The following is a 115,343-nucleotide window of genomic DNA, read 5'->3' as shown; positions in this document are numbered from 1 at the left end:
AACTTCTACTTTACCTTTATGTAATTGTACAAAGTTTTGAACAACTTCTAAGCCTATGCCTGTACCTCCGTAGTATGTTTTGTTTAAATTATCAACTTGATAAAATCTTTCAAAAATTCTTTTTACCTGGTCTTCTTTTAAGCCTGGACCAGTATCTGAAATTGCTAATTCAATTACTTTTGTTTTATTTTCGGTATCAACGAGTGGCAGCTTTATTAATTCTTCTTTTGAAATAAGATCAACTCCTATAATGCCGCCATCTGGAGTTAATTTGATAGCGTTTGATAATAAATTAAATATAATTTTTTCTAACATGCTTTCGTCTCCCCAAACGAAAAGTTCTGTAACGTCTGTATCTATAGATAAATGGATGTTTCTGGAAAAAGCTTCTTCTTTAAAATGACTTACTACATCTTTTGTTAGTGAAACTAAGTTTAGTTTTCCTGCTTTAATTCTAACTTTATCTAATTCTAGTTTCCTGAAATCTAATAATTCATTGATTAAACGGTATAATCTATCTGTATTTTTATGAATGATATTGTGTTTCTGTTTTATTCTATTAGGTAAATTTAAACTTGTGTCTCTAATAATGTCTTCAAGCGGATTTTTTATTAAAGTTAATGGTGTTCGAAATTCGTGTGAGATGTTTGTAAAAAATTGAAATTTCTTTTCATTCAATGCCTTTTCTTGAAGCCTTTTATTTCTTTCGTTATTTATTAATTCTTTTTCTTTAATTCTATTTTGAGTCATTTTATTTAAGATTAAAAGTCCTAATAAAAATAAAAAGATATATGTTATTATGGCCCAATTTGTTTTCCACCATGGTGGTAAAATGGTTATTTGTAGCGACAATGGTTCTTCATTCCATATACCATCGTTATTTGAGGCTTTTAATTTAAATGTATAGTTTCCAGGATCTAAATTAGTATAGGTCGCGCTTCTTAAATCTCCAACATAATTATAATCTTTTTCATAGCCTTCTAAATAATAAGCATATTCGTTTTTTTCAGGTCTGGTATAGTTTATGCCAGAATACTCAATAGTAAAAACAGATTGTTTACTAGTTAGTGAAATGCTATCGGTTTCTGAAATGACTTTTTTTAATGGAGAGTCTTTTTGTGAAGGATGCGTTTTTTTGTTAAATATTTTAAATTCTTTGAGATATAGAGAAGTTAAACTCGTATTTGTTTTTATATCACTTGGTTTAAAATAATCAACACCTTGAAAGTTTCCAAAATAGAGTATTCCTTTATCGTCTCTAAACGCTGCATTTATATTAAAATCATTTGATAAAAGTCCGTCATTATTTGTGAAATTTGTAAATGTATTGTCTTTTATGTTTAATTTAGAAATACCTGAATTTCCACTTACCCAAATATTGCCGTCTAAATCATTAATGATTCCAGAAACATTTTCTTCGGCTAAATTGTTAAATTTATTATACCAAGTAAACGTGTCTGTAGTATAATTGTATTTACAAAGTCCTGCGCCTCTAGTGCCGATCCATAAGGTGTTGCTGTCTTTTCCTTGAAATAAAGATAGAATATAGTTTGCACTCGTGTAATTTTTATATTCTTCAGACATTTTATCTGTCATGGAAGTAATAATTATATTATCGGGATTTTCTTTGTTAATTTTAAATAATCCAATTTCTGTTCCTAGCCATAAATTATCTCTTGAATCCACCAATACTTTTCTAAAGTCAGCATTGTTTAAAGAATTTTTTATAAAAGGTTCTGTATCATAATAGGTGAATTTGTTTTTATTCGGGTCGAATGAATGCAGACCTTTATAGAAAGAACCAATCCAAATAATTCCGTCGGAATCTTCAGCAATGCTAAAAATAGTATTAGACTTAAGTTGTCCTCCTGTTGAGGCCATACTATAATTAATAAATTTTTTGGTTCCTTTCTTTAAAAAAAACAGTCCATGATTCCAGCTACCTGCCCAAATATTTTGTTTACTATCTATGAATAATGTTTCAAAATAATCATTATTTATGCCAGAATATGTACTATTGTCAAATTGATTTATGTGAGTAATTTTATTTGTAGATTTATCGTAAACATCTATTCCTCCACCATCCATAGATATCCATATTTTACCTAAATGACCTTGAACTATACCAGTTACAGATCCAATATGTAATGAATTGGGGTTATTAGGGGTGCTTTCTAAATTTTTAAATTTATCGTATAGTTTGTCATAAATTGCTACACCTTTATTGTAATACCCTAACCATATTCTTTCGTTTTTATCTACAAATAAAGACCAAATAGAATTGGATAATATGCTCTTTTGATTTGATTTATTTGATAGGTAATTTTTTAAAACAATACCATTGTTTTTTATGTGAAATAAACCATCATTTTCTGTTCCACACATTATACTACCATCAGGTAATTGTGTCATCGATAAAAATCGATTATTTGAAAAGGAAAAATTATTAAGTTCATAAAAAGAATTAGTATTCATTTTTATGTTAAATAATCCATTAGAGACACTTCCAGCCCAAAGTGTGTTATTGTTATCAATTAATAATGTTTGTAAGGGCTCTTTTATACTAATATAGCCATTTTTGCCATTGAATAATACTGTTTTTAAAGTGTTTGTTTTATTGTCATATTCTTTCAATCCTTGATTGGTGCCAGCAAATACACGTCCGTTTTTGTCGGTTTTTAGTGCATGTACAGCTAAAGGTATTTTGTTAGCGGTGTAGTTAGGAATTTTTTCAATTTCTAAATTTTTCAATTTTAATTTAAAAAGACCTCTTCTAACTGTGCCAATAAATAAGTTGCCATCATTGTCAGTTGTTAAGCTACGAATAGAAATATTTGTTTTATTTTTTTTATGTGATTTTAAAATGGGGATTCTTTTAAATTGATCATTTTCTCTATCATATAAGTTCAGTCCATCTTCTGTCCCTATCCAAAGTTTATTTGTTTTGTCTATGAATGAACAGTAAACCAGGTTGTTACTAATTGAAGTTGAGTCGTTTAAAACATGTTTGTAATAATCATAATCAATGCCGTCAAAACGGTATAAGCCAGAGCCATTAGTTCCTAGCCAAATAAAACCATGGTGATCTTGGTTTATAGTAGACACACCAGCTTTTGAAATACCATCTTTTATATTTACAAAGCGATATTCTTGATAGTTGTGTTGTGCACAGATATTTAAACTAAATAAATAGAAAAAAATAATGAATGAATAAATTATTCTCATCATAAAATTAATTGTGTCTTAAAAAAGTATTTGGCACTTAAATATATGCATTTATTATTCAATGAAAGGCTTTTTTTTGACAGAATAATTTTTAATAAATTGTTTAAAAGCCTTAGGTTTTTATTGCAAAATAAGCATATGTTTTAGTTTCGTTTGTTTTGTGTAAAACTATTTGATAACAGAATTTATTAATAGCAAGTATGTAGCACTCACTAAAAGATTTGTTGCATCCATTAGATGTGAAAGAATAGATAAAAACGAAGAGTGTGTTTTTTTAATAAATGAGCAAAAAAAACCATAGTTGTTAACTATGGTTTTTTATCTGTACTCAAGGCGGGAATCGAACCCGCACTCCGAAGAATCGGATTTTGAATCCGACGTGTCTACCAATTCCACCACTTGAGCTAATATTGGACAGCAAAAATATAGTTTTTTTCGATATTATGCATAAAAATACTAGTCAATATACTTTTTAGGTTAAAATAAATGCATAAATTTGCACCTCGTTTAAAATAAGGTGCTGTTTTGCACTATAAAACAACAAGTTAACTATGCCAATTGTAATTACCGAAGCTAAAATTTTTGCATGTACACAGAGTAAAGTGCTTGGTGAAAAAATTGCTAAGGCCTTTGGTGCCGAATTAGGGAATGTAATAACTTCTACTTATAGTGATGGGGAGTTTCAACCATCTTATGAAGAGTCTATTCGTGGTACTCGTATTTTTATTATTGGTTCTACAAACCCTGGACCAGAAAATTTAATGGAAATGTTGTTAATGATTGATGCAGCAAAACGTGCTTCAGCAAGACATATTACAGCAGTATTACCTTATTTTGGATGGGCTAGACAAGATAGAAAAGATAAACCAAGAGTGCCTATTGCAGCAAAATTAGTAGCTAAAATGTTAGAAGCTGCCGGAGCTACTCGTATTATTACAATGGATTTGCATGCAGACCAAATACAAGGGTTTTTTGAAAAACCTGTAGATCATTTATTTGCTTCTACTATTTTTCTACCGTATTTGAAAAGCTTGAATTTAGACAATTTAACAATAGCTTCACCAGATATGGGGGGGTCAAAACGTGCGTATGCCTATTCTAAAGCTTTAGCTAGCGATGTTGTTATTTGTTATAAGCAGCGAGAAAAAGCTAATATTATTTCTCACATGGAGCTTATTGGTAATGTAGAAGGTAAGAATGTGGTATTGGTAGATGATATGGTAGATACTGCAGGAACCTTAACAAAAGCAGCAGATTTAATGATGGAACGTGGAGCCTTAAGTGTAAGAGCTATATGTACGCATCCAATATTATCGGGCAAAGCTTACGATAATTTAAACAATTCAAAATTAGAAGAATTAATAGTTACAGATTCTATACCAGTTAAACCTTTAAGTGATAAAATTAGAGTTTTAAGTTGTGCCAATTTATTTGCTGAGGTTATGGAGAAAGTACACAACAATCAATCTATTAGTTCAAAATTTGTAATGTAGCAAGTCCTTTACTAATTCATAAAAAGAAAGAGTAAGGCGTTAAATAAGAATAATTATTAATTAAATTATATATAAAAAAGATGAAATCAATTACAATCAACGGATCTCAAAGAGAAAGCGTAGGCAAAAAAGCAACAAAAGCCTTACGTAATGCTGGTCAGGTTCCTTGCGTACTATACGGAGGAGATAAGCCAGTTCATTTTTCAACAACTGAATTAGCATTCTCTAAATTGGTGTATACACCAAATGCGCACACAGTTGTAATTAATTTAGAAAATGGAGAAACTTTTAATGCAGTACTTCAAGACATTCAATTTCACCCTGTAACAGATAGAATTTTACACGTAGATTTCTATCAATTATTTGAAGACAAAGAAATTTCTTTAAATATTCCAGTAAACTTAGTAGGTAACTCTAGAGGTGTTAAAAATGGAGGTGTTTTAAGAAGACCTTACCGTAAATTACGTATTAAAGCACTTCCTGCAAATTTACCAGATTTTATTGAAGTAGATATTACACCATTAAAAATTGGAGATAAAATTGCTGTGGGAGATTTACCTAGTGATAACTATACTTTTTTACACAATGATAATGCAGTAGTATGTGCGGTTAGAACTTCTAGAACAGCAGTTGTTGATGATGATGACGATGAAGAAGTTGAAGGAGCAGAAGCACCAGCAGCAGAAGCAGCTCAAGAATAACACATATTCTTTATTAAATATTAAAAAGCATTCTGTTTATTCAGGATGCTTTTTTATTTTTACAAAAACAATCTTTTTATGTGTAGATTTTTGTTTCAATTATTTAATAAGAAAGCACATATTAAAGAGCAAGATTATATGAAGAAATATTTAATTGTTGGCTTAGGGAATATAGGAGGAGAATATGCCAATACGCGTCATAATATAGGTTTTAAAATATTAGATTATTTTGCAAAAGAAGAAGATTTTACGTTTGAAACTCAAAAGCTAGGAGATATAGCTACATACAAACTTAAAGGTAGAACTTTTGTATTCTTGAAACCTAACACCTATATGAATTTAAGTGGTAAAGCGGTTTTGTACTGGTTAACTAAAGAAAAAATTCCTTTAGAGAATTTATTAGTAATTACAGACGATTTAAACTTACCTTTTGGAGGTATTAGGCTTAAAATGAAAGGAAGCGATGGTGGACATAATGGGTTAAAGGATATTCAAGAAAAGCTAAATACCACAAAATATAACCGTTTTAGGTTTGGTATAAGTGATGCATTTAGTAAAGGAAGGCAAGTAGATTATGTTTTAGGCGAATGGACCGATGAAGAAAACAAAGGTTTAAATGAACGCTTAGAAAAATCTGTAGCACTTATAAAATCTTTTGCACTTGCAGGCGTAAATAATACGATGAATACTTTTAATGGAAAATAAAATAGAGCTTCTTTTTATTCAATTATAATTTTTCTGGTAGATTGTTTAATACCGTCACTAACATTTAAAATATAGATGCCTGATTGTGCATTTTTTAAGCTAATTTTTTTATTAAAATCAGTCCTATTTTCAAAACTGTTTTTATAAATACATCTACCTCTTAAATCGTAAACACCAATATTAATTTTATTTTTATTTAAAGTTGTACTATTTAGTTTAATGATAAATTCTCCCTTATTAGGGTTTGGGTAAACTTTAAAATCAACAAAATCAAATTCATTAATACTTAGAGGTGTTTCTGTTGTTTCGCAAACTTCTATAAACCAAGAATTTAATGTTCCTGTGTCTCCATTTTCAAAATCACCTAACTTAATTGTCCAACTCCCAAAAGTATTTTCACCATTAAAACCAGTTAGTAAATCATTAATAGATTTAGAAGCAATATTACTTGCAGCATTAGAACAATTATAAGTAATAGCACTATCATCAAAAACCCCAACAATATTCTCCTCAGAATCGCAGTCATTAGAAGATTTTAGTAATAGTTCTGTGCCATTAGGGCTTAATATAGCAATAGCTAAATCTCCAATATAGGAATGTGAAATGTCTAAACCAATATTAATATCTGAAATAATTGAAGAATCATTAATGTTAAAGATATGACTTTCAGTAAAATCAGCTCCATTGTCAGTAATAGACAAACCTAAATTTGAAGGCGAATTATATTGAGTACAAGTAGTATTTACAATATAATCTATTGCAAAATCTTCAGAATTTATTGCAAAGAAATTATTATTTGTTGGTTCAATCATTAGTCTACAATAAGGTGCAGGTGTGTTTGGTACAGTAAGCGAATAACTTCCATTGTTAGGAATATTATTTACAATAGTATTATAGGTTAAACCGCCATCTGTTGAAAGCAAAATATTAACATTTGAAGCTCCTGTTAATGTATTGGTGTTATTTACATTCCAGGTAATTGTTTCGGAAGTACCGCTTGCCCATAAAATTCCTGATGTATTTTGAGAGGTAATTTCAAAAGGGCCAAAAGAAGTATCAAAAGTAACTTCCATATCATCATGAGCATTGTTTGCGCCACCAGTTTTATTATCTCTAACAGTTAATCTAAAATCTGCAGTTCTATCTGTGTTTGGTATTTTTTCCCATTGCGTGGAGTTTATACCAAACTTAAGGTCTGTTAAATTAGGAAAATACCTTGTGCTACTTGTTGTTGGAGAATACGATCTAAAAAGAATGGAGTTAGAATTACTTGAATTCGAATTTGGATATATAGTTGCTGCGTTATCTTCATTAATTTGTTCCCAGCAAAAAGTGATAACATCTCCATCAGTATCACTACCAGCCCCATTAAGTTTAAAAGCTGTACCTATAGGTAATAGTAAATCGCTACCAGCATTTGCTGTAGGTGTTGTATTTCCAGTATTTACAATTGAAGCACAAGACGTACTTTTTATATAGGTAGTAACTTGCTCTATAGATATGGCATGAAAGTACGCATCACTATGAGATTGAACATTTGTAGAGCCAGTAATACCTGCATATCCCATAATTGTTGAGCCGCTTCCTGGTTCCATTTGAACATCTTCTCCCTCATTTCCATCATGTGTCCAAGTGTGATTAGCTCCAAATTGATGTCCTATTTCATGTGCTACTAAGTCTATATCAAAATTAAATCCATCAGGACTTGTGTCTGATGTATATCCACTCCCTTTTATGCCATCAACACAAACACACCCAATACATCCAGAGTTTCCATCAAACCCTATTGCAGATAATAAATGACCAACATCATAATTTGCTTCTAGAATTTGAGTGTCTAAAGTTGTTTGTAATTCAGAAGCGTAATTTGAAAATCCTGAGTAAGGATCTGTACCAGAATCTAAATATATTACAGCATCATTAGTTGCAATTAATTGTAGAGATACATTAAAATCGTTTTCAAAAACAGCATTTACATTGCTTATAGTTGATACTAAAGCAGCATTTACTGACGCTAATGTTCCTCCATGAAAAGAAGCATATTCACCAGTAACAGAAATTGCTAATTTGTAAATTCTTTTTTGACTGTCATCAGCATCTTTTATGCCAAAATATTTTGATGATTTTTTTAAATTAGAATTTATTGTAGAACAATTAAACTTATCTGTTTTAGAATTATCAGATTTGTTTAATACCGTAAATTGGTTCGTTAATTTAGAATTAGCTTCGAAAATTTGAGTTTCTTTTTTCCCTAAAACAATTCCTGATAAACCTTTATAAGGAGATAAACTAAATCTTAAATATGCTGATGGAGTATCTATACCGTAACCTATATAAGATTTTATTTCAGGATATTTAGCTTGTAAATCAGGATGCATAACTGACGATTCTTCAATTTTGAATCTTTCAAATTCGCCATTAGTGTTAGGTAAACTTATTATTATGTTGGGTGTTTTTTCTTTAGAAGATTTTTTTGAAGTATTTGATAACGCATTTGATAATGCCTTGTAATCAAATTCAAAAGTAATTCCTTTTTCAAGACCTTTACTTTTTGTTTTAGATTGTAAAGTGCTGCTCTTTTCAATTTTAGAAAATAAATTATTTTGTCCAAAAACCGAAAAACTAATCAAAAATATGGTAGTTGCTAAAACATAATGTAGTTTTGCTTTCATAAAATATTATTTGGGGTAATCTTATTTAACATTACTTACAAATTTAGTTTTTTTTTAATTAAAATGGCAATTAGTGCTTTTTATGAGCGAGGTTAAAAATATTGAAGCGTATAAATCTAAAGAATCTACAGTAGTTACTATTGGTACTTTTGATGGTGTACATATTGGGCATCAAAAAATAATTAAGCGCTTAATAAATAATGGTATAGAGGAAGGTTTAAAATCTGTAATTCTTACTTTTTTTCCACATCCTCGCATGGTTTTACAAAAAGATTCAAACATTAAATTAATTAATACGATTGATGAGCGAAGTCAAATTTTAAAAGATTTAGGGTTAGACTATTTACTTATTAAAAAGTTTACGAAAGATTTTTCGAGACTTTCTGCCGAAGATTTTGTAAAAGAATTGTTAGTCGATAAGTTGCATGCAAAGAAAGTTATAATAGGCTACGATCATAGATTTGGAAGAAATAGAAACGCTGATATAAATGATTTAAAAACTTACGGAAATTTGTATGGTTTTGATGTAGAAGAAATTTCGGTGCAAGACATAGATGATGTAGCTGTAAGCTCTACAAAAATTAGAAAGGCACTAAGCGAAGGTGATATTGCAAAAGCCAATAGTTTTTTGGGATATAATTTTATGTTAACAGGAACGGTTGTAAAAGGTAAAGCTTTAGGAAGGCAAATAGATTACCCGACGGCTAATATTTTAATTGAAGAAAACTATAAGTTAATACCAAAACAAGGATCATATATTGTGAGTTCTGTAATTGATGATGTGTTAGTTTATGGTATGATGAATATAGGTGTAAACCCAACAGTTAATGGCGAAAAAGAAACTGTTGAAGTTCATTTTTTAAATTATAGTAAAGATATTTACGGTAAAGAAATTCAAATAGATTTGTTAGAGCGTATTCGCGATGAGAAAAAGTTTGAATCGGTTGATGCTTTAAAAATTCAATTAGCAAAAGATAAAGAAACCACGCTAGAATATATAGCAAAACATTTTGGTTAATAATAAATTACTTAATTATATAATTTCTTTTCATCAATTTTTTAGAAAGTTAGTTTCAAAAAATTCCTTACTATCTCCGCAATTCCCTAAATTTGTCGCTTAAATTTTAAACAAATGTTACAAGTACCTTTTATTAGAGAGAACAAAGATTTGGTAATTACTCAATTAGCAAAAAGATGTATGGATGCTACGAGTATAATTGATGCCGTTATTACTTTAGATGAAGATAGAAAACGTATTCAGACTTCATTAGATAATACGTTGGCAGAATCTAATGCATTATCCAAAGAAATAGGGAATTTGTATAAGTCTGGTGAAGCTCAAAAAGCAAACTTGTTAAAGGAAAAAACCAGTCAGTTAAAAGAAACATCAAAAGAATTGACTGATGAACTTGGTAATAAAGTTAATGAGTTAAACGAATTGCTTTATAAAATACCAAATGTTCCAAATGCGATTGTTCCTCCTGGAAATTCGGAAGAAGATAATGAAGAGGTTTTTAAAGAAGGAGCTATTCCTGTTTTGCATGAAGGCGCATTACCGCATTGGGAATTAGCAAAAAAATATGACATTATAGATTTTGAACTTGGTAACAAAATTACAGGTGCTGGATTTCCTGTTTACAAAGGAAAAGGTGCTAGATTACAACGTGCATTAATTGCTTATTTTTTAGATAAAAATACAGCAGCAGGGTATACCGAATATCAGTTACCCCATTTAGTAAACGAAGCATCTGCTTTTGGTACAGGACAATTACCAGACAAAGAAGGACAAATGTATCATGTTACTGGAGATAATTTATATTTAATACCAACAGCAGAAGTGCCAGGTACTAATATTTTTAGAGATACATTACTTAATGAAAGCGATTTACCTATTAGTATTACAGGGTATACACCATGTTTTCGTCGTGAGGCAGGAAGCTATGGCGCGCATGTTAGAGGTTTAAATAGATTACATCAGTTTGACAAAGTTGAAATTTTACGTGTAGAACACCCAAGTAAATCTTATGAAGCTTTAGATGGTATGGTAAATCATGTTAAAACCATTCTACAAGAATTAAAATTACCATATAGAATTTTAAGACTTTGTGGAGGCGATCTAGGATTTACGTCTGCTTTAACTTATGATTTTGAAGTGTTTTCAACAGCTCAAGACCGTTGGTTAGAAATTTCATCAGTATCAAATTTTGAAACTTTTCAAGCAAATCGTTTAAAACTTCGTTTTAAAAATAGTGAAGGTAAAAACGAACTAGCACATACATTAAACGGAAGTTCTTTAGCGTTGCCAAGAGTACTTGCTGGTATTATAGAAAATTATCAAACTAAAGATGGTATTGTTATTCCAGAAGTGTTACAACCTTATACTGGTTTTAGTATTATTGATTAAAAATATCACATTAGAAAAAGAAAGTAAAAACCTTCAATTTTGCAGGTTTTTGTATTTATAATCGATTAAGCGCAAGATAATTAAGTTGTTTAACGATTTTAGGTTCATTTGTTTTGTGTTTTGGTATTTGTTTTTGACATTAGCATACCCAAACCTAGTAAACTTAACCTACCATGAAAAATGTTAAACGCCTTGTGCTTTTATTTGCATTGATTTTTTTCGCAAGTAAGGTTTTATTTTCAGATTTCGAAATTTATAAATCCGAAAATAAAACAGCAGTAATTGTAAGCAAATAATTAACGGTTTTATGAAAATTATACCTTAATACAACGTGTTAAGGCTTCATTTATAATGGATATTTTTAATAAAAATTAAAGATTGTCCCCAATCATGTACGACATTGTTTTTTTAATTAACAGTTAGTTAAATAAAATAGGACATTTATTTTGGTTGGTTAGTGCCCGAATTTTATTCGGGCATTTTTTTATAATAATATTTAAACGAGTTCAACATCTAAAAATCACAATTGTTATATTTACAGCATGAGATTTTCAATTCTTTTTATTGTATGCCTTTTTACTAGCACTATTATGTTTGCTCAGGCAGATGATATACTTGCTAAAGACTATTATAAAAATGGCGAATATGAAAAGGCTTTGCATGAATATAAAAATCTATATAAAAAATCGCCTTCTAATATTACGTATATAAATCAAATAGTTAGTGCACATCAACAGTTAGAACAATATAAAGAGGCTGAGGCTTTTTTATTAAAATTATTAAATCGAGCAAAATATCCTGCTTTTATAGTAGAATTGGGATATAATTATCAACTTCAGAACGATTTAGAAAATGCTACTATAAATTACAATAAAGCACTTGCTACTATTGATGATAGACCAATTAATGCAATGTCTTTGGCTAGAACTTTTCAAAGTCACTCGCTTTTAAAAGAAGCTATTGTTTCTTATGAAAAGGCAATGTTGTTAAAACCCGATTATAATTTCAATTTACAATTAGCTCAACTATATGGCGAACAAGGAAATATTGAAAAAATGTTTATAAGTTATATTGATTTTGCCGAAAAAAACCCAGCGTCATTAAGTAATATAAAGCGTCAGATAAATGGTTTTATAAGTGAAGATGGCATGAACGAAAACAATATGTTATTTCGAAAAATTCTGCTTAAAAAAAACCAGCAAGAGCCTAATTTATTATGGAACACCTTATTGAGTTGGCTATTTATTCAGCAAAAAGATTTTAAAAAGGCATTTATTCAAGAAAAAGCTATTTTTAATAGGCAACCAGAAAGTTTAAATAGTATAGAAGATTTAGCCGACATAGCTTCTAGCGAAAATGATACTGAAACAGCTAAAGAAATATACACGTATATAATAGAAACAGCTCAAGATCAAGACACATTATTAAACGCGCAATACAGGTTACTTCAATTAGAAATAAAAGAAGCAGTAAAAGAAGATTATAATAGTATCAAGACTAAATATTTAGCTTTATTTGAAGAATTTGGAAACTTTTCACAAACGTTAAACCTTCAAATTTCATACGCGCACTTTTTAGCTTTTTATATGAATGAAACAGCTAAAGCAACTTCATTTTTAGAGAAAACCTTAAAATTGCCTTTAACCGAATTACAAAAGGCAGCTGTTAAATTAGAGTTAGGCGATATTTTAGTATTACAAGAAAAATTCAATCAAGCATTAATTTATTACACACAAATTCAGAGGAATTTAAAAAACAGTACTATTTCTCAAGAAGCTAGGTATAAAGTAGCAAAAGCAAGTTATTATAAAGGCGATTTTAAATGGGCAGAATCTCAGCTTAAAATTTTAAAAGCATCTACATCTCAGCTTACAGCTAATGATGCACTCGAATTAAAACTACTTATTACAGACAATAAATATGAAGACTCTCTACAAACAGCACTAAAACTATATGCTAAAGCCGATTTGTTAGCTTTTCAAAATAGAAATAATGAAGCTATAAATTTATTAGATAAAGTTTTAAACGAACATAAAACAGAGCCTATTATAGCACAGGCATTATATAAACAAGGGCAATTGTTTGAAGGAAAACAACAATTTGAAAAAGCGGCTACAAATTATAAGTCTATTATTGCTAACTATCGTGATGGTATTTTAATAGACGATGCCCTATATAAATTAGCAGAGCTGTATACAAAGTATTTAGAGCAACCCGAAGAAGCAAAAGCATTATACGAGCAAATTCTTTTTAATCATGCCGATAGTATTTATTTTGTTGAAGCTAGAAAACGTTTTAGGGCTTTACGGGGCGATGCTATTAATTAGATAATTAAACAGACTTAACAAAAAACGAATAACTTCCAATGTACATATATAACGTAACAGCAAACATAGACGAATCTATTCACGATGAATGGTTAATTTGGATAAAACAACATATTCCAAAAGTGTTAGCCACCGGTAAATTTGAAAAAGCAACTTTAACCAAGGTTTTGGTTGAGGAAGATATGGGAGGACTTACCTATTCGGTACAATATCGTTCGTATTCTCGTGAAGCTTTAGATGCTTATTTTAGAGACGATGCCGATAAGTTAAGAGAAGAAGGCATGAAAAAATTTGCCGATAAAATGTTAGCTTTCAGAACCGAACTTCAAATTATTGATGAGTATACGGTAAACTTTAAATAGTTTTTGTTATTCCTGTAAAGGCAGGAGTCCATTTAATAGATTACTTTTGCATTTCAAACATCCGTAAATTCGTGGCATATAACAACCAAAATCAAGTTAAAGCAAAGAAACATTTAGGGCAACACTTTCTAAATGATGAATCTGTAGCGCAACAAATTGCCGATACACTAGCTTTAAAAAACTATAAAAATGTTTTAGAAATTGGTCCAGGAATGGGTGTTCTTACTAAGTATTTACTTAAAAAAGACATCACAACCTATGTTATTGAAATAGATACCGAATCGGTAGAATATTTACAAGCCAATTACTTAAATCTGGCGTCTAGAATTATAGAAAAAGATTTTTTAAAATACGATTTAAACGAAGTTTTTAAAGAAGAACCTTTTGCAATAATAGGCAATTTTCCATATAATATTTCAACACAAATTGTTTTTAAAACATTGGAAATGCGTAATCAAATTCCAGAATTCTCTGGAATGTTTCAAAAAGAAGTTGCACAACGTATTTGCTCGAAAGAAGGTAGTAAAGTATATGGTATTTTATCGGTATTAGTACAAGCATTTTATGATGCCGAGTATTTATTTACTGTACCACCAAATGTTTTTAATCCGCCACCAAAAGTAGAATCTGGTGTTTTAAGACTTACTAGAAAAGAAGATTATTCATTACCATGTGATGAAAAGTTGTTTTTTAAAGTTGTAAAAACAGCCTTTCAGCAACGTCGAAAAACCATTCGTAACAGTTTAAAAACATTGAATTTAAGCGATAGTTTAAGAGAAGATAGTATCTTTGGGAAACGTCCAGAACAATTAAATGTGCAACAGTTTATAGAACTTACCCAATTAATTGAAAAAGACGTTTAGAATTTTTTAAATTTTTTCCATTTGTTAGAAGAAAACGAAAACATACAATTTCAGTTAACCGATGAACTTATTGAGCAAGTTGAGTTACTTATCGAAAATAAAAGCGATAAAGAACTTCGAACCTTATTAGATGAGTTTCATTACGCCGATATTGCCGAAATTTTAGATGAATTAAATCTAGAACAGGCTATGTATGTTATTAAGCTTCTAGATTCTGAAACAACTGCAGATATTTTAATGGAACTCGATGAAGACAATCGAGAAAAAGTTTTAAAAAATCTATCATCAAAAGAAATAGCCGAAGAAGTTGAAGAGTTAGATACCGATGATGCTGCCGATATTATTGCCGAATTATCAGAGGAACGCCAACAAGAAGTTATTTCTCATATTGAAGACGAAGAGCATAAAGAAGAAATTACAGAACTTCTTGCCTATGATGAAGATACTGCGGGTGGGCTTATGGCAAAAGAGCTTGTTAAAGTTTACGAAACATGGACGGTTGCTGGTTGTATGCGAAGAATTCGCGGTCAAGCCGAAGAAGTAACACGCGTACACTCCATTTATGTAGTAAATAAGCAAGAAAAACTTATTGGTAGACTGTCTTTAAAAGATTTAATTGTTGCTAAAAGTGACCGAAAAATAGCTGATCTAGTTAAAGTAAATGTAGACTATGTTAATGTACATGATGATGTTGAAGATGTTGCTAGAGTCATGCAAAAATACGATTTAGAAGCCATTCCTGTAGTTGATGATAACCATAAACTGTTAGGGCGCATTACTATTGATGACATTGTAGATGTCATGAAAGAAGAAGCCGAAAAAGATTATCAATTAGCAGCAGGTATTACACAAGATGTAGAGGCCGATGATAGTATTTGGGAACTTACAAGAGCAAGAATTCCATGGCTCTTTTTAGGACTTATTGGAGGTATAGGAGCTTTTTTAATTATGGGCGGTTTCGAAGAATCATTTAAGGGAGGTGCTTTTAAACTTTTCTTTTTCACACCTTTAATAGCAGCAATGGCAGGTAATGTTGGCGTGCAATCAAGTGCTATAATTGTACAAGGTCTTGCTAACGACGATGTTAAAGGAAGTATTAATAGCCGACTAATTAAAGAAATGCTTTTAGCTGCATTAAACGGTTTAATATTAGCTGTTTTTTTATTCCTTTTCGTATGGATTACGCAATCTGATTTTAATTTAGCGCTTGCCATTTCGGTATCACTTGTTGTAGTTATTATTGTAGCAGGATTAATTGGGACATTTGTACCTTTATTTCTAGATAAGCGAGGTATAGATCCAGCAATTGCAACAGGACCATTTATTACAACAAGTAACGATATTTTTGGCATTTTAATCTATTTCATGATTGCCAAACTTATTTTAGGAATTTAAATCGAAAAGAATCTCCCTAAGATTTGTCTTGGGGTTTCCTTAGAAATTGACATTCTCGTGAAAACGGGAATCTAAATAATTTTTTATTTCGGGCGTTCCCTTTATCCTGAATTTAGTTCAGGAACAGGTCGCGCTTTCCGTTATATCTTTTTAAAAAGGTTCTAGCTAATTACTAAGTTATCTGTTACCTGTTAAATCTATCGCTTCATTAAAATCAGTTTTATCATTTTTTAAAAAGGATGCCACTGCAATCGCTAACGCAAAACTTCGTAAATTTGAACCTTAATTTTTTCAAATGAAAATCCTTCACCTCGATACCAATCACGAACTATTAATAAATCAACTAAACGATTTAGGATTTACCAACCACGAAGATTATACATCTTCAAAAGAATACATTGAAGCTAAAATTCAAGATTACGATGGCATTGTTTTAAGAAGCCGATTTACCATAGATAAACAATTTTTAGATGCCGCAAAAAACCTGAAATTTATTGGTCGTGTTGGTGCAGGATTAGAAAATATAGATTGCGATTATGCCGAAACAAAAAGCATCACCTTAATCGCAGCTCCCGAAGGCAACCGAAATGCTGTTGGCGAGCATGCTTTAGGTATGCTTTTATCTTTGTTTAACAAACTTAATAAAGCTGATGCCGAGGTAAGACAAGGTAAATGGCTACGCGAAGACAATCGAGGTTTTGAGTTAGATGGAAAAACCGTTGGACTTATTGGCTATGGCAATATGGGAAATGCCTTTGCAAAAAAGCTACGAGGGTTTGATGTACAGGTACTGTGTTATGATATTAAAACAGGCGTTAGTAACGAAAATGCGAAGCAAGTTACCTTGCAAGAGTTTCAAGAAAAGGTAGATGTTCTTAGTTTACATACGCCACAAACACCGCTCACTTTAGGAATGATAAATTCCGATTTTATCAATGCTTTTAAAAAACCGTTTTGGTTCATAAATACAGCACGTGGTAAAAGTGTTGTAACATCAGATTTGGTGTCAGCATTAAAAACAGGAAAAATATTAGGAGCAGGACTCGATGTTTTAGAATATGAAAAAGCATCGTTTGAAAACTTGTTTACAGATAAAATGCCTGAGGCTTTTCAATATTTAATAGATTCTGAAAACGTATTACTATCTCCTCATGTAGCAGGATGGACAATAGAAAGTAAGGAGAAACTCGCTCAAACGATTGTCGATAAAATTAAAGATAAATTTTGTTAGTTTATTAAATGAGTAATTCAGAAAATGATATACAACCCGATTATATTTTCAGAATAAATAAAGCTTTAAAGTTTATTGATGCTAATCTTGATTCTAATTTAACATTAGATAAGGTTTCCAAAGTAGCTTTATTTTCTCCTTTTCATTTTCATAGAATATTTAAAGCCATTACAAATGAAACTTTAAATTCATACATAACTAGAATACGCCTTGAAAAAACAGCTTCTGTTTTAATACGAAAAAAAGACGTGTCAATTTCAGAATTGTCTTTACAATATGGTTTTACAAGTAACACATCATTTACAAGAGCATTTAAAAAGTTTTATGGCGTATCTCCAAGTGAATTTAGAAAACAAAGCCCAAGTAAATTTAGCAAGATACGTCAAGTTGAAAGCAAGAACGGACAAGAAAACTTAGTTTTCGAAAAATACATTTGCAACATTAATAATCTAAAACAATGGATAGAAATGAATGCAAAAATTGAGATTAAAGAAACGCCGGAACTAAAATTAGTAAGTATTACTCAAATAGGCGTTGATGGTATTGAACATACTTTTGAAAGATTAAAAAAATGGGCCATTCCTAAAGGGTTTATGAATAATCCTGAAGCTAAATTGGTTAGAATTTTTCATGATAGCTTTAAAATTACAGCATCAAATAAAGTGCGAATGAGTATTGGTTTACTAACAAACGAGCTTTTTAATAATGAGGGAGAAATTATATTAGAAACCATTAAAAAAGGGAAGTGTATTGTCGCGCGTTTTGAGATAACACCAAATAATTTTGAAACATCATGGAGTAGTCTTTTTATTTGGATGAATGAGAATGGCTATAAAAAAGCATCACAAAATCCTTTCGAAATATATCATAACGATTTTAGAACGCATCCAAAAAATATATGCATAGTAGATTTTTATATTCCTATTGAATAAAGAATAGAAACATTCTAGTTTTAATTTTTATATCTTTAAATTCAGGAATTCTTCAACGTAAATAATTTCAGTCATGCAATATAAAGCTAAATCACCAGAAGATTATATAAGTCAAGTACCAGAAACGCGTCAATCTATTTTAAATAAACTGCGTTTAGTTGTAAATGAAAATTTACCTAACGGATTTGAAGAAGGCATACAATATGGCATGATTGGGTATTTTGTGCCTCATTCAATATATCCAGCTGGTTATCATTGCAAACCAACAGAACCATTACCTTTTATGAGTTTTGCATCACAAAAAAACTCTATAAATTTTTATCATATGGGTATTTATGCAAATCCAGAATTGTATACATGGTTTGTAAACGAGTATCCTAAACATAGCAAATACAAGCTAGATATGGGTAAAAGTTGCATTCGGTTTAAAAAAATGGAAGCCATTCCTTTTGAATTAATTGGAGAATTAGTTTCTAAAATGACAGTAAAAGATTGGATAACACTTTATGAAGCTAATTTTAATCAAAGTAAAAAATAATAGTATTTTAAATTGAAATTTTGCAACTTGAAGTTAAGTTGTTTTTTTTAACAAAACGTAGCCTATTGTCTTATTTAGAAATTCTTCAATCACAAAATTTGTCTCTTTTACAATGGGTCTTTATAGGATTAGCCTTTTTTTTATTAGGTTTATCTAGATCTGGAATTAAAGGCATAGGTATTATTATTGTGGTTATTCTAGCCTTTGTGTTTGGTGAAAAAGCATCTACAGGAATATTGTTACCTATGCTTATATGTGCTGATGTTTTTGCGGTTATTTATTATAATAGGCATGCACAGTGGGATATAATTAAAAAATTAATTCCTTGGATGATTGTTGGTGTTTTGGTTGGTGTTTGGGTAGGAAATGATATTTCAGAGATCTTGTTTAAAAGACTTATGGCAATCATTATTATTGTGTCAGTATTAATCATGTTTTATTCAGAAAGTAGAAAATCTAACAAAGTACCAACAAATAAATTGTTTTCAAGTGTAACTGGATTTTTGGCCGGTTTTACAACTATGATAGGTAATTTGGCTGGACCTATTTCTAATATATATTTTCTTGCTATGCGCTTCCCAAAGAATGAGTTTATAGGAACAGCAGCTTGGTTATTTTTCATCATAAATGTTTTTAAATTACCTGTTCATATTTTTGTTTGGAAAACTATTACTATAGAAACTTTGGTTTTAAACTCTGTTTTAATTCCACCGGTTATAATTGGTTTTTTCTTTGGGGTTTATATTGTTAAACTTATTTCCAATGTAAATTATAGACGTTTTATATTAATTGTTACTGCTATTGGTGGTTTATTATGTTTTTCAGATAAATTTTAAATTTATGTAACGTTTTCTCTATTTGTGTGTCATAAATTAAAATAGGTTTATTTTTATTAACTTTATATCCTAATCAAAATTATTTTATAATTATGTCTGATGAAAAAAATTTAAGCGACGACCTAAACGATATGTTGGGAGACGCAAAAGATGGCGCTAAAAAAGCAGCCGATAAAGCAGGAGAATTTGCAGAAGATGCAAAGGAAAAAGCTAAAGAATTTGCTGAGGATGCTAAAGAAACAGCTTCAGAATTTGCAGAAAGTGCTAAAGAAACCTTTGGTAAAGCAACTGGTGAAAACAAAAAGGTATTAGCTGGAGTTTTAGCTATATTATTAGGGCCTTTAGGTGTGCATAAGTTTATTTTAGGATATAATAAAGAAGGAATTATATTATTAATAGTAACATTTGTTCTTGGTTTTATAACTTGTGGTTTAGGTGCTGGGTTAACTGGTATTATTGGTTTAATAGAAGGTATTATGTACTTAACCAAATCTGATGAAGAGTTTTATAACACATACCAAGCTGGAAAAAAACCTTGGTTCTAATTATATAGATATTTTAAAAAAGTCAAAAAAATACGTTTTGACTTTTTTATTTAAAATTAACATCGTAATATTGCAATATATAAATAACAAAGATATGGGAATTACTAAAACGGATATGTTTACCGAAAATCAAAATGATCTAGCACAGTTTTTTAAAGTACTAGGTCATCCAGCACGTGTTGCCATTCTTCAATATATAAGTAGTCAAAATACTTGTATTTGTAATGATTTAGTTGAGGAAATTGGTTTAGCACAAGCTACGATTTCGCAACATTTAAAAGAATTAAAAAGTATTGGTTTGCTTAAAGGAGAAGTAGAAGGGAAAAGCATGTGCTATTGTATTAATGTAGAACGATGGATAGAACTCCAGAATCAATTAAACATGTTTTTTAATACAACTAAATCTAACTGTTGTTAAACTTTTTGTCATTCCTGCGAAGACAGAAATCTTTTAAATTGAAAATAAAATAAAGAAAAAATTTCCTCTTTTGAGGAAAATAAAATTACTTAATTATGAAAACACAAGAATTATTTAAAGCACTAGAAGATAATAAAGACAAATCTTTATTGTTTGAATACGCTCCTAATTTATTAGTTGGAGCTAATTATCATATTACTGAAGTGAAACATTTAACAATAGATTCTGTTGATTGTGGTTCGCAAACAGATGCATGGAAAGAAACTATTATTCAACTTTGGGAAAGTCCTAGTGAATTAGGAAAAACAGAATACATGACAGTTTACAAAGCATTAGCTATTCTTAAAAAAGTTGGTAAAATGAAACCTTATGTTTTAGATGCTGAGGTGAAATTTGAATATAGCAATGCAACATTTCATACGGCACAGTTATTTGTTAACGATTTTGATATACGAGGCAATAATTTAATAGTTAAATTAGCCGTTGAAAAAACAGATTGTAAAGCCAAAGAGATATGTGGTGTTCCAGAGGTAGAAGAAACGGTTTCAAGTAACGAACCTTGTTGTTCACCTGATGGAAATTGCTGTTAATTATAGATGATATGAATAAAACATTATTTGCTGAAATTTCTAATAGTATAGATTCACTAGAAATAAATGAAATTTCTGAGGAAAGACAAGAAACCCTTCAAGGTTTAATTGATTATTTAAAAGATAAGCTTGAAGCAAAGCAACCTATTCGCTTAAATTTTATTTGCACGCATAATTCACGCCGTAGTCATCTATCTCAAATTTGGGCACAAACTATGGCTGCTTATTTTAATATTAATAATGTATCTTGTTATTCTGGAGGTACAGAAGCAACCGCCATGTTTCCAAAAGTAGGAGAGACTTTAACAAATCAAGGATTTAAAATTTCTAAACTATCCGAAGAAGAAAATCCTGTTTATAGTATTAAGTTTTCTGAAAACGAACCTGCTGTTATCGCATTTTCTAAGCAATTTAGTGATGATTTTAATCCTGCTTCAGAATTTGCAGCAATTATGACTTGTTCTTCAGCAGATCAAGGCTGCCCTATGGTTTTTGGATGCGATAAACGTATAGCAATAACTTATGAAGATCCTAAAAAATCTGATGGTACACCACAGCAAACAGAAACATATTTAAAAAGAAGTTTACAAATAGCAACCGAAATGAAATTTGTTTTTGCTAGTTTAACTTAGCTATATAATTGAAAATTAAAACAGAAGCTTTTTTAGAGTTTCTGTTTTAATCTCCATTATTGCCCATAAATTTACGTTCTAATTCTGCTTGAAATTCTTCCATTACTGGTTTTACAGTGCTTTCAGGTAAGTCTGCAATTTTAATATACATAAGGCCGTCAACAGAGTTGTTAAATAATGGGTCTACATTAAATGCTACTAAGCGAGCATTTTGTTTAATGTATTTTTTAAGCAGTACAGGCAAGCGTAATGCTCCTGGTTCAATTTCATCAATAAACTTATCGAACTTGTTTAAATCAGCTTCAGTTTCATCAAAAACAAAATCTTTATCGGCATCTTTAAGTTTTACTTTAAACTCTTTTTTAGGATGTACGTATTGCGCAATATAAGGATCGTAGTAATGTGATTTCATAAACTCTATCATCAATGATTTAGAGAAATTTGAAAACTGATTACTTATACTAACACCGCCTATTAAAAATTTATGTTCAGGAAAACGCAATGTGGTATGCACAATACCTTTCCAGAGTAAAAATAAAGGCATGGGTTTTTGTTGGTATTCTTTAATAATAAAAGCGCGTCCCATTTCTATAGACTGGCTCATCATTTTATAAAGTTCTGGCTCAAACCTAAACAGGTCTTGTAAATAAAAACCATCTATACCATAGCGTTCAAATATTTTCGAGCCTAAGCCCATTCTATACGCTCCTGCTAGAACTTTCTTTTCATTATCCCACAAAAACATATGATGATAATAAGAATCAAAAGTATCTAAATCTATAGCTTCATTGGTGCCTTCTCCTATTTCTCTAAAAGTGATTTCACGTAAACGACCAATCTCTCTAAGAATGTTAGGGATTTTTTCTGCTGGAGCTAAAAACACTTCGTAATTTTTACTTTGTAAAAGTCTAAAATCACCTTTATAAAGATCTTCAACCTCTTTTGTTACTAAAGAACCATCTACAGGTGTTACAATGTTTTTAGGAAGCTTAGGTGTTTTTAATGTTGAAGATATACTATCTAATATCTTAGATTTTTCTTCAAAGGCATTAGCAAGCATATATGTTTTTCTTCTTAAAAACTCTGAAAAATTTTCAATAGATGTATGCTCTTTTTGGTCCTTAACGGATATAGGTTTTCCAATTCTAACTTTTATAACACGACGTTTTTGAGTTAAAACTTCCGATGGTAATTTGGCTGTTCTAAACGTATCGCTAATTTTTGAAAGCTTGTAAAATAATTTACTGTTTTTAGCATGAAAATAAATAGGAACTACAGGAACTTCAGCTTTTTTAATAAGTTTTAACGCCGCTGGCTCCCACGGTTTATCAATTACAAGTTTACCATCACGATATGTTGATACTTCGCCAGCAGGAAAAATTCCTAAAGGGTGACCTTCTCTTAAATGTAAAATAGAATTTTTAAAACCGGCAATACTCGATTTTACATCTTTTCTATCCTCAAAAGGATTTACTGGCATGATGTAAGGTTTTAATGGAGCTACTCTATGCAATAAAAAATTAGCAATTATTTTAAAGTCTTTTCGCTGTTCTAACATCAGTTTTAAAAGCAGGATACCATCAATGCCTCCCAGAGGATGATTAGATACGGTTATATAAGCTCCGTCTTTAGGTAAACGCTTTAAGTCTTCTTCTGGAATTTCAAATTTAATTTGAAACTCTCCTAAAATACTATCTAAAAATACAACGTCTTTTAGGTGTTTATTTCTGTTGTAAAATTTATTTAATGTAGATATTTTCAGCGTTTTCATAAGTAACCAACCTATAAACGTTCCAATGAATCTGTACTTATCTATATTTATAGCTTTTGCTACTTCTTTGGCAGTAACTAACCCTGTATTTTGTGGTTTACTCATGAGTGTAAATGTACTAAATAGTTTATTTAGTTACTACTTGAATTGTTTCTTGCGTTAATTGTTTTAATAACACAGTTTTATCGGCCTCAATTTGAGTAATAGCATTTTCATTATAATGCCTAATTGTATAAAGAGACACATTTTCATGGCAAGTTACTTTAAATTTTGCTTTTAAGTGATGCAATAATTTTTCAAGATTATTGTAAATATTATCAACACATACTGAAAAACTTATTGCGGAGTTTTGAATAACATCGACTTTCATTTTATATAAATGTAACAGGTTAAAAATGTCACTAATATTTTCTTCAACAATGTATGAAAAATCTAAAGATGAAAGAGAAATAAGTACTTGGTTTTTCTTTACAATGAAGCAAGGAATCATGGGTTCTAAAGTAACATCTTTTCCAATTGTAGTACCTGTAGCTTCTGGGTTTAAAAACGATTTAACTAATAGAGGTATTTCTTTTCCTTGTAGAGGTTGTAATGTTTTTGGGTGAATAACAGAAGCGCCATAAAAGGCTAATTCTATAGCTTCTCGGTAAGATATTTTGTTTAATAACTGAGCATTTTCAAAATAACGAGGATCAGCATTTAAAACACCAGGAACATCTTTCCAAATGGTAACACTTTCAGCATTTAAACAATAAGCAAAAATAGCAGCAGTATAATCGCTACCTTCTCGACCTAATGTTGTTGTGAAATTATTGGCATCACTTCCTAAAAAGCCTTGTGTAATATTTAAAATAGAATTATTAAAGTTTGAAGATATTAACTGCTGTGTTTCTTCCCAATCTATATTAGCATGTCTGTAATAATTATCGGTTTTAATATAGTCTCTAGCATCTATCCAATTATTTTTTAAGCCAATAAAATTTAAATACTCACTTATAATAGTAGTAGAAATTAATTCGCCAAAGCCTATAACTTGATCATAAAGAAAATTATAATCAGGTGATTTATTAACGTTTAAAATACTTTGTAATTCATCAAAAAAAGTAGTTGTTTTTTTAAAAACGGGGTGGTTTTTATTTTCAAATAATTCTAAAAGAATATCATTATGATACTTTTTTACATCTTCAATTGAGTTTTGTAATTCAGCTTTATTTTCAAAATAATTTTTAATAACAACTTCCATGCTATTTGTAGTTTTTCCCATAGCAGAAACCACAATAAGAGTGTTTTTAAAACCTACTTTTTGTAAAACAGATGCTAAATTTTTAACACCATTCGCATCTTTTACAGATGCACCACCAAATTTAAAAACTTGCATATTATAATTTTGATATATAATCTTTAATACCTTTTTCGTTTAAATGTACAACGCGCCAGTCTTCCATAATATTGGCTCCCTTTTTTTTATAAAATGTTATAGCAGGTTCATTCCAATCTAATACATCCCAAACAATACGTTTTGCATTTTCATTATGACCGTGTTTTATAATTTCATCAAAGAGTGCAGAACCTAGCCCAGAACCTCTCATTTTTTCTCTAACTATCAAATCTTCTAGGTGTATGGCTTTTCCTTTCCAGGTGGAATATCGGTTGTATCCTAAAGCAATGCCTTCTATTTTTGAGTTTGCTTCTGCAACAAAACAAAAGAATGCCGGATGTTCACCAAAACCATCTTTTTCTAAATCTTCTACTGTTATTTTAACAGCTTCAGGCTCTTTTTCAAATTCAGCTAGTTCTTTAATAAGTTGATGGACATGTAACATATCCTTTTTTTTCGCTTTTCTTATTGTAAAATCCATAATGAATAATAATGTTTTTCAAAGATACTTTAAACTTGTGATTTGTTAAGATTAATCTCGTTCGAAAACGATGTAGTTCGTTAAATTTTATAGATATTTGTACAAACTAAAATAACATCTTTATGTCTCATAAAAAGCAAACATTAGGGGAATTTATTATTGAAAACCAATCATCTTTTAAATACTCTTCGGGTGAGTTATCTAGTTTACTTAATTCTATTAGGTTAGCGGCTAAGATTGTAAACCATGAAGTTAACAAAGCGGGTTTGGTTGATATAATTGGTGCTGCCGGCGATACTAATATACAGGGTGAGGACCAACAAAAGTTAGATGTTTATGCAAATGATAAGTTTATACAAACGCTAACTAAGAGAAATATTGTTTGTGGAATTGCAAGTGAAGAAGAAGATGATTTTATAACTATTAATAGTCAAGATGAAAATCATCAAAATAAATATGTTGTTTTAATAGATCCGTTAGATGGTTCATCAAATATTGATGTAAATGTATCTGTAGGAACTATTTTTTCTATTTATAGAAGAGTAACTCCAGTAGGTACTCCAGTTCAACTTGAAGATTTTTTACAAAAAGGAAGTGAGCAAGTTGCTGCCGGTTATGTGGTTTATGGTACGTCTACTATGTTGGTTTATACTACAGGTGATGGCGTGAATGGTTTTACTTTAAATCCAGCAATAGGATCATTTTATTTATCGCACCCAGATATGAGTTTTCCTGAAGATGGTACTATTTATTCTGTTAATGAGGGTAATTATATTCATTTTCCACAAGGAGTTAAAGATTATATTAAATATTGTCAACAAGAAGAAGGAGACAGACCTTATACATCTAGGTACATTGGTTCTTTAGTGTCCGATTTTCATAGAAATATGATTAAAGGTGGGATTTATTTATATCCACAAAGTTCAAAAAATTCTAAAGGAAAATTACGTTTACTTTACGAATGTAATCCTATGGCATTTTTAGCAGAACAAGCTAACGGAAAGTCTAGTGATGGATTTACTAGGACTTTAGATGTTGTTCCAACAGAACTACATGAACGTGTTCCTTTTATTTGCGGAAGTAAAAATATGGTAGAAAAAGCAGAAGAGTTTATGCGAAATGCTAAGTAGATAATAAACATTGATATAAAAAAAAGCGAACTGAAAAGTTCGCTTTTTTTATAAATACTAAGAAACTATTTAGGTTATTTCCATTCAAAATCACCATTTTCAACAGACCAATCATTCCCAAAAAAACCAGCACATTTCACAGCTGTCATTCCGTTTATTAAAACCTCATTGTCAAACAGTAGTAAATCAGGGAATGTAGTGCCATTAACTAAATAATGATTCATATAAGCTGCTTTCATTCCCTTTTCTCCTGTGGCTGTAACAACTCCAATACTAGCATAGTCACTGTTTTTATCGGGTACAATAAAATACATTCCCCATTGTTTCCCTTCTAGTATTTTTCCATTAAAATCTATTTCATTATTTTTAACTTGAATAGGACTATCTTTTAATAATTTTTTCCAAGCCACATTATTACTTTTATTTCCATATATAATCACATTTCGATTGGCGTATTTTTGTGTTGAAAAATCAACATCTTTTACAATCTCAACAGAACCATTTGCTCTATACCAAAAAGTTTCAGCATCAAATTTAGCTCGATTATAATACCATTCGTTTTCATTTTCAGACCCTTTTGTAGCATAAATAAACACAACATTATTTCTAAAGGCATCTTTAAAACCACCATTTCTATGAGGGCCTTTTTCTTGTAAAGAAGGAGAGTTAGACAAAGCCCAAATATTATCTGTTTTCTTAAAAAACACTTTAGTATCATTCGACACTTTAAAATTTGCTCCATCAATATCAATGGAGTTAATGGTATCCTTTATTTTTGAAAAATCGATTTCAATTAAATTTGTATTATCTGTTTTTAAGGCATAGGATTTTTCTTTTTTAAAATTAAAAGAACTTATTTTAAAAGGAATTTCTTGCTGATGTATAGTTATAAAATGTGATTTAGAAGATACACCAGGCGATCCTGTATAGAATTCTAAAGTCTTTATATCCTCATCGTTTTTTATACTATGCCATTTGAAATAATCAAAAATGGGATCCCAATCTAAGCTGTGATTTCCATACCAGTGTTTGCCATCAGGATACTCATAATAATTAAAATCGTTATGAAATTCGCCTAAACGTTTTCTCATATCTTGAGCTATATATGTAGGCACAACATTATCTTTTTCCCCATGTAAGATATAAACGCCATAATGTAAATAATTCCGAATTAGTTTCAGAGTTCTGCTTGGTGTACCTGCTCTTTTAATTATAGTTTCAACGGGAGAGTCTATATGTTTTATTTTTAAACGTTCTATGGTTTTTGGAGTCATGCCTAATTTAAAAAGATTTTCATTTGGCATTTTTAATACTTGTTTTAAAAAGCTGCCTCTATATAAAAGTAGATCAGGATATCCTGCACAAGGTGCAATAGCGGCAAATTTATCTGGATAGGTTGCTCCTAAATACCAAGTGCCATGGCCTCCCATAGAATGCCCTGTTAAGTATATATGTTTAGGGTCTGGATTGTATATTTTTTTTGCATTTGATAAAACTTCTAGAGCATCTAATCTACCCCAATCTTCCCAGGCAAAACCAAATGGTCGTCTATTGGTAGGCGCTATTATGTTGCCCCAATCTTTTTGTTTATAAGCATTAGCTTGATTAACAGCTTCTACTGATGCACCATGAACTGATAAGAACAGCGCACCATTTTTTAAGCCATAATTACTTGAAGGGGCCACACTATAATATTGTAAACTGCCATCTATATTACTTGTAAAAGTGCGTTTATGATGTTTATGGTTTGATTTAATTTGTAAGGTAATATCTTGAAAATCTATTGTTTCTTTTTTCTCATTATTTAACTGTAGATTTAATTGACTTTCACCGATTTTGGTATGTTTTGATACAGCAGCTATTTCAAAAGTAACTTTTCTAACACTCATAGGAGATATACTAGGAATATTAGAAGTTAATGTAATTCCATTAAATTTAGATGTAATAGTATGGTTTTTTATCCAATTATCACTTGCATTTACAACACGTATGGCACCTTTAAATGTTTTGTTTTCTTCTATTAATATGTCTGGGAGAGTTAAATCTCTAGTAGTGAATTGTACTTTAGTTTTCGGTTCTATAAGTCTTGCACGAATTCTAGGAAATCGTCCAACTTTTAAAAGAAACGTATTGATGCCTTTCTTTAATGTTAATGGAATTAAATTCCAACCAAAATCGTAATGGTCTCCTTCATGGGGTAGTCCATTAATTAAAACTAAGGAATGACCTGATGCTTCAAATAGTACTGTTTTTGTCTCTTTCGAATTATATGAAAAATAAATATAACTAGACCTTAAATTTTTACCAGTAAAACTATTTGTTGAATCTGTTTTTATTGATTTCCATATCATTTCGTTGCCCAAATAATCAATATCAAAAACATCATTATTTTTAACTTTGTATTTAGGGTCTTTTAAAAACTTATCAAAAATTTGGTCTTTTGGAAATGATGATGACTCAAAACCAAGCTTTTTAGTCTCTAAAATAAATGCAGATTTGAAGACATGTAAAAGTTTGCCTTCTTTAATATCATTCACTTTTTCTTTTCCAAAATATTCTACAATATTTCCTGTTTTATTCTGGGAGGAAAGAATATTAGCTGAAAAGAAAACAAAAAGAAATATAGAATAATTAATTTTAAGCATAACAAATTTGATTTAAAAGAATTGTAGTAATTAATAAAAATAATTACTACATCCTAGTTTCAAATATATTTCGACTAATAACTATAGGTACGAGTTAAATAACAAATAAAAAGCCTCAACATATGTTGAGGCTTTTTATTTGTTATTTATATTCTATTAATTATTTAATGTACACCTACTAAATCACCAGTAACATCTTTTGATGGTAAATCAGATTTACCCATTAAGTAAATATCTACTTGACGTGCAGCTTCTCTTCCTTCAGAAATAGCCCATACAATTAAAGATTGTCCACGACGCATATCGCCTGCAGTAAATATATTAGGGATATTTGTTTGATATTTACCATAGTCTGCTTTGTAATTAGAACGTGGATCTCTGTCTAATCCTAATTGATCGGCAATAGTGCTTTCAGGTCCTGTAAATCCAAGTGCCAATAATGCTAAATCACATGGCCATGTTTTTTCGGTTCCTTCAATTTCTATTAATTTAGGACGTTCGCCAGGAATCATTTCCCATTCAACATTAACTGTTTTTAAAGCAATTAGCTTTCCGTTTTCGTCCTTTACAAACTCTTTTGTGTTTATTAACCAGTTACGTTCGACACCTTCTTTATGAGAAGACGATGTTTTTAACTGTAATGGCCAATATGGCCATGGTGTAGTTGGAGAACGATGTCCTGGAGGTTTCGGCATAATTTCAAAATTAACTACCGATTTTGCACCATGACGGTTAGACGTTCCTATACAATCTGAACCTGTATCTCCTCCACCAATAACGATGACATCTTTATCAGTTGCTATAACTTGGTTTTCAATTTTCTGACCGAAAACAACTTTGGTTTGTTGTGTTAAGAAATCCATAGCTTGCACCACTCCATCGGCATCAATACCAGGAGTTGGTAAGCTTCTTCTTTCCGTTGCACCACCACAAAGAACAACTGCATCAAAGGCTTTTAATTCTTTTACATCGTAGTTTACACCAACATTTATATTGGTTTTAAATATAATGCCTTCAGCTTCTAAAATAGCTACACGACGATCTATAACACCTTTTTCCATTTTGAAATTAGGGATTCCGTAGCGTAATAACCCTCCAACAGCATCATCTCTTTCAAAAACAGTTACTAGATGTCCTGCTCTATTTAATTGTTGGGCAGTTGCTAAACCAGCAGGTCCAGAACCTACAACTGCAACTGTTTTACCGGTTCTTGTCTTAGGTGGTTGTGGTTTTATCCAGCCTTCTTTAAAAGCACGTTCAACAATATTTTTTTCAATATTTTCAATAGAAATAGGATCTTCAATAATACCTAATACACAAGCTTGCTCACAAGGAGCAGGACACAAACGACCTGTAAACTCAGGAAAGTTGTTTGTAGAGTGTAATATCCAAGAGGCTTTTTGCCATTCACCTTGGTGTACCATGTGATTGAAATCTGGAATTAAATTACCAAGTGGACAACCACTATGGCAAAAAGGAATACCACAATCCATACAGCGAGAACCTTGCTCGGTAATATCTTTATCACTTAAAGGTACTGTAAATTCATTATAATGTTCTACACGTTCTGGTACAGGCGTGTACGTTTCATCTTTTCTTTCGAATTCTTTAAAACCTGTTACTTTTCCCATCGTATTATGCTATTTCTAATTCTTCAACCATTACTTCTCCTTTTGCTAAACGCTCTAATGCTTTCTTGTATTCCGTAGGCATTATTCGAACAAAGTTCTTTAAGCTATTATCCCAATCGGCTAATAATTTTTTAGCAAGATTACTATCTGTATATAAAACATGTTTTTCAATCCATGATTTTAAATCGGCAGCATCTTCTGGTAAGATATCTTCAAAATCTATAGTTTCTGTATTGCACAAACCATTTACAAATTTATTTTCTGGATCGTATACATAAGCAATACCACCACTCATACCTGCAGCAAAGTTCCTACCTGTACTACCAAGTACGATAACTTTACCTCCTGTCATATATTCACAACAGTGATCTCCTACACCTTCAACAACTGTAGTTGCTCCAGAGTTACGAACTGCAAAACGTTCGCCAGCAATACCATTAATATAAGCTTCACCTTGTACTGCTCCAAATAAACATACATTACCTACTATAATGTTATTTTCTGCAATAAAATCTGCTTTAGTAGGTTTCTTAACAATAATTTTAGCTCCAGATAAACCTTTACCTAGGTAATCATTGGTATTTCCTTCAAGGTTGAAAGTAAGTCCATGTGCACCAAATGCTCCAAAACTTTGTCCTGCAGAACCCGTAAAGTTTATATTTAAAGTATTTTCAGGTAAACCTAGATGTCCATGTATTTTAGAAATTTCGTTACTAATAATTGCTCCAACTGAACGGTCTATATTGTTAATAGGGAATTCTAAAGTTGTTGGAACTTTATTAGCAATTGCTGTTCTAGAGTGCTTTAAGATGGTAAAATCTAAAACATTTTCTAAACTATGATCTTGTTTCTCAGAATTTTTAACCGGCATCTTACTATAAGAAGCAGGTCTGTGTAAGATAGATGATAAATCTAATCCTTTTGCTTTATAATGCTTAATAGCTTTATTAGCATTTATTTTATGAGTTTGACCAATCATTTCATCCATAGTACGGAATCCTAATTGTGCCATAATACCTCTTAATTCTTCAGCTATATAGTAGAAGAAATTAATAACGTGTTCTGGTGTACCTTTAAAGTTTTTACGTAACTCTTTATCTTGAGTCGCAATACCCACAGGGCAAGTATTTAAATGACATTTACGCATCATAATACAACCCGAAGCTACTAATGGCGCTGTTGCAAATCCAAATTCTTCAGCTCCTAATAAACAAGCTATAGCAACATCGCGACCAGTTTTTAATTGGCCATCACATTCTACAACAATACGAGAACGTAAATTGTTTAATACAAGAGTTTGTTGTGCTTCTGCTAACCCAAGTTCCCAAGGAAGTCCTGCGTGTTTTAATGATGTTAAAGGAGATGCTCCTGTACCACCATCATAACCTGCAATAAGAACCACATCTGCTTTTGCTTTAGAAACACCTGCAGCAATAGTACCAACACCTACTTCTGATACTAATTTTACATTAATTCGTGCTTCACGATTTGCGTTTTTCAAGTCGTAAATTAACTGCGCTAAATCTTCAATAGAATAAATATCGTGATGTGGTGGCGGTGAAATCAAACCTACAAAAGGTGTTGAGTTACGTGCCGATGCAATCCATGGTAATACTTTTTCTCCAGGTAATTGCCCACCTTCTCCAGGTTTAGCACCCTGAGCCATTTTTATTTGAATTTCTCTTGCATTAGATAAGTAATGCGAAGTTACTCCAAAACGACCAGAAGCTACTTGCTTAATAGCAGAGTTTCTACTATCTCCGTTAGCATCAGGAATAAAACGTTTTCTATCTTCTCCACCTTCACCAGAATTAGATTTTCCTCCAATTCGGTTCATGGCAATTGCTAAATTTTCGTGAGCTTCTCTAGAAATAGATCCGTAAGACATGGCACCTGTTTTAAATCGTTTTACGATATCGGTCCATGGTTCTACTTCATCTAATGGAATAGGATCTAAATTATCAAACTCAAATAAACCACGAATGGTCATTAAGTTTTCTGCCTGCTCATTAACAGCTTTAGCATATGTGTCATAACTAGCTTGATCGCTTAATCTAACCGCTTGTTGTAGTTTTGCAACTGTTGTAGGGTTAAACATGTGGCGTTCGCCATTACGTCTCCATCTATAATCGCCACCAATATTTAAGCCTAATCGTTTGTCAATATAAGTATCTGGATACGCATATTTGTAGCGTTCGCTAATTTCTTTTTCAATTTCATATAAACCAATACCTTCAATTCTTGAAGCCGTATATGGGAAATATTTTTCTACGAATTGCGAGTTGAAACCAACAATTTCGAATATTTGAGAACCTCTGTACGAATGTAAAGTAGAGATTCCAATTTTGTTCATCACTTTTAAAATACCTTTTCCAATGGCTTTGTTGAAATTATCAACAGCTTTTTGCTCGTCAATACCTTCAATAAAACCTTCTTTTACTTGCATTCTAATTATTTCGTTAACCATGTATGGGTTAACGGCACTAGCTCCGTAACCAAATAATGTAGCAAAATGATGTGGTTCACGAGGTTCGGCAGATTCAATAATAATATCGAAATAAGAACGCTTACGTAAACGGTTCAATTGATGGTGTACATAAGAACAAGCTAGTAAAGACGGAATAGGAGCAAATTCTTTATTAACACCTCTATCTGATAAGATAATAATATTCGTCTTTCTTAATAAGGCTTTTTCAATTTGTACAATAATATCATCTAAAGCATCTTCAAGTCCGTTAAGTCCTTTTTCTTTTGGATATAACATTTCAATAGTTTCAGCTTTAAAGCTTTCTATTGATATGTTTCTTATTTTTTCTAAATCGGCATTAGAAATTACAGGGTTTTGAATTTTTAATTTTCTACACTGTCTTTCTGTAATGCTGAAAATATTTCTATCCTTACCTAATGATAAGCTAATATCTGTTACAATTTCTTCACGAATACCATCTAAAGGTGGGTTTGTAACCTGCGCGAATAATTGTTTAAAGTAGTTTGAAATTAATTGAGGTCTATCAGATAAAACAGCTAAAGGTGTATCAATTCCCATTGAGCCTAAAGCTTCTTTACCAACTATTGCCATTGGCGTGATAACTTCTTGAATATCCTCGAATGTATAGTTAAATAAACGTTGTCTTGTTTTTATATCGATAGTTTCGATAGGACACGTTGTATTAGTATAAGGTACATCTTTTAAATGTAATCTTGTTTTTTCTAACCATTCTTTATAAGGTCTTTCAGAAACAATTTTACTTTTAATTTCTTCATCGTTAATAATACGACCTTCATTCATGTCTACCAAGAACATTTTCCCAGGCTCTAAACGACCATGACTTTCAATATCTTCGGGAGCAACTTCTACAACACCAATTTCTGAAGACATAATTAATTTACCGCTTTTGGTAACCGTATATCTTGAAGGTCTTAATCCATTACGATCTAATAAAGCTCCAACATAATCACCATCAGTAAAAGGCACAGAAGCTGGTCCATCCCAAGGCTCCATAATACAAGCATTATAATCGTAAAATGCTTTGCGTTCCTCAGACATGGTTTTGTGTTTTTCCCATGCTTCAGGAATCATCATCATCATTACTTCTGGTAACGAACGTCCTGTATGTGTTAATAATTCAACAACCATATCCATAGAAGCAGAATCTGACTTTCCTGGTAATATAATTGGGAATAATTTATCTATTTGAGGTCCGAAGACATCACTTTTCATAATCTCTTCTCGAACACGCATTCTGCTTACGTTACCTCTTAAAGTATTAATCTCTCCATTCTGACACATATAACGGAATGGTTGTGCTAATTCCCATGCTGGCATGGTGTTAGTAGAGAAACGTTGGTGTACTAAAGCTAAACGTGTTACTAAATCTTCTTGTTGTAAATCTGTAAAATAAGGCCCAATATCTTCTGGCATTATAATACCTTTATATATTAAAGTTGTAGTAGATAAACTTGGTATATAGAAGTAATCACTTTGAGATATTTTTGAAAGTCTTATAGTATGCTCAGCAATTTTTCGAGCAGCATATAATTTTGCTTTAAAAGTAGCTTCATCAATAGTTTCTGTCTTTCCAATAAAGATTTGCTCTATATTAGGTTCTGAAGCTAAAGCTATTTCTCCTAATTGCGAAGAATCTACAGGAACTTCACGCCATCCTAAAATAGAAAGTCCTTGCGCTTTTATTTCTTTTTCAAAAGTATCTTTACAAAATTGATATTGGTTTGACACTTTTGGTAAAAATAACATACCTACAGCATATTCTCTTTGAGTTGGGATTTCAAAATCACATACTCGTTTAAAATAATCGTGAGGAATATCAATTAATAAACCAGCACCATCACCGGTTTTTCCATCGGAGCTAACACCTCCACGGTGTTCTAGTTTTACTAGAATTTCTAACGCATCATGAATGATTTGATTTGTTTTTTCTCCCTTGAGATTACAAATAAAACCTGCGCCACAATTTTCGTGTTCAAATTCAGGTAAATAGAGTCCTTGTTTCTTCAGCATAATCAACAAATTTTGGTTTAAAAACTTGAGTCGAAAGGCTAAGATATAACCTAGTTTTTAAATAACAATAGAGGGTAATTCATTATTCCGATTTTTTAAGAGAAGCAAAGCTAAAAATAGTTATATATCAATAATAATGAGATTTATTAATAAATATTCAATTGATGATTTTTAGTAATAAATACATATATGTGAATTAATGATAAAGAAATCTTTAAATGATGAGAATAAAAGCACTAAAATTTGATAAATATTGACAAATTCTCAAAGTATTTGGTTGTTGAAAAACCAAAAAATCAAAAAATAAACAGAATACCTCCAAAAAAAAGGGGTAAAAAATGGAATATTGATAAAAGTTAATCAAATACCCCTATTTTTTATGGGGGTTAACACTTTTTAACATAGTTTTACATCATTCTTAAGGAAAAATTAACCAAAAAATTAAAACTTAAAATTAAACATTATGAAAAAATTAATTACACTTTCAATGCTTTTTATGGCAACGGTATTATTTGCACAGGAAGCCGAAAAACCAGCTTTAACTATTAGTGGTAGTGTTGATGCTTATTATCAAACATATTTGTCAGCTTCTGATAATGATGGTCAATCTTTCGGAACAGCTTTTGCAGGTCAATCTGGTTTTGCTGTTGGTATGGGTAATATAATAGCTAGCTATGAAGGAGAGAAAGTAGGAGCGGTACTTGATTTAGTTACTGGACCAAGAGGAGCAGGTGCTACTTTTAATTCAGATATTATTGATGGTATTGTAAATCAAGCATATGTTTACTGGAATGTTTCAGAAGGAACTACTTTAACATTTGGTAGATTTAATACGTTTTTAGGATATGAAGTTATTGCTCCTGCAGCAAACTTTAACTATAGCTGTTCATATTTATTTTCAAACGGACCTTTTTCTCATGTTGGTTTAAAAGCTGATTTTGCTTTATCTGATGATTGGAGCTTAATGTTAGCAATAACTAACCCATGGGATACTAATGATATTTCTACTTCTGGTGAATATGCACTTGGAGCACAATTAGGTTTTTACGGACAATACTTAAACTTATACTATGATAGCGGTAATGCTGGAGGGTTAGGTTTTGAAATTGATTATACAGGTGGTTTCGATTTATCTGATTCTTTCTTCTTAGGTATTAACGCTGCATACAACGATAATGACGGTTCTGGTTTCTATGGTGCTGCTTTGTATCCACAATTAGCTACTTCTGATGCTTTTTCTATTGGATTAAGAGGAGAGTACTTTGGTTTACATGGAGATGCAAATCCAGCTGAAGAAAGCGTGTTCGCTACAACATTAACAGGAAGTTATACTATTGATAATTTAATTATTAAGCCAGAAATTAGATTAGATTCTTGGAGTGATGCTATGCCATATTTAGATGCTGATGGTGCTGCTTCAGATAATTTAGCTGCATTTACTTTAGCTGCAATTGTAACATTCTAAGGAATACAAAAAAATAAAATTTAACAAAGAGAATAAAATAAAGTTTCTGTTCTCTAAGAGCAGAAACTTTATTCTTTTTTAACACTAACCCTTAAAATTATATATTATGTCAATGTTAAACATGCCCCTTATAATTCAAGATACTGCCGCTATTGAAGGCGACATGGGAATGATGTGGATGCTTATTTCAGGTATCTTAGTATTCTTTATGCAAGCTGGTTTCTTTTTAGTTGAGTCTGGAATGACAGATTCAAAAAATGCGGTGAACATCGCCATGAAAAACTTCTTAGACATTGCAGTGGGCTCTTTAGCTTTCTGGTTTATTGGTTACTCTTTAATGTATGGAGCAGATCAAGGTGGAGGTTTCTTTCACTGGGGAGGATTTATCTTTTCTCAAGGAGCTGCCGATTTATTCTTTCAAACTGTATTTGCTGCTACTGCTGCAACTATTGTTTCTGGAGCTATTGCTGGAAGAACAAAATACACAACTTATGCAATATTTAGTATTATATTAACTGCTTTTATTTACCCTATCGCTGGTGGTTGGGAATGGAATGGTGGTTGGTTAAATAATACTGACGGAATTATGCCTGCTGAGTTTATTGATTTTGCTGGATCTTCTATTGTTCACTCTGTTGGTGGATGGGCTGCTTTAGTTGCTGCTTGGATGGTAGGTCCAAGAATTGGTAAATTCTTAGATGGAAAACCTGTTGAAATGCACGGTCATAACCAAATGTACGCTACTTTAGGTGTATTTATCCTTTGGTTAGGATGGTTCGGTTTTAATGGTGGTTCTCAATTAGCTTGGGGTGGTGACGATGCTACTGCTGCTTCTCAAGTAGTACTTGTAACAAATTTAGCTGCTGCAGCTGGTGCATTAAGTGCTTTATTATTCACTTGGATTAAAAACGGAAAACCTAATTTAGGTATGACATTAAACGGAGCGCTTGCAGGTCTTGTAAGTATTACTGCTGGTTGTGGTAATATGAGCGAAGGTGGAGCAGTATTAGCTGGTTTAATTGGTGGTATTCTTGTAGTGCTTTCAATAGGATTTATTGAAAAAACATTAAAAATTGATGATGCTGTAGGTGCTATTTCTGTACACGGTGTTGCTGGTGCTTGGGGAACTTTAGTTATAGGTCTTTGGGGTATTGATGGTGATACTGGTATTGGATTATTCAATGGTGGTGGTGCTGCTCAATTAGGAGCACAAGCTATAGGCGTATTAGCATATGCTGTATGGGCAATTGTTTTATCTTTTATTTTCTTAGGAATTATGAAAAAGACAGTTGGACTTAGAGTTTCTGAAGCAGAAGAAATTGCAGGTCTTGATATTTCTGAGCACGGAACATTAGCTTACCCAGGAAAAAGACAAAGAGAAATGGAAGATTAATTTCTGTTACTATAATACACTTTTTTTGAAAATTTAATAAAAAGATGCCTTATTTATAAGGCATCTTTTAATTGTTTAAAAATGGTGGGTTTAGATTTATAAAAGAATCTAAATATTCTTTAATATTGAATACTAAACAATTTAAGATAATATTATTATGAAAAAAATTGAAGCAATTATTAGAAAATCAAAGTATCGCGTCGTTAAAGAAGCTTTACATGAAGTTGGTGTGAATTTTTTCTCTTACTGGGATGTTACTGGTTTGGGAAATGAAAAAGAAGGACATGTATATAGAGGGGTGTCTTACAGTACAAGTGATATACAAAGAAGGTATGTATCAATCGTTGTGAATGATGATTTTGAAGAGGCAACGATACAAGCTATTCTTAATTCTGCTGGAACAGGAGAAGTTGGAGATGGTAAAATATTTGTATCAGATGTTACTGAATGTTACAGAATACGTACAGGAGAAAAAGGAGGAGATACTTTAAAATAACTAACTGTCAATAAAATAAGGCAATAAAATATAATTATGGAATTATTAACAACAAATAATGTATGGATGATGATCTGTACAGCGCTGGTTTTCTTTATGCATTTAGGTTTTGCATTTTTAGAAATCGGATTAACTAGACAAAAGAATACAATAAACATATTATTTAAAAACATTTTTATTATTACTATCGGGCTATTATTATATTGCTTAGTAGGTTTTAATTTAATGTACCCAGGTTTTGCTGAAGGTTCTTCAGGAATTTTTGGTTTTGCAGGTTTTGGCTTAGATTCACCACTAACAGCTGAAGGCGCTTTAGATTTAACATATAATGAAGGCTATACCTATTGGACAGATTTCTTATTCCAAGGTATGTTTGCAGCAACTGCAGCAACCATAGTTTCTGGAGCTGTAGCTGAGCGTATGAAAATTGTACCATTTATGATTTTTGCTATTGTTTATGTTGGATTTGTTTACCCAATTGCAGGATCTTGGAAATGGGGTGGCGGATTTTTACAAATGCTAGATACACCTTTTTATGATTTTGCAGGTTCAACTCTAGTACACTCTGTAGGAGGTTGGGCGGCTTTAGTAGCTGTTTGGTTATTAGGATCTCGTATTGGAAAATTTAAAGATGGAAAACCACAAGCTATTCCAGGTCATAATATTCCATTAGCAACTGCAGGGGTTTTAATTCTTTGGTTAGGATGGTTTGGGTTTAATGGAGGTTCTGTACTTTCTGCCGATCCAGAATTAACATCGTTAACTTTAGTTACTACATGTTTAGCTGCTGCTGCCGGAGGTGTGGTTTGTATGTTGGTTTCTACTGCTATGTTTAAGAATTTAGATTTAACCATGTTCTTAAACGGAATACTTGGAGGTTTAGTTGGTATTACTGCAGGAGCAGATCAAATGAGTCCAACAGATGCTATTATAATCGGAGCTATAGCAGGTGCTTTAATTGTATTTGCAGTGAGTTTTGTAGATAAATTAAAATTAGATGATCCTGTTGGAGCCATTGCTGTACATCTTATTTGTGGTATCTGGGGAACATTAGCAGTTGGTTTATTTGGTAACTTAGCAGGAATGGATCAATTTATTAGCCAATTAATAGGTGTTGGTTCTTATGCCGTATTTTGTTTGGTAACAGCGTTTATTATTATTTATACGCTTAAGAAAACAATGGGAATAAGAGTTTCTGAAAAAGAAGAATTAGAAGGATTAGATGCTCATGAACACGGTATGGATGCTTATCCAGACTTTAGATTAAATGAGCATTAGTAGAATATAATAATATTTAGTTAGTGTTAAAAAGGATGTCTTACTTTATGTAAGGCATCCTTTTTATTTGAATATATCTTTTTAACCTAAGCAGAATTCAATTTATTACACAACAGGATTTATTGCTACTGTAGGTGTTAAGAATAACGGTTGTTTTTAAAGCCTTTCTCCTTCTCTAATGGTTGTTGAAAATTAATTTTTATAATCCATTTTAGGTTCTGATAAATATGGTTTTAGTGGTAATTATTAAACTTAAGAGCGTGAATTTAATGCATAAAAAAAACCTTCTGATTGAGGAAGGTTTTTTTATTATATAAATATTTTTAAATACTAATTAAGCAGAATTTCTACTCGCATTAATATTTCCAAACAAAGAACGTGTTACAATTTTTTCATATATTTTTAATTGTTCTTCGTCTTTTACGTCTTCTTTCATAAGCTCTTGAATTTTTTTAAGAGCATATTGTTGTATTGTAAGTAATGGTAAAACTATAGATTCTCTTACTTCAATAGACGCTTTTCCAGAAGGCTCATTTTCCATAAGTTCTTTGTAGCCTGTAAGTTTAAGTAAAAGTGATTTTGTGGTATTGTACTCTGCGTAAATAATCTTCCAGAAATCACCAAATTCTTCGTCTTTAGACATGTATTTAGTTAAATCGAAAAACGATTTGGTTAAAGACATCATACTGTTTTCTAAAAGTGTTTTAAAGAATTTAGAGTTTTTGTAAAGTTGTTCTACTTTATAAAATTCTCCTTTTTCTTCATACTTTTTTAGTGCTGTACCAACGCCATAAAAACCAGGAACGTTTTGTTTTAACTGACTCCAAGACCCCACAAAAGGAATAGCTCTTAAATCTGAAAATATTAATTTATCAGAAGTTCCTCTTTTAGATGGTCTACTACCAATATTGGTTTTTGCATAAAATTTTAAAGTACTCATTCTTTCTAAGTAAGGAATGAACATTTCATGCTTTTTAAAGTTTTTGTATGCTTCATAGCTTGTTTCAGCTAAGTCAGTCATAACAGCTTTGTCTTCTTTAGACATTAAATGTTTGTCTTTTCCAATACGGTTAGACATACCAGAACTAATAAGTTGTTCTAAGTTATATTGCGACGAATCTAAAGTTCCGAAATTAGAACTAATGGTTTGTCCTTGTATAGTAAGTTGTACTTCTTTGTCTTCAATAGTTGGTCCTAAAGAAGAATAGAATTGGTGTGTTTTTCCACCTCCACGTGCAGGAGGTCCACCACGTCCGTCAAAGAATATAGCAGTAATGTCGTATTTTCTAGACATTTCGGTAAGCAGTTCTTTAGCTTTATAAATTCCCCAGTTTGCCATTAAATAACCACCATCTTTTGTTCCGTCAGAGAAACCAAGCATAATAGTTTGTTTGTTACCACGACGTTCTAGATGTGCTCTATATGCAGGATTCGTATATAGTTGCTCCATAACATCTGGCGCATTTTCTAAATCTGGAATTGTTTCAAAAAGTGGTGCTACGTCTACTGTTAAATCTTCTTGAAATGCTGTTAGTTTTAGCATCGCAAAAAGTTGCATCACATTAAGAGCCGTTTGGTTGTTACTAATAATGTATCTATTAGCACCTCGTTCTCCATTAGATTTTTGTATATCTTTAATAACTTTAATAGTTTTTAACGTATTATGAGTCATTTCATCTTCAAAAACATCAATATCTATAAGTGAGTCTGTTTTTACTTCTGATAAAATTTTTACTTGTTCCTCATCAGATAAATCATGATAATTTTTAGGGAACGATTCGTGTCCATTTTCAATTAAATTATTAATAACAGTTGTAAATACACCATGGTGAATTCTACTATCTTGACGAATATCTAAAGTTGCAAAATTAAAACCAAACAGGTGAATTCTATTTATTAAGTTATTTATTTCGCTTACATATAAAGATTGGTGTTTTTCTATAATAAGGTCTCTAATACTTAATAATTCTGAAAGAAGCTCTTTTGCTGTAATGGTTTCAGAAGCATTTAAATTTACGCTATAGTTATATACGATAGTTTCTAAACGAATAATACGATTTTCAACACCTCTAAAGGTTAGCTTACGTCTTAAATTTTTAAGATCTGAATAGTATTTTTTTAATACAGCTTGTTTTAGCTTATTAGCAACTTTTAATGTGGTGTCTGGTTTTACAAAAGGGTTTCCATCTCGGTCACCACCAGGCCAAAAGCCAATGTTAATTATTTCGTTGTGTTTTTTACCATCGTCGTAAATATTCTGTTGAATATAATTATAAATTTCTCCAAAAGAATGATAAAAAACATTTTCTAAATACCATATTAAGCTTTTTGCTTCATCATAAGGCGTTGGCTTTTCATGTTTAAAGAAAGGTGTTTTTCCTAATTGAGCAAACAAATCATTAATTCCAGATAGATCATTGTTTTTAATAGCTGCTGTTAAATCGGTAATAATACCAAGTACAGTTCCTGGATAAAATTGTGTTGGATGCGCTGTTAAAACAATACGAACTTTAAATTCTTCTAAATAGTTTTTTAATTCTTCTAATTTGTTTTCAGAAGTAGCCGTTTCTTTAAGGTTTCTTAAAGTACCAATACCTTCCATGTTATTTACAACTGGGAAAGCAGCATCTTCAACCGCATCAAATAATACAACTTGACGCTCTATATATTGTATAAATCTAAATAATAGGTTTATTTGGCTTTCTTTAGAACGTCTTCCTTGGTATTTCTTAAAAAAAGTATCTACAATTGTGGTTGGGTCGTCTCCGTTTTTAAACCCTTTTTCACAAGTTTCATGAAATAAAGGAAGAAGAACTCCTGTTTTTGTTATAGTATCAAAAGGTAGTGTCATAAATATACTATTGTATATTTGATATTTTGACAAAACGCTTTGTTTAAATCGTGTTAATTTCGGCTCTACTGACATGGTATCGTTCTATTGAAAATTAGTCATAAAAATAGTAAAGCTTAAGTTAAGGAACGAGGTCTTGCTAAAGTTTTATCAATTTTTGTTGTTTGATGAATTCTAGTTAAGAATAATTAAAAAAAACAGGAGCTATCACCATATCTTTCTAATCAATACCCCAAATTAAATAGGCGTTTTTAAGAAACTGCTTACGTGAAAGTATGATATATATCATATTTCGAGGTAAAAGAACGGCATACTTTTACAGATTATTATATATAATAATATATAGATGTAATACCCATAATTATTTATGGCTGTTACATGTGATAATTGATAAACTAAAGCACATGAAAAAAGCACATTCATTTCATATTCCAGTAATGGGAATTGGATTCACAATAGATTCTCCTTTAAAGGTGGCTCAATATGGTATAGATTCTGTTATTTCTTTGGTAGATGATATTCTTATAGAGAAATTAAGAAAAATGTATAGTGAGAAATTTGAGATTCCTTATAGCGAAATCACAGATAAAGTAGACGATTTTAGAGCAAAAAGAATCACTTCTTATTTAAACTTGATAAACGATGCCGTTGATAAAAAGTTTGAAGCGTTAAAAAACATAACACTTGAAAAGAGTGATGATATGAAGGCTTATATTAATATGTTGCCTTCAAACTCATCAATAAAAGAAGAGTTTAAAAAATTAACAGAAACTGGGTTTAATGTTTCTGAAATTAAAAGTTGGGCGTCTAAAAACTTAGTAAAAGGAAGTATAGATGTAAATATCATGACTAAGGTTGATAAAGACAACTATATTAAAAATGAGCAATTACCTTCAGAATATAATGATGCACATGCTGCTTTAAGGGGTTTTGCAAATAGTAAATTAAACGCTTCGGTAGTATTATCTGCAGGAATGAATCCTAGATTGTATGCATACATGGGGCAGTTTGATGATTTTTATCCAACCGAAGATGGAACTTTTAAAAAGAAAATTATTTTAAAAGTAAGTGATTATAGATCGGCATTAATTCAAGGCAAGTTTTTAGCTAAAAAAGGATTGTGGGTTTCAGAATACAGAATAGAATCTGGACTTAACTGTGGTGGTCATGCTTTTGCAACAGATGGTTATTTATTAGGACCTGTTTTAGCAGAATTTAAAGAAAAAAGAGAAGAGTTAAGAGCGTCTATTGAAACATTGTTGAATCAAGAATTAGAAAATCAAGGACGTATTATTTCTAAAGCACCATTAAAAATAGATATTACGGCTCAAGGTGGCATTGGTACGCATGAAGAGCAAGAGTTTTTAATTGATGAATATAATTTAGATGCTGTAGGTTGGGGAACGCCTTTTTTATTAGTTCCAGAAGCTACAACTGTTGATGAAAAAACTATAGATAATTTAATTGATGCTAAGGAAAAGGATTTGTATTTAAGTGATATTTCTCCTTTAGGAATTCCGTTTAATAACCTTAGAGCAAATACGAAAGATTTAGAAAAAGAAGCCTTAATAAATAAAGGGAGACCAGGGAGTTCTTGTCCTAAAAAGTTTGTGTCACTAAACAAAGAATTTAACGATAAAGGCATTTGTATAGCGTCAAGAGAATACCAATATTCAAAAATAAAGGAGTTAGATAGCGAAGGTTTATCAGGAGCAGATTATCAAATAAAATTTAATAAAATAGTCGAAAAATCTTGCACATGTGTTGGTTTAGGTACATCTGCTTTATTGGCTTATAATTTAGAAACAAAAGGATTAGGAACAGGAGTATCTATTTGTCCAGGTCCAAATATGGCATATTATTCTAAATTAATGAGTTTAAAAAATATGACCGATCATATTTATGGAAGAGATAATATGATTTCTAGAACAGATCGTCCTAATATATTTATTAAAGAGCTTTATATTTATATTGACTATTTGAAAAATAAATTAGAAGAAGTAAGTATAGAGTTAACTAAGAAAGAAGAGAAGTATTTTAAAACATTTACTCGTAATATGAATGAAGGTGTGGAGTATTATAAATCGTTATTTAACGACTTAAAAAACACATTTCACGACATAAAAGACGAAGTTTTAAATGAATTAGATAAAGGAGAAGAAACATTAAAGCAAATAGCTTTAGAAATTGAAAACTTGTCAATTAATAATCAAAAATCTAAAGTATTAGCCTAGTTTAAATTTTAGTTTCAAGGATTAGAGTTTTAGTTTTAGTAATTAAATAAGTATTTGTTTAATGAGAATTTAAATAATTGCTAAAAAGCTAATATCTCTTCAATTTTGCTTTATTTTTTGAGGTAAACTGAATTCGTTATAATTTTAATTAAGATATTTGTAAAAAGTAAAGCCTTGGCATAACTATTGGTTTTACTTAATTAAAACTATTTATTTTAATTAAGGATGGATTTAGTAAAAGAAATTAAACGACTTAAGGAGGAAAAGAATGCTGTAATTCTAGCACATTATTATCAGGTTGCTGAAATACAGGATATTGCGGATTATGTAGGTGATAGTTTAGGTTTATCGCAAAAGGCAGCAGAAACTGATGCCGATATGATTGTGTTTGCAGGAGTTCATTTTATGGCAGAGACTGCTAAAATTTTAAGTCCAGATAAAACAGTTGTTTTACCAGATTTAAATGCAGGTTGTTCGTTGGCAGATTCTTGTCCGCCAGATGCTTTTGAAAAATTTACCAAAGCACACCCAGATCATGTGGTTATTACTTATGTAAATTGTTCGGCAGAAATTAAGGCCTTAAGTGATATTGTTTGTACGTCATCAAATGCTTTAAAAATAGTAGAATCTATTCCAAAAGAAACACCTATTATTTTTGCGCCAGATAAAAACTTAGGCGCTTATATAATTAAAGAAACAGGTAGAGATATGCTTTTATGGGACGGTAGTTGTATTGTACATGAGGCTTTTTCTATGGATAAATTAATTGAATTACATAAAAAATATCCAGATTATAAAATTATAGCACATCCAGAATCTGAAGAACATATTTTAAATACAGCAACATATATTGGTTCTACTTCTGGAATGATAAATTATGTGAAGGATCATCAAGATCAAAAATTTATTGTAGCTACCGAAGCTGGTATTTTGCATAAAATGCAACAAGAAATGCCAAATACAGAGCTTGTTCCTGCGCCTGCTAAAGAAGATAATACTTGTGCCTGTAGTGAGTGTCACTTTATGAAAATGAATACGCTTCAAAAATTATACGATTGCTTACTTAACGAGTCGCCACAAATTGATGTTCCTGAAAATATAAGAGAACGTGCTTTATTGCCAATTGAACGTATGTTAGAGCTTTCAAAATAAATAATCATGACAACAAATTATTTAGTAATTGGTTCTGGAATTGCAGGTTTAACGTTTTCGGTTAAAATAGCTGAAAAATTTCCTGAAAGAAAGGTTGTTATCGTTACTAAAGCGAGTGAGGATGAATCGAATACTAAATATGCACAAGGTGGTGTTGCTGTTGTTATAGATAAAGAAAACGATTCCTTTAAAAAACATATAAAAGATACTTTAATTGCCGGCGATGGACTTTGTAATGAAGCCGTTGTAAAAATGGTTATTAAAGAAGGTCCCGAACGCCTTGAAGAGTTGATGCTTTGGGGAGCAAATTTTGATTTAGACTCTAGTGGTGATTTCGATTTAGGAAAAGAAGGAGGTCATTCTGAATATCGTGTGTTACATCATAAAGACATTACAGGTTTTGAAATTGAACGTGCTTTATTAAAACGTGCGCATCAATTACCAAATATTACTATTTTACCACATCATTTTGCTATAGATTTAGTTACTAATCACCACATAAAAGATCTTGATCAAGAAGACTTAAAGTGTTTTGGTGCTTATGTTTTTAATCAAAAAACAGGAAATATTTTCACTATAAAAGCAAATAGTACGCTGTTAGCTTCTGGTGGTATTGGCTGTGTATATGGGCATACTACAAACCCAGTAATTGCAACTGGCGATGGTATTGCCATGGCTTACAGAGCAAAAGCACGTATTAAAGATATGGAATTTGTACAATTTCATCCTACGGCTTTATATGAGGAAAAAGGAGAATCATCTTTCTTAATTTCTGAAGCAGTTAGAGGTTTTGGAGCTTATCTTAGAAACAAGGATGGGTATCGTTTTATGCCAGATTATGATGAGCGTGCAGAACTTGCTTCTAGAGATATTGTGTCTCAAAGTATTGATAACGAGTTAAAAAAATCTGGAGAAGCGCATGTGTATTTAGATTGTACGCATTTAGATATGGATGCTTTTATAAAGCATTTTCCTAATATTTATAATAAATGTTTAGAACACCATATTGATATTAAAACCGATTGGATTCCAGTTGTTCCTGCATCTCATTATTTATGTGGAGGTATTAAAGTGAATAAAAAAGGAAAGACAACCATTACCAATTTATTTGCCTGTGGCGAATGTTCTAGAACAGGTTTACATGGTGCAAATAGGTTAGCATCAAATTCGTTATTAGAAGCTTTGGTGTATGCACATAATATTTTTAAATACCATGCTAAGCATGAAGAGTCTGTTGTTGATGTAACAATCCCAGATTGGAATGATGAAGGTACTACCATTGCAAAAGAGCATATTTTAATTCAGCACAACCTTAAGCAATTGCAGGCTTTAATGCGTAATTATGTTGGTATTGTAAGAAGTAATGAGCGTTTAAAACGCGCCATAAAACATTTAGATTTAATTTATAATGAAGTTGAAGATTTATATAAAGAATCTAAAATAACAACATCGCTTTGTGAATTACGAAATATGGTGAACATTGCACATTTAATTGTGAGACAGTCTTTAGATAGAACCGAAAATAAAGGCGGTTATTACAATGTTGATAACGTTAAAAAATAAACGAGATTCCTTTTTTAAAGAAATCTCGTTTTAATAAAAATATAATAGGTTAAGTATTTATTTCCCTAACATTAACAACTCACTACAAACTACTTCTGTAATAAAACGTTTGTTACCTTCTTTATCATCATAACTACGAGATGTTAATTTACCTTCAATAGCAACTTCTTTTCCTTTGGTTACATATTTTTCAATTATCTCAGCAGTTTTTCCCCAAGCCACAATATTATGCCATTGTGTATCTGTAATTTTTTCACCTTTATTATTGGTGTAGCTTTCGTTTGTAGCAATATTAAATTTTGCTAATGTTTTTCCAGATTCTAGATTGATGATTTCTGGGTCGTTTCCTAAGTTACCAATCAACTGTACTTTGTTTCTAAGTGTGCTCATAATTTTTAATTTAATTGTTAAACAGTTAATACTATATCCTGAATTCGTTTCAGGAGCTTTTTAATTTTCCTAATTGTCGTTTTGTAAATGAGTTACTGAAACAAGTCCAGTATAAATTCGACACTGCAAAGATGTATTAGGTTTTAAAAATTATTCGGTACATAAATACTTACTTCCGTTTGTAAGTATTTGTAGTCGTTTGTAAACGGATAAAAAATATTGTATATTTCGGTTCTCTCAAAAACTAAAAATATGTTAACTAAATTAAAAAATGAAGAATGGTGTGTTGTACAAAAAGACGATTGGTTACCTAAAGAACGTTATCACATTTCGAATTTAGGTAGAGTTTATAGCGAAAAACATGCTAAACGCAAGCTTAATTTTAAACTGACAGATATTAATGGATATGAAGCTTTTTCAGCCATTAGAAAAAATAAGACTATTCATTTAATGTATGTACATAAAATTGTAGCCGAATGTTTTATTCAAAACAGTGAGAATAAAAGATTTGTAATTCATAAAGATCATGACAAATTAAATAATTCGGCTGAAAATTTAGCATGGGCTACTCGTTCAGAAATGGTAAAACATAATCAAAATAATCCTTTAGTTATTGCAGGAAAAATAAAACGAAAAAAGAAACGTTTAAATGCAAAACTATCTGTAGGAAAAGTGAAAATGATAAAGCGAAAACTTTTCGACCCAAACAGAAAAACTAGAATGCGAATTATAGCAAAACAATTTGGAATTTCTGAAATGCAGTTATATAGAATAAAATCTGGTGAAAATTGGGGAGATGTAACAGATTATTAAATGTTATAAAGTTTAAATATTTAGCAATTGTAATATTAAGTAAATGCAAAAAAAATGTTTAGAGTGTGGGGATACTATTATTGGCAGGATTGATAAGAAATTCTGTAGTGATGGATGTAGAAATGCTTATAATAATAAGGTTAATAAAGACAGTAAAAATTTAATTAGGAACACTAATAATAGACTTCGTAAAAATTATAGAATATTAGAAACGCTTAATCCTAATCAAAAAACAAAAACATCTCGAGCAAAATTAATTGAAGCAGGTTTCGATTTTAATTACTTTACAAGTATTTATACCACGAAAGCAGGAACTATATATTATTTTGTTTACGATCAAGGCTATTTACCATTAGAAAACGAATTTTACGCTTTGGTAAAACGAGAATAAATTTGTTATTGGTAAAATAAGTAACATTTTAAAAGTAAGATGTACTTATAGTTAAAGAGGTTAATAGAATATGCAAAAAAATCCAGAGTACTTATTTCCCGTTTTAATAGTTGTTGCTATTGCTACGGTTGTTTTTTTGATAGTTTATTTTAGTAGAAAACATATTATTTTAAGACAATTATCGAAATTTAAGCCTAAACGAATTTCTCAATTTAGAACAAACGAGTTAACAAAAATATCGGGTAAGGTATTGCAGGTTGAAGCTCCTTTTGTTGCGCCATATAGCAAGCGTAAATGTGTTGCCTATATTTTTGAAGTAAAGCAAAAAATAAGTACAGGTAAAAGTTCGCATTGGAAAACGCTGGTTAAAAAAGAAGATATACAAGATTTTTTTATAAAAAAAGATGGTGAGTTGGTAATGATAAAACCATCTCTAGAACTTAGTAATTATAATAGTTATATAGTTGAAGATAAAAGTATTTCTTCTGGCACTTTTAATAATCCTACACCTAAGTTTCAAGAAGTATTAGATGATTATGGAATTGAAAGTGAGAACTGGTTAGGTTTAAATAAAACCTTGAAATATTCTGAAAGAATTATAGAAATAGGTGAAACTATAACAGTAGGTGGTATTGCCAAATGGAAAGTGTTAAGCGAATCTATTGAAGGGTATAATTACAGTAAAATTGCAGCATTAGAAAGTAGTGATGCACAAAAACTTATAATTACAGATTTGCCTGAAGCTATTAAAGTAACAAAAAGAGAGCGTAGGCTTTGATTATTTCCAAGTTTGTCCTTTAAGCTTCATAGCAGCTTTAAGTACATCTTTCTGACTTATTTGACCAACTAATTTACCATTTTCTACAATAGGGAAACGGCGTCTTTTAGCGTTTAAAAACTTGTTGGCAGCATCAAAAATATTCATATTCCCATCAATAGTTTCAACATTTAAAGCCATATGTTTTTCTATGGTTTTATCTTGCATAGGCATATTGTAATAACGACTTTCACTTATTTGTTTAATACAATCTCCTTCAGATATAATGCCAATTAATTCATTTTTTTCATTTACAACAGGGCCTCCAGAAATTCTGTTTTTAATTAATGCCTGCATCACACTTTCAATTGTTTGATTAGGAGTAAATGTAATTAAATTTCTAGTCATATAATCACTAACCTTTAAAGGCGTGTTGTCTATTGTATTTGTTTGTTGCCTTCTAGCGCCTTGAAAACTCTTTATCCCCATAATAAATTAATTTAGTAATCTTAAATATAGGGGTTTAATTTTAATATTCCTAAATATTTTAACAATTATTATGAAGAATATTCGATTTTTGATTCTTTTTATTGAGTTAATAGCGTTGTGTGAACTATAATAATAAAAACAATTAGCATTCTTTTAAGAGTTTAAATGTTAATTTTTTATAGTTTTAGCGTATTAAACAAGAAATAAAATAATGAAGTATAGTTATATAAAAAAACTAATCACAATAAGAGATTATTATATGGCTGTTACATTTGACTATTTATAACAATTAAAACTAACAAATGAAAAAATTACTAGCGTTGCTATTATTGGTGGGAAGTATGCATTTAGATGCACAAGAAAACACAAATTTACTTAAACATTATGAAGCTTATTATAAGCAAATGAAAGCTCAGGGAGATGTTCAAGGCATTATAAACGCGATGACACATTTAAATGTATTATCAACATCTGAAGCACGAAAAGATACTTTGGCTTATATTTATATGTCTGAGGGGAAATATTCGCAAGCATTAAATACCATTGGTGTAGAAAGAAAAGTAGATGATTCTGAAATTGCTGTTGAGGTTAAAGCAATTTCATTAAAAGCTTTAAAGCAACCAAAAATGGCTATTGGCCATTTTGAAGAAATGTTTAAACGTAACCCAGACGCTAAAGTTGCATATGAATTAGCAGAACTTAATTTACAAATACAAAATATTCCTGGAGCAGAAAAACATATTAATTATGGTTTAGCAAATGCTAAAGATGATATGAAAAAGGCGTTTTATGAAACACAAACACCTTATGAAGTTTCTTTAAAAGCAGCTTTTATGTATTTAAATGCTTTATCTACTTTTAATAAGGATAGAAAAGGAAATATTGATGCTGCTGTAGATATTTTAGATGCGGCATTAAAATCGGCACCTAATTTTAATTTAATACAAATAACAAAATCTGAATTATTAAGACAAAAACAAGCTCTACAAGCTCAGGCTGCGCAACCTAAAAATTAATAACATGTTATTAATAAAAAAGGGACGTTTCTAATTTAGAAATGTCCCTTTTTTATTGAAAATAATTTTTAAGGTTTTTCAATATTCTGATTATCATTTTCTATTTTTTTATTCATTTGAAAATTAAGGTTAGAAAAAGATTCTAAAAACTCTTTTATACTTTCCAGAAGTTCTTTTTTACTAGTAGATAATAATGTTGATACATCTTCTAGTTTGTAAAGCTTTGTTTCTAAAACTGTTATTCTCGCTATAATAGGATCGGTATTCACTATGCTAGGAATAGTTTGCTTAGCATTTTTCATAAGCTCCTTTATTGGGTCTTCCTCATTATCAAAATAACTTAAATCGCCTTTTTTAACATTGGTTACAATAATTTGTAATTCTTTATATTCATTCCAATCTTCAATCGCTTTTTCGGTTTTTTCATCTAGAGTAAATTCAATATAATTTAGTTTAGAAATATCTTTTTCTGATATACCGCTAATTGTAGTATTGTCTTTGTTATCCTCTAAATTAGTTTCCTCTTTTTGCTTACAAGAGAAAAAAATTACAAATAAACTAAGGGCTGTTAAAAATTTAATATTCATGTGCTTTATTTGTTACCTCTTTTTAAAAAGATTTAGTTCTAGGTGCGTTACAAAGATATAGTAATAGTTGATTAAATAAACGCTTATCAAATTGAAAATATTATTAGTATTGATGATTGTATTTGTTGCTTTAAATGATAAATATAATTTGGTTTTAAATGCATCTAATTAATTGTATATTTGAATCTCCCTAAACTTAAATTATTATGCTTGAAAATTTCTGGTTTAATGTTGAGTATGGTATTAACCATGTGCTTGATGTTAATGCTTACGATCATGTTTTGTTTCTTACCGTTTTAACTGTACCGTACATGTTTAAAGATTGGAAACGTGTTTTTTTATTGGCTTCTATGTTTACATTGGGGCATACCTTATCATTAGTTTTAGCTGCCTATAATGTAGTAAGAATAAATGCTGGAATTATAGAATTTTTAATTCCTGTAACTATTTTAATGGTGGCGCTTTTTAACGTGTTTACAGCAGGTAAAGGCGCTCAAAAAGAAAAAGTAGGCATTTTGTTTTTGTCTACCTTATTTTTTGGATTAGTACACGGATTAGGTTTTGCTCGTGAGTTTAAAATGTTATTAGGCGATTCTGATAATAAGATTGAATTGTTAATTGAATTTGCTTTAGGAATAGAGATTTCGCAAATTATTATTGTGTTTGTGGTCTTGTTTTTAGGCTACTTAACACAAACGATATTTAGATTTTCTAGACGCGATTGGGTTATGGTAATTTCTGCTATTGTAGTAGGTTTTGCAATTCCTATGATACAGAATAGATTTCCTTTTTAAATAGACCTGTCAATAGAGAATGATTAAACTTTCGTAAAACTTTAACGAACATGTATTGTAATTAAAATACGAACCAAGTATCTTCGTTATATTGTTTTGCGTTAAGGATTGCAGTGAAAATCCTTTTGTTTTTTTGCAAAAGATTGTAACGAAAAGCCTGACCCGAATTTGTTAGAAGGTGTCTTCTTAATCTAAAATTTTAAAATGAGGGTAACGCCATAATTAAAAAAATAATGTCAAAAAATAAACAACTTAAATACGATAAAGCTTATTTGAGAATTGCACAAGAGTGGGGTAAATTGTCGTATTGTAACCGTAGGCAAGTAGGAGCGCTTATTGTAAAGGATAGGATGATTATTTCTGATGGGTATAACGGTACGCCGTCGGGGTTTGAGAATTTTTGTGAAGATGATGAAGGCTACACCAAATGGTATGTGTTACATGCCGAGGCAAATGCTATTTTAAAGGTTGCATCGTCTACCCAATCATGTAAAGGTGCTACGCTTTATATTACTATGTCGCCTTGTAAAGAGTGTAGTAAATTAATCCATCAAGCAGGTATTGTAAAGGTGGTTTATAAAGAAGGTTATAAAGATGATTCTGGATTGAAATTCTTGGAAAAAGCAGGAATAGTACTGAAACAAATTGAAAATATAGAAGCCTAATGTCTTATCAAAAAAAATACTTGCCCTTAATTTTAGGCGTTGCAATTGCGGCGGGTATTTTTATTGGTGGAAAGTTAAATTTTACCGATTCTCCAGAGCGTTTGTTTTCTAAAAACAGCAAAAAAGATAAGCTTAATAGACTTATTGATTATATTGATTACGATTATGTTGATGATATAAATACCGATAGTATTGTTGATATTACAGTAAACGGTATTTTAGAAAATTTAGATCCACATTCGGTATATATTCCTAAAGAAGATATGCAACGTGTTACCGATAATATGAAAGGTGATTTTGTGGGTATTGGTATAGAGTTTTATACGTATAAAGATTCTATTGCTGTTATAAGAACTACTGAAGGTGGCCCTAGTGAAAAGGCTGGTATTAAAAGCGGAGATAGGATTGTTGTGGCAAATGGCGATTCGTTATTTGGTAAAAGATTAAGTGATGGAGAACTTATAAAAAAACTTAAAGGAACGATTCATTCAAATGTAGATTTAAAAGTTTTTAGAAGAGGAGAACCTGATTTGTTAGTGTTTAAGCTTAAACGAGATAAGATTCCTTTAAAAAGTGTAGATGCCGTTTATATGCTAACCGATAAATTGGGTTATATAAAAATAAATCGTTTTGCCGAAAGCACTTATAAAGAATTTAAAAAAGGCTTAGATGAATTACAGGATTTAGGCGCTACCGAAATTGCTTTAGATTTACGAGATAATCCTGGTGGTTTCTTAGATATTGCAGTGCAGATAGTTGATGAATTTTTAGAAGATGATAAGCTTATTCTGTTTACCAAAAATAAACGTGGCAATATTGAAAAAAGTTTTGCAACCGATGAAGGTGATTTTGAAGATGGAAAGATTTATGTGCTTATAGATGAAAATTCAGCATCGGCAAGCGAGATTGTTGCAGGTGCATTACAAGATAACGATAAAGGTACTATTGTTGGGCGTCGTTCTTATGGAAAAGGACTCGTGCAACACGAAATGGAATTAGGTGATGGTAGTGCGGTGCGTTTAACTGTAGCACGTTATTATACACCAACGGGACGTTCTATACAGCGATCTTATAAAAATGGGAATAAAGATTATTATGACGAACATTTTGAAAGAATTCAAAGTGGCGAGTTGTTAGATTCTGAAAACATACATGTGGTCGATTCTTTAAAATATACCACACCTGGCGGAAAGGTTGTTTACGGTGGTGGCGGTATTATTCCAGATGTATTTGTGCCAATAGATAATACCATGCATAATGAGACACTTACTTTTTTGCAACGTCGTGGTTTTATTGGGTATTTTATTTTTGAAGAATTAGAGAAAAGCAGAAATATTTATCAAGATGTTACCAAACAAGATTTTATAGACTCTTTTGAGGTAGATGACGATATGGTATTTGCGTTTCAAGATTATATAAATGTAAGAGCAACTTCTAAAATCACATTTGTAGCCTACCACGAAGAGGTAAAACAATACTTAAAAGCAACGTTGGCAGATCAATTATATGGGACTGATGCTTATGAAGAAATTATAAATCAGCGCGATATTATGATTGATGAGGTTGTTAGGTTAAGTAAGGGAGAAGAGTAATTATTCTATAATCTTATCATGCACTTTAGCGTGTTTTCCATCATTCCAAAGTGTTAAAATATCTGTCGCTACATGTGCGCCACTACCAGAACAAATAGCAAATTGACTACGCCAACCAGCTAAAGAGCCTGCGACATATAAGTTTTCTTGAATTAAATGGTCTGTGTTTTTTAGCCAAATACGATCTTTTTCAATGGCAGCTCTTGGATGTGGTTCTATATAACTTTCAAGACCTTTAATAGTCATTAAATTAGTATAACCAACGGCTATAACCACAATTTTAGATGTGTAGGTGTTTTTATTGGTTGTAACTATAAATCCGTTATCAGATTTAGATACGTCGCAAACTTTCTCTTTGTCTATTTGTTCAACATGAGGATATAAAGAGGTAAGTTGTTTTTTTCCATTTTCTAAAATAGAAGCACCTGTTGTTCCGGGTTCTAAGCCTAAAACATTATTAAACAAAGCGGTTTGTAAATGCGATGTTTTTTGATGTGTAATAATACCAATGCGTTTATTTTTAGCAAAGGTTTTGTTTTTAGCAGAACCTAAAACCAATGCACAAGACATACCAGCGGCGCCACCACCAATTATTAAAGCATCAAACATTTATTTGTGTTCTTTTACTTTTTGTTCAATACGTTTTGAAGTTCTTAAAATTGCCATCATTAATATAACGCAAAGAGATGCTACAATAGTAATTAATGCAATGGTACTTTCGCCTTCAAGTGGAGCGTTAAAATCTACTTTAGTAAAGTTAAAAATCATAAGTCCTAAAGCAATAACACTTATTATAATAGTTAATATTTTCATGAGTTTGTGTTTGTTATTTTTTATGCAAAGTCAAAGAGCGCTTTAATATTGTGGGCAAATAATTTAACAGCAATCGCTAGTAAGATAACACCAAATATTTTGCGAATAATATTAATTCCATTGGAACCCAAAATACGTTCAATTTTCGCTGATGTTTTCAGAACAATAAATATAATAAGAACATTCATTAAAACTGCTATAATAATATTTTCTATTCTAAATTCAGCTCTTAAAGATAATAAAGTGGTTAAACTTCCTGGTCCCGCAATAAGAGGGAAAGCCAATGGGAATACTGTAACAGACATGATGTCTTGCTCTTCTTGTTTGTAAAGGGTGATGCCTAAAATCATTTCTAAAGCAATAAAAAATAAAATAAAAGCACCCGCCACGGCAAAAGAGTTTACATCAATACCAATAAGGTCTAAGATGCTATTTCCTAAAAACAAAAACAGTATTAAAATAATACCAGCAATTATAGATGCTTTTTCGCTTTGTATATGTCCTGCTTTTTTTCGTAAATCAATAACAATAGGTATGTTGCCAATAATATCTATTACGGCAAATAATACCATAAAAGCAGTGAATATTTCTTTAAAATTAAATTGCATGTACTTACTTTTTCAAATTTGCTGCAAAAGTATATTATTATAATATATATCTATATTAATTAAAGGTAAAGTTTAGCTACTTTTGCGTGATACAATATAATAAAATTATGTTTCAAATAGGAAAGACCATTGTTTCAGAAGATATTATAGAAAAAGATTTTCTATGTAATCTATCTGCTTGTAAAGGAGCTTGTTGTATCGATGGTGATGCAGGTGCGCCGTTAGAAGAAAGCGAAGCTAAAATATTGGATGATATTTATCCTAAGGTAAAACCTTTTTTGCGTCAGGAGGGAATTGATGCTATTGAGTCTCAAGGAACTTACACGACTTCTGAAGATGGTGAATTAGAAACAACACTTATTAATGGGGCTGATTGTGCATATGTTATTTTTGATGATAAAAAAGTAGCGCTTTGTGCTATTGAAGAAGCTTATAATCAAGGTGAAGTATCTTGGAAAAAACCAGTGTCCTGTCATTTATATCCTATTAGAGTTCAAGATTACACTGAGTTTTCTGCAGTAAATTATCATAAATGGCAAATTTGTGATGATGCCTGCGAGCTTGGTGAAGAATTAGGTGTACCAATTTATAAATTTGTAAAAGAAGCTTTAATTAGAAAATTTGGAGAAGATTGGTATGCTGAATTAGAAAAAGTAGCAAGCTCTAAAAAAAGTTAATCAAATTTATTTTTGAAATTTAAAATAATCTTCAATTTTTTGTACACTTTCAAAAATTAAGAACCCTTGTTTTATAGTACTTAAGCGATTTTTGTTAAAACTAAACAATTGTATATCAGTTAGTTAATAAATCGTGTCTTTTTTTGAAATTATCAAAAGCTGTTCACTTTTGTTAAAAACTTGTTGACAATGTTTATAACTATGCCTTTCATTTATGGCTACATTTTTCAATCTTTGTTAACCCGAAATCAAAGCAAATTTTCGTCTAATTTCATTAAAAAAGTAAAAATAAATGTCTCAGGCTATAGAACCCATTCTTCAAGAAAACAAAGATCGTTTTGTTATTTTTCCAATTCAACATCATGATATTTGGGAATGGTATAAAAAACAAGAGGCTAGTATTTGGACTGCTGAAGAAATTGATTTACATCAAGATCTTAATGACTGGAACAATAAATTAAATGACGATGAACGTTATTTTATTAAACACGTTTTAGCATTTTTTGCAGCCAGTGATGGTATTGTAAACGAAAATTTAGCTGAAAATTTTGTGTCTGAAGTACAGTATTCAGAGGCTAAATTCTTTTATGGGTTTCAAATTATGATGGAAAACATTCATTCTGAAGTGTATTCATTATTAATTGATACTTATGTGAAAGACGATAAAGAAAAAGATGCTTTATTTAATGCAATTGAAGTGTTTCCTGCTATTAAAGAAAAAGCAGAATGGGCACTTAAATGGATAGATTCTCCAAGTTTCGCTGAGCGTTTAATTGCTTTTGCTGCTGTAGAAGGTATTTTCTTTTCAGGAAGTTTCTGTTCAATATTTTGGCTTAAAAAACGTGGTTTATTACCTGGTTTAACCTTTTCTAATGAGCTTATTTCTAGAGATGAAGGCTTGCATTGCGACTTTGCTGTGCATTTACATGAAAACCACATTGTAAATAAAGTACCAAAAGATAGAATTACACAAATATTAACAGACGCCTTAGATATTGAGCGTTCATTTATTACCGAATCGCTTCCAGCGAGTTTAATTGGAATGAATGCTAAATTAATGACAGAATATTTAGAGTTTGTAACTGATAGATTACTAACTGAATTTGGATGCGAGAAAGTTTATAACTCTGCTAATCCTTTCGACTTTATGGACATGATTTCATTACAAGGAAAAACAAATTTCTTTGAAAAACGTGTTGGAGATTACCAAAAAGCTGGTGTCCTTAATAAAGAAGATGATAAGGATAAATTCAGTTTTGACGCCGATTTTTAATTTAAGAATATCTCATCAAAGTTTCCTTTGATGTTCCTATTAAAATTGTTATTTCCATGAAAATGGGGTTTAATTAAAATAGGAAGCAATTCTTTAATTGAAAACAATATTTCCGTAAAGGAAAACTAAACTAAGTACCATTTTATTAAAATTAACTAAAGTAACTGAATTTTAGCTTATTACCATAAAAGCTGAAATGTAGAATAAATAACTAACCATTTTTCTGAAGGTGTATCAGAAAAAACTAAAACCGTGTAGACAATGTATGTAGTAAAAAGAGATGGCAGAAAAGAACAAATCATGTTCGACAAAATTACAGCAAGAGTACGTAAGTTATGTTACGGATTAAACGAATTAGTAGATCCGTTAAAAGTAGCAATGCGTGTTATAGAAGGACTTTACGATGGTGTTACCACCAGCGAACTAGATAATCTTGCCGCAGAAATTGCTGCTACCATGACTACTGCACATCCAGATTACGCACGTTTAGCGGCGCGTATTTCTGTATCAAACTTACACAAAAACACAAAGAAAACATTTAGCGATGTTATGGAAGATTTACATAAATATGTAAATCCTAGAACAGGTAAAGATGCGCCACTTTTAGCTGATGATGTTTATGAAGTTATTATGGCTAATAAAGATCGTCTTGATTCTACTATTATATACAATCGCGATTTTGGGTATGATTATTTTGGTTTTAAAACACTAGAACGTTCATATCTTTTAAAATTAAACGGAAAAATAGCTGAGCGCCCACAACATATGCTTATGCGTGTTTCAATAGGTATTCATTTAAACGATTTAGATGCTGCTATTGAGACATACGAACTTATGTCTAAAAAATACTTTACACACGCTACACCAACATTATTCAATTCAGGTACACCAAAACCACAAATGTCTTCATGTTTTCTTTTAACAATGAAAGACGATAGTATTGAGGGTATTTACGATACATTAAAACAAACGGCAAAAATTTCACAATCTGCAGGAGGCATAGGGTTAGCTATTCATAATGTACGTGCTACAGGAAGTTATATTGCTGGTACTAATGGTACAAGTAATGGTATTGTACCAATGTTACAAGTGTTTAATGATACAGCACGTTATGTAGATCAAGGAGGCGGAAAACGTAAAGGAAGTTTTGCTATTTATATTGAAACTTGGCATGCCGATATTTTTGAGTTCTTAGATTTAAAGAAAAATCATGGAAAAGAAGAAATGCGTGCGCGTGATTTATTTTATGCGATGTGGATTTCAGATTTATTCATGAAACGTGTAGAAGAAGATGGTCCTTGGACGTTAATGTGTCCTAACGAATGTCCAGGAATGGATGAAGCGCATAGTGAAGCTTTTGAAGCGTTATATTTAAAATATGAAGCCGAAGGTAAAGGGCGTAAAACTATTAAAGCACGCGAACTTTGGGAGAAAATATTAGAATCTCAAATTGAGACAGGTACACCATATATGTTGTATAAAGATGCGGCTAACCGTAAATCTAATCAACAAAATTTAGGAACCATTCGTTCTTCAAATTTATGTACTGAAATTTTAGAGTATACATCGCCAGATGAGGTAGCTGTATGTAATTTAGCATCTATAGCGTTACCAATGTTTGTTAAAAATGGTGCGTTCGATCATAAAGAACTGTTCCGTATTACAAAACGTGTTACTAAAAATTTAAATAGAGTTATTGATAGAAATTACTACCCAGTAATAGAAGCAGAAAACTCTAATATGCGTCATAGACCAATTGGTCTTGGGGTTCAAGGATTGGCAGATACATTTATAAAACTACGTATGCCTTTTACTAGTGATGAGGCTAAAAAATTAAACCAAGATATTTTTGAAACACTTTATTATGCTGCTGTAACAGCAAGTATGGAGGAAGCAAAAGTAGATGGTCCTTATCAAACATATGAAGGATCTCCTATAAGTAAAGGTGATTTTCAACATAACCTTTGGGGATTAAATGATGCCGATTTAAGTGGTAACTGGGATTGGGAAAAACTACGTAAGCAAGTGCTTAAAAACGGTGTACGTAACTCATTATTAGTAGCGCCAATGCCAACAGCATCAACATCTCAAATACTTGGTAATAATGAGTGTTTTGAACCATATACATCTAATATATATACACGTCGTGTATTGTCAGGAGAGTTTATTGTAGTTAATAAGCACTTACTTGAAGATTTAGTAGACTTAGGTTTATGGAATGAAGCTTTAAAGCAAGATATTATGAGAGCTAATGGTTCGGTACAAGGAATCGATATCATTCCTCAAGATATAAAAGACCTTTATAAAACAGTATGGGAGCTAAGTATGAAAGATATTATAGATATGTCTCGTCAACGAGGATACTTTATAGATCAATCACAATCTCTTAACTTATTTTTAGAAGGAGCAACTATGGCTAAGTTAACTTCAATGCATTTCTATGCATGGAAAAGCGGCTTAAAAACAGGTATGTATTACTTACGTACTAAAAGTGCTGTTGATGCTATTAAGTTTACTTTAAATACAACTAAAAAAGAAGAGCCTGTTGCTGAAGTAGTAGAAGTAAATGAAGTTGTTACTCAACAAGAAGATGCAAAGAAAAAGAAATTAGCAGCTCAAAATGCTGCTAAATTTGCAAAGCAAAATGAAGCGGAAGTAGAACCTATGACGGCCGAAGAAATGAAAGCACTTATAGCGCAAGCTAAAGAAGCAGAAGGCGATGATTGCCTAATGTGTGGGTCATAGTATAGATAATTGGTTTGTTCCCTCGAAAGGGGGAACCCCAAATTTTTAAAAAAGCAACTCGAAAGAGTTGCTTTTTTTGTGTTATCAAGTAAATAAAAACTAAAAAGCATCCCAATTAGGATGCTTTTTTATATCAATAAATTCAATTTATATTTTAATCTAATAAATTGTTTTCTGCAACAGTTTCATTGTTTTCAGACATTAAAGCGAAAAATTTGTTAATGTTTGGAAGTATAATAATTCTTGTACGTCTATTTTTAGATCTGTTTTCTGATGAATCATTAGCAGCAATTGGTTGGTAACTACTTCTACCTGCTGCAATTAATTTTTCAGGAGCTACATTGTATTTTTCTTGTAATTTACGAACAACAGATGTAGATCTTAATACGCTTAAATCCCAGTTATCTGCAATGTTTGCAGTACTTATTGATCTAGAATCTGTGTGACCTTCAACCATAACATCTAAACTTGGTTCAGAGTTAATAACATCAGCTAATTTTTGTAAAACAGTATCTGCTTTTGAACTTAATCTGTAGCTACCAGTATTAAATAACATGTTATCAGCAATAGAAATCATAACAACAGTTTCATTAATATTCACAGCAAAATCTTCATCTTCATTCATGTTGTTTTCGTTAATCGTTTTTTCAAGATTGAAAGCAACAGCTAAATTCATAGAATCTTTAAGTGTTCTAGCTTGACTTAATTTGTTTGCATCAACGTTTTTTAACGTTTCTCGCATTTTTATTTTAGTGTCATTTGAAATTACAGCAACATTACCAACAACATCTAACTTAGTGTCATTTTCTTGTTTAAGAGTTGCTATTTTAGAGTTGTAAGCACTAACTCTGGCTTGAATTTTATCAAACTTAGCTTCTAAATCTTCTTTAGCAACTTTTGTTTTTTGTAATTCACTTTTAATCTCTCCATTTTCTTGTTGTAAGGCTAGGTATTTCTTTTTAGAAACACAAGAAACGGTTAAAATTGTAGCTAATAGTAAAATTGAAATCTTCTTCATAATAATAACTTTAGGTTTACATCATTTACGTAATGAAACTCATTATAGATTATGAAGTATATAATTTTTTTGAAACTACTTATATTGACACAAATAAGCCGTTTGTTCTGATACTTTTACTTGAAATTTTTCATTGGCTTCAATTTCGTAAGATGCCCCAGCTTTATAAGTAGCCCAATCTGAAGCTCCTGGAAGTTTAACAGTCATTTCACCTTCTATTACTATCATTGTTTCATGTGTAGAAGTGCCAAATTCGTATTCGCCTGCTTCCATAACACCAATGGTAGATTTTCCTGTTGCCGATGTTTAACCTAAAGATTTTACATTTCCTTCAAAATATTCGTTTGTTGAAATCATATATAGTTTTTTCGTACCAAAAATACTATATTTAAATTTATATTAAATATTTACATATGATAAGAAAGTCTTTTTTCTTCGGGCTTTTAATTGCCTTAGGAGTTATTCTTTATTTGAATCCAAATTTTAAAACAATTTCAGCAGGTGTTGCTATTCTGCTTTTTGGAATGATAATGTTAGAAGAAGGGTTCAAAGTTTTTACAAAAGGACCATTACAAAACATTTTAAAAAAGGCCACAAATAAACTTTATAAAAGTATTACGGCAGGGGCACTTGTAACTGCATTAATACAGTCTAGTTCATTAGTTTCTGTTATTACTATATCATTTATAAGCGCAGGATTAATTACGTTAGCTGAAGGTTTAGGATTAATATTTGGGGCTAATATAGGCACAACAGCTACTGCTTGGTTAGTCGCAGGTTTCGGACTTAAAATAAAAATATCGGCATTAGCAATGCCAATGCTTGTTTTCGGAATTATTTTTTCATTTCAAAAAAAAGTTGCTCTTAAAGGTGTTGGAAATGTTTTAGCAGGATTAGGCTTTTTCTTTCTTGGTATTCATTACATGAAAGAAGGCTTTGATGTGTTTAAAGAATATATAGACTTATCTGAATATGCCGTTTCTGGGTTTTTAGGCGTACTAATTTATACAGGTCTTGGCATAATAATTACAACCATTTTACAATCTAGTAGCGCAACACTGGCGTTAATTTTAACAGCTTTAGCTGCTGGACAAATAGAGTATGAAAATGCCTTAGCATTGGCTATAGGTGCTAATATAGGTACTACTATTACAGCTGTATTAGGAGCGCTTAGTTCAAACAGTGCGGGAAGAAGATTGGCAACCGCACATTTAATTTTTAATGGTATTACAGGGTTAGTGGCCATGGCTTTAATATTTCCGCTGGCAAGATTAGTAAATAACTTATCTGAAATATTACACATTGCTTCTAATAATTATACTTTAAAACTGGCTTTGTTTCATACCATATTTAATGTTTTAGGTGTGCTTTTAATGTTGCCTTTTATTAAAAGATTAGAACGCTTTTTATTGAGATTCTTTAAAGAACATGTTAATAAGGATGTAGATGAACCAAAATATCTTAATCCGGCAGCTTTAAAATTTCCTGGGTCTGCAATTTCTGCATTAATAAAGGAATCGAAATATTTATACAAAAACAGTGTTTTCGAAATAGTTTCACACGCTTTAAATATTCATAGAGAAGACATAAAGTCTGATGAAAAGTTAAAATCAGTTATTAAAAAATCGACAGTAGATTTTAAGACTGATATCGAAGATTTATATTACACAAAGGTTAAAACTATTTATGGTGAAATTATAAAGTATGGTTCTACTGCTCAAAGCACTTTAAATTTAAATAATAGACAAGATAAAGCTATTATGGATATTAAAATTGCTAATAGAAAAATGGTAGAGATTGTAAAAGATGCAAGAGAATTAAACAAAAATATAAGTTTAGTTCTTACTATGAATAATAAACATTTACAAAACGAATACGATAGTTATAGAAAAAAATTGACTAAAGTTTTAAGAGTTATTTATTTGTTTAGAACGGAAGAAAATAATGTAGAAAAATATGCTGCAAAATTAAAACAGTTGAAAAGCAATGCGAAAGAAAATATAAGACAAAGTAATAAATCCATTGACAGATTAATTAGAAAAGATTTAATCACTGCAGAAATGGCTTCGTCATTATTTAATGATTATACCAATGTAAATGATATGATTAAAAAGTTAATTGATGTTGCCGAATTATTATATGGTAAAAATGATTCATTATTAGAAGATACTGATAAAAATTAATAACCCATATCAAAAAATATTTCTGATATGGGCTATGTAATATTTGTTGCGAAGTACCTAATAAATTACTCTGTAAGTTATTAGGGTATTGTCTATTTATTCTTCTTCCTTATCAGCAACTAGAGTTTCAGGCTCTATTGTTGCAGGTTCTACTGAACTATCATGAGCTTTGTAATATTCCTCTAAAAGATTCATAGTAGCAGTAAGCAAATCTTTTGTTTCTAAAAGAAGACTAAAGTATAAGGTCGTGTTTTTTGGACTAGATTCTTCAGTTCTTGTACGTTCAACTTGTCTTTGAATTTTTTCTGTTACTAAGTCAAAAACTTCTTTTTTGTTATTTAAAATATCACCAATTTGCTCGAAAGATTGAGAATCAAAGGCATTTTTGGTTGTATTAAATAATGTTTCAAGAGTTTCGTCTATTAATTTAAGTTCTTTAATTTGATTGAACTTAAGTTTTTTGTGGTTATTGTTTACGTGTTTATGACTTACTTTAGATATATATTCTAAAGATTGTGTCATGTCTTGTAAGTAACCTAAAATGTTGATATAGAAATTACTAGCGCCAACACTGGATTCATCTAGGTTTTTAATAAAGTAGAAAATATTGTCTCGAAGATTATCAATTTCTTCAGATAGTTTTACAATATTTTTCTTATTCTTTTTTAATAAAACTAAATCTTGTTTTGCTAAGCCATCTATTGCGCTAGAATAAATTTTATTACCACGTTTTACAACATTAGCAATATTATTTGCGCTTTCATGAATAACACCTTGAACCGAACTACTTTCTGCTTGAGTTAAGCTATCTTCTTCAACCGCTTTATTCGATTTTTTCTTATGTAACAAGTAGTTTCTTGTTAATAAGATAGCTGTTAATAATAGTAAAATTGGAGCCATTACTTGAGGGTTCCATTTAATTAAGAAAACAACAATACCAGCAGCAATAAAAGCTCCTAATGCGGTTCCAAACCAACCACCAATAACATTTAGTACACCAGCAACTCTGTAAACAGCACTTTCTCTTCCCCAAGCACGATCTGCAAATGAAGATCCCATAGCAACCATAAAAGTTACGTAAGTTGTAGATAAAGGTAGTTTCATTGAAGTTGCTATTGCAATTAATACACCAGCAACCATTAGGTTAACAGAGGCTCTAATCATATCAAAAGCAGGAGCGTTAATACTTTGGTCTTTTGTTAAAGCTAGAGTAGCTGGTTTTTCAAAACTTTTTCCTATTTTTTCTTGAGTAGATTTTGGAACCATAGCACTTAAAGCATCAGATAACCAAGAAGAACTTTTTACAATTCCACGTGATAGCATATTTGGTTCAAATTTTTCATGAGTATCTCCTTGACGAGATAAGCTTAATTCTGTTTCTGCAACTGTTTTTGCTTTCTTAGAAAACCATAAGGTTAATACCATAACACCTCCAGCTATAAATAAAAGTAAAGGTTCTGCGGGTACTTTTTTATCTAAAACCTCCATAGAAAACATTGTTGGATCTATTCCTGAAGCAGCCCATGCATCATAAGAATGGTATGCTGCCATTGGTACACCAATAAAGTTTACTAGGTCGTTCCCAGAGAATGCTAATGCTAAACCAAAAGTTCCTACAGCTATAACTACTAATAATATAGATTTTTTTGTGATGGCTTGAAACGCAAAAGAAACTCCTAACCATAAAACAGAACTTGCTAAAATGATTAAGATTTCGTTGCCTTGAACAAGGCCTTTAAGATCTTTGTAATATGGCGTACCTTTTAATCCTTTTAAGAAGATAAAATATGTGATTGCAGTTAAACAAATAGCTCCAAATACAGCACCAAAGTTTTTAATCTTTTTTTCATATTGAAATGTAAATACTAAACGGGAAACCCATTGAACTAATGCACCAACAGAAAAGGCTATAAATACAGACATTACAATACCACTTATTATAGTAATTGCTTTTTCTGTGTTAATATAGTTGCCTAAATCTGCAAATGTTTGTGTATCAGAAGCACTAATTTTTATTAATGACATAACAACAGCTGCGCCTAATAAATTAAATACAATAGAAACAGTTGTAGATGTTGGTAAACCTAGTGTATTAAAGAAGTCTAGTAATAAAATGTCTGTAATCATAACAGCCATGAATATATACATAATCTCTTCAAAATTGAACATTGCAGGAACGAAGATTCCCTTACGAGCAACTTCCATCATACCACTTGAAAAAACAGCTCCAATAAAAATACCTAAACTAGCAACTATCATTATAGTTCGCATAGATATTGCTTTAGAACCAATTGCTGAGTTAAGAAAATTTATCGCATCATTACTTACTCCAACTATAATGTCAACAACAGCTAATACTGTAATTGCAATTAGCATTAATAAATAAATATTATCCATAGGTTTTAATTGTAAAATGTCTGCAAATATCATGTGAATATATGATTAAAATGTTACGTAATTGTTATGTTAATTAAAAATGAATATCAAAACCTAGTCTAAAGGTAATATTATCGTCGTTACCATCTAAGGTTGTATAGCTAATATCACTTTGTACTTTTAGTTTATGTCCTACTATAAATTTGTTTACACCTAAGGTGTATTGTTTTGTGGGTAAAGTGTTTGTAATACTTTCGTATTCTAAAGTTGTAAAACGTGCCGCTATTTCATAGTTGCTTTTAAATAAATAACCAGCTTGTAAGTTTAAAGCGTTACCAGTTAAAACAACATCTCCTGTTGGAGTTGTACCATCTAATTCTGTGGCAATTTCATTATTAGCAGTTCTTTTTGCATATTCACCCATAAAAGAAAATCCATCGTATTTAAACATGGCATCTGCAAAAATTGTGTTTTGATCTGTTTCGTAAATAGAACCATCTGTTCTAATCATATAATCACCTGCAAAACCTCTTTCTCTAACAGCATCTTGATTGTAGTTATATGTATAGCCTAGCATTAATTTTGGTTTTTCTTCACGTTTTAAGTCAGATTGACTGTAGTCTCCTTTAGATTTGAATGCTCCAAAAGGAAGCAGTTCTAAACGAGCCGTATATTGTAAACCACCTTCATTTCCTTCAGTAACGTTTCGTCCTTCACCTTGAGAAATTGCGAATTTTTCACGCATTAAAAAGTCACCTCCTAAATTTGATTTATGACGAATTTGAATTCCTAAATCACGATCAATATTAAAACGGCTATTTAATAAAGAGCGGTCTATTAATTGAAGATTTGCTGAAGATACAACACGTTCTACATTGCCAGGTAGTTTGGTTTGTCCTGCCCATAATTCCCAGTTTTTTGCAAAACTCCACATAATTACGGCGTCTAAGATATAACGAGGCGTATTTCTATTAAATTGATTAGCGCCTGAAATATCTCTATTAGATAATCCTAACTCTAATTTATACTTTAATTTAGGACTGTATGCAAAACCATCAAATTTTAAACGTGCACGACGAACAATAAAATTATGGTCAGGACTACCGTATTGGTTACCGTCATGATCCCATGAAGACATAGATCTTACTTGAAAACGAGGTGCGAATTTTATACTAAAAGAACTGTCTTTTGCTGTAAAATTAATTAATCCTTTACCAAATGATGTGTCGCTAATTTCTTGCGCGTTTGAAGAACTAATTGCAAGTAAAGCTACTGCAATTAGCGTAATTTTAAGTTTCATTGTATTTATTAGTTTTTGTCGCTGCAAAGAACTAAAACCAATGTTAACTTAATGTTTCCTTAATGTTAAATATTAACAAGAATAAAGACTGCCTTGGCCAAAGGCAGTCTCATTAGAAATCATAATAATGTAGTCGACAAAAACTAATAGATTATATGAATTACTAATTGTTTGTCTTAAGACATTGTAAATATCTACGTTTAAGGTAATTTTAATGTAACCTCAATATTAAGTAATTATTAATATTCTAATGTTAAATCTTTAGTAGTAAAATACTGTATGTCAGTTATTTGTGTTTTTAATGTTAATTTAATGTTATGAAAATGTTGTTTAAACATTAAGTAATTTGTATATTTGATATATAATATTAAAACCCCCATAATTATGAAGAAGTTTATTTTATTTTTTACCTTTTTAATTACTGTGGTATCTTTTGCACAGCAAAAGAGAGATTTAAAACTTAATAAAGAAACCAATTTAATTGATGTTGTTTATTATCATGACAATGGAGAAGTAAGCCAAACAGGGTCTTACACTGCAGATGGTAAATTACAAGGCGAATGGTTAAGTTTTAACGCAGAAGGTAAAAAAACAATTTCGGGAAATTATGATAATGGTAAAAAAGTCGGCAAATGGTTTTATTACACTAATGAAACTATAAAAGAAGTAGATTATAACGCTAATGTTATTGCTGGTTTAAAAGAAACAGACGCTAAAGGCGGAGATGATCTTTAATCAAATTGAAGCATAAATAAAAAAGCATCCCATTTGGGATGCTTTTTTGTTTATTGAAACTTTCTTTTTGTTAAAAGAAATACTTGTTTTATTATAAACTAGCACTTTTCCAAGTCCAAGTAGAAATATCAAGAGCAGTTGCGTCTTTACCTGAGTTTAATGTGTATTTAGAAGCTTCACCAGAAATTAAAGTAGCATCTGCATTAGCTCCTTCAATTTGAACGTTTGCTACATCACCAGCATCTTTCATATCTAAATCTACATCATAACCTGATAAATGTAAACCTGTAATAGTCCCACCAGATTGTTTTTTAAATTGTAAAGCAGTTCCTCCTACAGTTGAAATAGCTGTAATGTTTGTGAATTTTGGGTTTCCATTAACTTTATCACCTTCAAAAACAGTTGAAAATCCAGCAACAGTATGTGAAATGTATGCATTTGTTACAGATCCATTCCATCCTTCTGTCCAATCTACAGCATCATCATCGTTATTTTCTAAGTAAAAGTTAGATACAGATACTGTTCCTCCGAAGAATTCAACACCATCATCAGATCCGTTTATTATAGATACATAGTCTATAACAGTACCAGATCCTACAGCGTATAAAGAAAGTCCATTGTATTGAGACTCAGAGTTAATTTGAGCACCAGTTCCTTTAAGTACTAAATACTTGATAGATCCAGAGTTGTCTGTGTCAGTTGTTCCTCCATAAATAAAACCTCCAACTTCAGCAACGGCATCAACACCTGCAGAAGTAGTAGCTTTACCACAGATAGTTAAACCTCCCCAGTCTCCACCGTTTCCATTTACAGAAGCAATAACTACTGGGTTTGCTGCTTCACCTTGGATATCAATTTCACCACCTTTTAATATAGCTATGTAAACATCTGTTCCACCATCTTTAGCAGTAATTTTTGTTCCAGCAGGAATAATTAATTTTCCACCATCTTTAACAATTAAAGAAGATGTTAATAAGTAAGGTATAGAAGCATCTAATGTAGTTGTTCCTGTAATTTCTTCTGGTAAAATATTATTACTAAGGTTAACATCAGTATTTACCCAGTTGAAATCTGCAGCATCAATAGGTGTTGCATCTTTACCAGTCAATAATGAGTATTTGCTGGTTTCTCCAGATAGTAATCCTGCATCAGCAGCAACACCATCAATGATAACATTAGATGTTGGACCAGCATCTTTCATGTCTAAATCTACAGCATATCCAGTTAAGTGTAAGTTTGTTATGGTACCGCCAGATTGTTTTTTAAATTGTAAAGCAGTTCCTCCTACTGTAGAAATAGCAGTAATGTTATTGAATTTAGGGTTTCCATTGTCTTTATCTCCTTCAAAAACAGTAGAGAAACCTGAAATTGTATGAGAAATGTAAGCGTTAGTTACAGATCCATTCCATCCTTCAGTCCAATCGATAGAATCATCATCATTATTTTCTAAGTATAAGTTAGATACAGAAACAGTACCTCCAAAAAACTCAACACCATCATCAGAACCATTGATAACAGCAACGTTATCTACTAAAGTACCAGAACCAACAGCGTAAAAAGAAACACCATTGTATTGAGATTCAGTATTTATTTGTGCTCCTGTACCAGCAATTTGTAAATATCTTATAATTCCAGAGCTATCAGTATCATCAGTACCACCGTAAATAAATCCACCTACTTCAGCTTGAGCATCTACACCAGCTGTAGTTGTTGCTTTACCACAAAGTGTTAATCCACCCCAATCTCCAGGATTTCCATCTATAGAAGACATAATTACTGGATTTGAAGCATTACCGTTAATATTAATTTGTCCACCTTGTAATACAGCGATGTAAACTTCTGTACCACCATTATCTGCAACAATTTTTGTTCCAGCTGGAATATTTAAAGTTACACCATCAGAAATAATAAATTGGCCTGTTAAGCTATATTGAGTTGAAGCATTAAGAGAAGCATTTTCTTTTAAAGTTCCGTTTAATACACCAGCTTCTAAATTCTTTAATACATCAGTTTTTCCAGAAGTTATTGGGTCTGGATCATCTGAATCACAGCTTGTTAAAGTAACAGCAATAAAAGCTAAAGCTATTGTCATTAATTTTAAAGATAAATTTTTCATTTTTGTTTTTTATTATTTTTAATTGTTATGCAAAGAAAATCGATTTACATGTCTCCTTGTTTAATAGAATATTAAACGTAGGTTACGTTTATTGTTAAAAAATGAGCTTTTGTTACCAAAATGTTAACTAAAAAAGGTTTATGTTTCTTTGTTTAATTTTAAGAATTAAGGTTTAATAATTTTACTAAATGAGCTTTATAGAAAAACCCCAAGATTTATGTCTTGGGGTTTTTAAAATATATATAATGGTTTGTTTAAAAAGTATATTTTAAACTTAAGCTTAATAAGCTTCCTTTCTTATAAGAAAGCACCGTTTCATTTGTTTCTACACCAGTATTAATATCTCTTATTAATTGAGTTTGCTCAATATCTGGGTTAATAAGGTTTCTTCCAACGAATTTTAGTAATAACTTATCTGTTATTTGTTTGCTAACTACTAAATCCATAGAAACAAAACCTTTTTCAATGATTTCATCATTATATAATTCAGCACTATTTTCATTATCTTCAGGAGATCCTAACGCAAATATTTTATCTGAAGAATAATTTCCAGTAAGTGTTGCTATAAATGGTTTTTCTGTTTGGCTATTGTAGCTTAATGAACTGTTTAATATAAGATCTGAAGCACCTTGTAAATCAGATTCTGTAACGTTTTTATATTGAAAGTCTTTTAGTAAATCTTGATTAAACCACATTTTAGTTAAGTTGGCATTGAAGTTTAAAATGCTTTTTTCATCTTCATTTTCAATTAAGTTTAATCTCGTATCTAATTCAAAACCAAAGATGTTAGCTTTTTCTCCTGTGTTGAAATATTTAAAAATTCCAGCAGAACCTCTTGCAAGTGCTAAGTTTATAGGGTTTTTAATTTGTTTGTAGAAAGTGGTAGCAGAAATTAATTCGCTTTTTTTAGGGAAAAATTCCCATTTTAAATCGGCGTTAAATACTTCTGATTTATTTAATTCTGGATTTCCAACTGTAACACGTCCTGTTGGAGATACATATTCAAACGGAGCTAATTCTTTAAATTCTGGAAGTGTTTGAGTTAAACTTGCTGCGAAACGTAAAAACTGCTTTTCGTTTAATTCATACTTAATATTTGCACTTGGATAAATTTCAGAATATTCTTTTGAAATAGACCCAACACGTCCAACATAATTGGCTACATCCCATAATACATTGATTTCGTCTCTTTCAAATCTTACACCAATGTTACCAGATAATTTTTTATTTAAACCAAAATCTAAATTTGCAAATCCAGCCATTGCATTTATATCGGCATCATATCTATCAGCATCTCTTTCACGTAATATCAGTCCGTTGTCAAAATTAGCTTCAGTAAAAGTTAGAGAAAACTGATCTATAGAAGGAACTTGGAAATCTCTAGCTCTAACACCAAGAAATAAAGAACTAAAAACTCTGTCTTTTTGTCTATAATTAGCACCAATATTTAAACGGAATGGTTGATTTTCATCTTCATCCTTTTCTCCAAAAGTAATAGCATCTTTTATAAAGGCGTTATATTCTATATCTTCAATTTTTTGATTAGATTTTCTTTGTTGAAAATCTCCTACGTGTGCATATTGTACTGTGTTAGCATCTAAAATGTTTGCCTCATTTCTTATTCTATTAGGCTCTTGTGCTAATACATAGTTGTAACCAGCACCCCATAATAATTTATTGTTTTCCTTAATAGAATGTTCTCCATTAATTTGATTAATAAGCATGATGGTTTGTTTGAAATTTTGGTCTCTAACAAAAGCACCATCTTCTTGAGGATCTTGATCAAAAACATAACCTTCTCCATTTCTACCTTGCTCATAAACATTATCAGAACTTTTGTTTACTGATAAACTAGTAATTTTAATTTTGTTGTTATCGTTTAGTTTTAATCTAAAGTTTGCATAACCAGTAGTGTTTGTATTAGAAGAGAAATTTTCTACATCTGTAAATTCATTATCTAATATGTTCGATCGGTACTTTCTAAAAAGACCTTCTTTGTACACATAAGATTTAGAGTGAGATCCAGCAACAAATATTGCTAATTCTTTTCCAAAAACATCGAATTTCCTACCTCCTGATAATGATAAACTTAAGTTTCCTGTGTTTTTTTGATCAACAGGATCCCAGCCTTGACGTGTAATTAAATCAACTAAAGCATATTGTTTTTTATGAAATCCTAGATTAACATCTTCACTAGTAATACTTCTTTTAAAGCTACCGTCTAATCCTAATACGTTTGTGTTATATCCAGAACCAAGACTAATTGAAAATCCTTTTTTAGAATATTCTTTTGAAGCGATATCTACGTTACCAGATGTTTGATCTGCATAACTAGAAGTTGTATATGTTTTACTAATACCAACATTTTTAATAATGTTAGTTGAAAATAAATTAAGATTAATGTTTTTATTATTTACATCATCAGAAGGGATTGGTAAACCGTTCATAGTGGTAGATAGGTATCTGTCACCTAAACCTCTAATGTAAATATCTCCAGAACCTTCACTTTTTGTTACACCTGAAATTTTAGTAGTAGCACTTGCTGCATCAGATACTCCAATTTTAGATAGTCGTGCTGCTCCAATACTTTCTTTTATTACAGAAGCTTTCTTTTGTTCTAACAATAAAGCTGTTTCGGTCTCTCTAGATGTTGTTGTAGTAACAACAACCTCATCTAAAGAAGCTGCACTTGCATTCATTGATACGTTTAATTCTGTTGCTTTTCCAGCAACTATTGTTACAGGAATTTCTTGAGTTTCGTAACCTACAAAGCTAAATACTAAAGTGTAAGCTCCTGGATTAAGATTTTCAAATGTATATAAACCATCAAAATCTGAAGTTGTACCCGTTGTAGTTCCTTTAATTAGAACATTAGCAAATGCTAAAGGTTCGTTGTTGTATTCTTTGTCGGTTAACTTACCGGACACTGAACCAGTGTTTTGTGCGTATGAAATTGTTGCCGAAATAAACAGTAACAATAGTGTGATTTTTTTCATTCTTTTCTTAGTTTTTATCTTCGGCAAAGAACGAAACACTAAGTGAATAGAATGTTATCTGTAGATTAAAGAACTGTCATAAAAGTGTTAGGTAAATGTTATCTCAGTATTGCTTTTTAGCATCGTTTGATTACAATTACTTAACATTAGAATTCATGTTAAATGCTATAATAACATAAATTTTTCGAAGAATACTACTCTTACTTTACTGAGCAGAAGTTGTTTTAGTGTCAGAATCTGCATTTGCCATAACTAGAGCTAAATCGTCCAAAGAAATAGTGCTAGCTGCTAACGATAATTTTACTTCTGCAGGATTCATAGAATCAACATGAATGTTCATTTCTTGAGATTCATAACCAACAAAGCTACAAACTAAAGTGTAATCTCCGGCTTCTAAATTTTCAATAACAAATAAACCTGTTAAGTCTGTTTCAGATTTTATAGAAGTACCTTTAATAGAAACATTAGCAAGTACTAAAGGAGCACCATTCATTTCTTTATCTAGTACTTTACCAACAACTAAACCTGTGTTTTGCCCAAAAGAAAAAGCAGTAATAAGAAAAATAGAAATGTATAATAAATGTTTCATGAAGCTTACTAAATAATGTTACAGCAAAGAAAAAGATTAATAAACAAGCATGTGTTACCAAAAGGTTAATGGTTTATAATTAAAATGTTACCTTAATGTTAACAGGGCGGTATTTAAATTTTGATTGTTTAAGTTAAATTTTAAAGCAAGGCTTTATTATATTGCAACACTTAATAATTTACTATGAACTGGGAACAACTATTATCTTTAAAACGTTTTGGCGATACTAATAAACGTATTAGAAAAGAACAAGACGAAACACGTTTAGGGTTTGAAGTTGATTATGATAGAATTATTTTCTCATCGGAGTTTAGAAGTCTACAAGATAAAACTCAAGTTATTCCATTATCTCAAACCGATTTTGTGCATACACGCTTAACTCATAGTTTAGAAGTTAGTGTTGTAGGGCGTTCTCTAGGGCGATTGGTTGGAAAAAAATTATTAGAAAAACATCCGCATTTACAAAGTGCTCTTGGATATCAAGCAAACGATTTTGGAGCTATTGTAGCAGCAGCGGCTTTAGCACACGATATAGGAAACCCACCCTTCGGACATTCAGGAGAAAAAGCCATAGGCGAGTTTTTTAAAACCGGAGCAGGAACTGAATATAAAGCACAATTAACAGATAAAGAATATCAAGATTTATGCGATTTTGAAGGGAATGCAAACGGCTTTAAAATTTTAACCGAAAGTAGAGCAGGACGCGAAGGCGGATTGCGTTTAAGTTACGCAACACTAGGAGCTTTTACAAAATACCCTAAAGAGTCCTTGCCTAAAAAACCAACAACACATATTGCCGATAAAAAATACGGCTTTTTTCAAAGTGAAAAAGATGCTTATATAGATATAGCAAACGAACTAGGTTTATCAAAACGAAGTGAAAAAGATGTTAGTTATGCACGTCATCCGTTAGCTTTTTTAGTAGAAGCGGCAGATGATATTTGTTATACCATCATCGATTTTGAAGATGGTATTAACCTAGGACTCATTCAAGAAGAGTTTGCCTTAGAGTATTTGTCTAAAATAATAAGAGACACCATTAAACCCGAAAACTATTATGCACTTTCTACCAAAGAAGATCGCATTGGGTATTTACGAGCTCTTGCTATTGGAACCTTAATAAACGAGGCTGTCGAAATTTTTATGCAGCACGAAGATGCTATCTTAAAAGGTGAGTTCGATTGTGCTTTACTCGATAAAAGTAAATACGAAGCACAAATAAACGATATTCTAAAAATTAGTATCGAAAACATATACCAGTCTACCGAGGTGGTCGATAAAGAAATTGCTGGCTACGGCGTTATAAATACGCTGTTAAGCACCTATACCAATGCTGTGAATAATTGTTTTAATAATACCGCTTCCAATTACGACAAACTCATTATAAAAGGCTTGCCAAAGTCTATAAACACTAACAGTAATAGTTTGTACGAACGTTTATCTAGTGTGTGTTATTATGTATCCTTGTTGTCAGACAGCAAAGCCATTTTAGATTATAAGAAAATAAAAGGAATAAGTATTTGATACAAAGTGGAATGTAAATCTACATAAACGGTTGAAAATGTAAGTATTTGTTGTAAATTTTTAAAAAATTTCAATTTTTTATTGCTAAAAATGTATATTTGGTAAATAAAAAAAGCAACATGAGAAAGATATTATTTTCCTTTTTAGGGGTGTTATTTGTATTAACTATTGCCTTATTCCTTAGTAGGTCAGAAGAATCAAATAATATTGTTGAGTTAAGAATACAGCATGAAGAATTTTTAAAGAATAGCCCTTTTAAGGAGACTTTAAAGCTTTCAAAAAAAGAAAGAAAAGCAAAAAGATTACCTCCTAATAAGTATTCAGAAAGAATGTGGGAGCTTACAATTAACCCTACAACTGGTCATACAGAACCAGAAAAACTATTTCAACTTCAAGAAAAACTGAAAGAACAAGCTTCATTTTCTAAAGTACCAGGAGAAAAATTAAATAACTGGGAAGAAAGAGGTCCGGATAATGTTGGAGGACGAACTAGAGCTATAATGTTTGATCCGAATGATGCTACAAATAAAAGAGTATTCGCGGGAGGTGTTAGCGGAGGTTTATGGGTAAATAATGATATAACATCTTCTCTTTCTCCTTGGTCTGAGGTTGATATTCCTAATAACCTAGCTATTTCTTGTATAACTTATGATCCAAATAATCCAATGGTTTTTTATGTAGGAACAGGAGAATCTTATGTTCAAGGAAGTGTAAACGGTAATGGAGTATGGAAATCTACAAATGGTGGAACAAGCTGGTCTAAAGTTTTTGGTGGTTCTACTGGGGATACAAATGTTATAGCAGGGACATCTAATTCTAGAAATGCAAGATTAACTGTAAATAGTCCTGCTGGTATTTCTGGAGATTATTTGGGTATTAGAGCCATTTTTGGTGAAAGTTTGACACCAATATCTGGAGATTTAGTTCTTGCCGATGATGGTACGGCTAAACCTAATGAAGCTTGTAATGCTTTTGTAAATGCAGGGGCTATTGATGGAAATATAGCTATTTTATATAGAGGAACTTGTGATTTTTCACAAAAAGTATTAAATGCTCAAAATGCTGGAGCTATAGCTGTTGTAGTTGTAAATAATATAGCAGGAGATCCGATCTCTATGGGAGCAGGAGCACAAGGGGATTTAGTGACAATTCCGTCGTTAATGCTAACAATGGCTGAAGGACAAGCTATAGTTGATAAATTATCAAGCGGTGTGAATGTTTCTTTAAATAGTTATACAAATTATTCTGGTTATACTGCTAAACCTGGTGTACAACATATAAATGATATAGTAGTAAGAGATATAGGTAGTGGAAATAGTGAAGTTTATATTGCAGCTGGGTCTACTTTTTACTCTAAAGCAAGTCCTAGTGTATTGTTAGGTCCAGAAGAATTTGGTTTATATAAATCTATGAATAATGGGTCAAGTTGGTCTAAACTTACATTATTACCGTCTTCAAATAGTAATGATTACCAACTTCAACCGAATGATATAGAGATAAGTGCAGATAATACTGTTTGGGTATCTACTACATCAGGTGTTTTCAGTGAAGGCGGAGGTGAAATTTTATCGTCTTCTGACGGTGTTAATTTTACATTGAAGCATAAAGTCCCTAGTGGTCAACGTACACAAATTGCAGTTTCAGGATCGAATGCTTCAACATTATATGTTATAGCAGAATCCTCCTCTGAAGAGACTCCTGTTAAAATTGTCTATACTGATGATGCCTTTACAACAACTACTAATTTAACTTTACCTGTAGATTTAGATACTGATATTGCAGCAAATGATTTTACTAATGGACAAGGTTATTATAATTTAGTTATAGAAATAGACCCGACAAATGATGCTATTGTATATGCAGGTGGGATAGATCTTTTCAGATCATTAGATTCAGGTAATACTTGGATTCAAATTTCAGAATATTATACAAGTACTGGTTTAAGTGCTGTTCACCCAGATCAGCATGCTTTTGTTTTTCACCCGGTTGATCCAACAAAAGCCTTAAATGGAAATGATGGAGGTGTTTATTATGCAACAAACTTATCTAGTACGCCATCAATTGTTTCTAGAAATAAAAACTATAATACAGTTCAGTTTTATCAAGGATCAATTGGTCAAGATCTTGCTAATAAAAAGTTTTTGGCTGGCGCACAAGATAACGGTACTAGATATATAAATAATGTATCAGCAGGAATAAATGATGCTTCCTCACCAACTGGTGGAGATGGAACTTATGTTTTTATTGATAAGGATAATGAATATATTATCACGTCTTCTCAGAATGGTAATTATTATTATCGAGATTATGCTACAGGAGAAGCAAGTGGTTATACAATTGATGATACTAGTACTGGAGCTCAATTTGTAAATCCAGCTGCTTTAGACAGTGAAAGTAATTATTTGTATGCAGCTGGGGCAGGAGGAATTAACCGGTACAAATTGACTACTACTGCTGCAACAAAAGCAACCATAGACGATGCTCTTTTAGTCGGTTCTGCAACTGCTTTTAAAGTATCTCCATATACACCTAATGCCATTTTTGTTGGTACGAGTTTAGGTAAATTATTGAAAATTTCTGCAGCAACAAGGCCAACACCAATATTTACTTCGATAACTGGTGGTGCTTTTTTAGGAAGTATTTCTTGTATAGAATTAGGTGCGAGTGAAAATGAAATATTTGTTACCTTTTACAATTATGGTGTAACAAGTGTGTTCTATACTTCAAATGGAGGAGCAACATGGCAAAATAAAGAAGGAGATCTACCAGATCTTCCAGTAAGGGCAATAATGGCTAATCCATTGAATGCAGATGAAGTAATAATTGCTACTGACCTTGGTGTTTGGGGTACTTATAATTTTAATGATGTTAGTCCTAATTGGTATTGGTCTCAAAATGGGATGAAAGATGTGATTGTTACAAGCTTTGATTTAAGAACAGCAGACAATACGGTTTTAGCTTCAACTTATGGTAGAGGACTTTTTACAGGTAAATTTACTGCAGATGCAAGTTCTTTATCAGTAAATGATAATACTTTTAAGGATTTAGTTAAAGTCTATCCAACAGTATCTTCTGGAAAATTTAAAATTTCAGCCAGTAATGAAATTAAAAAAGGTTTCTTAAGTGTTTTCGATATGAACGGAAGGGAGGTATATAAGTCTAAAATTGATTTTAACAAAAATTCAATACATGATATTTCACTTAAAGCATCAAGCGGATTGTATATTGTTAAATTTAATTCTGAAAATAAGCAATCAACTCATAAGATAGTTATTGAGTAAATAATAAACTTAATTTGCATAAAAAAAGGGAAACTAAACACTTCCCTTTTTTTTATACAAATTACTTATGTAGTTATTAAGGCTTTCAGCATCTAACCCAATTAGTTTTTGAAGTTCATCAACCTTCCCGTGTTCAATAAATGCATCAGGAATTCCTAATGTCTTTATAGTGTTTTTATAATTATGTTCAGCAGCAAACTCTAAAACAGCCGTTCCAAAACCACCTTTTATACTATTATCTTCAACAGTAATAACAGTGTTATGTTTTTCAAAAATAGTATGAAGTAATATTTCATCTAAAGGCTTCACAAAGCGCATATCATAATGAGAGATATCTAAATTGAAAACAGCTTCCGAAACATTTTTAGCTATAGTTCCAATACTTAAAATAGCTAGATTCTTTCCTTCTTTAAGCTGAATACCTTTACCAATTTCAATTTTAGAAAATGGTTGTTTCCAATCAATAGTAATACCTCGCCCTCTAGGGTAACGAATCGCAATAGGTTGTTTTAGTCCTAATTGCGCTGTATACATGATATTGCGTAATTCAATCTCATTTCTAGGTGCAAAAATTATTAAATTAGGAATGCATCTTAAAAAACTTAAATCGTAAACACCATGATGTGTGGCGCCGTCTTCACCAACCAACCCTGCACGGTCTAAACAAAAAATAACGGGTAGTTTTTGAATAGCTACATCATGAATTATTTGGTCGTAAGCCCGTTGTAAAAACGTAGAATAAATGTTGCAAAACGGCATTAAACCTTGCGTTGCCATACCTGCTGCCAACGTTACTGCATGTTGTTCAGCAATACCAACATCAAAAGCACGCTCTGACATTTCTGTCATCATATATTTTAACGAACTTCCAGTAGGCATTGCGGGTGTAATACCAACAATACGTTTGTTTTGTTTAGCAAGCTCTACTATAGTATGCCCAAAAACATCTTGATACTTTGTGAATTCTGAAGGTGTTTTAGAAATAATATCGCCTGTAGAAGCATTAAACTTTCCTGGTGCGTGGTATTTAACTTGGTCTTCTTCAGCTTGTTTTAAGCCTTTACCTTTGGTAGTTATTATATGTAAAAACTTTGGACCTTTAATAGATTTTAAGCGTTCAAGTTCTGAAATAACTTTATCAATATCATGACCATCAATAGGACCTGAATAATCAAAATTTAAGGCTTCAATAATATTATTTTTTCTCTGAATCCCTTTTTTAACGTTGGTTAAATACTGTTTTAAGGCTCCAACACTTGGGTCAATACCAATGGCATTATCATTTAAAATAACTAACAAATTGGCATCTGTAACACCGGCATGGTTTAAACCTTCAAAAGCCATACCGCCAGCAATACTAGCATCACCAATAACAGCAATATGTTGTTTTTCTGTTTCTCCTTTTAATTTTGAAGCAATGGCCATACCCAATGCTGCCGAAATAGAGGTGGATGCATGCCCAACACCAAAGGCATCATATATACTTTCATCGCGTTTAGGGAAACCACTTATGCCATCTATTTGTCTGTTGGTATGAAAATCATCCTTTCTACCAGTTAATATTTTATGTCCGTAAGCTTGATGGCCTACATCCCAAATAAGTTGATCGTCTGGGGTGTTAAAAACATAATGCAGTGCAATGGTTAATTCAACGACACCCAAACTAGCTCCTAAATGACCTTCTTTGGTGGCGACAATATTAATGATGAAGTCACGTAATTCTTGGGCAAGTTGCCGTAAATCTTCTTGTTTTAATAGACGAAGTTCTTTAGGAGAATTGATATGTTTTAAAAAGGGTTTTTGCACGAAGCAAAAGTACAAGTTTTTATTATTCTTCTACTTGAAAAATAAAGGGTAACGAATAAACTACAGTTATAGGTTTATCTCTTTGTCTAGCTGGAATAAATTGAGGTAAAAGTTTAAGTACGCGTTTAGCTTCTTTTTCTAATAGAGGATGTGGCGCTCTGGCTTTGATATCTATAATATTTCCGTTTTCATCAATTTTAAATTGAGTATGAACTTTTTGTTTGCCTTTTAAATCTGAACAAACAGTTGTATTAAAGTTTTTTGAAACAACCTCTGATATTCGTTTTGAAAAATAATTTCTTTTTTCTTGAATTGATAAGTTTTTAGGAGTGCCCTTAAATTCGGGAGGAGTTTCAACTATTAAGAATCCAATAGTTGTTTCCTTGTTATCTGTTTCAGGAGTAGGACACCAAGTTGGGGTGATTTTTATAGAACTATCAGTTTCTATTAATGCACCTGTTACAATAATTTCATCATCAATTTCAGGATTATAAGGAATATTTAATGAGTCTATACTTATTGGAGGTTGTTCAATAATCACAACATCTCCAACAGGTTCAATAACTAATTCTCCATCGGTTACTAAGTCAATAATTGTTTCTTCTTTTGGTTTTGTTTTACAAGATTTTTTTGGAATAGAATCTATTTCTGTTATTTCTCCTATGCCACCAAGTATATCAATTCTATTATTATTTAAAGTATCTATAACTTCAATACTGTCTATTTTCTGTTTGTTCCCTTTTTTATTGGTGCAGTTCATTAAAGTGGTTCCCATTACAATAAGTAAAGCTAATAGAAAGGTTTTATGAAAATTTTGACGTTGCTCTAAAAACTTTGATGGAATATAGATGTTAATGCTATCTAATTGACTTTGTTTAAAGTGTCCGCAAATACGATTGTTTTTATTGTCGTTTATAAAATCTTGAATTTCGTAAGTGTTCATTTTTGTAAAATCGACCACTGTTTTAACACAAGAATTACAAAATCTACCTTTATCTTTAGGTGTCATTTTATTCCAATCTTCGTGACAAGGTTCTGGTATTGAAATTGAATAGTAGTTTTTCATGTGTTTATAATGAGACGTTTAGGCTGTGTAGGCATCAAATTTCCTGCCGAAATCTTAATAAACAATTTGAAATTGTATTTTTGCTATTATGATAGAACCTTTTGATGATACTTATTTTATGAAAAAAGCCCTCAATGAAGCTGAGGCTGCTTTAGATAAAGGAGAAATTCCTGTAGGTGCTGTTGTTGTTATTGATAATAGAATTATTGCACGCGGACATAATTTAACTGAAACTTTAAATGATGTGACAGCACATGCCGAAATGCAAGCCATTACAGCTGCTGCTAATTTTTTAGGTGGAAAATATCTTAAGCAGTGCACGTTGTATGTTACCTTAGAGCCTTGCCAAATGTGTGCAGGCGCTTTATATTGGAGTCAGATTTCTAATATTGTTTATGGTGCTAGAGATGAAGCACGAGGTTGTATTAATTTGAATACGAAACTGCATCCTAAAACAATTATTAAAGGAGGTGTGATGGCTGAAGAAGCTTCGGCGCTTTTAAAACGGTTTTTTATAGAAAAGCGTAACTTAAATTAAGGGCTGTATTTGGCAGCCATTCCCGTGTTAGCGATTGCAACGGAAATCCTTTTTGTGAGGTACGAGCAAAAAGATTGCAGTGTAAAGCGCGACCTGAAAGGGAACACCAAAAAAATTATCTGCGATTATCGCCTTCGCGTTCTCGCATTTTATCTAAATTTTCTTTTGTTAGCATATAATCTTTTATGTCTTTGCCTTTCCAGCGGTAGTATGTAAATAGCGGAAATACGACTAAAAAAAGACCTACCACTCCAAATCCAATAAGTTTTTGTGAGTATTCTAAATTTATAGTAAGGCCTAAAATAATACTTGTAAATGCTGCAATAGCTAATAGTAGAATGAGGTATTTCATTTATTTAGTGAAATTAATTAATTGGCGACGGTATGCGGTTAGTAGTTTAGATTTTGAAATATAACCAAAATATTTGCCGTTTTTTATAACGGGTAAATTCCATGCGCCACTGGTTTTAAATTTATCCATAATTTGATTCATGGAATCATTATCATAATCAATAATACCGGCATCTGCATGCATAAGGCTTGCGGCATCTACCTTATCGTATAACTCAGAATTAAACATCATATGTCTAACATCATCAAGTCTAATGACGCCTAAAAATTCATGTTCATCATTTACTACCGGAAAATGATTTCTAGAAGATTTAGAAACGGCATTTTTTAAAATCTCTCCAAGTAGCATCTCTGGTTTTAAAATAACAAAATTGGTTTCAATAACTTTATCAATATCTAGAACCATGAGTACATTTTGGTCTTTATCGTGCGTTATTAGTTCTCCGCGTTCGGCTAATTTTAGCGTATATATAGAATGTGATACATAATATTTTGTTATAGAAAAGGATATGGCAGATACTAGCATTAAAGGGACAAACAACTCGTAACCTCCTGTAATTTCAGCAATAAGGAAAATAGCCGTTAACGGTGCGTGCAGTACTCCAGCCATTAAGCCTGTCATTCCTATTAATGTAAAATTAGATTCTGAAACATTAAAATCTAAACCTAGGTTATTAATTATTTTAGCAAAAGCATTTCCTAAAGCGCTTCCCATAACCAGTGTTGGAATAAATACACCTCCTACGCCTCCTGCTCCAAAAGTAGTTGTCATGGCAATGGCCTTAAATATTGCGATGCCAAGTAATAAAGCAATAACAATCCAGATGTTTGATAAATCTAACTGAAAAGGAGTGTTTCCTATAGCTGCTAGATGGTCTCCTTTTAGCAGGTTGTTCATAATGCCGTAACCTTCACCATATAATGGAGGGATAAAATAAAGCATGGTACCTATTGCTAAGCCTCCGATTAATAATCGTAAAGCACGACTTTCAAATTGTTTGAAAAAATTGGTAATACCAAAAAATACTTTTGAAAAATATACAGAAGCTATGGCTGTCATGAGTCCTAAAAGGATATAAAAGGCGATATCGTTAACTTCAAATTTATCAGTTAATTTAAAATTAAGTAATACATCTGTCCCTAAAAACATATAGGAGGTTACAACTGCCGAAATAGATGCTAATAAAAGCGGGACTAAGGAAGTGAACGCAATATCTAAACTAAAAATTTCTACAGCAAAAACAATAGCAGCAATAGGTGCTTTAAACATAGATGCCATGGCTCCAGCGGTAGCACAGCCAATTAAAAGCATACGTGTTTTAGTGTTCATGTGAAATAACCGAGCTGCGTTTGATCCTAAAGCTGAACCTACACTTACTGCAGGACCTTGCAAACCTACAGAACCACCAAAACCGGCGGTTAGTGGAGCCGTAATTAATGACGCATAAATATTATATCTGGGGATAATACCATTTAGTTTTGAAATAGCATGTAATGTTGATGAAATACCATGCCCAATATGTTTTTTTAACCACGTTTGTTTTATGATATAAACGAGTAATAACCCAATAATTGGAAAAATAAAGTAAAACGTATTTTGGTGATTTTTAAAAAAGCTTAACTCGAAGAGTAACCGAATATAATGGGTTATATTTTTGAGTGTTACCGTTCCTAAACCTGCTAAAAATCCAACTAAAATGCTAAGGATGTAAACAAATTGAAGTTCGGAAATATGTTTGTATTTCCATATTAAAAACTTGCGTAATAAACTCTTGAAATTAGAAGGCATTTTATAAAATTACTAAAAAATTATACTAATAGCAGGATTTGATTTTTATTATTTGCCTTGGAGTGTAATTAATTGACGTCTGTAGGCTGTTAATAGTTTAGATTTAGAAATGAAGCCAAAATAAATACCGTTTTTCTTCACAGGTAAATTCCATGCGCTACTGTCTTGGAATTTTTTCATAATGTCGGTCATTTTATCTGTGTCTAAATTGATGACTTCGGGCGGTTTTTGCATAACATCGGTAGCAACAACTTCTTTGTATAAAGACTGATCGAACATGATGGGTCTTAAATCATCTAAAAGAATAATGCCTTGTAATTTATGCGTGTCTTTCTTTACAACTGGAAAGATATTTCGATTAGATTTTACAACGGCTTTATGTACAATATCTTCTAAGGTCATTTCTGGTCGTATAATTACAAAATTTGTTTCTATAACCTTATCTATGTCCATAAGTGTTAAAACAGCATGGTCTTTATCGTGTGTTATTAATTCGCCCTTTCTGCCTAGTTCCATATTATAAACTGAATGCGGTTTAAAATATTTTGTAATACTGAATGAAATAGTAGCTGTAAGCATTAACGGGATAAAAAGTTCGTAGCCACCAGTAAGTTCTGCAATTAAGAAAATAGCCGTAAGTGGCGCATGTAAAACACCAGCTAATACACCTGCCATACCTACTAAAGTGAAATTACTTTCGGAAATAGGGTTGCTAAAAAGTCCGCTGTTGTTTACTATTTTAGACATGCAAAATCCCATGATACTTCCCATAAAAAGTGTTGGTGCAAAAATACCACCTACACCACCAGCTCCAAAAGTTAAGGCACTCGCTATAATTTTAAAAAGCATCAGTCCGATTAGAAGTAGAACGACTATCCAAATGTTGTTTAAATCCATTTGAAATAAATTATTCTGTAAAGCTTTTTCTGGGTTACCAACAATTAAATTATTTATAACATCAAAGCCTTCACCATATAAAGGTGGAATAAAAAAGACGAGTATTCCAATACCAATACCACCTATAATTAATTTTTTTATTGGGGAGTCTATTTTGTCGAAAAGCTTCTGAATTTTATCATATGCTTCAGTAAAATAGATAGATACAAATGCGGCTATTACGCCTAAAAGAATATAAAATGGCGCATCTGAAATGACAAATTTATCTTCAATTCTAAATGGGAGTAAAATATCGTCACCAAAGAAAAAATAAGACGTTAAAATAGCAGAAAGCGATGCTAATAAAAGCGGTAGCATGGAAGCTATTGTTAAGTCTAAGCTGAATACTTCTATAGCAAAAATGATAGCAGCAATAGGTGCTTTAAATATGGCAGACATAGCACCTGCAGCAGCACAACCAATTAAGAGTGTTCGAGATGTTTGATTTAAATGAAACATTCTCGAAATGTTTGAACCTATAGCTGCTCCGGTTGCTACGGTAGGACCTTCTAAACCAACAGAGCCTCCAAAACCAACAGTAAGTGGAGCAGTTAGAATGGAACCAAACATTTGAAACCGTTTCATAATGCCTTTTCGTTTAGAAATAGCATATAGTGTTGATGGGATTCCGTGACTTACTTTGTGTCTAATAACATATTTAATGATAAGATATGCAAGTGTAAGTCCCAAAATAGGGAATAGAAATAAGAATGCATGATGATACTCGTTTATTAGCTTACCTTCTAATAAATGCTGAATAAAGTGTGTTAAATTCTTTAAAATAACAGCACCAAGACCAGATGTAAAACCAATAATAACACTTAATATATAAACAAATTGCCTATGAGAAATATGTTTTGCTCTCCAAATTAAAATTTGTTTTAATATTGTTTGTTTAGGCATGATTAAATCTAAATATTTTTTGGGTTAAAAGCACGATTATAAAAACTTATTATTTTAAATAATGAGTCTAACGCCACCTAAATCTTCAATTTTATAAGGGAATTTATCACTAGGAGATCCTATAAACATGAAGTTAATAGGAATGTTCCATCGTTCTGACAATGCTTTAATTAAAGCTGGACTAAATTTACTTTTTTCAATGATAAATTCAATATCAACTTCTGGATATTCTCTGTTTAGAAAATCGACTTCTTGTTCTAAATTTTTTGGAATAACATCACCCTTGTCTAATGCTAAAACAATTTTAAGCTTTTTTGTATGCTCATTTTTTGTAATATATAACATCACTTTATTAAGTGTGGCTATATTGTCTCCTTTAGTAAAAAAAACAAATTCTTGAGAATTTATTTTATTAATTGTAGATGTTATCTTTCTATCTGTTTTTAAAACTAAATTACGAATAGGGTCGAAAATACTATATATTAGGTTTAATAAGAATTTTAACAGAACTATTCTATTCAACATGATAATGATAAAAATAATAGCAGGAATAAAATAATCGAGAAAGACGACTAAATTACTTGGACTGCCATCTTTTGGAGTCATTAAAATATTTCCAATTAAAGCTACTATAACAGCCATAATTGCTATTATAACAGCACCCCATTTTGCTTTTTCAGGTCTAGGTAACTGTTTTCTTCTTACTTTTAGTAAAATGTTTCCAAAACCAAATAACACCATAACTGATAAGAACGAAATGGTATAAACACCTGCTAATAATTTAACATTTCCATTGGTAATAAGTAAAACAGAAATGGATAATATGAAAAACATTAAAATAATTCTGTATGAGCTACCTTTAGCATTTTTCTTTAAAAAAAATGGTGGTAAAATACGGTCTAAAGTCATACGTTCTAATAAGCCAGAAACACCAACAAAACTTGTTAATACAGCACCACTTAACACTAAAAAGGCATCAATAGATATTAAAATAGCAATCCAATTTCCTCCAACATGAGCTCCCATTTCAATTAATAATGTATTTTGATAGGCATCACTTTGTAAAAGTGGAAGCGCAAATAGTGCTAATGCAAATATGGCCATTAAGGGGTTTATAACACTAACAACAATCCACATGTTTTTAAGTGTTTTTGGGAACACGCCTTTTTCTTGTTCTTCAACAAAATTAGCAGAACTTTCAAAACCAGATACACCCAGCATAGAAGCTGCAAATCCTAAAAATATAGCTGTTGCTATACTGCCACCTTGTATTGGAAGTTTCCAGTTTTCAAAAAATACACCAATACCATTTTGACTTAAAAAATATATGATAAACCCACTTAATATAGCTAAGGAAGTTAAATGAAAAAGAAAAATACCGATAGCTACTTTAGCTGATTCTGTAATTCCTCCAATTGTAAGTGCGGCAAAAATACCTAATAGCACAATGGTGGCTATTATTATAGGCATAGATGGAATTAGATGATGTAAATAATGAATGGCTTCATTAGCAGAAATAACGGCAGTTGCCATATAAGAAAGCAGTGTCAAGGTTGCTGCAAATGATGCTAAAAATTTACTAGTAGTATTTAGTAAAGCATTATAAGCACCACCATTTAGTGGTAGTGCTCCTACAACTTCTCCATATATTTTTCTAAAAAGAAATAAAACAACAGAAACAATAGCTAATGTTATCCAAGCGTATTGACCTGCAAAAGCAATAGCAAGAGCCGAGACATATAAAACAGAGGAGCTAATATCGTTACCACAAATAGCTGTGGCTGCTAATTGGTTTAACTTTTTAGTGTGTCCTTTGGTTTTCATTATTTCAAAGTTATAATTCTACTTTGAGATGAAGTTCTGTTAATTGTTCATCATCAATAGGAGCAGGCGCATCAATCATGACATCTCGTCCTGAATTATTTTTCGGGAATGCAATAAAATCACGTATGGTTTCTTGTCCGCCTAAAATAGCAACTAGTCTATCTAATCCAAAAGCTAAACCACCGTGTGGCGGTGCGCCATATTGAAAGGCATCCATTAAAAAACCAAATTGTGCTTTTGCTTCTTCTTCGGTAAAGCCTAAATGTTTAAACATAATGGCTTGTGTTTCTTTATCGTGAATTCTTATAGAACCACCGCCTATTTCATTTCCGTTTAAAACTAAATCGTATGCATTAGCTTTTACGTCGCCTGGATTTGTATCTAATAATTCTAATTGTCCTGGTTTTGGAGATGTAAATGGATGATGCATTGCGTGGTAATGTCCTGTTTCTTCATCTAATTCTAATAAAGGAAAGTCTATTACCCATAGCGGAGCAAATACTTTAGGGTCTCTTAAGCCTAAACGTTCTGCTAATTCCATACGTAAGGCACTTAATTGAGCTCTTACTTTGTTTTTATCGCCAGAAAGCACACAAACTAAATCGCCAGGTTTTGCACCTGTAACTTCAGCCCATTTTGCTAAATCGTCTTGATCGTAAAATTTATCTACTGAAGATTTATAAGTCCCATCTTCATTACATCTTGAATAAATCATTCCTAAAGCACCAACTTGCGGACGCTTTACCCAATCAATTAATTTATCAATTTCTTTTCTAGTATAACTATTTCCGCCAGGAACTGCTATTCCAACTACTAATTCGGCATTGTTAAAAACACCAAATTCTTTGTGTTGTGTAACGGCATTAAGTTCGCCAAATTCCATCCCAAAACGAATGTCTGGTTTGTCGTTACCATATAAGCGCATCGCGTCATCATACAGCATTCTTGGGAATTTTTCAACCTCTACACCATTTACTTCTTTTAGTAAGTGACGCGTTAAGCCTTCAAAAACATTTAAAATATCTTCTTGCTCAACAAAAGCCATTTCACAATCAATTTGTGTAAACTCTGGCTGTCTGTCGGCACGTAAATCTTCATCTCTAAAACATTTTACAATCTGGAAATATTTATCCATGCCACCAACCATCAACAATTGTTTGAAGGTTTGTGGTGATTGCGGTAATGCGTAAAATTGTCCTTCATTCATTCTAGAAGGTACTACAAAATCTCTGGCGCCTTCTGGGGTAGATTTTATTAAATAAGGAGTTTCTACCTCTATAAAATCTTCTTTAGATAAATAGTTTCGAACTTCTTGAGATACTTTCGATCTGAAAATTAAACTGTCTTTTACAGGATTACGGCGAATATCTAAATAACGATATTTCATTCGTATATCTTCACCACCATCAGTTTTGTCTTCGATAGTAAAAGGAGGTAGTAAAGCTTGATTTAAAATGGTTAATTCTGAAACTAATATTTCTATATCTCCTGTTGGAATCTTAGGGTTTTTTGAAGCACGTTCAATAACGGTTCCTTTAACTTGAATAACAAACTCACGACCTAAGTTTTGAGCTTGTTCCATCATGTCTTTTGAGGTGCGCTCTTCGTCAAAAACAAGTTGAGTAATGCCGTAGCGGTCACGTAAATCTACCCAAACAATAAAACCTTTATCTCTTGATTTTTGAACCCATCCTGAAAGGGTTACTTCTGTATTAATATTTGTAGCTGTTAATTCGCCACAATTATGACTTCTGTACATTGTTGTAAAATTGAAGTGCAAATTTAATGAAATACCTATGAGTATAAATTTTTTAAGATGTTTTTTTGAATCCTATTAATTTTTGGAGGTTATATGGTAAATTCTTCTATGAATCTTCGATTGTGCATTTATTTGAAATATTTTCAATATTTTTTAATAATCATTACAAAATATGTTGTCTTTTATTACTTTTAATGAATATATTTTATATGCGCGCATAATTTATTAAGTAAATTGTATATCTTCGCTTTAACTAATTCAAATAAATATATATTATGATTAAAAAACTACAATTAAAATTAATGCTGTTTTTGATGTTTATAGGAGCATCAGGATTTATAACTGCACAAGAAGTTTCAGGAGTTGTTCTTGATGATACTTCGCAACCTTTACCGGGTGTTTCTGTAATTGTAAAAGGAACCACTACAGGAACTATTACAGATTTTGATGGGAACTATTCGCTTAGTGCGAATAATGGAGATGTATTAGTGTTTTCTTATGTAGGGTACGACACTCAAGAATTAACCGTAACTGGGAGTAAATTAAACGTTACAATGAAATCTGGAGTTGCTTTAGATGAAGTTGTTTTGGTTGGTTCTAGAAACCCAAGTAGAACAGCAATTGACACTCCGGTTGCAATTGATGTTATTGATGTTACAGAGTTAGCATCAAAAGGCGCACAGACTTCGGTAAATGAAATTTTAAATTATGTAGCACCGTCGTTTACATCACAAACGCAAACAGTTTCAGATGGTACCGATCATATAGATCCGGCATCATTAAGAGGTTTGGGGCCAGATCAAGTATTAATATTAATTAATGGGAAACGTAGACACAATACGGCATTAATTAATACAAATGGTACGGTGGGTGCTGGTAGTGTTGGTACAGATATGAATTCTATTCCTACGGCTGCTATTAAAAGAATTGAAGTACTTAGAGATGGAGCTGCGGCACAATATGGATCGGATGCCATTGCAGGTGTTATAAATATTGTATTAAAGAAAGCAACAAACGAATTGGACTTAACACTTACAACGGGCGCTAACTTTAGCGAAAATTCAAATCATTTTGAAGGCGGTAGTGATGGAGAAAAAGTTCAAATTGATGCGAATTATGGATTGCCAATTGGCGATAATGGTGGGTTTATTAATTTTACAGGTTCTTTATCTACAAGACAACCTGCTTTAAGAAATAAAGATTATTCAGGAGATATTTTTAAAGGTTTTCATGGCGCAGAGAGGGTTTTCGCAGCAAGCGGAGGTGTTGTAGCAGATATGACATTGGCAGATTACCAAACAGCAGCAGGATCACTATCTTATTTAGATCCAGCAGTAGCTTCTGAAATAGCGGGTCTAGATGTAACTCAAGAAGCCGATATTGCTACGTTTAGAGATTTACTTGGTTTTGATGCAGATGAACAAGAATTAGCTGCAAGAGGACAAACAAGAGCCGATTATAGATTTAAAGTTGGAACTTCTAAACTTAGAGAAGGTAAGTTTTTTGCTAATATGTCTATTCCATTAAGTGATGATGCAGAAATTTACTCTTTTGGAGGTATTAGTTACAGACAAGGTTTGGCTTCTGGTTTTTATAGAAGACCTGCTCAAGGAGATGGACGTGCTAATACACCTGCATTTCCAAATGGATTTTTACCAAATATTGGAAGTGATATTGTAGATAAATCTTTAGCTGTTGGAATTAGAGGAAAAGTTAATGATTGGAATGTAGATTTTTCAAATACATACGGACAAAATGCTTTTGGTATTACCGTAGGAAACTCAAGTAACGGAACATTAGGTGTAGCAACACAACGTTCATTTGACGCTGGTACTTTAAGTTTTTCTCAGAATACAACAAATTTAGACTTTAATAAATTTAATGAAGATATCTTTAATGGATTAAATGTAGCTTTTGGAGCTGAATATAAAGTTGAAAATTATAGTATTGAAGAAGGAGAAGAGGCGTCTTTTACAAGTTATGATATTAATGGAAATCCTGTAAATAGTATTACTCCTAGCGATTTATTAGTTACTAATAATTTTACAGGTGCACCACTTGGTGGAGGCGCTCAAGTTTTTAGAGGCTATGACCCTAAAAATGCAACTAATAAATTTAGAAACAGTATAGCTGCTTATGTAGACTTAGAAGCCGATTTAACAGATGCTTGGTTATTAAGTGTTGCAGGACGACTTGAAAGTTTTTCAGATTTTGGTGAAACGTTTAATTATAAAATAGCAACGCGTTATAAATTAGACGAAAATGTAGCTTTAAGAGCAGCACATAGTACAGGTTTTAGAGCACCGTCTTTGCATCAACAATTTTTTAGTAGAACGAGTACTGTTTTTGTAGATAATCAACCTTTTGAACAAGGAACATTTACAAACGATAGTAGAGCAGCAAATTTAATAGGTATTGAAAAGCTTAAAGAAGAAACTTCTAAAAGTTTCAGCTTAGGTGCTACTGCTAAATTTGGGAATTTTAAAATTACAGCTGATGCTTACGTTATTGATATTGATGATCGTATTGTGTATAGTGGAAGTTTTGGAGCAGGAACTAATGCCGAACTTCAAGGTATCTTTGATTCTGCTGGAGCTACAAGCGCTCGCTTTTTTGTAAATGCTATTGATACAAAATCTAAAGGAATTGAGGTTGTTGTTTCTCATAATGGAAATATTGGAGATAAAGTTAGAGTTCAAAGTGATTTATCTGCAACTTTTTCTGAAACTGAAGTAGATGCTATTAGAGTACCGTCTAAAATTGCCGCAGCAGGACAAAGTGGTTCTTTTTTCGATGGGCAAGAAGAAGCCTTTTTAACTTTAGCTCAACCGAGAACTAAGTTAAGTTTAACAAATGTTGTAAATGTTGGTAAATGGGATTTCTTATTAAGAAATGTTTTCTTTGGTGAAGTTACAGACCCAGATGATTTTTCTGGAGATGCAAGAGTTGCTGGAACACCTGTTAGTGCAGATGCTATTTATGGAGGAAAGTTAGTAACAGATTTAACTGTTTCTACAGCATTAATGGATAATTTAACTGTAACTCTTGGAGCTAATAATTTATTTGATGTTTACCCTGATGAAAATAGACCAGGAGGCACTTCGGGAGATCAATTTGTATACTCAAGAAGAACGTCTCAATTTAGTTATTTAGGACGCTATTTGTTTGCTAGATTAAATTTTAAATTATAGGGTTTATCTAAAAATATAGAAAAGCAAAAGGCTTCAACATAACGTTGAAGCCTTTTTTTTGTAATTTGAATTAGTCACTCTATTTAAATTACTCGATTCTTTTATCTATATTAAATGTTTTTTCTTGAGACACAATTTCGTATGTCGCAACTCTATCTTTATACAACCACATTTTAAACTTGGTAACTAAGTAAAAAAGGATTGGTACAACTATTAGTGTTAAGAACGTAGCTATGAATAGTCCGTAAATTACGGTCCAAGCAAGTGGTCCCCAGAAAATAACATTATCTCCACCCATATAAATATGTGGGTTAAGTTCGCTAAAAAGCGTAAAGAAATTAATGTTTAAACCTATAGCTAACGGAATTAATCCTAAAATAGTAGTAATAGCCGTCAATAATACCGGACGTAAACGTGCTTTTCCTCCTTTTATAATAGCTTCTAAAAGCTCGCTGTTTTCTATGTATTGTTCTTCATCTAAATGATGTTCTGCTTTTTTTCTGTCAATTAATAATTGAGTATAATCTAAAAGTACCACACCATTATTTACAACAATACCAGCAAGTGATATAATACCCATCATGGTCATCATAATAACAAACGAACTTCCTGTGGCTACAATACCACCAAATACACCAATTAAACTTAAGAAAATAGCAATCATAATGATGCCTGGTTTAGATACCGAGTTAAATTGAAATATTAAAATGAAAAAAATCAATCCTAAACCTGTGAAAAAAGCACCCATTAAAAAGGCCATTTGTTTGTTCTGTTCTTCAATTTGTCCTGTGTAATCTATTTTAACAGCATCAGGTTTTTCAGTAAACGCTTGCATTTCATTTTGAATTTGAGATACAATGGCGCCAGCATCAGAATAACCTGCTGCTAATGCAGAATATAATAATACAACACGCTTAACATCTTTATGTTTAATGGCACTAAATCCAGATGTATTATTTTGTTTAGCAACAGCAGATACGGGGATTTCTTTAATTTGCCCAGAAGCCATGTCTCTAAATGTTATTTTCTGATTAAACAGTGCACTGGTATTATACCTGTTTTCTTCATTAAAGCGAACATAAATATCGTAATCTTCACCGTTTTCTTTGTAAACACCTGCTTTTGCTCCAAAAATAGAATTACGCAATTGCTGTCCTACTTGACCTGAATTTACACCTAGTTCTCCTGCTTTTTTTCTATCGACATGCACTTGCATGGAAGGTTTAGATTTATTCACATCAATCTTTAATTCATCAATTCCTTGAATGTTTTTAGAATTGATAAAGTCTTTCATTTTTTCGGCAGTAGCTATTAACTCAGAATAATCTTCACCTTTTAATTCAATATTAATAGGATAACCAGCAGGAGGACCAGCGGCATCTTTTTCTACTGAAATGGCTACGCCTGGGTAAATACCTTTTAAGTCTTCTTGAATTTTTCTAAGTAGTTCGTTACTGTCTTCACCTTTTCTATATTTATATTCGCGCATGGTTGCTGTAATCTTGCCACGATGTGGCATATCGGCAGCAGATCCACCATCCGTTTGTGGGTTTCCTGCACCAGCACCAACTTGAGAAACAGCACTTTCTGTTAGGTAATTAAAATCACCATCAAGATACATTGGGTCGTTTATAACTTTAAAAATGCGTTGTTCAATATCTTTTGTAATCGCATTGGTTTTTTCAATATCTGTCCCTTCAGGATATTCTATATAGGCTGTAATTTGATTGGCAGTAGTATCTGGAAAGAATTCAACTTTAGTCCGTTTATTCATCACGGAAAATAAAAACCCTCCAATAGCAACAAATAATAACAGAAATGTTCCAATTGTAATAATAGCTGGTTTTCTTCCGTTTAAAGCACCTCTTAAAGAACGCTCGTAAAAACGTTCCCATTTTGGTAAGCTGTTGTTTTGAAAGTTGTTAGCCCATTTTCTAAGAAATAATCTGTAAATCCAGAGTAAAATAACAGTAAAAATCATTAAAGTTCCTAAGCCTCTATAGCTTCCTCCAATAGCTAAAATAAAAAGGCCTATAGCTCCAAATATTACAGAGATTTTAATAATTTGTTTTAAAGGCATGTCTTTATCTTCAGTAGTCATGTATTGAGATACTAATACAGAATTAAAAAAGATAGCAACGAATAATGATGACCCTAATACAATAGATAATGTTACAGGGAAATATATCATGAATTGACCCATAACTCCAGGCCATAAACCAAGAGGAATAAAAGCGGCAACTGTTGTTGCTGTTGAAATTATTATAGGAAAAGCAATTTCACTAATTCCTTTTTTAGCGGCTTCTTTTCGGTTCATGCCTTCATCAGTCATTAAACGATACACGTTTTCAACCACCACAATACCATTATCTACAAGCATACCAAGTCCCATAATTAATCCAAATAGAATCATGGTGTTCATGGTATAACCCATTAAGTCTATTATCATAAGAGACATGAACATAGACATTGGTATTGCAAAACCAACAAAAAGAGCATTTTTAAATCCTAAAAAGAACATTAAAACCGTTACAACTAGAATAATACCGAATATGATATTGTTTACTAAATCATCTACTTGACCAATAGTTTTTGAAGATTGATCGTTGGCAATAGTTACTTTTAAATCTGGAGGAAATACATTAGCAATGGCATTATTTACAATGTCTTGAATTTGTTCTGACGCTGCAACCATGTTTTGTCCTGAACGTTTTTTTACATCAAGCATGACTACGGCTTCTCCAAATTCTCTAGCATAGGTGGTTTTATCTTCGTCTTTAAACGTAATTTTTGCAACATCTTTTAAATAAATTGGATTATCACGTTCCGATTTTACAACAAAGTTTTCCAGTTCTTTAGGGTTTTCTATTTCACCCAAAATACGAATAGTACGTCGTTGACCACTTGTAATTAAATTACCTGCAGACATGGTTACGTTTTCTCTGCTTATGGTATTAATAATATCATCAAAGCTAACTTTGGCAGCCATCATTTTATAGATGTCAACCGCAACTTCTACTTCTTTGTCTTGAGCACCACGAATATCTACTTGCTTAATTTCTTGAAGACCTTCAATTTCGTCTTCAAGGTATTCTCCATACTCTTTTAGTTTATCTACAGGGTAATCACCAGAAATATTAATATTAAGTATTGGGATTTCTTCAGACATACTTAAATCGAAAATATTTGGTTCTACTTTGGCGCCATTAAATGTTGGCCAATCTTCACCAGACGTTTCAGTATCTACCTCATCCTTTACTTTTTGTTTAGCAGCTTCAACCGATATGTTTTCGTCAAATTCTACAACAACTATAGAATAATCTTCTTGAGATGTTGAGGTAATTTCAATAACATTACTAACTGTTTTTAGCTTGTCTTCAATAGGGTCTGTAATAAGTTTTTCAATATCTTCGGCAGTATTTCCTGGATATACAGAGCTTATGTAAATTTTAGTTTCTTTAATTTCAGGAAAATTTTCTCTGGCCATACTAAAATAGGCTCCTGTACCAAGAAATAGGATTAAAGCAATTAAAACATACATGGTTGTTTTATTGTTAATTGCCCAAGATGATAATCCAAACTCTTTATCTACTTGTTTTTTCTTTTTTGTCATTTTTAAGTTTTTTACGGTTTTAACTCTTTTGTTATTCAACTACAAGAATTTTAACATCTTGTCCGTCTTTAACGCTACGAGCACCTTCATCAATAATTTCAGCACCATGTTTTAAACCAGAAAGAACTTCTATATCATCGCCTTGAGTTTTACCTGTTTTTATAATGGTTCTTTTGGCTTTAGCTGTTTCTCCTGTTTTATTTGCTATAGTATAAATGTATTGTTGTCCGTCGGCATTTTCAGAAATGATACTTTGCGGAATTAATATAGCTTTAGGGTTTGTGTAATCGTTAATTTTAAGTTTTGCCGTTAAATTTGGCTTTATTGATTGATCTTTATTTGAAACAGCAACTTCAACTTTAAAAGAGCGATTGGCAGGATTAATGAAGTTACCCGCTTGACGAATTTTGGCATCCATAGATGTTCCAAGAATAGGAAATTCTATTTGTACATCTTTACCAGTTTTAATAGTTGAAATATAACGTTCAGGAACTTCAGTTTCAATATACATGTCTTGTAAATTTACTATTCTAAAAAGTTGGGTTTGTCCAGGTGCAACAACACTTCCTTGTTCTGTAATAACATCGTCTATAGTTCCAGAAAATGGTGCTTTAACAACAGTTTTTGCAACTTGTTTTTTTAATTGGCTTACTGCTTGTTGTTGTGCTTCGTAACTAGATTTTGCTTGTAAATATTGAATTTCACTACCTATTTTTTGTTCCCATAGTCGTTTTTGACGTTCAAAAGTAGTTTTTGCTAAATCTGCTTGAATTTGTAATTGTGCAACTTGTTGATTTAATCCACCATCATCAATTTTTGCTAACATTTGTCCTTTAGAAACTTTTTGTCCTTCTTTAACATAAACACGTGTTAATGTTCCAGAGTATTCAGGGAAAATAACAAGATTTTGTTTTGTACTTACGCTTCCTTGAAGTTCTACAAAATGATTAAATACAGATTCCTTTACTTCAAAAGTTGTAATTAAAGGAATTCGTTCTTGAGGGTCTAATTCTTTAATTTTTGCTTCAAGTTGTTTTAGTTGTGCAGCAATAACTTGTTGTTCGCCGTCTAAGGTTGTTTTTCTTTCTCTAATTTTTTCTAAATTATTGGTTGCAATAATATCTTCAACAGATTTTTTCTTATCGCCTCCACAAGAGGTTAAAAGAATTGTTACTAGTAAGAGTGAATATATATTTTTCATTTTATGATTGATTTATTGGTTGTTTATTGTGTTTAATACAGTTTCTAATTCTGCTTTTTTGTTTATAACATCAAGCATGGCTTGAAGAAATTCTTGTTGCGAACTATATAGTTGTGTTTGCGCTTGTCTTAATTCAAAGCTTGTAGCAATACCTTCAAAAAATTTGGTTTGATTTTTAGCTTCTATGCGTTCTGCTAAGTTTAAGTTTTGCTTCTTATTGTCGTAATCTTCAATAGCAAATTGATAATCACTTTTTGCAGATGCTATTTGTAATTTTAATTTTTGTTCGGTTTCTGTTAAATCTTCTTTAGCTTTTTCAAGATTTATTTTTGCACGCTGTGTAGCTGCACTTCTGCCGCCAGAACTAAAAATAGGAATGTTCATGCTTACACCTAATAAAGATGATCCAAACCATTTTTGATCTTTCTTTAAAAAATCGAAATTATTATTATTTCCTGCATAGCTGCCATTAACAAAGCCTCTTAACGTTGGTAAAGCTTTACTTTTTTCTAGTTTTAAAAGTAATTCTTTAGATGTTTTATCGTTTTGAGCTATTTTAAAATCGATGTTGTTATCAATATTATCTTCTGCATTTAGCAAGTCTAAAACAATATTTTGAGCTGTTAAACTTTCTAAATTATCGGTTAAGATAGTTTTGTTATTTATATCAGATCCTAATGTAATATTCAACATTTGATAAGCCAGCGTTTTTAAACGAGATGTATTGTTTAAAGTACTTTCAATGCCAGATAATGTAATTTGTAGTTGTTCTACACTTTCTTCATCGCCTAAACCATTTTCATAAATTTTGGTGGTTTCATTAAGGTTCTTTTTTAGTACATCAATATTACGTTCTAAAATTTTTACGCTTTCTTCTGCAAGAAGTACATTTCCGTATGCGTTTATAACTGCTTTCCTAACTTCTAAATCTGTTTTTTCTTTGGCATTTTTAGAGATTTCTAAATACACTTTTGCAGATTGCAATCCTACTAAATAAGAGCCATCAAAAATTAATTGTTCTAATGTTACGGTGCCGTTCATGGTTTGTTTGGTGCCAAAGGATACCTCGGCAAATTCTCCTGCATTGCCTCCAAAAATTTCGGCAGGTAATAAAGATACTTGTTGTTTTAGCCAGTTGTTATAATCTATACTAGCACTTATTTGTGGTAATCCCATTGTGGTGGTTTCCCATTTTTGTTTTTTTGCAGCATCAATATCGCGTGATGCATTTTTTGCTGTTCTATTGTTTTCTAAGGCATAATCAATGGCTTCTTGTAGACTGAAATTCTGAGTTTTTTCTTGCGAAAAGCCTTTGATTATTACTAGTAAACTAAAAATTAATATTAGTTTGTTTTTCATTTTTATGATTGATTTGATTTGATAAATTTATTTAATAATTGTAATCCTTTTTCTGTAACAATGGCTCTTAAATGGTATTCTAAGTAGCTTTCCATTAAATAATCCATAGTAAATAATCTTTGAGGAAAAATAGTAGGGTCTTTTATTCCTGTCATCCCGTTAAAGTACATTCTCGATATAAATTCAACATCTATATTAGATCTAAACAATTCTGTGTCTACACCTTTTTGAAGACTAATTTTTACACAATCTTGCATTTTATCGAATTGCTTAAGTTTTAATACATCGAATATTTGAGGATAGTATTTTCTTAATTGATATTGAGGCGACGTTTTTTCGTTTTTTAAATGATGCATCACAAACATTTTTATATCATAAAGTTCCTCAATAGGGTTTGCCGATGTATTACAAATACCATCAATGCCTTCACAAATATTTTCAAATATTTCAAACGTTACAGCCTCAATAAGTTTAGTTTTATTAGCAAAATGAACATAAATTGTTTTTTTAGACATACCTAGTTCATGAGCTATATCGTCCATTGTAACGCTTTTAAACCCTAGGTTTAAAAACATTTCTGCTGCTTTATGTATTATTTTTTCTCTCATAATAGGGCGCAAATCTACAACAGGAAACTTTAAAAACCTATAAAGTTTCCTAAGTTTTATGATTTTTTAACACTTAATTTACATTGAGACTTTTTAATACCACGAATTACTTTATTTTTACAAAATGCTTTCAATAGAAAAATATCAACAGGTTTTTGTTGAGTATTTAGAAAAATATTCAACTGTAAAAGAACCACAAACACTATACAGTCCTATTCAATATATTTTGAATTTAGGCGGAAAAAGGTTGCGCCCCGTTTTAACTTTAATGACTTCTGAAATTTTTAATCAGGATTGTAAAGAAGCTTTAAATGCAGCATTAAGTATTGAAGTATTTCATAATTTCTCGCTAGTTCATGATGATATTATGGATGATGCGCCTTTACGAAGAGGTAAAGCTACCGTACATGAAAAATGGGATGTAAATACAGGGATTTTATCGGGTGATGCTATGTTAATTATGGCGTATCAGTTATTCGAAAATTACGATGCCAATATATTTCAAGCATTAGCAAAGTTATTTAGTAAAACAGCTTTAGAGGTTTGTGAAGGCCAGCAATACGATGTAGATTTTGAAACTAGAAATGATGTTACGATTGCAGAGTATTTAAAAATGATTGAATATAAAACGGCTGTTTTGGTTGGTGCTGCTATGCAAATGGGTGCTATTGTTGCCAATGCTTCAAGCGAAGATCAAAATAATATTTATCAGTTTGGGAGGAGTTTAGGTGTTGCATTTCAGCTGCAAGATGATTATTTAGATGCTTTTGGCGACCCAAAAACGTTTGGGAAACAAGTTGGTGGCGATATTATTGAGAACAAAAAAACATATTTATATATTAAAGCTTTAGAATTTTCTAATGAAACAGATAAAGCTGAAATTATAGCGCTTTTCTCTTCAAACCCAGAAGATGTTTCTACTAAGATAGAAGTTGCTAAGAAATATTTTTTAACAACAGGTGCTGCTGAAGCTACTAAAAAAGCTATTGAAGCCTATACACAAAAAGCTTTTATTGTTTTAGAGTCTTTAAATATTTCTGAAGATAAAAAAGAATTATTAAAAGTGTTTGGTAACAGTTTAATGAACAGAACCGTTTAATGCAACTACCAACAACCTTCGAAAATTTAATTGAAGAAGCGAATCAATTAGATTTGTATAAACAGCTTATACAGCAATTAAATAAAGACTTTTTATTAGCTAATGTAGATTTAGGTTTTCATGAAGAAGTGTTGCCTTCTAGTTTAAAATTAATGCTTCATGAAACGGTTTATAAATTAATTCAAGAAAAATTTACCGAGTATTTAAACTTACTTTATATTATTGATGTTTCAGAAAAACAGGTAAAAGCATTAAATGGTGATGATACACTTAAACTATCTGAACAGGTGTCTTTTTTAATATTAAAGCGTGAGTGGCAAAAGGTTTGGTTCAGGAATAAGTACTCTTCATAGTTTTATGTCAATTATTGACTAAAAATAAAATCGTACAAAAGGCGCCCAAGCGTCAATGTAAATACTTTTGTTTTCATCGTGTAATACATCATATCGAATACCAAAAGTAACATTACCTTGCCTGTAACCAGCTCCAACATATAATGCCGGAATCCAATAATTATCATTGGGAATATTTAGGTTAACATTATAACGTCTATTTACATTTAATTGTTCAAATTCTGCCGATACCTGAACTTCGTTAATAATATTATAAAGTCCAATAATACTTCCACCTAGAATGGTCGATTTGTAGACATTCTTTTGGTTATTAAAAGTGGTGTTTAACCCCAAACCAAAAGCTAGTTTGTTATCAACTTCGTATATGGCACTTGGTGCAATAGTGGCGCTAAAAAAACCGTTGGCGAAATTTAATCCAAAACCGCCACCAAAACGAACGTCTTTCCAGAAATTATTTGCGTTATCTTGAGCGTTTGAAAAATAAAAAAAAGAGAAAACAATTAAGAAAATTAATAGTTTTGTTTTGTTGATTATAGAAAATATGGACATAAAATTATAATTCATTAAAAAATTAACATAAAACACTAATTATTGATGATAACGATTATTGTTATCTTATAAATATACTAAAAGAAACACCTAATTTTGTCAAAAGTTGTATTTTTGACCCCAAATTTGATTAATTGATATTGAATTAAAAATAATAATGGATAAATTTTCCTTTTTAAACACAGCACATACGGCATATTTTGCTGATTTATACGATCAATATTTACAGAATCCAGATGCTGTAGAGCCAAGTTGGAGAGCTTTTTTTCAAGGCTATGATTTTGGTAGTGAGAATTATGAGCTAGAGGGTGAAATAGTAGAAGGCGTTTCAACTCAAATGCCTGAAAAACTTCAAAAAGAATTTCAGGTTTTAAAACTTATTGATGGTTATAGAATGCGTGGACATTTGTTTACTAAAACAAATCCTGTGCGTAATAGAAGAACCTATACACCAACATTAGATATCGAAAATTTCGGTCTTTCCGCAAACGATATAGATACTGTTTTTAATGCTGGTGAAATTTTAGGTATTGGAGCAAAACCGTTACGTGAAATACTTATCCACTTAGAACGTATTTATTGTAGTTCTATAGGTGTTGAATATATGTATTTACGTAACCCTGAAGTAATTTCATGGTGGCAGGGTAAATTAAATTCTAATGATAATCATCCTGATTTCTCTGTAGATAAAAAGAAATATATACTTTCAAAATTAAACCAAGCGGTGAATTTTGAAAACTTTTTGCAAACCAAATATGTGGGGCAAAAACGATTTTCTTTAGAAGGAGGCGAATCATTAATACCTGCAATAAGTAATGTCCTTTTTTATGCTGTTGAAAAGTATGATGTAAAAGAGTGTGTTTTAGGAATGGCACACCGTGGACGTTTAAGTACGCTTATAAATATTTTTAGAAAACCAATGAACGAGCTTTTAAGCGAGTTTGATGGTAAAGATTTTGAAGATGAAGATATAGATGGTGATGTAAAATATCATTTAGGTTTAACCTTAGATAAAACGTATCAAAACGGAAAAAGTATCAAAATGAATTTGGTGCCAAATCCATCACATTTAGAAACAGTTGCATCTGTTGCTGAAGGGATTACAAGGGCGAAAATTGATACAGATTATGATGGCGATGATCAAAAAATAATACCAATAATCGTGCATGGTGATGCTGCGATAGCAGGTCAAGGTATTGCTTATGAAGTAGCACAAATGAGTCAATTGAATGGCTATAAAACAGGAGGTACAGTACATATAGTTGTTAATAATCAAATTGGTTTTACAACTAACTATTTAGATGCGCGTTCAAGTACTTATTGTACAGATGTTGCAAAGGTAACTTTGTCTCCAGTATTACACGTAAACGCCGATGATGCAGAGGCGGTTGTTCATGCTGTAGAATTAGCGCTAGATTATAGAATGCGTTATAAGAAAGATGTTTATATCGATTTATTAGGCTATAGAAAATATGGGCATAATGAAGGTGATGAACCTCGATTTACTCAGCCAAAATTATATAAAGAAATAGCAAAACATCAAAATCCTTTTCAAATATATTCTAGTAAGTTAATTGCTGATAATACAATTGATAAAACATATTTAGATACTATTGTTGCAGAGTTTAAAGATACTTTAGAAAAAGAGTATATAAAGTCTAAAGAAGCAGATTCTTCTAAAGTTAGAGAGTTTATGCAAGAGCGTTGGACAGATTTTAAACGCCAAGGTATAGAAGGTATGTTAGAATCTGCCGATACATCATTCCCTAAAGAAAATTTAGAAAATATTTCTAAAATTGTTTCTACGGTTCCAGAAGGTGTTAAGTTTTTAAGAAAAGCTGAAAGGATTTTAAATGGACGTGCAAAAATGGTTTTTGAAACCGATACTTTAGATTGGGGTATGGCCGAAACATTAGCTTACGGTAGTTTATTAGAAGAAGGCTTTAATGTGCGTATTTCAGGGCAAGATGTTGAACGTGGTACGTTTAGTCACAGACATGCTATTTTACGAGATGAAATATCTGAAGAACGTATAAATTTACTAAATACGAACCCTGAGAATAAAGGTAAAATGGATATTTATAATTCCTTTTTATCTGAATACGGTGTTTTAGGTTTTGACTATGGTTATGCTATGGCAAATCCAAATACATTAACTATTTGGGAAGCACAATTTGGAGATTTTAGTAATGGTGCTCAAATTATATTTGACCAATACTTATCGGCTGCCGAAGATAAATGGAAAGCACAAAATGGTATTGTTGTATTATTGCCTCACGGTTATGAAGGTCAAGGATCTGAACATTCGTCGGCAAGAATAGAACGTTATTTACAACTTTGTGGTAATGATAATATAACGGTTGCAGATTGTACAACGCCTGCAAATATTTATCACTTATTGCGTCGTCAAATGAAACGCGATTTCAGAAAACCATTAGTTGTTTTTACTCCAAAAAGTTTATTGCGTCATCCAAAAGCAGTTTCAAGCTTAAATGAATTAGCGACTGGATCGTTTCAAGAAGTCATTGATGATACAGTAAAACCAGAAAATGTAAAGAAACTTATTTTCTGTACAGGTAAATTTTATTATGATTTATTAGCAGAAAGAGACGTATTAGGAACAGAAGATGTTGCTTTAGTTAGAATTGAGCAGTTATTTCCTTTACATTTAGAAAAAATACAAGAAGTAATAAATAGGTATCCTAATGTTACCGAATATGCATGGGCTCAAGAAGAACCTAAAAATATGGGAGCTTGGAGTCATATGTTACAGCGTATGGATTTAGTTAAATTAGAAGTTTATTCTAGACCATATAATTCGGTGCCAGCACCAGGGTCTAGTACAAGAGATAAAAGAAGACAGCGACGTGTAATTAATGCTGTTTTTGATAAAAATTAGTTAGAAAAGAGAATCAATTAAAGTAAAATTATAAAAAAATGATTTTAGAAATGAAAGTGCCTTCACCAGGCGAGTCTATTACAGAAGTAGAAATAGCAACATGGCTAGTAGAAGATGGCGATTATGTAGAAAAAGATCAAGCCATTGCTGAGGTAGATAGCGATAAAGCAACACTAGAGTTGCCTGCAGAAGCTAGTGGAATTATTACGCTTAAAGCTGAAGAAGGTGATGCTGTAGCTGTTGGAGCTATAGTGTGTTTAATTGATACAAGTGCAGCAAAACCAGAAGGTGATGCTCCTAAAGTTGAAAAACAAGAAGAAGCACCTAAAGTTGAAGCTCCAAAAGTAGCTGTAGCAGAAGCAAAAACGTATGCTACTGGTTCGGCAAGTCCTGCTGCAAAAAAGATTTTAGCAGAAAAAGGTATGGATGCTGCTTCAATTTCTGGAACAGGAAAAGACGGAAGAGTTACTAAAGAAGATGCAATAAAAGCAGTGCCTTCTATGGGAACGCCAACGGGAGGTAATAGAGGAACTTCAAGAAGTAAAATGTCTATGTTGCGTCGTAAAGTAGCAGAGCGTTTAGTAGAAGTAAAAAATACAACAGCTATGTTAACCACTTTTAACGAGGTTAATATGTCTCCTATTTTTGCATTACGTAATGAATATAAAGAGATTTTTAAAGCAAAACATGGTGTTGGTTTAGGGTTTATGAGTTTCTTTACACTTGCAGTTGTAAGAGCTTTAGAAATGTATCCATCAGTAAACTCCATGATAGATGGTAAAGAAATGATTTCTTATGATTTTTCAGATATAAGTATAGCTGTTTCTGGACCAAAAGGACTTATGGTGCCAGTAATTCGAAATGCTGAAAATTTAAGTTTTAGAGGTGTAGAATCTGAAGTAAAACGTTTAGCACTTCGTGCTAGAGATGGTCAAATTACTGTTGATGAAATGACAGGAGGAACTTTTACAATTACAAACGGAGGCGTTTTTGGTAGTATGTTATCTACACCAATTATTAACCCTCCACAAAGTGGTATTTTAGGTATGCACAACATTATCGAAAGACCTATTGCTGTAGATGGAAAAGTTGTTATAGCACCAATGATGTATGTTGCTTTATCTTATGACCATAGAATCATTGATGGGAAAGAAAGTGTTGGCTTTTTAGTAGCTGTAAAAGAAGCTTTAGAAAATCCAATAGAATTATTAATGAATAATGATGTTAAAAAGGCTTTAGAGCTTTAGGCTTAAAAAGATAGAATATAAAATAGCTGCCAATTTTGGCGGCTATTTTTGTTAGTGGCTATATTATATTAACTATAACATTTATTGATATAATAACAATAACTAAAATAGCTAACCCAATTATAACGTATTTTTCTAGAGTTCTATTTTGTTTCTCCACGATTTGTATTTAAAATAGAGAGGTTAATTAACTTTACGCTTTTTAAAGTTTAGAATTTTTTACCTCAATGTATAGTTAGTTTATAATACTGTAAAAATAGGTTTTGGGTGTAAAATAAAAAATAAGCACTTGTACGTATTTTTTATATAATGGTAGTTTGTAAAAAGCGAAAACTCTAAATCATAACAATTTAGAGTCTTCTTTAATTCTCCCTAAGAACTAATTAATAGCACTGTAAAGATATAGTATATGTATGTTAAAAAAAATACGCACTTCTACGTATTTTATAAATGAGATTTATTAACATTTGCCCAAATAGAAAGTGAGGTCGGTTTATTGTCTAAGCATAACTTTGCAACAATATTACTTCTATGCTTGTCTACTGTACGTACCGAAATGTTTAGTTCTTCGGCTATGTCTTGGCTGGTTTTGTTTTCAGAAATAAGTTTCGTTATTTTTAGTTCAGATTTAGTTAGTAACTCTAATTCTTTTGGTTTTTCATTATGAACATTGTGGTTTAAATAGGAACTTATTTCTTCACTAAAATAAGGACGGTCTTTAAGGGCACTATCAATGCAGTTTTCAATTTCTTCAATAGCAAAGTCTTTTAAAATATAACCGTATACATTAAATTCTTTTGCTTTATCAAATAGCTCTTCTTCCTTGTCAAAGGTTATAAGAATAATTTTTGTTGGTAGGTTGTTTTTTTTACATGCTTCAGCAATTTCTAATCCTGTTTTATGAGGCATTCTAATATCTAGAATGGCAATTTCTGGTTTTAATTTTACAATAAGGTTGTAAGCGGTCTTGCCTTCATTGGCACTTCCAATAATATTAAACCCTTTTGAAGTTAAGAAATCTGATAAACCACGCAATAAAAGAGGGTGATCATCAGCTATTACAATAGAAGTATTCATTAATTTTAAGGAGTAAAATGCTATTAACTATGTGTAAATATAACGAATTTTATAATTTTAGATACAGGTACTTCTTTTCATAATCTATAATGGCTTTTCCTTTTTTTAAAATGTCGGCGCCAATAATACCATCTACAGGTTTTGAATTATGATTAATTAAAGCTGTGTTTACATGAGTAAGATTAAATAATACTAAAACAACTTTATCGTTTTTCCATTTTCCTATTTTAACTTTATTTTTTTTAGACATTTTGGTGTCCATGTCTGTTGCTCCAGCTCCGGCAGCTTTAATTTCAGAATCTTTAACTTTTAGGTTAAAAGTGTCAACAGCTTCAAAGCCAACACAAGAACTTGATGCTCCAGTATCTAAAATAAATAAACCTTTATGTCCATTTATGGTTGCTTTAATTTCAAAATGGTTGGTTTTGGTGAGCTTTAATTTAATTTTAGAATAGTTTTTCTTAAGAAGAAAGTCTTGAAGTGTTTCTTGCATGCTTATTTAGTTTAAGGGCTAAAAATACTATAATCAAAATAATTACAACCCCAATTAAAATATAAAATAAGGTGTTATTTGATACGGGTTCGGTTACCGATCCATAAAACACAAAAGCGCTCCAATAATAAGGCGATTTTTTTGCGTTAGTAATGGTGTCATTTTCTAAATAGGTGATTTTTGAAAGGTGATTAGAAATGTAACCAGATTTATTGTTGTTATATTCTTTGTAAAACGATTTCATAATTTGCGATGTAGATAAATCGTTTATTTGCCATAAAGAGAATAATAGATTTTTTGCACCTGCGTATTGAAAACCACGAGCCATACTCATAGCGCCTTCACCTTTGCGTTGTATTCCAACACCTGTTTCACAAGCACTCATAACCACTAGGTTTGCAGATAGATTCATGCTATACAGATCATTTAATAATAAGTTTTCATCATAGAATTGCATACTTGCAGGTGTTATTGAATTACCAGCACTTGCATGTGTTGAAAGATGAATAATGCCATATTGAGAAGCGTTTTCTATAAAATTACTTTTAGTAGCATTGGCATTCATAAACAGTTTTGAAGTCATTTGTTTTTCAATCGCCTTTGCTTCGTCAATGGAATAACTTAGTGATTGATTTGTGTTTTCAAATACAGGAAAAAAACCAAGTACTTTGTCGTTTTTACTTTTTTCTATTTCATTTAGATAAAATAAAATACTTGTGTTATATATAATATTATGTTTTTTTACAACAAAGGGCATTTTTGAAAACGAAGGTGTATTTGTTGGAGATGTTAATAGCGCTTCAAAAGGCATGAAATTTAATGAGCCATCTGGGATTATTATTTTGTTTTTATAAGATGAAAGCTTGTTAAAATTTAATAGCTTATATAGGTTAAAAGCTTGTTTTGTATAATTTGAAATGTCATTATTTATTATAGATGGATTATCAAAAAGGTGAATAAAATGTAGTATTTCACTTTTGCTTTTTTCATCTAGAGGAATTTTATTTAGAATAATATCGTCTTTAGAAACTATAAATTGATATAAGTTGTTTTTGCCAAAAAAGTATTCGGTTAAGGCTGTGTTATCTTGTGATAATTTGCTCTGTATTGTTTTTAATGAAAAGGAGGTTTCTTCTTTAGGATGTTTTTGGTTAATGGCTTCTTTTATAGTTTTTAATTGAAAATTAAGATCTCCTAATGTTTTATTTAGGGTGTTAATGTTTGAAGCGTTGTTACTCTCTAATAGCTCTTTTATTAAAAGCGTTGTAATACGTTCTTGCTCTTTTAAAAGATTAAATTCTTTGTTTAAAAGACTATCATTAGGAAAGTATTGTAAGCGTAATTTTTTCTGAAAAATCTCTTTTAAAGTAGATACTTTATTGTTTTCAGAATATTGAAGTGCTTTAAATAATAGGTCTTTATTTTTAGTTTGATTGTAATAATCAAAAAGGATGTTGATGCATTTTTCACTTCTGATTCTATTCTCAGTTTCGTTTAGAATTTTTGTTTCTTGTGAAGTCCAGTTATTTCCTAATAAATTTGAAACATGAAAACTTAAATCATAACTATTGAGAGCATCATCAGGATTAGATTGAAGTACTGCATATAAATCAAAAATATCTATAAAGGTATTTTCTGCATACAATTGGCTTTTATTTGGTAAACCATCAGCTTTATAGTTTGGTGATAATATTTTTAAGGCTGTTTTTAGGCTTTTTAAAGCTTTGTTTTTAACTTCTAATAAATAATATAGTTGTGCTTCTTGAAAATGAAATTTAGCTAAAGAACGTGAATCTAACTTAGCTTCATTTAAAAGCGATTTTGCTTTATTAAAATGAACTAAGGCATTTTTAAAATTTCCTTTTTTAATTTCAATAAGGCTGTTGTTTTTTTCAATATCGAATGATGAAGAATGAGATAGAGGATTGTGATGTGATGTGATTTCAAAATCATTTAAAGCGAGCTGGCTTGTGGTTTTTATACTTATTAAATTAGCTTTTTTTGAAGCAGGAATATGAGGTAGGTTTAGAGCGTTCTCAATTATCTTTATAACCGATTTGTGATCACCAAGAACTTGAAAAAGTTTTGCTAAATTAATAGCGCCGCTAATTTGATGCTTGATGTTTTTTTCTTTTTTTGCTAAAAAAATGTATTGGTTTATGGTGCTTTTGGCGTTAGTAAAATCGGCTGTTTTAATGTAAAGATTTCCTAATGGTTTTAAGCAGCTTTCTGTAATATCGAAGTCTGAAAACTTAGAAAGGTTGTTATTATTAAATCGATTTAAAGCATCTTCAAAAGTTTTAATAGCATCTTTTAGTTTAGAATGTTTATTAAGATAAGATCCTTTATGACATTGCAAAAAAACCAAAGCTAATTGCTCGTCTTTTGTTTTTACTTGGTTTTTAAAATGGGTTTCTTGCGTGTTTAATATTTTAAGTGTTGTTTCATTTTGATTTGCTATAAATGTTTCGGCAGCTACATAAATGGTTTCTTCAAGGTTTTGTGAAAACCCAAATGAGGATATTAAAAATACAAGAAAAGCAAGTTTTTTCATAAATGTGTGCCTAATAAGACTTAGCTTCAGAATTTCCAGATGGCATAAAATTGCCAATAATTAAAGTTGTCTTCAAAATTCATGATATATCGCGCGCCTAGACTAGGACCAATTCTTGCAAAACCGGCGGTAGCTTCAAACAATAGTCCTGTTCTTATATTAGAGAATGAATTTGTTTCACTGTTTGTTTCTTCAATGGTATTGAAAATAGGAGCATCAGGTTTGTCTCCTTCAAATTGTTCAATTAAAATAGCCTGCTCTTGTTTTTCGCTAATAGAAATAGTATTATTTAAACCCGCTCCAAGACCTATATAGTTATTAATATTGTAACGCATTAAAACAGGTATGTCCCAATCTATATTTTTATATGATGAGTTTGTTGTGGTACGTTGTAAAAAACGAAAGCCTTGTGCGTCTTGTATAAACTCTTCTTTTATGGCTGTATTAGCATCGTAATTATGAAAATTATTCATTAATTCTATTTGCCAATACCAACGATATGATTTGTAAGGCGACAATGTTGCTCCAAAAAAGTAACTTTCAGAATTCTTTAAATCTGAAAACGAATTAACTCCAACTTTGGCGCCAATAGAAATACCTGGTAAAAAACGCGTGGTAGAGTAATTGGTAATTATTGGGTCGTTTTTGTCGAAAATAATAGCTGTTCTACTTTTTGTTTTTTTCTTATGAAAATCTTTTGCAAACTTGATTTTGTATTTTACAAAACCTTTGGTAGAATCGTATTCTTTGACATTCTTTTGTTCACTTCCGGGTAAATAAATGTTTTTAAAAGTGAAAATTGCCTGCGTATCTGTATAGGTTGTATCTAAGCAGCTATATAAAACCTCCCGTTTTGGGCAAATGTCGCATTTTGGGTACATGTCTACTACCTCTAAAGTAGATTTGTCTAGCATCTCAGGAATGTCGGTTTCTAAACAGATTGTATTTGCTGGTCCTTCTCCGTTATTTTGAAACTTAATCTTGTATTTTAAAGTTTTAAAACGCACCAATCTATAATTCATAAAAGTACCGTTTGATGACATTTTATTTGGGGCGTGAGAGGTTACAATCTCCATTTCCATATCTTTAACTTTATGGTTGTCATAATTACCATCTGGAACATAAATGCCTCTTACAGATATAATGGCACTAGTATCTTTAACCATTTCTGGAGTTGTTTTTAGACTAAAGAATATATTACGTTCTTCTTTGGGTTGCATATTATCAAATTCTAAAACACTCCAATCCTTGTAATAAGATTTAGATTCTGATAGAGTTAACGGTAAGTTTGTTTTTATGGTTGAATCTTGCTCAATTTGAACATCATTAATAATATTTGAATGTAATGATGCTAAATGAGTTTTATCATCATCAATTTGTCTAGTGAAAGCAAAAGCATCAGTTGAAATCTTCTTTTCATTATGATGGGTTCTAGTTTCAATTAATTCGAAATTATTGGCCTTATATTTTAGTTCGTTATAAAACAGATATATTTTTCCGTTTGTAGCGTAATTTTTAGTGTTTTTATAGCTTAAAATAGTTACTATTTCTTCATTAGGCACAGGTTCTCTGTTGCGTTTTAATGTAAAATCATCATTCATTATTGCTAAGTCTTCATAGTCTTCAGAAATCGTATTTACAGCTATTTTTTTAGGTCTTGTTGTAGGAGGCTTACCAGTATCGTAATTATTGGTTGCCCAAAGTTTTATGTCGTATTCGCCTGTTTTTTTATAAATGTGTTTCGGGGTTTCTTCTTTGCTATATTGGCCATCTCCAAATTCCCAGTAATGGGTGTAAAAAGCTTTTGGTGCTCCTGCAATTTGATTTAAGGCAGGTGTTTCTGGTGTTAAAATTACCGAGTTGCCATTTACATTTGCTTTTATAGTAGCGGTTCTTGTAATGGTATCATTAACGAGTTCTTGTGAGCTGCTATATAGGGTAAAGGTGAAGAATAGAAATATGACGATGTATTTTTTCATGATACATTTGGTGTTTAGTTGTTGTTAAATATACAAAAGAGATTACTTTTTACGACGTATTATAATTAGTAACTATAATAACAATATGGGCACTTATAACTAAGAGTATGAGGATGACTAATATTAATATGTAAATAGGTTTTTTCATAGTATACATATTTATATCAATTCTGTTTTTGTTTTGTTACCTATTTACATCTGTTTTTTGAGCTAGGGATTAAGGCATTTATTGAAGCCCTCCTGATTTTTTATCAGGAAGCGACTGCCGAAATATTTATATTCATGAGTCTATTATTTAAAACAATAAAACACGAATAAAGTGCGACTTTTGTGGTAGCACCCAAATAATTGTTAAAAGTAAAAACCAGAAGCAAAGTGCTCCTGGTTTTAAATAAATAGGTTAAAAATTGGGCAAAATATTAAGCAGGTAATTAAATGTGTAGATGTTTATGGTAAACCATTAATAATGGTTGTTAATTGCGCTTGTGTTACTGTTGAGGTTTCTCCGTCTGTTATTGTTATTACTCCATTATCAACTATGGTTACTGCTTGTATAGCATATTTCCAATCGTTAGCATCTTCTGTTACAAATATGACATGACATTCTAATCCGATAGGAATTTGACCGTAGTGTTCGCTGAATAAACCTGAACCAGCATCATAAGTATCTAAATTAGCAAGACCAGTATCCTCCCCATCGTAAGATAAAAACACAGAACAGTTTGTATTATCGTATCCTTCTGGTACATCAACTAAAATGGTTGTTTTTGGACGCGGATCATTGTAAAATCTATCGACGTTAGACCATCCAAAATCACCTATAAAAGCATAGTATTGGTTGCCTTCTGCAAATACACCTCCTTGTCCATTTGCTCCATCACGTTTGTTTTCGTTCCAGGCAAGGTTGCCATCTTCGTCAATTGTACCATCCCACATAATCATATCATTGTCTACTCCTCCAGTTAAATCTGTTGGAATTCCTAATTGGATGTCGCAATTTGTTTCAAGAACGTTTCCGTTTTGAGTTGCTTCAATAAAAAACTCACCACCAGAAATTAATAAGGCTTTGTCTCCATTTGGTAAAACGCCCATGGTTGGCTTATTTGTAACAAGCATATTTCCTTTTTCAAAAAGCTCTACAAATTCTAAATTTACTTCTCCTGTAACGGCGTTTCCGTTTAGCGTTAAACATGATCCGTTAATGTATATGCTTACACCATTTTCTGATGTTAAAGTAATGTTGCCATCTTCTGCGTTAAATTTAAAGTCTTGTGTTAGCTCCTCTAATGCGGCATCTTTTATGTTATTAAAATCGTTTGCAGTTGCTACGCATAGCCCATCGCAATCGTTGTCAATACCTTCTTCTTTACTACAGCTTGTAAATATTAACGCTGTCATTACTAATGTTCCTAAAATGTGTTTTAAATTTTTCATGGTTAAAGTTTTTAAATTATTATTCATCTTTATATAAACAGGGCAATTATTTTGTTACCCTGTTTTGATATTTATTTTTTAATTTTTTTTATTGTTGAGGTTGACTTATGATTATTTTTGAGATCACAGCGTCACCAGAGGCTACTAATTGTATCATTTTGTTAGCATAGTCTTTAGAAGATGCATATCCTTTTGCGTGCCCTGAAGCCGTTTCAACTTCCCAGAAATAATTTCTTTTAGCGTTTACTTCAGATTTTAATACTAAATAACTTTGAATTTTTTTAGCAAAAACAATTTCGCCAGAACTAGATAAAGCAATCATCTTTTTTGCATTTTCAAGAGAAAGCGATGTCCCAGAGTATTTGCCTTTGTTTGTTTCAACGTTCCAATCGAAAACTTGAGCAATGTTGTTTTTTGTGATTTCTACAACTTCGGTTGAAGTGTTACGTGTCGTTTTTTCATTTGTAGCGTTTACGTTTAATATTGATAATGCTACTGTTGCGATAATTAAAATTGATTTCTTCATGATTTTTAATTTTTATGGTTTAATTAAATTTTTTGTTGAGTCTTAATTTTTGACTGTTACACCCTTATATCAAAACCATTTAAAAATTGTTACCCTTTTATTTGAAAGTTTTTTTACTTTAGTAGCAAATACAAGGGTTAATGAGTGAAAAAAAAATACATGAAGACCAGAAATATATAGACGGATTGCTGCAAAACAACTCATTTATTATACAGTCTATATATGATAAGTTTGTGCCCAAAGTGGTTAATTATATTAAGCAGAATAGTGGAAGTACAGATAAAGCTCAAGATGTTATACAAGAAACATTGATTACGATATACAATCAAGCCCTAGAGAAAAAGTTGCAATTAACCTGTCCTTTTGATGCTTACTTCTTTTTGTTATGTAAGCGTAAGTGGTTAAACGAATTAAAAAAATCTTCTAATAAAGAGGTAACAATTAATGAAGAAGTGTTATCTAAAGGTGACGAGGCTCAAGAACTAGCGTTTGAAACATTTGTATTTGGCGAAAAACAAGCGTTATTTACAGAAATGTTTAGCAAGTTAGGAACTGCTTGTAAAGATTTATTAACGGCAACTTTCAAAATAAAATCTATGGAAGAA

Annotated in this window: 85 protein-coding genes, 1 tRNA gene and 1 pseudogene (2 of these 87 cut by a window edge); 46 read left to right on the top strand and 41 right to left on the bottom strand. The window is 31.3% G+C overall.

Annotation, left to right across the window (positions count from 1 at the left end):
- A protein-coding gene (locus ACH5TX_RS05715) for a two-component regulator propeller domain-containing protein (RefSeq protein ID WP_439338569.1) crosses the window boundary here: on the bottom strand, positions 1-3,228 show its 5' portion. 927 nt of this gene lie to the left of the window's left edge; 3,228 of the gene's 4,155 nt are visible here — the first part of the coding sequence; its start codon is at positions 3,226-3,228; its stop codon lies beyond the left edge, outside the window.
- A 322-nt stretch (positions 3,229-3,550) separates the two neighbouring features.
- Positions 3,551-3,630 (bottom strand) — tRNA-Leu (locus ACH5TX_RS05710).
- Between the two features lie 146 nt (positions 3,631-3,776).
- Here ACH5TX_RS05710 and ACH5TX_RS05705 point away from each other — a divergent pair.
- The 3 genes from ACH5TX_RS05705 (at position 3,777) to pth (ending at position 6,124) form a co-directional block, all read left to right on the top strand.
- Positions 3,777-4,718, top strand: a complete 942-nt coding sequence (locus ACH5TX_RS05705) for a ribose-phosphate pyrophosphokinase (RefSeq protein WP_439338568.1) — start codon at positions 3,777-3,779, stop codon at positions 4,716-4,718.
- A gap of 80 nt (positions 4,719-4,798) precedes the next feature.
- A complete protein-coding gene (locus tag ACH5TX_RS05700) occupies positions 4,799-5,419 on the top strand; it encodes a 50S ribosomal protein L25/general stress protein Ctc (RefSeq protein ID WP_439338567.1) in 621 nt (206 codons plus the stop codon).
- Positions 5,420-5,497: 78 nt separating this feature from the next.
- Positions 5,498-6,124 (top strand): aminoacyl-tRNA hydrolase, encoded by a 627-nt coding sequence (pth, locus tag ACH5TX_RS05695; protein ID WP_439338566.1) that lies wholly within the window; start codon positions 5,498-5,500, stop codon positions 6,122-6,124.
- Positions 6,125-6,138: 14 nt separating this feature from the next.
- Here pth and ACH5TX_RS05690 read toward each other — a convergent pair whose 3' ends face one another.
- On the bottom strand, positions 6,139-8,796 hold the full coding sequence (locus ACH5TX_RS05690; RefSeq protein ID WP_439338565.1) for a zinc-dependent metalloprotease: 2,658 nt from the start codon (positions 8,794-8,796) through the stop codon (positions 6,139-6,141).
- A gap of 82 nt (positions 8,797-8,878) precedes the next feature.
- On the opposite strand from ACH5TX_RS05690, the gene ACH5TX_RS05685 reads away from it, so the two are divergent.
- The 14 genes from ACH5TX_RS05685 to ACH5TX_RS05620 all read left to right on the top strand — a co-directional run bounded on the left by ACH5TX_RS05685 (position 8,879) and on the right by ACH5TX_RS05620 (position 21,869).
- The gene (locus ACH5TX_RS05685; protein ID WP_439338564.1) at positions 8,879-9,814 is read left to right on the top strand and encodes a bifunctional riboflavin kinase/FAD synthetase; all 936 of its coding nucleotides are present in this window, start codon (positions 8,879-8,881) and stop codon (positions 9,812-9,814) included.
- Between the two features lie 114 nt (positions 9,815-9,928).
- On the top strand, positions 9,929-11,200 hold the full coding sequence (gene serS / locus ACH5TX_RS05680) for a serine--tRNA ligase (protein WP_439338563.1): 1,272 nt from the start codon (positions 9,929-9,931) through the stop codon (positions 11,198-11,200).
- Between the two features lie 542 nt (positions 11,201-11,742).
- Positions 11,743-13,527, top strand: a complete 1,785-nt coding sequence (locus ACH5TX_RS05675) for a tetratricopeptide repeat protein (protein ID WP_439338562.1) — start codon at positions 11,743-11,745, stop codon at positions 13,525-13,527.
- A gap of 38 nt (positions 13,528-13,565) precedes the next feature.
- On the top strand, positions 13,566-13,889 hold the full coding sequence (locus ACH5TX_RS05670; RefSeq protein ID WP_439336150.1) for a DUF4286 family protein: 324 nt from the start codon (positions 13,566-13,568) through the stop codon (positions 13,887-13,889).
- 71 nt (positions 13,890-13,960) lie between these two features.
- On the top strand, positions 13,961-14,752 hold the full coding sequence (gene rsmA, locus ACH5TX_RS05665) for a 16S rRNA (adenine(1518)-N(6)/adenine(1519)-N(6))-dimethyltransferase RsmA (protein ID WP_439338561.1): 792 nt from the start codon (positions 13,961-13,963) through the stop codon (positions 14,750-14,752).
- Between the two features lie 21 nt (positions 14,753-14,773).
- Positions 14,774-16,147 (top strand): magnesium transporter, encoded by a 1,374-nt coding sequence (mgtE, locus tag ACH5TX_RS05660; RefSeq protein ID WP_439338560.1) that lies wholly within the window; start codon positions 14,774-14,776, stop codon positions 16,145-16,147.
- A gap of 295 nt (positions 16,148-16,442) precedes the next feature.
- Positions 16,443-17,378, top strand: coding sequence for a 2-hydroxyacid dehydrogenase (locus tag ACH5TX_RS05655; protein ID WP_439338559.1), 936 nt, complete (start codon positions 16,443-16,445; stop codon positions 17,376-17,378).
- Between the two features lie 8 nt (positions 17,379-17,386).
- Positions 17,387-18,310 carry an AraC family transcriptional regulator gene (locus ACH5TX_RS05650; RefSeq protein ID WP_439338558.1) on the top strand — a complete coding sequence of 308 codons (924 nt, stop codon included), beginning with the start codon at positions 17,387-17,389 and terminating at the stop codon, positions 18,308-18,310.
- Positions 18,311-18,383: 73 nt separating this feature from the next.
- Positions 18,384-18,848, top strand: coding sequence for a DUF1801 domain-containing protein (locus ACH5TX_RS05645; RefSeq protein ID WP_439338557.1), 465 nt, complete (start codon positions 18,384-18,386; stop codon positions 18,846-18,848).
- A 65-nt stretch (positions 18,849-18,913) separates the two neighbouring features.
- The gene (locus ACH5TX_RS05640) at positions 18,914-19,684 is read left to right on the top strand and encodes a sulfite exporter TauE/SafE family protein (protein ID WP_439338556.1); all 771 of its coding nucleotides are present in this window, start codon (positions 18,914-18,916) and stop codon (positions 19,682-19,684) included.
- A gap of 92 nt (positions 19,685-19,776) precedes the next feature.
- Complete coding sequence (locus ACH5TX_RS05635; protein WP_439338555.1) at positions 19,777-20,229, top strand: NINE protein; 453 nt, start codon at positions 19,777-19,779, stop codon at positions 20,227-20,229.
- A gap of 94 nt (positions 20,230-20,323) precedes the next feature.
- Complete coding sequence (locus tag ACH5TX_RS05630; RefSeq protein ID WP_439338554.1) at positions 20,324-20,647, top strand: ArsR/SmtB family transcription factor; 324 nt, start codon at positions 20,324-20,326, stop codon at positions 20,645-20,647.
- Between the two features lie 95 nt (positions 20,648-20,742).
- Complete coding sequence (locus ACH5TX_RS05625; RefSeq protein ID WP_439338553.1) at positions 20,743-21,237, top strand: DUF6428 family protein; 495 nt, start codon at positions 20,743-20,745, stop codon at positions 21,235-21,237.
- 11 nt (positions 21,238-21,248) lie between these two features.
- Entirely contained in the window at positions 21,249-21,869 is a 621-nt protein-coding gene (locus ACH5TX_RS05620) for an arsenate-mycothiol transferase ArsC (protein ID WP_439338552.1), read from the top strand.
- A 46-nt stretch (positions 21,870-21,915) separates the two neighbouring features.
- Here ACH5TX_RS05620 and ACH5TX_RS05615 read toward each other — a convergent pair whose 3' ends face one another.
- The 3 genes from ACH5TX_RS05615 to ACH5TX_RS05605 are packed head-to-tail and all read right to left on the bottom strand — an operon-like array spanning position 21,916 to position 25,499.
- Complete coding sequence (locus ACH5TX_RS05615; RefSeq protein ID WP_439338551.1) at positions 21,916-23,745, bottom strand: GNAT family N-acyltransferase; 1,830 nt, start codon at positions 23,743-23,745, stop codon at positions 21,916-21,918.
- Positions 23,746-23,767: 22 nt separating this feature from the next.
- Positions 23,768-25,018, bottom strand: coding sequence for an aspartate kinase (locus ACH5TX_RS05610; RefSeq protein ID WP_439338550.1), 1,251 nt, complete (start codon positions 25,016-25,018; stop codon positions 23,768-23,770).
- Between the two features lies 1 nt (position 25,019).
- Positions 25,020-25,499: a GNAT family N-acetyltransferase gene (locus ACH5TX_RS05605; RefSeq protein WP_439338549.1), complete on the bottom strand. Its 480-nt coding sequence runs from the start codon at positions 25,497-25,499 to the stop codon at positions 25,020-25,022.
- A 122-nt stretch (positions 25,500-25,621) separates the two neighbouring features.
- Here ACH5TX_RS05605 and fbp point away from each other — a divergent pair, with 122 nt between their 5' ends.
- The gene (fbp, locus tag ACH5TX_RS05600; protein ID WP_439338548.1) at positions 25,622-26,629 is read left to right on the top strand and encodes a class 1 fructose-bisphosphatase; all 1,008 of its coding nucleotides are present in this window, start codon (positions 25,622-25,624) and stop codon (positions 26,627-26,629) included.
- Positions 26,630-26,703: 74 nt separating this feature from the next.
- On the opposite strand, the gene ACH5TX_RS05595 is transcribed toward fbp, so the two are convergent.
- From ACH5TX_RS05595 to gltB, 3 genes are all read right to left on the bottom strand, one after another.
- Positions 26,704-29,274, bottom strand: coding sequence for a carboxylesterase family protein (locus tag ACH5TX_RS05595; protein WP_439338547.1), 2,571 nt, complete (start codon positions 29,272-29,274; stop codon positions 26,704-26,706).
- A 164-nt stretch (positions 29,275-29,438) separates the two neighbouring features.
- Complete coding sequence (locus tag ACH5TX_RS05590; protein ID WP_439338546.1) at positions 29,439-30,905, bottom strand: glutamate synthase subunit beta; 1,467 nt, start codon at positions 30,903-30,905, stop codon at positions 29,439-29,441.
- A gap of 4 nt (positions 30,906-30,909) precedes the next feature.
- Complete coding sequence (gene gltB / locus ACH5TX_RS05585; RefSeq protein ID WP_439338545.1) at positions 30,910-35,424, bottom strand: glutamate synthase large subunit; 4,515 nt, start codon at positions 35,422-35,424, stop codon at positions 30,910-30,912.
- 463 nt (positions 35,425-35,887) lie between these two features.
- On the opposite strand from gltB, the gene ACH5TX_RS05580 reads away from it, so the two are divergent.
- The 4 genes from ACH5TX_RS05580 (at position 35,888) to ACH5TX_RS05565 (ending at position 40,056) form a co-directional block, all read left to right on the top strand.
- On the top strand, positions 35,888-36,889 hold the full coding sequence (locus ACH5TX_RS05580) for an outer membrane beta-barrel protein (RefSeq protein ID WP_439338544.1): 1,002 nt from the start codon (positions 35,888-35,890) through the stop codon (positions 36,887-36,889).
- A 106-nt stretch (positions 36,890-36,995) separates the two neighbouring features.
- Positions 36,996-38,282, top strand: a complete 1,287-nt coding sequence (locus tag ACH5TX_RS05575; protein WP_439338543.1) for an ammonium transporter — start codon at positions 36,996-36,998, stop codon at positions 38,280-38,282.
- A gap of 157 nt (positions 38,283-38,439) precedes the next feature.
- Complete coding sequence (locus ACH5TX_RS05570) at positions 38,440-38,778, top strand: P-II family nitrogen regulator (protein ID WP_439338542.1); 339 nt, start codon at positions 38,440-38,442, stop codon at positions 38,776-38,778.
- Positions 38,779-38,814: 36 nt separating this feature from the next.
- Complete coding sequence (locus ACH5TX_RS05565; protein ID WP_439336130.1) at positions 38,815-40,056, top strand: ammonium transporter; 1,242 nt, start codon at positions 38,815-38,817, stop codon at positions 40,054-40,056.
- A 334-nt stretch (positions 40,057-40,390) separates the two neighbouring features.
- On the opposite strand, the gene ACH5TX_RS05560 is transcribed toward ACH5TX_RS05565, so the two are convergent.
- Positions 40,391-42,982 (bottom strand): phosphoenolpyruvate carboxylase, encoded by a 2,592-nt coding sequence (locus ACH5TX_RS05560; protein ID WP_439338541.1) that lies wholly within the window; start codon positions 42,980-42,982, stop codon positions 40,391-40,393.
- A 329-nt stretch (positions 42,983-43,311) separates the two neighbouring features.
- Between ACH5TX_RS05560 and ACH5TX_RS05555 the strand changes: the two genes are divergently transcribed.
- The 3 genes from ACH5TX_RS05555 to nadB all read left to right on the top strand — a co-directional run bounded on the left by ACH5TX_RS05555 (position 43,312) and on the right by nadB (position 47,856).
- On the top strand, positions 43,312-45,141 hold the full coding sequence (locus tag ACH5TX_RS05555) for a hypothetical protein (RefSeq protein WP_439338540.1): 1,830 nt from the start codon (positions 43,312-43,314) through the stop codon (positions 45,139-45,141).
- A 225-nt stretch (positions 45,142-45,366) separates the two neighbouring features.
- Complete coding sequence (nadA, locus tag ACH5TX_RS05550) at positions 45,367-46,293, top strand: quinolinate synthase NadA (RefSeq protein WP_439338539.1); 927 nt, start codon at positions 45,367-45,369, stop codon at positions 46,291-46,293.
- A gap of 6 nt (positions 46,294-46,299) precedes the next feature.
- Positions 46,300-47,856, top strand: a complete 1,557-nt coding sequence (gene nadB, locus ACH5TX_RS05545; protein WP_439338538.1) for an L-aspartate oxidase — start codon at positions 46,300-46,302, stop codon at positions 47,854-47,856.
- Positions 47,857-47,913: 57 nt separating this feature from the next.
- Here nadB and ACH5TX_RS05540 read toward each other — a convergent pair whose 3' ends face one another.
- Complete coding sequence (locus ACH5TX_RS05540) at positions 47,914-48,246, bottom strand: single-stranded DNA-binding protein (RefSeq protein WP_439338537.1); 333 nt, start codon at positions 48,244-48,246, stop codon at positions 47,914-47,916.
- 252 nt (positions 48,247-48,498) lie between these two features.
- On the opposite strand from ACH5TX_RS05540, the gene ACH5TX_RS05535 reads away from it, so the two are divergent.
- The 3 genes from ACH5TX_RS05535 (at position 48,499) to ACH5TX_RS05525 (ending at position 50,228) form a co-directional block, all read left to right on the top strand.
- Positions 48,499-49,059, top strand: coding sequence for an HNH endonuclease (locus tag ACH5TX_RS05535; protein WP_439338536.1), 561 nt, complete (start codon positions 48,499-48,501; stop codon positions 49,057-49,059).
- A 43-nt stretch (positions 49,060-49,102) separates the two neighbouring features.
- A complete protein-coding gene (locus ACH5TX_RS05530; protein ID WP_439338535.1) occupies positions 49,103-49,450 on the top strand; it encodes a hypothetical protein in 348 nt (115 codons plus the stop codon).
- 70 nt (positions 49,451-49,520) lie between these two features.
- Positions 49,521-50,228, top strand: a complete 708-nt coding sequence (locus ACH5TX_RS05525) for a hypothetical protein (protein WP_439338534.1) — start codon at positions 49,521-49,523, stop codon at positions 50,226-50,228.
- On the opposite strand, the gene ACH5TX_RS05520 is transcribed toward ACH5TX_RS05525, so the two are convergent.
- Positions 50,229-50,696, bottom strand: coding sequence for a CBS domain-containing protein (locus tag ACH5TX_RS05520; protein WP_439338533.1), 468 nt, complete (start codon positions 50,694-50,696; stop codon positions 50,229-50,231).
- A 302-nt stretch (positions 50,697-50,998) separates the two neighbouring features.
- Between ACH5TX_RS05520 and ACH5TX_RS05515 the strand changes: the two genes are divergently transcribed.
- Positions 50,999-51,712 carry a tetratricopeptide repeat protein gene (locus ACH5TX_RS05515; RefSeq protein WP_439338532.1) on the top strand — a complete coding sequence of 238 codons (714 nt, stop codon included), beginning with the start codon at positions 50,999-51,001 and terminating at the stop codon, positions 51,710-51,712.
- Positions 51,713-51,780: 68 nt separating this feature from the next.
- On the opposite strand, the gene ACH5TX_RS05510 is transcribed toward ACH5TX_RS05515, so the two are convergent.
- Positions 51,781-52,299, bottom strand: coding sequence for a hypothetical protein (locus ACH5TX_RS05510; RefSeq protein WP_439338531.1), 519 nt, complete (start codon positions 52,297-52,299; stop codon positions 51,781-51,783).
- A 206-nt stretch (positions 52,300-52,505) separates the two neighbouring features.
- On the opposite strand from ACH5TX_RS05510, the gene ACH5TX_RS05505 reads away from it, so the two are divergent.
- From ACH5TX_RS05505 to ACH5TX_RS05495, 3 genes are all read left to right on the top strand, one after another.
- Positions 52,506-53,093, top strand: a complete 588-nt coding sequence (locus ACH5TX_RS05505; protein ID WP_439338530.1) for a HupE/UreJ family protein — start codon at positions 52,506-52,508, stop codon at positions 53,091-53,093.
- 233 nt (positions 53,094-53,326) lie between these two features.
- Entirely contained in the window at positions 53,327-53,758 is a 432-nt protein-coding gene (locus ACH5TX_RS05500) for a deoxycytidylate deaminase (RefSeq protein ID WP_439338529.1), read from the top strand.
- Complete coding sequence (locus tag ACH5TX_RS05495) at positions 53,758-55,350, top strand: S41 family peptidase (protein ID WP_439338528.1); 1,593 nt, start codon at positions 53,758-53,760, stop codon at positions 55,348-55,350. The genes ACH5TX_RS05500 and ACH5TX_RS05495 overlap by 1 nt, the downstream gene beginning before the upstream one ends.
- Here ACH5TX_RS05495 and ACH5TX_RS05490 read toward each other — a convergent pair whose 3' ends face one another.
- The 3 genes from ACH5TX_RS05490 to ACH5TX_RS05480 are packed head-to-tail and all read right to left on the bottom strand — an operon-like array spanning position 55,351 to position 56,771.
- On the bottom strand, positions 55,351-55,959 hold the full coding sequence (locus ACH5TX_RS05490) for an FAD-dependent oxidoreductase (protein WP_439338527.1): 609 nt from the start codon (positions 55,957-55,959) through the stop codon (positions 55,351-55,353). It abuts the gene before it with no gap.
- Positions 55,960-56,163 (bottom strand): hypothetical protein, encoded by a 204-nt coding sequence (locus ACH5TX_RS05485; protein ID WP_439338526.1) that lies wholly within the window; start codon positions 56,161-56,163, stop codon positions 55,960-55,962.
- A gap of 20 nt (positions 56,164-56,183) precedes the next feature.
- A complete protein-coding gene (locus ACH5TX_RS05480) occupies positions 56,184-56,771 on the bottom strand; it encodes a MarC family protein (RefSeq protein ID WP_439338525.1) in 588 nt (195 codons plus the stop codon).
- A 107-nt stretch (positions 56,772-56,878) separates the two neighbouring features.
- On the opposite strand from ACH5TX_RS05480, the gene ACH5TX_RS05475 reads away from it, so the two are divergent.
- The 3 genes from ACH5TX_RS05475 (at position 56,879) to ACH5TX_RS05465 (ending at position 61,466) form a co-directional block, all read left to right on the top strand.
- Positions 56,879-57,448, top strand: coding sequence for a DUF3109 family protein (locus ACH5TX_RS05475; protein WP_439338524.1), 570 nt, complete (start codon positions 56,879-56,881; stop codon positions 57,446-57,448).
- Positions 57,449-57,740: 292 nt separating this feature from the next.
- Positions 57,741-58,721 carry a ribonucleotide-diphosphate reductase subunit beta gene (locus ACH5TX_RS05470; RefSeq protein ID WP_439338523.1) on the top strand — a complete coding sequence of 327 codons (981 nt, stop codon included), beginning with the start codon at positions 57,741-57,743 and terminating at the stop codon, positions 58,719-58,721.
- A 261-nt stretch (positions 58,722-58,982) separates the two neighbouring features.
- Positions 58,983-61,466: a ribonucleoside-diphosphate reductase subunit alpha gene (locus ACH5TX_RS05465; RefSeq protein ID WP_439338522.1), complete on the top strand. Its 2,484-nt coding sequence runs from the start codon at positions 58,983-58,985 to the stop codon at positions 61,464-61,466.
- A 154-nt stretch (positions 61,467-61,620) separates the two neighbouring features.
- On the opposite strand, the gene ACH5TX_RS05460 is transcribed toward ACH5TX_RS05465, so the two are convergent.
- A complete protein-coding gene (locus ACH5TX_RS05460) occupies positions 61,621-62,484 on the bottom strand; it encodes an OmpA/MotB family protein (protein ID WP_439338521.1) in 864 nt (287 codons plus the stop codon).
- Positions 62,485-62,559: 75 nt separating this feature from the next.
- Positions 62,560-62,769, bottom strand: a pseudogene (ppnP, locus tag ACH5TX_RS05455) (pyrimidine/purine nucleoside phosphorylase); the annotation flags it as partial.
- A 128-nt stretch (positions 62,770-62,897) separates the two neighbouring features.
- Here ppnP and ACH5TX_RS05450 point away from each other — a divergent pair.
- On the top strand, positions 62,898-64,667 hold the full coding sequence (locus ACH5TX_RS05450; protein ID WP_439338520.1) for a Na/Pi cotransporter family protein: 1,770 nt from the start codon (positions 62,898-62,900) through the stop codon (positions 64,665-64,667).
- A 96-nt stretch (positions 64,668-64,763) separates the two neighbouring features.
- Here ACH5TX_RS05450 and ACH5TX_RS05445 read toward each other — a convergent pair whose 3' ends face one another.
- Together ACH5TX_RS05445 and ACH5TX_RS05440 are read right to left on the bottom strand one after the other, a co-directional pair.
- The gene (locus ACH5TX_RS05445; RefSeq protein ID WP_439338655.1) at positions 64,764-67,064 is read right to left on the bottom strand and encodes an inorganic phosphate transporter; all 2,301 of its coding nucleotides are present in this window, start codon (positions 67,062-67,064) and stop codon (positions 64,764-64,766) included.
- 73 nt (positions 67,065-67,137) lie between these two features.
- Positions 67,138-68,343, bottom strand: coding sequence for a porin (locus tag ACH5TX_RS05440; protein WP_439338519.1), 1,206 nt, complete (start codon positions 68,341-68,343; stop codon positions 67,138-67,140).
- Positions 68,344-68,727: 384 nt separating this feature from the next.
- Here ACH5TX_RS05440 and ACH5TX_RS05435 point away from each other — a divergent pair, with 384 nt between their 5' ends.
- The gene (locus ACH5TX_RS05435) at positions 68,728-69,078 is read left to right on the top strand and encodes a toxin-antitoxin system YwqK family antitoxin (protein WP_439338518.1); all 351 of its coding nucleotides are present in this window, start codon (positions 68,728-68,730) and stop codon (positions 69,076-69,078) included.
- A 91-nt stretch (positions 69,079-69,169) separates the two neighbouring features.
- On the opposite strand, the gene ACH5TX_RS05430 is transcribed toward ACH5TX_RS05435, so the two are convergent.
- The 3 genes from ACH5TX_RS05430 to ACH5TX_RS05420 form a co-directional block, all read right to left on the bottom strand.
- The gene (locus ACH5TX_RS05430; RefSeq protein ID WP_439338517.1) at positions 69,170-71,194 is read right to left on the bottom strand and encodes a beta-helix domain-containing protein; all 2,025 of its coding nucleotides are present in this window, start codon (positions 71,192-71,194) and stop codon (positions 69,170-69,172) included.
- A 254-nt stretch (positions 71,195-71,448) separates the two neighbouring features.
- Positions 71,449-74,190 carry a TonB-dependent receptor gene (locus ACH5TX_RS05425; protein WP_439338516.1) on the bottom strand — a complete coding sequence of 914 codons (2,742 nt, stop codon included), beginning with the start codon at positions 74,188-74,190 and terminating at the stop codon, positions 71,449-71,451.
- A 205-nt stretch (positions 74,191-74,395) separates the two neighbouring features.
- A complete protein-coding gene (locus ACH5TX_RS05420; RefSeq protein WP_439338515.1) occupies positions 74,396-74,779 on the bottom strand; it encodes a carboxypeptidase-like regulatory domain-containing protein in 384 nt (127 codons plus the stop codon).
- 183 nt (positions 74,780-74,962) lie between these two features.
- Between ACH5TX_RS05420 and dgt the strand changes: the two genes are divergently transcribed.
- The gene (dgt, locus tag ACH5TX_RS05415) at positions 74,963-76,303 is read left to right on the top strand and encodes a dGTP triphosphohydrolase (RefSeq protein ID WP_439338514.1); all 1,341 of its coding nucleotides are present in this window, start codon (positions 74,963-74,965) and stop codon (positions 76,301-76,303) included.
- Positions 76,304-76,422: 119 nt separating this feature from the next.
- Positions 76,423-79,584 (top strand): PA domain-containing protein, encoded by a 3,162-nt coding sequence (locus tag ACH5TX_RS05410; RefSeq protein WP_439338513.1) that lies wholly within the window; start codon positions 76,423-76,425, stop codon positions 79,582-79,584.
- A gap of 33 nt (positions 79,585-79,617) precedes the next feature.
- On the opposite strand, the gene dxs is transcribed toward ACH5TX_RS05410, so the two are convergent.
- Both dxs and ACH5TX_RS05400 read right to left on the bottom strand, forming a co-directional pair.
- On the bottom strand, positions 79,618-81,390 hold the full coding sequence (gene dxs / locus ACH5TX_RS05405; protein WP_439338512.1) for a 1-deoxy-D-xylulose-5-phosphate synthase: 1,773 nt from the start codon (positions 81,388-81,390) through the stop codon (positions 79,618-79,620).
- 22 nt (positions 81,391-81,412) lie between these two features.
- Positions 81,413-82,456 (bottom strand): energy transducer TonB, encoded by a 1,044-nt coding sequence (locus tag ACH5TX_RS05400; RefSeq protein WP_439338511.1) that lies wholly within the window; start codon positions 82,454-82,456, stop codon positions 81,413-81,415.
- Positions 82,457-82,544: 88 nt separating this feature from the next.
- Here ACH5TX_RS05400 and ACH5TX_RS05395 point away from each other — a divergent pair, with 88 nt between their 5' ends.
- Positions 82,545-82,994 (top strand): nucleoside deaminase, encoded by a 450-nt coding sequence (locus ACH5TX_RS05395; RefSeq protein ID WP_439336094.1) that lies wholly within the window; start codon positions 82,545-82,547, stop codon positions 82,992-82,994.
- A 115-nt stretch (positions 82,995-83,109) separates the two neighbouring features.
- On the opposite strand, the gene ACH5TX_RS05390 is transcribed toward ACH5TX_RS05395, so the two are convergent.
- The 5 genes from ACH5TX_RS05390 to aspS are packed head-to-tail and all read right to left on the bottom strand — an operon-like array spanning position 83,110 to position 90,556.
- On the bottom strand, positions 83,110-83,346 hold the full coding sequence (locus tag ACH5TX_RS05390; RefSeq protein WP_439338510.1) for a hypothetical protein: 237 nt from the start codon (positions 83,344-83,346) through the stop codon (positions 83,110-83,112).
- Positions 83,347-85,134: a chloride channel protein gene (locus tag ACH5TX_RS05385; RefSeq protein WP_439338509.1), complete on the bottom strand. Its 1,788-nt coding sequence runs from the start codon at positions 85,132-85,134 to the stop codon at positions 83,347-83,349.
- Positions 85,135-85,182: 48 nt separating this feature from the next.
- Positions 85,183-86,973, bottom strand: coding sequence for a chloride channel protein (locus ACH5TX_RS05380; protein WP_439338508.1), 1,791 nt, complete (start codon positions 86,971-86,973; stop codon positions 85,183-85,185).
- 54 nt (positions 86,974-87,027) lie between these two features.
- Complete coding sequence (locus ACH5TX_RS05375; protein ID WP_439338507.1) at positions 87,028-88,797, bottom strand: APC family permease; 1,770 nt, start codon at positions 88,795-88,797, stop codon at positions 87,028-87,030.
- A gap of 10 nt (positions 88,798-88,807) precedes the next feature.
- Positions 88,808-90,556 (bottom strand): aspartate--tRNA ligase, encoded by a 1,749-nt coding sequence (gene aspS, locus ACH5TX_RS05370; protein WP_439338506.1) that lies wholly within the window; start codon positions 90,554-90,556, stop codon positions 88,808-88,810.
- A 275-nt stretch (positions 90,557-90,831) separates the two neighbouring features.
- Here aspS and ACH5TX_RS05365 point away from each other — a divergent pair, with 275 nt between their 5' ends.
- The gene (locus ACH5TX_RS05365) at positions 90,832-93,747 is read left to right on the top strand and encodes a TonB-dependent receptor (RefSeq protein WP_439338505.1); all 2,916 of its coding nucleotides are present in this window, start codon (positions 90,832-90,834) and stop codon (positions 93,745-93,747) included.
- Between the two features lie 88 nt (positions 93,748-93,835).
- On the opposite strand, the gene ACH5TX_RS05360 is transcribed toward ACH5TX_RS05365, so the two are convergent.
- The 4 genes from ACH5TX_RS05360 to ACH5TX_RS05345 are packed head-to-tail and all read right to left on the bottom strand — an operon-like array spanning position 93,836 to position 100,528.
- Positions 93,836-97,360 carry an efflux RND transporter permease subunit gene (locus ACH5TX_RS05360; RefSeq protein WP_439338504.1) on the bottom strand — a complete coding sequence of 1,175 codons (3,525 nt, stop codon included), beginning with the start codon at positions 97,358-97,360 and terminating at the stop codon, positions 93,836-93,838.
- A 31-nt stretch (positions 97,361-97,391) separates the two neighbouring features.
- Positions 97,392-98,561, bottom strand: coding sequence for an efflux RND transporter periplasmic adaptor subunit (locus tag ACH5TX_RS05355; protein WP_439338503.1), 1,170 nt, complete (start codon positions 98,559-98,561; stop codon positions 97,392-97,394).
- A gap of 12 nt (positions 98,562-98,573) precedes the next feature.
- Complete coding sequence (locus tag ACH5TX_RS05350) at positions 98,574-99,920, bottom strand: TolC family protein (RefSeq protein ID WP_439338502.1); 1,347 nt, start codon at positions 99,918-99,920, stop codon at positions 98,574-98,576.
- Between the two features lie 2 nt (positions 99,921-99,922).
- A complete protein-coding gene (locus tag ACH5TX_RS05345; RefSeq protein ID WP_439338501.1) occupies positions 99,923-100,528 on the bottom strand; it encodes a TetR/AcrR family transcriptional regulator in 606 nt (201 codons plus the stop codon).
- 124 nt (positions 100,529-100,652) lie between these two features.
- On the opposite strand from ACH5TX_RS05345, the gene ACH5TX_RS05340 reads away from it, so the two are divergent.
- Positions 100,653-101,627 carry a polyprenyl synthetase family protein gene (locus ACH5TX_RS05340; RefSeq protein WP_439338500.1) on the top strand — a complete coding sequence of 325 codons (975 nt, stop codon included), beginning with the start codon at positions 100,653-100,655 and terminating at the stop codon, positions 101,625-101,627.
- On the top strand, positions 101,627-101,980 hold the full coding sequence (locus ACH5TX_RS05335; RefSeq protein ID WP_439338499.1) for a hypothetical protein: 354 nt from the start codon (positions 101,627-101,629) through the stop codon (positions 101,978-101,980). Before ACH5TX_RS05340 ends, ACH5TX_RS05335 begins: the two co-directional genes overlap by 1 nt.
- An 18-nt stretch (positions 101,981-101,998) precedes the next feature.
- On the opposite strand, the gene ACH5TX_RS05330 is transcribed toward ACH5TX_RS05335, so the two are convergent.
- On the bottom strand, positions 101,999-102,529 hold the full coding sequence (locus ACH5TX_RS05330) for an alpha-ketoglutarate decarboxylase (protein ID WP_439338498.1): 531 nt from the start codon (positions 102,527-102,529) through the stop codon (positions 101,999-102,001).
- Between the two features lie 157 nt (positions 102,530-102,686).
- Here ACH5TX_RS05330 and ACH5TX_RS05325 point away from each other — a divergent pair, with 157 nt between their 5' ends.
- Positions 102,687-105,428, top strand: a complete 2,742-nt coding sequence (locus tag ACH5TX_RS05325; protein ID WP_439338497.1) for a 2-oxoglutarate dehydrogenase E1 component — start codon at positions 102,687-102,689, stop codon at positions 105,426-105,428.
- 38 nt (positions 105,429-105,466) lie between these two features.
- Positions 105,467-106,675 carry a 2-oxoglutarate dehydrogenase complex dihydrolipoyllysine-residue succinyltransferase gene (gene odhB / locus ACH5TX_RS05320; protein ID WP_439338496.1) on the top strand — a complete coding sequence of 403 codons (1,209 nt, stop codon included), beginning with the start codon at positions 105,467-105,469 and terminating at the stop codon, positions 106,673-106,675.
- Positions 106,676-107,119: 444 nt separating this feature from the next.
- Here the strand turns inward: odhB and ACH5TX_RS05315 are convergent, their stop codons facing one another.
- The 6 genes from ACH5TX_RS05315 to ACH5TX_RS05290 form a co-directional block, all read right to left on the bottom strand.
- Positions 107,120-107,752, bottom strand: coding sequence for a response regulator (locus tag ACH5TX_RS05315; RefSeq protein ID WP_439338495.1), 633 nt, complete (start codon positions 107,750-107,752; stop codon positions 107,120-107,122).
- A 49-nt stretch (positions 107,753-107,801) separates the two neighbouring features.
- On the bottom strand, positions 107,802-108,245 hold the full coding sequence (locus tag ACH5TX_RS05310) for a retropepsin-like aspartic protease family protein (protein ID WP_439338494.1): 444 nt from the start codon (positions 108,243-108,245) through the stop codon (positions 107,802-107,804).
- A complete protein-coding gene (locus tag ACH5TX_RS05305; protein ID WP_439338493.1) occupies positions 108,214-110,799 on the bottom strand; it encodes a CHAT domain-containing protein in 2,586 nt (861 codons plus the stop codon). The genes ACH5TX_RS05310 and ACH5TX_RS05305 overlap by 32 nt, the downstream gene beginning before the upstream one ends.
- Positions 110,800-110,825: 26 nt before the next feature.
- Positions 110,826-112,778, bottom strand: coding sequence for a PKD domain-containing protein (locus ACH5TX_RS05300; protein ID WP_439338492.1), 1,953 nt, complete (start codon positions 112,776-112,778; stop codon positions 110,826-110,828).
- Between the two features lie 447 nt (positions 112,779-113,225).
- The gene (locus tag ACH5TX_RS05295; RefSeq protein ID WP_439338491.1) at positions 113,226-114,212 is read right to left on the bottom strand and encodes a hypothetical protein; all 987 of its coding nucleotides are present in this window, start codon (positions 114,210-114,212) and stop codon (positions 113,226-113,228) included.
- Positions 114,213-114,300: 88 nt separating this feature from the next.
- Positions 114,301-114,738: a hypothetical protein gene (locus tag ACH5TX_RS05290; RefSeq protein ID WP_439338490.1), complete on the bottom strand. Its 438-nt coding sequence runs from the start codon at positions 114,736-114,738 to the stop codon at positions 114,301-114,303.
- Positions 114,739-114,878: 140 nt separating this feature from the next.
- Here ACH5TX_RS05290 and ACH5TX_RS05285 point away from each other — a divergent pair, with 140 nt between their 5' ends.
- Positions 114,879-115,343: the 5' portion of an RNA polymerase sigma factor gene (locus ACH5TX_RS05285; RefSeq protein ID WP_439338489.1), read on the top strand. It continues 117 nt past the right edge of the window; only the first 465 of its 582 coding nucleotides appear in the window; its start codon is at positions 114,879-114,881; the stop codon falls past the right edge of the window.

The sequence above is a fragment of the Thalassobellus citreus genome (assembly GCF_044385915.1).
Classification (GTDB): Bacteria; Bacteroidota; Bacteroidia; order Flavobacteriales; family Flavobacteriaceae; genus Thalassobellus; species Thalassobellus citreus.
Note: the sequence above shows the minus strand (reverse complement) of the source record. Positions and strands in the feature narration are given on the sequence as shown.

Bases quoted from the DNA above. Each gene is read 5' to 3' on its own strand.
- ACH5TX_RS05705 (WP_439338568.1), top strand. From the start codon at position 3,777: ATGCCAATTGTAATTACCGAAGCTAAAATTTTTGCATGTACACAGAGT.
- ACH5TX_RS05700 (WP_439338567.1), top strand. From the start codon at position 4,799: ATGAAATCAATTACAATCAACGGATCTCAAAGAGAAAGCGTAGGCAAA.
- pth (WP_439338566.1), top strand. From the start codon at position 5,498: ATGTGTAGATTTTTGTTTCAATTATTTAATAAGAAAGCACATATTAAA.
- ACH5TX_RS05690 (WP_439338565.1), bottom strand. From the start codon at position 8,796: ATGAAAGCAAAACTACATTATGTTTTAGCAACTACCATATTTTTGATT.
- ACH5TX_RS05685 (WP_439338564.1), top strand. From the start codon at position 8,879: ATGAGCGAGGTTAAAAATATTGAAGCGTATAAATCTAAAGAATCTACA.
- serS (WP_439338563.1), top strand. From the start codon at position 9,929: ATGTTACAAGTACCTTTTATTAGAGAGAACAAAGATTTGGTAATTACT.
- ACH5TX_RS05675 (WP_439338562.1), top strand. From the start codon at position 11,743: ATGAGATTTTCAATTCTTTTTATTGTATGCCTTTTTACTAGCACTATT.
- ACH5TX_RS05670 (WP_439336150.1), top strand. From the start codon at position 13,566: ATGTACATATATAACGTAACAGCAAACATAGACGAATCTATTCACGAT.
- ACH5TX_RS05655 (WP_439338559.1), top strand. From the start codon at position 16,443: ATGAAAATCCTTCACCTCGATACCAATCACGAACTATTAATAAATCAA.
- ACH5TX_RS05650 (WP_439338558.1), top strand. From the start codon at position 17,387: ATGAGTAATTCAGAAAATGATATACAACCCGATTATATTTTCAGAATA.
- ACH5TX_RS05645 (WP_439338557.1), top strand. From the start codon at position 18,384: ATGCAATATAAAGCTAAATCACCAGAAGATTATATAAGTCAAGTACCA.
- ACH5TX_RS05635 (WP_439338555.1), top strand. From the start codon at position 19,777: ATGTCTGATGAAAAAAATTTAAGCGACGACCTAAACGATATGTTGGGA.
- ACH5TX_RS05630 (WP_439338554.1), top strand. From the start codon at position 20,324: ATGGGAATTACTAAAACGGATATGTTTACCGAAAATCAAAATGATCTA.
- ACH5TX_RS05625 (WP_439338553.1), top strand. From the start codon at position 20,743: ATGAAAACACAAGAATTATTTAAAGCACTAGAAGATAATAAAGACAAA.
- ACH5TX_RS05620 (WP_439338552.1), top strand. From the start codon at position 21,249: ATGAATAAAACATTATTTGCTGAAATTTCTAATAGTATAGATTCACTA.
- ACH5TX_RS05615 (WP_439338551.1), bottom strand. From the start codon at position 23,745: ATGAGTAAACCACAAAATACAGGGTTAGTTACTGCCAAAGAAGTAGCA.
- ACH5TX_RS05610 (WP_439338550.1), bottom strand. From the start codon at position 25,018: ATGCAAGTTTTTAAATTTGGTGGTGCATCTGTAAAAGATGCGAATGGT.
- ACH5TX_RS05605 (WP_439338549.1), bottom strand. From the start codon at position 25,499: ATGGATTTTACAATAAGAAAAGCGAAAAAAAAGGATATGTTACATGTC.
- fbp (WP_439338548.1), top strand. From the start codon at position 25,622: ATGTCTCATAAAAAGCAAACATTAGGGGAATTTATTATTGAAAACCAA.
- ACH5TX_RS05595 (WP_439338547.1), bottom strand. From the start codon at position 29,274: ATGCTTAAAATTAATTATTCTATATTTCTTTTTGTTTTCTTTTCAGCT.
- ACH5TX_RS05590 (WP_439338546.1), bottom strand. From the start codon at position 30,905: ATGGGAAAAGTAACAGGTTTTAAAGAATTCGAAAGAAAAGATGAAACG.
- gltB (WP_439338545.1), bottom strand. From the start codon at position 35,424: ATGCTGAAGAAACAAGGACTCTATTTACCTGAATTTGAACACGAAAAT.
- ACH5TX_RS05580 (WP_439338544.1), top strand. From the start codon at position 35,888: ATGAAAAAATTAATTACACTTTCAATGCTTTTTATGGCAACGGTATTA.
- ACH5TX_RS05575 (WP_439338543.1), top strand. From the start codon at position 36,996: ATGTCAATGTTAAACATGCCCCTTATAATTCAAGATACTGCCGCTATT.
- ACH5TX_RS05570 (WP_439338542.1), top strand. From the start codon at position 38,440: ATGAAAAAAATTGAAGCAATTATTAGAAAATCAAAGTATCGCGTCGTT.
- ACH5TX_RS05565 (WP_439336130.1), top strand. From the start codon at position 38,815: ATGGAATTATTAACAACAAATAATGTATGGATGATGATCTGTACAGCG.
- ACH5TX_RS05560 (WP_439338541.1), bottom strand. From the start codon at position 42,982: ATGTCAGTAGAGCCGAAATTAACACGATTTAAACAAAGCGTTTTGTCA.
- ACH5TX_RS05555 (WP_439338540.1), top strand. From the start codon at position 43,312: ATGAAAAAAGCACATTCATTTCATATTCCAGTAATGGGAATTGGATTC.
- nadA (WP_439338539.1), top strand. From the start codon at position 45,367: ATGGATTTAGTAAAAGAAATTAAACGACTTAAGGAGGAAAAGAATGCT.
- nadB (WP_439338538.1), top strand. From the start codon at position 46,300: ATGACAACAAATTATTTAGTAATTGGTTCTGGAATTGCAGGTTTAACG.
- ACH5TX_RS05540 (WP_439338537.1), bottom strand. From the start codon at position 48,246: ATGAGCACACTTAGAAACAAAGTACAGTTGATTGGTAACTTAGGAAAC.
- ACH5TX_RS05535 (WP_439338536.1), top strand. From the start codon at position 48,499: ATGTTAACTAAATTAAAAAATGAAGAATGGTGTGTTGTACAAAAAGAC.
- ACH5TX_RS05530 (WP_439338535.1), top strand. From the start codon at position 49,103: ATGCAAAAAAAATGTTTAGAGTGTGGGGATACTATTATTGGCAGGATT.
- ACH5TX_RS05525 (WP_439338534.1), top strand. From the start codon at position 49,521: ATGCAAAAAAATCCAGAGTACTTATTTCCCGTTTTAATAGTTGTTGCT.
- ACH5TX_RS05520 (WP_439338533.1), bottom strand. From the start codon at position 50,696: ATGGGGATAAAGAGTTTTCAAGGCGCTAGAAGGCAACAAACAAATACA.
- ACH5TX_RS05515 (WP_439338532.1), top strand. From the start codon at position 50,999: ATGAAAAAATTACTAGCGTTGCTATTATTGGTGGGAAGTATGCATTTA.
- ACH5TX_RS05510 (WP_439338531.1), bottom strand. From the start codon at position 52,299: ATGAATATTAAATTTTTAACAGCCCTTAGTTTATTTGTAATTTTTTTC.
- ACH5TX_RS05505 (WP_439338530.1), top strand. From the start codon at position 52,506: ATGCTTGAAAATTTCTGGTTTAATGTTGAGTATGGTATTAACCATGTG.
- ACH5TX_RS05500 (WP_439338529.1), top strand. From the start codon at position 53,327: ATGTCAAAAAATAAACAACTTAAATACGATAAAGCTTATTTGAGAATT.
- ACH5TX_RS05495 (WP_439338528.1), top strand. From the start codon at position 53,758: ATGTCTTATCAAAAAAAATACTTGCCCTTAATTTTAGGCGTTGCAATT.
- ACH5TX_RS05490 (WP_439338527.1), bottom strand. From the start codon at position 55,959: ATGTTTGATGCTTTAATAATTGGTGGTGGCGCCGCTGGTATGTCTTGT.
- ACH5TX_RS05485 (WP_439338526.1), bottom strand. From the start codon at position 56,163: ATGAAAATATTAACTATTATAATAAGTGTTATTGCTTTAGGACTTATG.
- ACH5TX_RS05480 (WP_439338525.1), bottom strand. From the start codon at position 56,771: ATGCAATTTAATTTTAAAGAAATATTCACTGCTTTTATGGTATTATTT.
- ACH5TX_RS05475 (WP_439338524.1), top strand. From the start codon at position 56,879: ATGTTTCAAATAGGAAAGACCATTGTTTCAGAAGATATTATAGAAAAA.
- ACH5TX_RS05470 (WP_439338523.1), top strand. From the start codon at position 57,741: ATGTCTCAGGCTATAGAACCCATTCTTCAAGAAAACAAAGATCGTTTT.
- ACH5TX_RS05465 (WP_439338522.1), top strand. From the start codon at position 58,983: ATGTATGTAGTAAAAAGAGATGGCAGAAAAGAACAAATCATGTTCGAC.
- ACH5TX_RS05460 (WP_439338521.1), bottom strand. From the start codon at position 62,484: ATGAAGAAGATTTCAATTTTACTATTAGCTACAATTTTAACCGTTTCT.
- ACH5TX_RS05450 (WP_439338520.1), top strand. From the start codon at position 62,898: ATGATAAGAAAGTCTTTTTTCTTCGGGCTTTTAATTGCCTTAGGAGTT.
- ACH5TX_RS05445 (WP_439338655.1), bottom strand. From the start codon at position 67,064: ATGGATAATATTTATTTATTAATGCTAATTGCAATTACAGTATTAGCT.
- ACH5TX_RS05440 (WP_439338519.1), bottom strand. From the start codon at position 68,343: ATGAAACTTAAAATTACGCTAATTGCAGTAGCTTTACTTGCAATTAGT.
- ACH5TX_RS05435 (WP_439338518.1), top strand. From the start codon at position 68,728: ATGAAGAAGTTTATTTTATTTTTTACCTTTTTAATTACTGTGGTATCT.
- ACH5TX_RS05430 (WP_439338517.1), bottom strand. From the start codon at position 71,194: ATGAAAAATTTATCTTTAAAATTAATGACAATAGCTTTAGCTTTTATT.
- ACH5TX_RS05425 (WP_439338516.1), bottom strand. From the start codon at position 74,190: ATGAAAAAAATCACACTATTGTTACTGTTTATTTCGGCAACAATTTCA.
- ACH5TX_RS05420 (WP_439338515.1), bottom strand. From the start codon at position 74,779: ATGAAACATTTATTATACATTTCTATTTTTCTTATTACTGCTTTTTCT.
- dgt (WP_439338514.1), top strand. From the start codon at position 74,963: ATGAACTGGGAACAACTATTATCTTTAAAACGTTTTGGCGATACTAAT.
- ACH5TX_RS05410 (WP_439338513.1), top strand. From the start codon at position 76,423: ATGAGAAAGATATTATTTTCCTTTTTAGGGGTGTTATTTGTATTAACT.
- ACH5TX_RS05400 (WP_439338511.1), bottom strand. From the start codon at position 82,456: ATGAAAAACTACTATTCAATTTCAATACCAGAACCTTGTCACGAAGAT.
- ACH5TX_RS05395 (WP_439336094.1), top strand. From the start codon at position 82,545: ATGATAGAACCTTTTGATGATACTTATTTTATGAAAAAAGCCCTCAAT.
- ACH5TX_RS05390 (WP_439338510.1), bottom strand. From the start codon at position 83,346: ATGAAATACCTCATTCTACTATTAGCTATTGCAGCATTTACAAGTATT.
- ACH5TX_RS05385 (WP_439338509.1), bottom strand. From the start codon at position 85,134: ATGCCTTCTAATTTCAAGAGTTTATTACGCAAGTTTTTAATATGGAAA.
- ACH5TX_RS05380 (WP_439338508.1), bottom strand. From the start codon at position 86,973: ATGCCTAAACAAACAATATTAAAACAAATTTTAATTTGGAGAGCAAAA.
- ACH5TX_RS05375 (WP_439338507.1), bottom strand. From the start codon at position 88,797: ATGAAAACCAAAGGACACACTAAAAAGTTAAACCAATTAGCAGCCACA.
- aspS (WP_439338506.1), bottom strand. From the start codon at position 90,556: ATGTACAGAAGTCATAATTGTGGCGAATTAACAGCTACAAATATTAAT.
- ACH5TX_RS05365 (WP_439338505.1), top strand. From the start codon at position 90,832: ATGATTAAAAAACTACAATTAAAATTAATGCTGTTTTTGATGTTTATA.
- ACH5TX_RS05360 (WP_439338504.1), bottom strand. From the start codon at position 97,360: ATGACAAAAAAGAAAAAACAAGTAGATAAAGAGTTTGGATTATCATCT.
- ACH5TX_RS05355 (WP_439338503.1), bottom strand. From the start codon at position 98,561: ATGAAAAATATATATTCACTCTTACTAGTAACAATTCTTTTAACCTCT.
- ACH5TX_RS05350 (WP_439338502.1), bottom strand. From the start codon at position 99,920: ATGAAAAACAAACTAATATTAATTTTTAGTTTACTAGTAATAATCAAA.
- ACH5TX_RS05345 (WP_439338501.1), bottom strand. From the start codon at position 100,528: ATGAGAGAAAAAATAATACATAAAGCAGCAGAAATGTTTTTAAACCTA.
- ACH5TX_RS05340 (WP_439338500.1), top strand. From the start codon at position 100,653: ATGCTTTCAATAGAAAAATATCAACAGGTTTTTGTTGAGTATTTAGAA.
- ACH5TX_RS05335 (WP_439338499.1), top strand. From the start codon at position 101,627: ATGCAACTACCAACAACCTTCGAAAATTTAATTGAAGAAGCGAATCAA.
- ACH5TX_RS05330 (WP_439338498.1), bottom strand. From the start codon at position 102,529: ATGTCCATATTTTCTATAATCAACAAAACAAAACTATTAATTTTCTTA.
- ACH5TX_RS05325 (WP_439338497.1), top strand. From the start codon at position 102,687: ATGGATAAATTTTCCTTTTTAAACACAGCACATACGGCATATTTTGCT.
- odhB (WP_439338496.1), top strand. From the start codon at position 105,467: ATGATTTTAGAAATGAAAGTGCCTTCACCAGGCGAGTCTATTACAGAA.
- ACH5TX_RS05315 (WP_439338495.1), bottom strand. From the start codon at position 107,752: ATGAATACTTCTATTGTAATAGCTGATGATCACCCTCTTTTATTGCGT.
- ACH5TX_RS05310 (WP_439338494.1), bottom strand. From the start codon at position 108,245: ATGCAAGAAACACTTCAAGACTTTCTTCTTAAGAAAAACTATTCTAAA.
- ACH5TX_RS05305 (WP_439338493.1), bottom strand. From the start codon at position 110,799: ATGAAAAAACTTGCTTTTCTTGTATTTTTAATATCCTCATTTGGGTTT.
- ACH5TX_RS05300 (WP_439338492.1), bottom strand. From the start codon at position 112,778: ATGAAAAAATACATCGTCATATTTCTATTCTTCACCTTTACCCTATAT.
- ACH5TX_RS05295 (WP_439338491.1), bottom strand. From the start codon at position 114,212: ATGAAAAATTTAAAACACATTTTAGGAACATTAGTAATGACAGCGTTA.
- ACH5TX_RS05290 (WP_439338490.1), bottom strand. From the start codon at position 114,738: ATGAAGAAATCAATTTTAATTATCGCAACAGTAGCATTATCAATATTA.